The sequence below is a fragment of the Cohnella pontilimi genome (genome assembly GCF_005049045.1).
Lineage (GTDB): Bacteria > Bacillota > Bacilli > Paenibacillales > Paenibacillaceae > Cohnella > Cohnella pontilimi.
In genome coordinates, this window is record NZ_SUPK01000004.1 from 230686 (window position 1) to 346028 (window position 115343).

101 protein-coding genes, 2 pseudogenes and 2 riboswitches (2 of these 105 only partly in view) are annotated in these 115343 nt (G+C 54.0%); of the genes and pseudogenes, 13 read left to right on the forward strand and 90 right to left on the reverse strand.

The features are described 5' to 3' along the window. The 6 genes from E5161_RS09880 to E5161_RS09905 all read right to left on the reverse strand — a co-directional run. A protein-coding gene (locus tag E5161_RS09880; protein WP_136777555.1) for an anhydro-N-acetylmuramic acid kinase crosses the window boundary here: on the reverse strand, positions 1-1102 show its 5' portion. 71 nt of this gene lie to the left of the window's left edge; the window shows 1102 of its 1173 coding nt (coding positions 1-1102); its start codon is at positions 1100-1102; its stop codon lies beyond the left edge, outside the window. Between the two features lies 1 nt (position 1103). Next, a complete protein-coding gene (locus E5161_RS09885) occupies positions 1104-1961 on the reverse strand; it encodes a carbohydrate ABC transporter permease (protein ID WP_136777556.1) in 858 nt (285 codons plus the stop codon). Between the two features lie 16 nt (positions 1962-1977). Continuing rightward, a complete protein-coding gene (locus E5161_RS09890) occupies positions 1978-2880 on the reverse strand; it encodes a carbohydrate ABC transporter permease (protein ID WP_136777557.1) in 903 nt (300 codons plus the stop codon). A 102-nt stretch (positions 2881-2982) separates the two neighbouring features. After that, positions 2983-4431 carry an ABC transporter substrate-binding protein gene (locus E5161_RS09895; RefSeq protein ID WP_136777558.1) on the reverse strand — a complete coding sequence of 483 codons (1449 nt, stop codon included), beginning with the start codon at positions 4429-4431 and terminating at the stop codon, positions 2983-2985. 63 nt (positions 4432-4494) lie between these two features. Further along, complete coding sequence (gene murQ, locus E5161_RS09900; protein ID WP_136777559.1) at positions 4495-5409, reverse strand: N-acetylmuramic acid 6-phosphate etherase; 915 nt, start codon at positions 5407-5409, stop codon at positions 4495-4497. A 206-nt stretch (positions 5410-5615) separates the two neighbouring features. Next, positions 5616-6479 carry a MurR/RpiR family transcriptional regulator gene (locus tag E5161_RS09905; protein WP_136777560.1) on the reverse strand — a complete coding sequence of 288 codons (864 nt, stop codon included), beginning with the start codon at positions 6477-6479 and terminating at the stop codon, positions 5616-5618. Positions 6480-6712: 233 nt separating this feature from the next. Here E5161_RS09905 and E5161_RS09910 point away from each other — a divergent pair, with 233 nt between their 5' ends. Beyond that, positions 6713-7714 (forward strand): BadF/BadG/BcrA/BcrD ATPase family protein, encoded by a 1002-nt coding sequence (locus tag E5161_RS09910; RefSeq protein ID WP_136777561.1) that lies wholly within the window; start codon positions 6713-6715, stop codon positions 7712-7714. A gap of 253 nt (positions 7715-7967) precedes the next feature. Here the strand turns inward: E5161_RS09910 and E5161_RS09915 are convergent, their stop codons facing one another. The 14 genes from E5161_RS09915 to E5161_RS09980 form a co-directional block, all read right to left on the reverse strand. After that, complete coding sequence (locus E5161_RS09915) at positions 7968-8696, reverse strand: DUF981 domain-containing protein (protein WP_136777562.1); 729 nt, start codon at positions 8694-8696, stop codon at positions 7968-7970. Positions 8697-8793: 97 nt separating this feature from the next. After that, a complete protein-coding gene (locus E5161_RS09920) occupies positions 8794-9246 on the reverse strand; it encodes a hypothetical protein (RefSeq protein ID WP_136777563.1) in 453 nt (150 codons plus the stop codon). A gap of 26 nt (positions 9247-9272) precedes the next feature. Beyond that, positions 9273-10238 (reverse strand): ABC transporter ATP-binding protein, encoded by a 966-nt coding sequence (locus E5161_RS09925; protein WP_136777565.1) that lies wholly within the window; start codon positions 10236-10238, stop codon positions 9273-9275. Next, on the reverse strand, positions 10231-11214 hold the full coding sequence (locus E5161_RS09930) for an ABC transporter ATP-binding protein (protein ID WP_136777567.1): 984 nt from the start codon (positions 11212-11214) through the stop codon (positions 10231-10233). Before E5161_RS09930 ends, E5161_RS09925 begins: the two co-directional genes overlap by 8 nt. A 12-nt stretch (positions 11215-11226) precedes the next feature. Next, positions 11227-12153 carry an oligopeptide ABC transporter permease gene (gene opp4C, locus E5161_RS09935; protein ID WP_136777569.1) on the reverse strand — a complete coding sequence of 309 codons (927 nt, stop codon included), beginning with the start codon at positions 12151-12153 and terminating at the stop codon, positions 11227-11229. A gap of 13 nt (positions 12154-12166) precedes the next feature. Continuing rightward, entirely contained in the window at positions 12167-13120 is a 954-nt protein-coding gene (locus tag E5161_RS09940; RefSeq protein WP_136777571.1) for an ABC transporter permease, read from the reverse strand. Between the two features lie 64 nt (positions 13121-13184). Then, entirely contained in the window at positions 13185-14918 is a 1734-nt protein-coding gene (locus E5161_RS09945; protein ID WP_136777573.1) for an ABC transporter substrate-binding protein, read from the reverse strand. A 207-nt stretch (positions 14919-15125) separates the two neighbouring features. Then, positions 15126-16040: an ArsR/SmtB family transcription factor gene (locus E5161_RS09950; protein WP_246042173.1), complete on the reverse strand. Its 915-nt coding sequence runs from the start codon at positions 16038-16040 to the stop codon at positions 15126-15128. 166 nt (positions 16041-16206) lie between these two features. Beyond that, positions 16207-17328 (reverse strand): TolB-like translocation protein, encoded by a 1122-nt coding sequence (locus E5161_RS09955; protein WP_136777575.1) that lies wholly within the window; start codon positions 17326-17328, stop codon positions 16207-16209. Between the two features lie 26 nt (positions 17329-17354). Further along, positions 17355-18818, reverse strand: coding sequence for a sensor histidine kinase (locus tag E5161_RS09960; RefSeq protein WP_136777577.1), 1464 nt, complete (start codon positions 18816-18818; stop codon positions 17355-17357). Next, positions 18815-19498 (reverse strand): response regulator transcription factor, encoded by a 684-nt coding sequence (locus E5161_RS09965; protein WP_136777579.1) that lies wholly within the window; start codon positions 19496-19498, stop codon positions 18815-18817. Before E5161_RS09965 ends, E5161_RS09960 begins: the two co-directional genes overlap by 4 nt. A 32-nt stretch (positions 19499-19530) precedes the next feature. Further along, on the reverse strand, positions 19531-20559 hold the full coding sequence (locus E5161_RS21120; protein WP_246042174.1) for a M15 family metallopeptidase: 1029 nt from the start codon (positions 20557-20559) through the stop codon (positions 19531-19533). A 379-nt stretch (positions 20560-20938) separates the two neighbouring features. After that, positions 20939-23191, reverse strand: coding sequence for an MMPL family transporter (locus E5161_RS09975; RefSeq protein ID WP_136777580.1), 2253 nt, complete (start codon positions 23189-23191; stop codon positions 20939-20941). Between the two features lie 46 nt (positions 23192-23237). After that, positions 23238-23732 (reverse strand): DUF6220 domain-containing protein, encoded by a 495-nt coding sequence (locus E5161_RS09980; RefSeq protein ID WP_211246725.1) that lies wholly within the window; start codon positions 23730-23732, stop codon positions 23238-23240. Positions 23733-23937: 205 nt separating this feature from the next. Between E5161_RS09980 and E5161_RS09985 the strand changes: the two genes are divergently transcribed. Both E5161_RS09985 and E5161_RS09990 read left to right on the forward strand, forming a co-directional pair. After that, complete coding sequence (locus E5161_RS09985; protein ID WP_136777582.1) at positions 23938-24624, forward strand: response regulator transcription factor; 687 nt, start codon at positions 23938-23940, stop codon at positions 24622-24624. Beyond that, a complete protein-coding gene (locus E5161_RS09990; RefSeq protein WP_136777584.1) occupies positions 24621-25730 on the forward strand; it encodes a sensor histidine kinase in 1110 nt (369 codons plus the stop codon). The genes E5161_RS09985 and E5161_RS09990 overlap by 4 nt, the downstream gene beginning before the upstream one ends. 83 nt (positions 25731-25813) lie before the next feature. Here E5161_RS09990 and E5161_RS09995 read toward each other — a convergent pair whose 3' ends face one another. The 11 genes and pseudogenes from E5161_RS09995 to E5161_RS21125 form a co-directional block, all read right to left on the reverse strand. After that, the gene (locus tag E5161_RS09995; RefSeq protein ID WP_136777586.1) at positions 25814-27580 is read right to left on the reverse strand and encodes a glycoside hydrolase family 2 protein; all 1767 of its coding nucleotides are present in this window, start codon (positions 27578-27580) and stop codon (positions 25814-25816) included. Further along, complete coding sequence (locus E5161_RS10000) at positions 27577-29604, reverse strand: alpha-L-arabinofuranosidase C-terminal domain-containing protein (RefSeq protein WP_136777588.1); 2028 nt, start codon at positions 29602-29604, stop codon at positions 27577-27579. The genes E5161_RS09995 and E5161_RS10000 overlap by 4 nt, the downstream gene beginning before the upstream one ends. 20 nt (positions 29605-29624) lie before the next feature. Then, positions 29625-30518 carry a carbohydrate ABC transporter permease gene (locus tag E5161_RS10005; RefSeq protein ID WP_136777590.1) on the reverse strand — a complete coding sequence of 298 codons (894 nt, stop codon included), beginning with the start codon at positions 30516-30518 and terminating at the stop codon, positions 29625-29627. A 14-nt stretch (positions 30519-30532) separates the two neighbouring features. Continuing rightward, a complete protein-coding gene (locus E5161_RS10010) occupies positions 30533-31495 on the reverse strand; it encodes an ABC transporter permease (protein ID WP_136777592.1) in 963 nt (320 codons plus the stop codon). Positions 31496-31621: 126 nt separating this feature from the next. Beyond that, positions 31622-33214 carry an extracellular solute-binding protein gene (locus E5161_RS10015; protein ID WP_136777594.1) on the reverse strand — a complete coding sequence of 531 codons (1593 nt, stop codon included), beginning with the start codon at positions 33212-33214 and terminating at the stop codon, positions 31622-31624. Positions 33215-33348: 134 nt separating this feature from the next. Continuing rightward, complete coding sequence (locus E5161_RS10020; protein WP_136777597.1) at positions 33349-34944, reverse strand: response regulator; 1596 nt, start codon at positions 34942-34944, stop codon at positions 33349-33351. A gap of 3 nt (positions 34945-34947) precedes the next feature. Then, the gene (locus E5161_RS10025) at positions 34948-36741 is read right to left on the reverse strand and encodes a sensor histidine kinase (RefSeq protein ID WP_136777599.1); all 1794 of its coding nucleotides are present in this window, start codon (positions 36739-36741) and stop codon (positions 34948-34950) included. A 62-nt stretch (positions 36742-36803) separates the two neighbouring features. Continuing rightward, positions 36804-37664 carry an AraC family transcriptional regulator gene (locus E5161_RS10030; protein WP_342773856.1) on the reverse strand — a complete coding sequence of 287 codons (861 nt, stop codon included), beginning with the start codon at positions 37662-37664 and terminating at the stop codon, positions 36804-36806. A gap of 385 nt (positions 37665-38049) precedes the next feature. After that, positions 38050-38865 carry an ABC transporter permease gene (locus tag E5161_RS10035; RefSeq protein WP_136777601.1) on the reverse strand — a complete coding sequence of 272 codons (816 nt, stop codon included), beginning with the start codon at positions 38863-38865 and terminating at the stop codon, positions 38050-38052. Continuing rightward, positions 38862-39872, reverse strand: a complete 1011-nt coding sequence (locus E5161_RS10040) for an ATP-binding cassette domain-containing protein (RefSeq protein ID WP_136777603.1) — start codon at positions 39870-39872, stop codon at positions 38862-38864. Before E5161_RS10040 ends, E5161_RS10035 begins: the two co-directional genes overlap by 4 nt. 253 nt (positions 39873-40125) lie before the next feature. Continuing rightward, positions 40126-40227: pseudogene (locus tag E5161_RS21125) on the reverse strand (ABC transporter ATP-binding protein); the annotation flags it as partial. A gap of 126 nt (positions 40228-40353) precedes the next feature. Between E5161_RS21125 and E5161_RS10050 the strand changes: the two are divergent. Next, complete coding sequence (locus tag E5161_RS10050; RefSeq protein WP_136777605.1) at positions 40354-40962, forward strand: hypothetical protein; 609 nt, start codon at positions 40354-40356, stop codon at positions 40960-40962. Between the two features lie 68 nt (positions 40963-41030). On the opposite strand, the pseudogene E5161_RS10055 reads toward E5161_RS10050, so the two are convergent. Next, a pseudogene (locus E5161_RS10055) lies at positions 41031-41810 on the reverse strand (NAD(P)/FAD-dependent oxidoreductase); the annotation flags it as partial. Between the two features lie 129 nt (positions 41811-41939). On the opposite strand from E5161_RS10055, the gene E5161_RS10060 reads away from it, so the two are divergent. Beyond that, positions 41940-42743 (forward strand): class I SAM-dependent methyltransferase, encoded by an 804-nt coding sequence (locus E5161_RS10060; protein WP_136777609.1) that lies wholly within the window; start codon positions 41940-41942, stop codon positions 42741-42743. Between the two features lie 125 nt (positions 42744-42868). Here the strand turns inward: E5161_RS10060 and E5161_RS10065 are convergent, their stop codons facing one another. Further along, entirely contained in the window at positions 42869-43213 is a 345-nt protein-coding gene (locus E5161_RS10065) for a hypothetical protein (protein ID WP_136777611.1), read from the reverse strand. A 334-nt stretch (positions 43214-43547) separates the two neighbouring features. Then, positions 43548-43715, reverse strand: a complete 168-nt coding sequence (locus tag E5161_RS21410) for a dihydrofolate reductase family protein (protein WP_425456505.1) — start codon at positions 43713-43715, stop codon at positions 43548-43550. A gap of 253 nt (positions 43716-43968) precedes the next feature. On the opposite strand from E5161_RS21410, the gene E5161_RS10075 reads away from it, so the two are divergent. Then, positions 43969-44400: an OsmC family protein gene (locus E5161_RS10075; protein ID WP_136777614.1), complete on the forward strand. Its 432-nt coding sequence runs from the start codon at positions 43969-43971 to the stop codon at positions 44398-44400. Between the two features lie 487 nt (positions 44401-44887). On the opposite strand, the gene E5161_RS10080 is transcribed toward E5161_RS10075, so the two are convergent. The 11 genes from E5161_RS10080 to E5161_RS10130 form a co-directional block, all read right to left on the reverse strand. Beyond that, on the reverse strand, positions 44888-45646 hold the full coding sequence (locus E5161_RS10080; protein ID WP_136777616.1) for an ABC transporter ATP-binding protein: 759 nt from the start codon (positions 45644-45646) through the stop codon (positions 44888-44890). 4 nt (positions 45647-45650) lie between these two features. After that, on the reverse strand, positions 45651-47972 hold the full coding sequence (locus E5161_RS10085) for an ABC transporter permease (protein WP_136777617.1): 2322 nt from the start codon (positions 47970-47972) through the stop codon (positions 45651-45653). A gap of 15 nt (positions 47973-47987) precedes the next feature. Then, positions 47988-48623, reverse strand: a complete 636-nt coding sequence (locus tag E5161_RS10090) for a TetR/AcrR family transcriptional regulator (protein WP_136777619.1) — start codon at positions 48621-48623, stop codon at positions 47988-47990. 256 nt (positions 48624-48879) lie between these two features. Continuing rightward, on the reverse strand, positions 48880-49236 hold the full coding sequence (locus E5161_RS10095) for a DsrE family protein (protein ID WP_136777621.1): 357 nt from the start codon (positions 49234-49236) through the stop codon (positions 48880-48882). A 169-nt stretch (positions 49237-49405) separates the two neighbouring features. After that, positions 49406-49636 (reverse strand): hypothetical protein, encoded by a 231-nt coding sequence (locus tag E5161_RS10100; protein WP_136777623.1) that lies wholly within the window; start codon positions 49634-49636, stop codon positions 49406-49408. 265 nt (positions 49637-49901) lie between these two features. Continuing rightward, a complete protein-coding gene (locus E5161_RS10105) occupies positions 49902-51062 on the reverse strand; it encodes a CaiB/BaiF CoA transferase family protein (protein WP_136777625.1) in 1161 nt (386 codons plus the stop codon). A 330-nt stretch (positions 51063-51392) separates the two neighbouring features. Next, the gene (locus E5161_RS10110) at positions 51393-51914 is read right to left on the reverse strand and encodes a hypothetical protein (RefSeq protein ID WP_136777626.1); all 522 of its coding nucleotides are present in this window, start codon (positions 51912-51914) and stop codon (positions 51393-51395) included. Then, positions 51911-53263 carry a sensor histidine kinase gene (locus tag E5161_RS10115; protein ID WP_136777627.1) on the reverse strand — a complete coding sequence of 451 codons (1353 nt, stop codon included), beginning with the start codon at positions 53261-53263 and terminating at the stop codon, positions 51911-51913. Before E5161_RS10115 ends, E5161_RS10110 begins: the two co-directional genes overlap by 4 nt. Then, positions 53260-53949 carry a response regulator transcription factor gene (locus tag E5161_RS10120; protein WP_136777629.1) on the reverse strand — a complete coding sequence of 230 codons (690 nt, stop codon included), beginning with the start codon at positions 53947-53949 and terminating at the stop codon, positions 53260-53262. Before E5161_RS10120 ends, E5161_RS10115 begins: the two co-directional genes overlap by 4 nt. A 12-nt stretch (positions 53950-53961) precedes the next feature. Then, positions 53962-56970 (reverse strand): efflux RND transporter permease subunit, encoded by a 3009-nt coding sequence (locus E5161_RS10125; protein ID WP_169306661.1) that lies wholly within the window; start codon positions 56968-56970, stop codon positions 53962-53964. Positions 56971-57311: 341 nt separating this feature from the next. Then, on the reverse strand, positions 57312-58055 hold the full coding sequence (locus E5161_RS10130; protein ID WP_211246726.1) for a prenyltransferase/squalene oxidase repeat-containing protein: 744 nt from the start codon (positions 58053-58055) through the stop codon (positions 57312-57314). 402 nt (positions 58056-58457) lie between these two features. Here E5161_RS10130 and E5161_RS10135 point away from each other — a divergent pair, with 402 nt between their 5' ends. Beyond that, the gene (locus tag E5161_RS10135) at positions 58458-58643 is read left to right on the forward strand and encodes a hypothetical protein (protein ID WP_136777635.1); all 186 of its coding nucleotides are present in this window, start codon (positions 58458-58460) and stop codon (positions 58641-58643) included. 23 nt (positions 58644-58666) lie between these two features. Further along, a complete protein-coding gene (locus E5161_RS10140; RefSeq protein WP_246042186.1) occupies positions 58667-60163 on the forward strand; it encodes a PucR family transcriptional regulator in 1497 nt (498 codons plus the stop codon). Between the two features lie 10 nt (positions 60164-60173). Here the strand turns inward: E5161_RS10140 and E5161_RS10145 are convergent, their stop codons facing one another. From E5161_RS10145 to E5161_RS10165, 5 genes are all read right to left on the reverse strand, one after another. Further along, positions 60174-61244 carry an ABC transporter substrate-binding protein gene (locus E5161_RS10145; protein ID WP_136777639.1) on the reverse strand — a complete coding sequence of 357 codons (1071 nt, stop codon included), beginning with the start codon at positions 61242-61244 and terminating at the stop codon, positions 60174-60176. Between the two features lie 27 nt (positions 61245-61271). Continuing rightward, complete coding sequence (locus E5161_RS10150) at positions 61272-62546, reverse strand: NAD(P)/FAD-dependent oxidoreductase (RefSeq protein WP_136777640.1); 1275 nt, start codon at positions 62544-62546, stop codon at positions 61272-61274. A gap of 236 nt (positions 62547-62782) precedes the next feature. Then, entirely contained in the window at positions 62783-64210 is a 1428-nt protein-coding gene (rlmD, locus tag E5161_RS10155) for a 23S rRNA (uracil(1939)-C(5))-methyltransferase RlmD (RefSeq protein ID WP_246042175.1), read from the reverse strand. Next, positions 64203-65159, reverse strand: coding sequence for a diacylglycerol kinase (locus E5161_RS10160; RefSeq protein WP_246042176.1), 957 nt, complete (start codon positions 65157-65159; stop codon positions 64203-64205). Before E5161_RS10160 ends, rlmD begins: the two co-directional genes overlap by 8 nt. A gap of 11 nt (positions 65160-65170) precedes the next feature. Continuing rightward, positions 65171-65971, reverse strand: a complete 801-nt coding sequence (locus E5161_RS10165) for a sirohydrochlorin chelatase (RefSeq protein ID WP_342773857.1) — start codon at positions 65969-65971, stop codon at positions 65171-65173. A gap of 180 nt (positions 65972-66151) precedes the next feature. Between E5161_RS10165 and E5161_RS10170 the strand changes: the two genes are divergently transcribed. Then, a complete protein-coding gene (locus tag E5161_RS10170) occupies positions 66152-66361 on the forward strand; it encodes a hypothetical protein (protein WP_136777645.1) in 210 nt (69 codons plus the stop codon). A gap of 57 nt (positions 66362-66418) precedes the next feature. Here E5161_RS10170 and E5161_RS10175 read toward each other — a convergent pair whose 3' ends face one another. Then, entirely contained in the window at positions 66419-66739 is a 321-nt protein-coding gene (locus tag E5161_RS10175; RefSeq protein WP_136777647.1) for a YerC/YecD family TrpR-related protein, read from the reverse strand. A gap of 197 nt (positions 66740-66936) precedes the next feature. Between E5161_RS10175 and E5161_RS10180 the strand changes: the two genes are divergently transcribed. Beyond that, positions 66937-67458 (forward strand): aminotransferase, encoded by a 522-nt coding sequence (locus tag E5161_RS10180; RefSeq protein ID WP_136777649.1) that lies wholly within the window; start codon positions 66937-66939, stop codon positions 67456-67458. 81 nt (positions 67459-67539) lie between these two features. Here the strand turns inward: E5161_RS10180 and E5161_RS10185 are convergent, their stop codons facing one another. The 28 genes from E5161_RS10185 to E5161_RS10320 all read right to left on the reverse strand — a co-directional run bounded on the left by E5161_RS10185 (position 67540) and on the right by E5161_RS10320 (position 100386). Continuing rightward, positions 67540-68484, reverse strand: coding sequence for a DUF1861 family protein (locus tag E5161_RS10185; protein ID WP_136777651.1), 945 nt, complete (start codon positions 68482-68484; stop codon positions 67540-67542). Positions 68485-68555: 71 nt separating this feature from the next. Further along, complete coding sequence (locus E5161_RS10190; RefSeq protein ID WP_136777653.1) at positions 68556-69557, reverse strand: inorganic phosphate transporter; 1002 nt, start codon at positions 69555-69557, stop codon at positions 68556-68558. Between the two features lie 34 nt (positions 69558-69591). Continuing rightward, positions 69592-70206: a DUF47 domain-containing protein gene (locus E5161_RS10195; protein WP_136777654.1), complete on the reverse strand. Its 615-nt coding sequence runs from the start codon at positions 70204-70206 to the stop codon at positions 69592-69594. A gap of 178 nt (positions 70207-70384) precedes the next feature. Next, a complete protein-coding gene (locus E5161_RS10200) occupies positions 70385-71485 on the reverse strand; it encodes a DUF3048 domain-containing protein (protein WP_136777656.1) in 1101 nt (366 codons plus the stop codon). 96 nt (positions 71486-71581) lie between these two features. Then, positions 71582-72976: a multicopper oxidase family protein gene (locus E5161_RS10205; RefSeq protein ID WP_136777658.1), complete on the reverse strand. Its 1395-nt coding sequence runs from the start codon at positions 72974-72976 to the stop codon at positions 71582-71584. Between the two features lie 98 nt (positions 72977-73074). After that, the gene (locus E5161_RS10210; protein ID WP_246042177.1) at positions 73075-75015 is read right to left on the reverse strand and encodes a PhoX family protein; all 1941 of its coding nucleotides are present in this window, start codon (positions 75013-75015) and stop codon (positions 73075-73077) included. A 172-nt stretch (positions 75016-75187) separates the two neighbouring features. Next, complete coding sequence (locus E5161_RS10215) at positions 75188-76009, reverse strand: alpha/beta hydrolase family protein (protein ID WP_136777660.1); 822 nt, start codon at positions 76007-76009, stop codon at positions 75188-75190. A 153-nt stretch (positions 76010-76162) separates the two neighbouring features. Further along, positions 76163-77428 (reverse strand): phosphoribosylamine--glycine ligase, encoded by a 1266-nt coding sequence (gene purD / locus E5161_RS10220; RefSeq protein ID WP_136777661.1) that lies wholly within the window; start codon positions 77426-77428, stop codon positions 76163-76165. An 88-nt stretch (positions 77429-77516) separates the two neighbouring features. Further along, positions 77517-79064, reverse strand: coding sequence for a bifunctional phosphoribosylaminoimidazolecarboxamide formyltransferase/IMP cyclohydrolase (purH, locus tag E5161_RS10225; protein ID WP_136777663.1), 1548 nt, complete (start codon positions 79062-79064; stop codon positions 77517-77519). Between the two features lie 31 nt (positions 79065-79095). Next, entirely contained in the window at positions 79096-79707 is a 612-nt protein-coding gene (gene purN, locus E5161_RS10230; protein ID WP_136777665.1) for a phosphoribosylglycinamide formyltransferase, read from the reverse strand. Next, positions 79704-80750 carry a phosphoribosylformylglycinamidine cyclo-ligase gene (gene purM / locus E5161_RS10235; protein WP_136777666.1) on the reverse strand — a complete coding sequence of 349 codons (1047 nt, stop codon included), beginning with the start codon at positions 80748-80750 and terminating at the stop codon, positions 79704-79706. Before purM ends, purN begins: the two co-directional genes overlap by 4 nt. A gap of 30 nt (positions 80751-80780) precedes the next feature. Beyond that, positions 80781-82238, reverse strand: coding sequence for an amidophosphoribosyltransferase (gene purF, locus E5161_RS10240; RefSeq protein ID WP_136777668.1), 1458 nt, complete (start codon positions 82236-82238; stop codon positions 80781-80783). A gap of 40 nt (positions 82239-82278) precedes the next feature. Beyond that, positions 82279-84522: a phosphoribosylformylglycinamidine synthase subunit PurL gene (purL, locus tag E5161_RS10245; protein WP_136777670.1), complete on the reverse strand. Its 2244-nt coding sequence runs from the start codon at positions 84520-84522 to the stop codon at positions 82279-82281. 12 nt (positions 84523-84534) lie between these two features. After that, positions 84535-85242 carry a phosphoribosylformylglycinamidine synthase subunit PurQ gene (gene purQ, locus E5161_RS10250; RefSeq protein WP_136777671.1) on the reverse strand — a complete coding sequence of 236 codons (708 nt, stop codon included), beginning with the start codon at positions 85240-85242 and terminating at the stop codon, positions 84535-84537. Positions 85243-85248: 6 nt separating this feature from the next. Next, a complete protein-coding gene (gene purS / locus E5161_RS10255) occupies positions 85249-85491 on the reverse strand; it encodes a phosphoribosylformylglycinamidine synthase subunit PurS (protein WP_136777672.1) in 243 nt (80 codons plus the stop codon). A 508-nt stretch (positions 85492-85999) separates the two neighbouring features. Beyond that, positions 86000-86890, reverse strand: coding sequence for a phosphoribosylaminoimidazolesuccinocarboxamide synthase (locus E5161_RS10260; RefSeq protein ID WP_136777674.1), 891 nt, complete (start codon positions 86888-86890; stop codon positions 86000-86002). A gap of 21 nt (positions 86891-86911) precedes the next feature. Beyond that, positions 86912-88207 (reverse strand): adenylosuccinate lyase, encoded by a 1296-nt coding sequence (gene purB, locus E5161_RS10265; RefSeq protein ID WP_136777676.1) that lies wholly within the window; start codon positions 88205-88207, stop codon positions 86912-86914. Between the two features lie 5 nt (positions 88208-88212). Next, positions 88213-89370 carry a 5-(carboxyamino)imidazole ribonucleotide synthase gene (gene purK / locus E5161_RS10270; RefSeq protein ID WP_136777678.1) on the reverse strand — a complete coding sequence of 386 codons (1158 nt, stop codon included), beginning with the start codon at positions 89368-89370 and terminating at the stop codon, positions 88213-88215. Then, the gene (gene purE / locus E5161_RS10275) at positions 89367-89852 is read right to left on the reverse strand and encodes a 5-(carboxyamino)imidazole ribonucleotide mutase (RefSeq protein ID WP_136777680.1); all 486 of its coding nucleotides are present in this window, start codon (positions 89850-89852) and stop codon (positions 89367-89369) included. Before purE ends, purK begins: the two co-directional genes overlap by 4 nt. 185 nt (positions 89853-90037) lie before the next feature. Continuing rightward, positions 90038-90137, reverse strand: a riboswitch (purine riboswitch). Positions 90138-90315: 178 nt separating this feature from the next. Then, complete coding sequence (locus tag E5161_RS10280) at positions 90316-91725, reverse strand: NCS2 family permease (protein WP_136777682.1); 1410 nt, start codon at positions 91723-91725, stop codon at positions 90316-90318. A 151-nt stretch (positions 91726-91876) separates the two neighbouring features. Further along, a riboswitch (purine riboswitch) is annotated at positions 91877-91977 on the reverse strand. Positions 91978-92140: 163 nt separating this feature from the next. After that, positions 92141-92935 (reverse strand): ABC transporter ATP-binding protein, encoded by a 795-nt coding sequence (locus E5161_RS10285; RefSeq protein WP_136777684.1) that lies wholly within the window; start codon positions 92933-92935, stop codon positions 92141-92143. Further along, complete coding sequence (locus E5161_RS10290) at positions 92935-93867, reverse strand: ABC transporter permease (RefSeq protein WP_136777686.1); 933 nt, start codon at positions 93865-93867, stop codon at positions 92935-92937. Before E5161_RS10290 ends, E5161_RS10285 begins: the two co-directional genes overlap by 1 nt. A 12-nt stretch (positions 93868-93879) precedes the next feature. Beyond that, positions 93880-94959, reverse strand: coding sequence for an ABC transporter substrate-binding protein (locus tag E5161_RS10295; protein WP_246042178.1), 1080 nt, complete (start codon positions 94957-94959; stop codon positions 93880-93882). A gap of 249 nt (positions 94960-95208) precedes the next feature. Further along, complete coding sequence (gene guaA, locus E5161_RS10300) at positions 95209-96729, reverse strand: glutamine-hydrolyzing GMP synthase (protein ID WP_211246728.1); 1521 nt, start codon at positions 96727-96729, stop codon at positions 95209-95211. 447 nt (positions 96730-97176) lie between these two features. Beyond that, complete coding sequence (gene bcp, locus E5161_RS10305) at positions 97177-97647, reverse strand: thioredoxin-dependent thiol peroxidase (RefSeq protein WP_136777689.1); 471 nt, start codon at positions 97645-97647, stop codon at positions 97177-97179. A gap of 70 nt (positions 97648-97717) precedes the next feature. After that, on the reverse strand, positions 97718-98515 hold the full coding sequence (locus E5161_RS10310; protein ID WP_136777691.1) for an ABC transporter permease: 798 nt from the start codon (positions 98513-98515) through the stop codon (positions 97718-97720). Between the two features lie 6 nt (positions 98516-98521). After that, positions 98522-99313, reverse strand: coding sequence for an ABC transporter permease (locus tag E5161_RS10315; protein WP_136777693.1), 792 nt, complete (start codon positions 99311-99313; stop codon positions 98522-98524). After that, complete coding sequence (locus tag E5161_RS10320) at positions 99310-100386, reverse strand: ABC transporter ATP-binding protein (RefSeq protein ID WP_136777695.1); 1077 nt, start codon at positions 100384-100386, stop codon at positions 99310-99312. Before E5161_RS10320 ends, E5161_RS10315 begins: the two co-directional genes overlap by 4 nt. A gap of 136 nt (positions 100387-100522) precedes the next feature. On the opposite strand from E5161_RS10320, the gene E5161_RS10325 reads away from it, so the two are divergent. The 3 genes from E5161_RS10325 to E5161_RS10335 all read left to right on the forward strand — a co-directional run bounded on the left by E5161_RS10325 (position 100523) and on the right by E5161_RS10335 (position 104158). After that, positions 100523-101539: an LCP family protein gene (locus E5161_RS10325; RefSeq protein ID WP_136777697.1), complete on the forward strand. Its 1017-nt coding sequence runs from the start codon at positions 100523-100525 to the stop codon at positions 101537-101539. Positions 101540-101583: 44 nt separating this feature from the next. After that, positions 101584-102894, forward strand: coding sequence for a glutamate-1-semialdehyde 2,1-aminomutase (locus E5161_RS10330; protein WP_136777699.1), 1311 nt, complete (start codon positions 101584-101586; stop codon positions 102892-102894). A gap of 259 nt (positions 102895-103153) precedes the next feature. Continuing rightward, positions 103154-104158, forward strand: a complete 1005-nt coding sequence (locus tag E5161_RS10335; RefSeq protein ID WP_136777701.1) for a transposase — start codon at positions 103154-103156, stop codon at positions 104156-104158. A gap of 349 nt (positions 104159-104507) precedes the next feature. On the opposite strand, the gene E5161_RS10340 is transcribed toward E5161_RS10335, so the two are convergent. The 11 genes from E5161_RS10340 to E5161_RS10390 form a co-directional block, all read right to left on the reverse strand. Continuing rightward, the gene (locus tag E5161_RS10340) at positions 104508-105359 is read right to left on the reverse strand and encodes a sugar phosphate isomerase/epimerase family protein (RefSeq protein WP_136777703.1); all 852 of its coding nucleotides are present in this window, start codon (positions 105357-105359) and stop codon (positions 104508-104510) included. Between the two features lie 90 nt (positions 105360-105449). After that, positions 105450-105689, reverse strand: coding sequence for a hypothetical protein (locus E5161_RS10345; RefSeq protein ID WP_136777704.1), 240 nt, complete (start codon positions 105687-105689; stop codon positions 105450-105452). A 46-nt stretch (positions 105690-105735) separates the two neighbouring features. After that, entirely contained in the window at positions 105736-107394 is a 1659-nt protein-coding gene (locus E5161_RS10350) for a glycerol-3-phosphate dehydrogenase/oxidase (protein WP_136777707.1), read from the reverse strand. 145 nt (positions 107395-107539) lie between these two features. Next, complete coding sequence (gene glpK / locus E5161_RS10355; protein ID WP_136777708.1) at positions 107540-109081, reverse strand: glycerol kinase GlpK; 1542 nt, start codon at positions 109079-109081, stop codon at positions 107540-107542. A gap of 15 nt (positions 109082-109096) precedes the next feature. Further along, entirely contained in the window at positions 109097-109951 is an 855-nt protein-coding gene (locus tag E5161_RS10360; protein WP_425456502.1) for an inositol monophosphatase family protein, read from the reverse strand. A 30-nt stretch (positions 109952-109981) separates the two neighbouring features. Continuing rightward, positions 109982-110809, reverse strand: a complete 828-nt coding sequence (locus E5161_RS10365; RefSeq protein WP_136777820.1) for a sulfite exporter TauE/SafE family protein — start codon at positions 110807-110809, stop codon at positions 109982-109984. A gap of 86 nt (positions 110810-110895) precedes the next feature. Then, positions 110896-111666, reverse strand: a complete 771-nt coding sequence (gene fabI / locus E5161_RS10370) for an enoyl-ACP reductase FabI (protein ID WP_136777711.1) — start codon at positions 111664-111666, stop codon at positions 110896-110898. Positions 111667-111812: 146 nt separating this feature from the next. Next, a complete protein-coding gene (gene uvsE / locus E5161_RS10375) occupies positions 111813-112802 on the reverse strand; it encodes a UV DNA damage repair endonuclease UvsE (RefSeq protein ID WP_136777713.1) in 990 nt (329 codons plus the stop codon). A gap of 35 nt (positions 112803-112837) precedes the next feature. Then, the gene (locus E5161_RS10380) at positions 112838-113155 is read right to left on the reverse strand and encodes a hypothetical protein (protein WP_136777715.1); all 318 of its coding nucleotides are present in this window, start codon (positions 113153-113155) and stop codon (positions 112838-112840) included. A 388-nt stretch (positions 113156-113543) separates the two neighbouring features. Continuing rightward, positions 113544-114725, reverse strand: a complete 1182-nt coding sequence (locus tag E5161_RS10385; RefSeq protein ID WP_136777716.1) for a D-alanine--D-alanine ligase — start codon at positions 114723-114725, stop codon at positions 113544-113546. Between the two features lie 45 nt (positions 114726-114770). Beyond that, positions 114771-115343: the 3' portion of an amidase domain-containing protein gene (locus E5161_RS10390; RefSeq protein WP_136777718.1), read on the reverse strand. Its footprint extends 519 nt past the window's final position; 573 of the gene's 1092 nt are visible here — the last part of the coding sequence; its start codon lies off the right edge, out of view; the stop codon is at positions 114771-114773.

The following is a 115343-nucleotide window of genomic DNA, read 5'->3' on the forward strand; positions in this document are numbered from 1 at the left end:
CGGCCATCGTGCAATCGGCAAGCAGGGCGAACGCGACCGCCTCCTTGGCGTCGCTGTTGCCGCCTGCTTCTTCCTGCGTCTTGACCGGCACCCCCTTCCCTTCCATCTCCTGCTTCAGAAATTGCATCAGCACCGGGTTATAGCTTCCTCCGCCGCCGACCAGCATGAGATCCGCGGGATGGCGGTCCCGGATGAACCGGTCGTACGCGTCTCCGATCGACCAGGCGGTCAGCATCGTGACGGTCGTGACCAGATCCTCCGCAGAGAGTCCGCGCTCCTCGCCAAGGCGCAGCAATTCCTCCACGTAAGCCGCGCCGAACCGCTCGCGCCCTGTCGTCTTCGGCGCCTGCAGCGCATAATACTCCTCCCGCTGCAGCTCCCGCAGCAGCTCTGCGTCGACCATACCCTTGCGGGCCATGGCGCCGCCCGTATCCATCGTCTGGCTGCCGCCGGTTAGCCGGGACACCACGCCGTCAATGAGCATGTTGCCCGGCCCGGTGTCGAACGCGTACACCTGGTCCGGCGAGCAGCCGTCAGGAATGACGGTCACATTGCCGATGCCGCCGATGTTCTGCAGCAGCAGCGTCCGCTCCGTCTCGCGGTACAGCAAATATTCTGTGAACGGCACGAGCGGCGCTCCCTGTCCGCCAACCGCGATGTCGGCCGGCCGGAAGTCGGACACGCATGGGATTCTCGTCCGAGCCGCGATCACGGCCCCTTCCCCGATCTGCACCGTATAGCGGTGCTCGGGGGCGTGATAGATTGTCTGTCCGTGCGAGCCGATGAACGCGATCTCCCCAGGCGCGACACCCGCCTCCGCGATGACCGAAAGCGCAGCTGCCGCGTACAGCTCTCCCAGCGCCACGTTCATCCGCCCAACTCGGTCCAGCGTCGCCTTAGCCGGATCGAACAGCTCAAAAATTTCTTTCCTTACATCCGCCGGAAAAGCCGTGTTTTCGAACGCGATCAGCCTGACCTCTCGGGGAGAGCCCGGTTCCCCGGCAATCTCTACGAGAGCGGCATCTATTCCATCCACAGAAGTGCCGGACATGAGACCTACCGCATAACGCTTCTCCGACGACAATGGTGCCGAACGCGCCATTTTACCCTTTCACCGCGCCGACGGTTACACCCTCGAGGAAGTACCGTTGCAAGCTGAAGAACAGAATGAACATCGGCAGTGCAGCAATGGTGGCGCCGGCCATCATCGGACCGAAGTACGTCGTATTCGCGAAACGGAAATTTTTGAGGCCCACCTGGATCGTCTGCATCTCCATCGAGTTGGTGACGAGCAGCGGCCAGAAGAACGTATTCCAGCTTTCCATGAATGTCAGAATCGCCATCACAGCAAGCACGGTCTTCGACAGGGGAAGAATGAGCTTCGTGTAGATTTGAAATTGGTTGCAGCCGTCGATTTTGGCGCTTTCCAGAATTTCCGACGGGATACTGCTCATGAATTGCTTCGCGAGAAAAATGTTATATACCGTCACGATGCCGGGCAGAATTAAGGCGCCGTAAGTGTTCTCCATGTCGAAAGTGTTCACGACGAGAATATAAAGCGGCACCTGCGTGACCTGATAAGGAATCATCATGGCGCACAGCAGCACGGCGAACAGCACGTTGCGGCCTCTGAATCTCAACTTGGAGAAAGCGAAGCCGGCCATGCTTGCGAACACCACGTTAAACACCATGACGCTGCCCGCGACAACGAGGGAATTCAACAGCCAACGGAACGAATATTTGCTGTAATTGAAAAAGAATTTGTAAGAATCCAGCGTGAACTTGCCGGGCCAGAGCGTGTAGTTCATCGCACCGGCTTCGACGGGATCCCCGAAAGAGGAGATGACCATGAAATAGATCGGAAACAGAGTCGCTAAAGCGAAAATCAGCAGCAACACGCCAATCGCGGCGTTCCGGCTTATCCTGCGGGCTGGGTTGCCCGTGTTTTTATAAAGTGCCATCGGCGTTCCCCTCCCCTTAATACTCCACGTCTTTGCCTAGGAATTTGAACTGGATCAGGGAAATGCCGGCGATGATGACCGCCAGGATGAGCGATTGCGCCGCCGCTTCTCCGAACTCAAAATACTTGAAGGCGTTGTTGAAAATGAGCAGGCCCACCATGGTCGTCGCATTGTCCGGTCCTCCTCCCGTCATCAGGAAGGCGTTCTGGAACACCTGGAACGAGCCGATGATACCGGTTACAAACAGGAACAGCGTGGTCGGCTTCAGGCAAGGGATGACGATATGCCAGATCTTCTGCAGGAACGTCGCGCCATCTAGATCCGCCGCTTCGTAATAGCTGTCGTCGATGCCCAGCAGCGCGGCCAGGTAGATGATAATCGCGGTGCCGTGGCTGGAGAGCCAAGACATCAGCACGAGCGAGAACATCGCGGTTGCGCTTGCCCCGAGCCAGTTTTGGTTGCTGCCTCCGAAGAAATGGACGACCTGGTTCAGAATGCCCGCGGGGAGCGGATCGTAGATCCAGAGCCAGACGACCGACAGCGTCACGCCCGATGCAACCGCCGGCAAGTAGTAAATCGCTTTGAACGTGGTTTGAAGAAATTTTTTCAAGGGCAAGATCAAGATCGCAATCGAGAATGAGATCAGCAGGCCGACCGGAACGGTCAGCACCGTATAGACGACCGTGTTGCGCAGCGATTTCCAGAACAAGGAGTCTTGGAACGTCTCCGCGTAATTTTCCCAACCGATAAAGGTGGATCCGAGCGGCTTGTATTTCTGAAAGCTGATGATAAAGGCGCTGGCAACCGGGTATGCCGTAAACAGCGCGTAGACGACAAGCGCCACCGCGATGAAGGCGTAACCCCAAGCCCCGTCTCCTCTGTTTTTACGTTTTTTGACTGTGATGGGCAGTTGATTCATCTGGCCAGACTCCTTTTGCATCCGAATTCAGAAACAGGTATCGGATAGCCGCGCCTGATTCGCGCGACTATCCGATACGCTTGCTTCAGCCGCGAATTTGCGTCAGTCTTTGACGACTCCGTCTTCGCCGAACGCTTTAATGGCCGCAGCTTTAACCGCTTCGTACATGGCTTCCGGTTTGATTTCATTAGCAAGCAGCGCTTGCAGTTTCGGAATGATCACTTCGTCTTCCAGCTTGATCGCTTGAGCCGCTTTGTCCGTCGGGATGTCCGGGCGCGGCTTCGCGGCGTGGGACAGCATTACGTCTACGGCTGCAATGTTGTCGGGATTGCGGTCGATGGTCATGCTCTTCGCCGCTTCTTTCGCGCTCTTCGTGATGTGCGCGGCGAACAGGTCGTTGTTGGTCGTGGCGGCGACTTTGCCGCTGGCCAGGAAGTACGCGGCTTTGACGACGTTGGCTTTATGCTCGGCTGTCGGCTCTTTCTTGCCGCGGAACGTTACGTAACCATCGACAACCGTGCTCGATACCGGCGGCTGGCCAAGGAACGAAGGAACCGGCAGGACGACATAGTCCACCTTGATGCTGTCCTTCACGGCGCTGCCGTCGTTGGCGTCGATCTTGGCGTTGTTCTTCTTCGCGGAGTTCTCGAATACGGCAAGGCCTTTGCCGGTGATCATCGTCTGGCCGGTCAGGAACATGTTCCAGCGTTTGCCGGCGTCGACGGAGCTGAGCTCTTTCGGCATGGAGCCGTCGTCGATCATTTGGCGAACCGCTTTCAGCACTTCCAGGTAATTCTTGCTCGTATAAGCATACTTCAGGTCAGAGGTGAACGGATCCGGCATACCGGCGTTTTTCACCAGAATCGTGAGGTAATCGCGGGAAGCGACGCCGGCCGTCGCGAATACGAAGCCGTAACGCTTTTTGCCGTTTTCCGTCACGACGCCCTTCTTGATCGCTTCGCGGAACTGTTCGTAAGTCCAACCTTCTTGCTGGACTTTCTTCCAATCAATGCCCGCTTGCTCCAGGAACTGCTTGTTGCCGCCAATCGCGTGCACTTCCATGTAGGCTGGGAGACCGTACAGGCTGTTGCCGTTTTTCATGTATTCGAGCGGCAGCGGATCAAAGTCGCTGACCATATCCGGTGTGACCGAGTCCGTGATGTCCATCAGCATGCCTTGGTCGACATACTTGGCGATGCCGCCGGAGCCGATGAACGCGATGTCGGGCGGACTGCCCGCGTTCACTTGCGTGTCGAGCTTCTGCGACATGTCTTCCCAGCTCGCCGGCTCGATTTTCAGCGTTAGGTTCGGATACAGCGCGTTGAATTCTTTTTCCATTTGTGCAAAGTTGTCTTGGTAAGTAGGCGATACCGGCGGCAGCAGCGCAGTGATCGTATCTTTCTCTCCCGATGGCGCAGCGCTTCCGGAAGCGCTTGCTGAACCAGACGGGCTGGGGCTGGAATCGCCCTTGCTTGAGCCGCAGGCGGCCAGCGAAGTGACAGACAGCGTCAAAGCCATGATGGATGCCAATACACGCAACTTTCTTTTCATCCGTAATTCCTCCCCTAATTATGATCATGCTTTATGTGAAACAGCGCGCATATCCGTGTCCGGTCAGCCGACTCTCGTATATGCGCGGATCGCTGCCTTCAGGTTGCCTTCGAAGCGTTCCAGCGCCTTGCCCGCTTCTTCCGCGTCCAGGCTGGTTTCGATCATCATGATCGCCAGCTTGCAATTCATGGACGCTTTCTGCAGATACGCCGAGGCCGTTTCGAAATCCGTTCCGGTGGCTGCCTTGATGATTCGGATGGACCGGTCTTGAAGCTTCTGGTTGCTCGCCTTGAGATCGACCATCAGGTTGTTGTATGTCTTGCCCAGCTTCACCATCGTGCAGGTGGTCAGCATGTTGAGCACCAGCTTCTGGGCGGTCCCCGCCTTCAAGCGGGTGGACCCCATGATCACCTCCGGTCCTGTGACCGGGGCGATGCAGATGCCGCATACCTCTTCCAGCTTCGAGTTCTTGTTGTTCGTCACCCCAATTACGGCTGCGCCAATTTCCGCGGCCCGCTTTACCGCGGCGATGACGAACGCCGCGCTTCCGCTCGCCGATATGCCGACGACCGCGTCGCGGCCGGTGACGCCGCAGCGCTCGATGAGCGCGATCCCCTCCTCCGCATTGTCTTCGAATCCCTCCACCGCAGTCCTCAGCGCGATATCCCCGCCCGCGATATGCCCCTGCACCAGCTCGGGGTCCACGCCGAAGGTCGGTGGACATTCGGAAGCGTCCAGCACGCCGATGCGGCCGGAGCTGCCCGCTCCGATGTAGAACATTCTGCCGCCGTCCTTGAGCGTCCGATGCAGAATATCAACCGCTTTCATAATTTGCGGAATTTCTTCCGCAACGGCGGCGGGCACTTTGGCGTCTTCCTCGTTCAGGAGGCGGAGCATTTCCTCGGTGGCGACCTCATCGATCATCCGCGTTTCCGGGTTGATCTTCTCTGTTGTCAGTCCCGCAAGGTATTCGTTCATGGACATTCTCCTACCCTGTTTTTGTTGATCGTTCCGTTATTCGGTGATCGTTTTCTCTTTGTATGCGTTTATCTTAAAGAACCAAGGCTGATATCGTCAATAGATTTTGAAATATTTTTTCATCATAAAATTTATTGCTGTTTTTTATTTTCAGAAAAAGCTGCAAAAAACCGCCATTTCCGTGTCGGAACGGCGGTGTTAACACACTATTTTCGATGCTTGCTAGCCAAAATGTTATGGGTTTTCGACAAATATTTTTTAACGTTCTGATATTCCGCGCTGGCCACCCCGGCAAAAAGAATATCGATGACGGTAAGCATGGCGATGCGAGAACCCATGGCCCCGCTGCGGATTGTCAGTTCCGGCGTGGAGATGCTGAGCACGATATTGGACTTGTCCGCCAGCTCGCTTTTGTTGTACTTGGTCAGGGCGATGCACGTGGCCCCGTTTTTTTTGGCGATCTCCAGCGTCTCGAGAATTTCCACTGTATCGCCGGAATTCGAAACGAAGAACGCCACCTCGCCCTTGCCGAGCAGCGTCGCGGCGGTAAGCTGGCTGTGCCCGTCGGTGTAGGCGTGGCAGAGCTTGTTAATGCGGGAGAACTTCTGCTCCGCGTCCATGCAGACGAGGCCGGAGGCGCCGATGCCGAAAAAGACGATGCGCGTGCTTCCCCGCAGCACCTTGACGGCGCGGGCGATTTCGTTCTTGTCGATGATGCTGAGCGTGTCGTCAATTGACTTGATATTGTTGTGGGAAATGTTCGCCACGATGACGTTCAGGTCGTCTCCCGGCTGAATGTCCGTGTACGAATTTTTATGATCGTCGTCCATGGAGCCCAGCGAAGCGGAAATGCTCACGATGAAGCTTCGGTATCCGTTATAGCCCAATGTTTTGCAAAACCGGAGAACCGAGGCGTCGCTCGTCTTGCTGAGCTGAGCCAGGCTTTTGATCGACAAATGGGGAATTTCCTCGGTGTTCGCGATAATATATTCGGCCACCATGCGCTCGACCGGCGTCAAGCTGTCTTTCATGTCGCGGATTTTGATCAGAATATTGTCATGAATCGCCATCTATTCTACCTACTATCCCGTTAGTATGTTAGCTAAATCCTAAACCTGTTTTTTCCAAAACACAAGAAAAAAACCACACAACTGGTCGTGCTAGATGTCGTGTTAGAAATTTTATTTCGAAGTTATTATATCATAATGAAATTATATTTCCGAATTTTATTGTTAGTAAATCTGTACGCATGCTATAATAGCGACAATTTCAAGATCGCTGTATAACAAGGAGAACGCCGCGTATGGATAAAAAGTATGTCATCAGTGCAGACGGCGGGAACAGCAAAACCGACTACTTCCTCTTCGATACGGAGGGTAATTTCGTTGATTGCCTGAGGACCGACACCTGCAGCCATGAGCGGTTCCCGGACGCATACGCAGGCGCTTTCCGGGCGATGAACGAGCAGATTGGGCAGCTGCTGGCGAGAAACGGGCTGACCGTGAAGGATCTCGCGGCCGGAGCTTTCGGCCTGGCCGGCGCAGACCTGCCCTCTCAAAAGGAAGAGTTGAACCGGATCGTCGAACGGATTGGACTCAATCGTTTCACGTTGGATAACGACTCGTTTCTGGGGATCAAGGCGGGGATCGATAAAGGCTTCGGCATCTGCTCCATCAACGGCTCCGGCTCGGTGACCGGAGGCATCTCCCCCACCGGCCGGCGGCTGCAGATCGGCGGCGTGGGCAGCGAGCTCGCCGGAGACGAAGCCGGCGGGTTCTATCTGGGCCGGAAAGTGCTGCGTGCCGTGTACGATACGCTCTATAGAATGGGGCCGGCGACGACGATGGCGGATCCGGTCATGAAGCTGCTCGGGGTCGCCTCCAAGGAATATTACATGGAAACCGTCATCGAAGGTAACATCAACCGGACGCTGCCGAATACCGAGCTGATGCGCATCCTGTTCGCCGCTGCCGACGCCGGGGATGCGGCTGCGCTGGACATTGTCGGGAATACGGCCATGCAGCTGGCTCGCTCCACGGCCGGCTGCATTTCAAACCTGGATTTCGGGGACGAAGTGGATATCGTGCTGGCCGGCTCGGTGTGGGTGAAGGCGGAAAGCCCGCTCATGCTTCAATTATACCGGCGGCACCTGGCAAGCTTGATTGACCGCCGCTGTAACAGCGCGATTCTCGAGGTGCCGCCCGCGACCGGTGCCGTATTTTGGGCGCTCGAGCTGGCAGGCGGCCGGCCCGTCGGCGGAGAAATCCGCCGCAAGGTGATCGAGCGCGTGAAGGCGCTGTTGTAAGGCGAACACTTCTTAGCGAAGCCCGGCAAGCAAAATGGCTGAAACCACATGGTTTCAGCCATTTTTATGTGCGGTTTGCGGCTACAGCCATTGCCTCAGATCTTCGCTACAGTTTACGCAACAGACTGCACACTCTGCGAACTACATTTTGCCGAATTACACGGTCAAATTGTTCTTGGAATTTCACCGAACGATATTTTGCCAAACTAGAGAGCAGGTGCCGGATTTATAAAGACGGCTCCTGTTTGTTTTACTACATTGTGTTAATAATCAACCCGATATGAGTGAAGTAATTCATGGCGCCGAATAGAGTGAAGAGTACACCCGTTATACTCCAGCACACCGTGATGATATTCATGACGGCCGGATTTCCCCCTCCCCTTGCCAATGAAAAGGGAAGAAGTATCGCCCCTAGACCGACAAGCGCATACAATGCTGAAATGAAAGACGCCTCGAGCATCGGATAGTTTGCGAACCTTCCTGAGATCGGCTCTTGGGGCGGAGCCGCAAATAACTGATAATAAATACCTGCACATGCGATCGAGATTAAAGCGAGTCCCATGGCGGCAGCAAAATACGAAACAGGTCGGCCCATTTCCGCAAAATGGGAAACAAGCGCCGAACTTTGCTCTTTCGCTTGATCTACCGGTTTTCCGGATTCGACCGACACAGCTTTGGACTTTTGCCATAGAGCTACGGATCCCGCCAATAACATAACGCCGAACGCAAGTGAAGGTTCGCCAAATATGATGTCATCGAACGGGAACCCTATTTTCGACAATGGCCACGTAAGTGTCATATGTGCGCCTGTGAGCGTTAAGATGAAGCCCGGCACGGCGAATCCGATCGACCACGCCTGCAAGTTTACACGCTCACCTTTCCTTAGATGATTGGAAAAGCGAACTAATAGCAACAGCCCCACTCCGGTTGCCACGGCCATAATCGTATTGTATACCTGAGTTTGCGCCCAATCGATATGCATGAAAAAACCAACCTCCAATTTAGACTGCCAAAAAATAGCGTGTCCTATTTTATAGCATCTAATTCGTCGAAAGGTTGGTCTACCTATCCTGTAATAATTAAAGGCCTATTTCATGAGCCAGTTCGATCCGGACTTCGACTGTTTCGGTGTCCGCTCCTGTCTCGACGAGCATACGCCAATGCTCCGGAACGAGATCTCTCAACTTCTCGTAAAGCGATGCGCTGAGCTTCAGCCCATCGATCCAACTGCCGCCGAAGCGATAGTCGCGTTGTTCCTCTTTGCCGAATCGGATCGACAGCAGGCTCTTGATTCCACCGATCGTGATAAAAGAAAACCGGTACCCTTCCAATACGGCCGCCCGCACGGCAGCCGTATTTTCGCCAGCAAATTGGAGGAATGCCCCCCAGTTCACTTCCGCATCCACTTTCTCTTTCAACAAATCGGCGTCCGCTCTTTCGATGAGCTCTATCATCTGTTGATCCGAATACCCTTTAGCCCGTATCATTTCGATTCGAAGCGCATAGGGCTGCGGAAGTTTCGTATTCGTCATCTGTTGTTCCCCCACTTCCAGCCTTTTCACACGAGATGGCAGGCGACATAATGATTGCCGCCGACATCGCGGAATTCAGGTACTTGCTGCTTGCATTGCTCCATAGCAAATGGACACCTTGTGTGAAACTTGCACCCGGAAGGCGGATTGGACGGACTCGGAATATCGCCTGTAAGCACAATCCGGTCCCGCTTCAGCTTCGGAATCGGGACCGGTACAGCGGACAGCAGCGCTTTCGTATAAGGATGAAGCGGATTTCGGAACAGCTCGTCCCTGGAGGCAGTCTCTACCATGGAACCCAAGTACATCACGCCGATTCGGGAACACAAGTGCTCCACCACGCTTAAATCGTGGGAAATGAACAGATAAGTTAACCCGCGTGTCTCCTGCAGTTTGCGGAACAGGTTAATGATTTGGGCTTGAATCGAGACGTCGAGCGCCGACACGGGTTCATCCGCGATGATCAAATCCGGATTGAGTACCAGAGCCCGGGCAATCCCGATCCGCTGACGCTGCCCTCCGGAGAATTCATGAGGAAACCGGTCGATATGATACGACGATAATCCGCACGAAGCCAGCACGTCGAGCACCCGGTCCCGCACTTCCGCTTTCGACACCAAACCGTGATCCAACAGCGCTTCGCCGATCGCATCGCCGACCCGGATCCGCGGATTTAATGAGCTGTAAGGATCCTGGAAAATCAGCTGCATTTTCGGACGCATCTTGCGCAGATCTTCGGCTGGCAGGCCGTAAAGATCCACTCCACGAAATTTCACTTCTCCGTCCGTTTTTTCCGTTATCCGGATAACGGTACGCCCGACCGTGCTTTTGCCGCTCCCCGATTCCCCTACGAGACCGAACGTTTCGCCGCGCCGAATGACGAAGCTTATGTCGTCCACCGCCTTTACGTGCCCGACGGTACGGTTCAGCAATCCGGCCTTAATCGGAAAATATTTTTTTAAATGATTGACTTCCAGCAGCGCATCAGCCATGAACAACCGCCTCCTCGTACAACCAGCAAGCGACCTTGGATTCATCCGTCACATTTTTCAAGCGGGGCTCCCGTGTCCGGCAGATGTCCATACAATGAGCGCAGCGGTCATGGAAATAGCAAGACTCCGTGAGTTCAAGCGGATTGGGAACTTGCCCCGGAATCGAGTAAAGCTCGTTCTGCCGCTGATTGATCACCGGCTTCGATTTCAGCAGTCCTTGTGTATACGGGTGCTTCGGATTGGCGAACAGCTCGACGACCTCACCCTCTTCGACGACTTTGCCGGCATACATGACGATTACGTAATCGGCCATTTCCGCAACCACACCGAGATCGTGCGTAATAAGCAATATCGACATGTTCGATTCGGCCTTGAATTGACGAAGCAAATCTAAGATTTGCGCTTGGATCGTCACATCGAGTGCAGTCGTCGGTTCGTCGGCGATGAGGAGCTTCGGGCCGCACGAAATGGCGATGGCGATCATGATCCGCTGCAGCATTCCGCCGCTCAGTTCATGCGGATAGGAATCGGCGATCTGTTCGGCCCGGGAAATGCCGACCTGGCCGATCAGCTCGATCGCCCGCGCACGCGCCGCCTTTCGGCTCATTTTTAAGTGCTCGATTAGCGGCTCCGTCATTTGCTCGCCTATCGTAAGAACCGGATTCAGCGAAGACATCGGCTCTTGAAAAATCATGGCGATATCGTTTCCCCGAATCGTTCGAAGTTCATGACGGCTAAGGGGAAGCAGATCTTGCCCGTCGAATTCGATCCGTCCGCCGACGACTTTGCCGGCAGGTCCTTCGACCAGGCCCATCACCGACATGGCCGTAATGCTTTTGCCGCAGCCGGATTCACCGACAATGCACACCGTCTGCCCTTGTTTCACCCGCAGACTTACGCCGTCTACTGCCTTGACCGTGCCTTCTTCGGTATCGAAATAGGTTTTGAGATTTTCGATCGCAAGCAAATCACCCATGGCGTCTATCACCTACCTCTTCTGTTTCGGATCCAACACATCGCGGAGACCGTCACCAAACAAGTTGATGGCGATTACCGTCGCGAAAATGGAAAGCCCCGGCGGGACCCAAAGCCACGGCCGTTCCTGGAAATCGATCATGTTGTTGGCCGCGTCGATCATGTTGCCCCAAGTGGCGGTAGGCGGCATGACGCCGAGACCGAAGAAGCTGAGCACCGACTCGCTCAATATCGCTCCGCCGATGTTCAAAGTTGCGATGACGATGAGCAGCGGCACCAAATTTGGAAGCAGATGGTTAAACAGCTTGCGGCGGTCCCGCAGCCCCAATACGACGGCCGCTTGCATAAATTCGCGTTCGCGAAGACTGAGCATTTGTCCCCGCACCATGCGCGCAAGTCCCGGCCAGTTGATCATGCTGAGCATCAGCATCACCATGTACATCCTGTAGTCGGTCGGCACTTTCCACTCCGAGAGGAGCGCTCCAAAGATAAACAGTAACGGCAGTCCCGGTATGGTCAGCAGCAAATCCGCAACCCGCATGATAACTTGGTCGACGATTCCCCGATAATAACCGGCAATTGCGCCAAGCAACAAGCCGATGAACAACGACAGAAGCATCGAAGCCAGACCGACGGTGAGCGAAATCCGGCCCGCCTGCATCAACCGGGTCAGTACGTCCCGTCCGAGCGCATCTGTACCAAGCCAGTGCTTGAGACTGGGAGCTTTATTCATCATGGCCATGTGAATCTTGTTGTCCGTGTAAGGGGAAAACAACGGGCCGATGAAGCAAAGCGCAAACATGAAAACAACAACGATAAGTCCGGATATCGCCAGCTTATTTTTGAGCAGCCGCCTTACAGATAACTTCCACAGCGAAGATTTCACCGGTACGGGCGACGCCTGCTTATTGACAGACAGTTCAGCATTCATGGATGACATGGATGAGCCCCCCTTACAACCTGACCCGCGGATCGGCCACCCGGTACAAAATGTCCGAGATCAGCGTGCCGATGACGGTCAGGACAGCGATTAACATGGTGAAGCCCATCAGCAGCGGATAGTCCCTAAGCGAGAACGACTGCATATAGAGCTGCCCGATTCCGGGCCAGTTGAAAATTTGTTCGATGATGAGCGATCCGCCGAACAAAGCCGGCAGTTCAAACCCGACAAGCGTAATGGCCGGGAGAAGCGCGTTGCGCAACGCGTGCGTAAACAGCACCTTTCTTTCCTTCATCCCTTTGGCGCGGGCGGTCCGGATATAGTCCTGCTTGATCACGTCGATCATGTTGCTGCGGAAATACCGAGTCAGCGAACCGACGCCCAGCAGCGTCATGACGATCACCGGAAGGGTCATATGGTGGACGACTTCCTTCACGTAGGCCAGACCGGTCGCGTTGCTGCCGGTCGTTAACATGCCTCCGGGCGGAAGCCACTTCCAGTCCACGGCCAGTATTTTGATCAGGAACAGTCCGATGAAGAAGGACGGCAGAGACATAGCCGCGAAGATGGCGACCATCACCAGCGTATCGAACCAAGAATACTGCTTATAGGCGGCGATGACGCCGATGATGACCGCGATCAGCCAGGTGAAGAATGTGGAAACGACCGCAAGCAGGAAAGAATTCCAGATGTACTGGTTAAACAGCGTGAGAACCGGCTTCTGCTGGGACAGCGAAAAACCGAGGTCACCGTGGAAGGCGTTTTTCATCCAGACTGCATACCGCTCCAGCACCGGTTTATTGAGTCCATAAATTTCCCTCAGCTCCGCTTTCCTCTCCGGAGTAAGCTTGATGTTGCCGCTGATGAAGTCGCCTGGTGTGAGCGCGTAAAGGCAGAAGATCAGCAGGGAAGCGGCAAAAAGGATGATCACCATGTAAACGAGTCGTTTGGCCAAATAAGTACTCATGGTCGGCTCCTTAATATACAGACCCCTGTCCGCAATAACGCCGCAGGACAGGGGACGATTGTTTTTATTTCAGGGACCAGTTCGGCAGGCTCGGCGCGATGCCGTTAAACGGGCTGACCGACAGATCTTGAATCCGGCCGTTATAGGCGTACACGGTTTTCTTGTAGCTGGTGAAGATAACCGGGAGTTCGTCGTTCAGCAGCTGATAGATCTCTTGGTAGATCTTCTTCCGCTCTTCGATATCGCTCGTGGCCAACCCTTTATCGTACAGTTCCTTGAATTTCGGATTGTCGTATCCTTTGATCTCGCCGTCCACGAACTGCAGCAAGCCGTCCGAAGGATCGGTCAGCAGCGGCGTAGAGAACGAAACGAGGTCGTAATCTCCGCCTTCCACTTTGGAAACCAAAGCGTTAAAGTCTGCGAAAACTTCCGGCTGGAATTCAACGCCTAGCTCTTTGTAGTTTTCTTTGGCAATCGCAATGAAGATATCGGTATTTTTACTTTTCGAGCCGAGGTAATGAATCGACAGCTTCTTGCCGTCTTTCTCACGGATTCCGCCGGAGCCTTCTTTCCAGCCGGCTTCGTCGAGCAGTTGTTTCGCTTTTTCCGTATCGAATTTGTAAGGGTTGATTCCTTCTTCGGTATAAGACCAGGAAATCGGAGAAGACGGAATGTTGGCGACAGCTCCTGCTCCTTGGTTGGCATCTACATAGATGCTCTGACGATCCAGGCCGTAGGTGAGCGCTTGTCTCACTCTTTTGTCTTTCAACGCTTCATGCTCCAGGTTGACTTGGAGGTAGCCGTAAGTGCTCGGTGTGTACGGAAGAATATTCACGAACCCGAGGCCTTTCAGCTTGTCGATGTTTTCCTGGGTTGCGCTGAAGGAAGCGAAATCCATTTCCCCGGTTTCGAGGAACTGCCAAGTATCACCCTGCGATGTTTTATAAATGAAATGCGGAGTTTTCGGTGCGCCTTTGAAAAAGTTCTCATTGGCGACGAACCGGACTTCTTGGCCGGGAATGAATTTCTCCAGCTTATAAGGGCCGTTGCCGACCGGAGCCGTGCCGAGTTTCTTGATATAATCCAGCTGACCGAACTTATAGTCTTTGCCGTAGTATGCTTTGGATAGGACTTCGGCTCCCAGCATCACCAGAGCTGTGGCGTTCGGCTTCTCCAGTGTGGCGGAAATCGTCTGCGGGTCGATGACCTTGATGCCTTCGATGCTGGCGGCTTTGCCTTCCTTGTAGGCTTTCCCGCCCTTAATATTCAGCGTGGAAATCTGGGAATCGCCGTCATATGCCTTGTCATGCAGGATCGTCCACGTAAACGCCACGTCGTCGGCTGTAAGCGGAGAGCCGTCGCTGAATTTCAGGTCTTTATGAAGGTGATAAGTATACGTCAGGTTATCCGAGGACACTTCCCAGCTTTCCGCCAGGCCCGGGGCAGGAACGCCCTTGTCGTCTACCGTCACGAGCGTTGTGAACAGCAACGAATTGACGTTGCCGTCGTAGCCGCTTTGCGTGAAATACGGAATGAATGCTCCGCTGGGATCGGTAAGGCCGACGATGATCGTATCGTTACGATTTTTGGCCGTTGCGGGAAGCTTGGACAAATTGCTTGCCTGTATCGTTTCTGTAAGTCCGCTTTGACCGGCCGGATCCGTTCCGGCGCTGGCGCTCCCGGATGCCGATGCCGCTGGCCCGCTGGAGGAATTCGAATCGTTTCCCTTCGAGCAAGCGGAAAGCAACAACGAACTGGCAAGTACAATTGTGGAAAATAAAGCAACCGTCTTTTTCATGACCAACTCTCCCACCTACATTTTGTCTACAATTCCTACCCGTTAAGTAGGCATTTAATTGTTGAGCCTATTATAAGTTGGATTTTTGGTTCTGTAAATAGAGAACTTCAAAATGTTTCTGTGTTTTAAGAACAAATTTTACAGCACAAATTCCCCACCTTTCTACAGAAAAATGGAGTCCCGCCGTAATCCTAACCTACCGCCTTATCAATCTTGCCCTATATACTCCAGAAGCTTCTTCTGCATAAGTTCCAGAGCTCCAGGTCTCAAGCTGTATACCGTGAGCGTTTCGCCCGCGAAATGCGCTCGGATCAGCCCGGCGCTGCGAAGCTTGGAAATATGATCGTGCGTGATTCCTTTGGACAATTCCAAATGGCGGACGATTTCTATAAAACTTCGCGGTCCTTGATGAAGATATCGTAGAATCTTGAGTCTGCTTTTTTCACCGAGGCTTCGGATCATGCGATAGTCATGCGCGGACAAAAAATCCTCGCCGCTGAGGTCAATTCTTGCGGAGTAATAGCAAACCGTCATTTTCCCGTAATGGAAAACACGGTTGATCGGCTGAAAGTGATAGCTCGGAATTAAAATGATCCGTTCCAATCCGGGCATTGGATGAAAAACGAGGCCGTTCGTCGTCTCGTCGATGAACGATTCGGTTTGATCCTCATGCGGCAGTTCCTTGGTGCGGTTGTGTTCTTCCCGCCGAAGGGCATCGAGAATCGCAGGATCGGTATGTTGAAAATACTGCTGATGCCAACCGGAAAAGATCGACAAGGTTTTGGAACGATAATGGCCCATATTTTCCGGAAACTGATTGCCATACTCCGCAATCAAATCATAGAGATCTCCGGTCGTGAGCCCGTCGAGCCAGGCTGCGAAATCTTCCGGCGCAGCCTTGTTCGGACAAAGTTGAACGAGCAGATGTGTCGTTTTCCAATCTCCGTCCGCTTCGGTTTGATCTAACAAACCGGCCAGAGAGGCCGTCAGCCGTCCTCGGGTCTGTTCCGCCCAAGACTCTGTGAGATCGATTTTTTTATAAGATTTTTTGCATATGTACGCATGGAGGCTGCTAAGCAGCTCATTCGGCGGTTCAAACTTGACATCGACAACGTATCCCACGTCCGTACGCCCCCTTATGGACCCATTATACCTTGACAATCGTATTCGGTCACCGATACAGCAAAAAACAGACACGCCTAGTGTTGGCGTATCTGTTCGGGTGTACCGAATCCTTGCCATTCAACCAGCAGGGTCGGGATGACGATCTGATCGGCGGGCTCAAGGATCATTGCGCCGCCGCCAAATAGGTGACGAATGCCGGTTTGCTTCGGTCATTGCCGATAAGGGTGTCGGTGATCATCAGCCTGTCGCCGGAAGGGCTCCAACGTGGGGCGTCGGCGATATACTTGATATCGATGGGCAAGGTCACGCTGGTCCCCGCCAACGGATCCGCGACATAGACGCCCTTGGTCGTTCCGCTCGGCTCGATGGCCGAATAGGCGAGGCGGTCGCCCGCTTCGTTCCAGGCCACGCCGAAGATTTGGTTGTCTTGGGCGATCGACCGGCGGTTCCCTCCGTCGGCATCCGTCACGTAGAGCTCCATGGTCCCGCTCTTGATGCGATTCACGATGCCCAGCTTCTCCCCGGCTGCCGAAGGCGCCGCCCAAACGACATTTTTGCCGACGACGTTTCGTTCCCCGCTGCCGATATCGCTGGCGAGCAGCAGTCCCGGCGGGGTAGTGTAGTATATTTTGCCGCCCTGCGCCGATAAATTCCCGAGCATGGAGGCTTTCGGATCGGGCCACTGCTTGCGGTCCATTCCGTCGGCGGATACGGAGATCAGTCTGCCGTCCATCGACGAATAAAGGATCGTCCGTTCATCGAGCCAAACCCCGTTGGTCAGCTCCAATTCGTCTTTTTCCGTGATCCGCACCGATTTCCGCGTTTGCAGGTCCATCACATAGCCGGTTCCCGTATTGCTCTGCCAATCGAACGTTTTGTAGAAAATGAGGCGTCGTCCGGGGTTGGCCAAGGCATATCCCTGGTTTTCGGGGCCTGGGGAAAGCGCCTCCTCCTCTCCCGTGGAGACGGTATGGGCGTATAGGTTAAGAGGACGGTACTCCGTTCCTTCCACCGTTACCGGCTGCCCGTCGGGATTTTCCTTGCTGACGACCAGCAGGTCGTCGCTCAACCATTCCGACCCACGCACGCCTTCGATGCGCACGAGCGGCTCAACGGTCGTAGTCCCGTAGGAGGTGTTCTCCGGGTTCGGAAGTATCGTAATGTCCGAATGAGAAGGAGCCGGGGAATTCCCTTCAGCACCGGAGCCTCCCGAAATGCCGCAGCCTGCAGTGAACAGGCTCATGCCAAGCGCCGTCAGAAGAAGGGCTTTCGTTCTATTCAGCACGGTTCCTCACCTTCCTGTCATGGATTTTATTCCGGGAGTGCCGGAAGCTGGACGCGGAATACGGTGTGCTTATCGTCCGGCAGCAGGGTCAGCGTTCCGCCTTGCTTCTCCGCGAGGCGTTTGGCCAGCGGCAGGCCCAGACCCGCGCCGCCGGTTTGGCGGGAGCGGTCCTTGTTCGCCGTTTGGAACGGTTCGAAGATTCGTTCCCGCTCGGTTTCCAGGATGCCGATGCCCGTATCGGAGACGTCGACGATCGCCTGCCCGTGCCTCTCACGGCAGGTGATCAGGATCTCTCCGCCAGGCACGTTGTATTTCATGGCGTTGTCGAGCAAATTGACGAAAATGTGGGTGAGGCTCTCGCGGTCGGCCAGAACGAGGGCCGGAGACAGTTCGATGCGGATCGACAGGCCCAGCCGCCGCGCCCTCGCCTTCATGCGCTCGGCCAAGTCCTCCAACAAGCCGCGCAAGTCGACTTGTTCCGCATGGTATTCGAAATCGTACTTCTCGAGCACGGACAGGCGCAGTACCTTTTCTACCATGTCGTGCAGCCTCGCCGTCTCTTTCCCGATATTGCCCACGGCGTCCGACCGCAAAGCCGGGTCGTCCGGATACATGGCCATCAGCTCCACGTAGGCTTTAATGGACGTGAGCGGCGTCTTGAACTCATGGCTGATATTGCCGATGAACTCCTTCTGCTGCCGCTCCATGAGCTGCAACTTGTCGACCGCCTGCCGCAGTTTCGACTCCTCGGCTTTCATGGCTTCGAGATTGGCGCGGATAGCCGAGCTCATGTAGTAGATGCTTTCACTCAGTCTGCCGAGTTCGTCTTTGCTCCGTTTCAGCGGGGGAGCGGAAGGATACTCCCCGCTGCGGATCCTTTCCGCCGTCCGGCTTAACCGGATGACGGAGGAGGCGGAACGGCCGAAAAACAGATAACCCAGTACGAAGCTGACCGCCGTCACGACGGTGCCCGACCAGACGAACAAGTTCCGGATTTCCCCGTAAAATTGCAAATCGGCCGCGAGCGGATATTGAAAGAGAATCACGCCCATTTGCTTGCCGGGACCCTGAATCGGAGCGGCGTACAAGAGGGCGGATCCTTCTTTCCGGTATGCGATTTTGCCCTGCGCCGCGATATTGACGATCCCGCCGCTGTCCGGCAAAAGGCCGAGAGGCATGGAATCCCCGACCGCTTCCTTGTCCTGGCCGTAAAGCACGACCCGCAGACCGGCGTTCACGGCCAAATCCATGGCGAGCTGCCGGCCATTCCGGCGGAGAAAGACCGAGGGTTCGGGCGTCCGGCTTTCATAATATACCTGCTTGATGCCCAGATTGGCCGAACGCGTCAGCTGGAGCAGGTTTTGCTCGGCCGTCTCCCGTTGGTGGTTCCGAATGCCCGCGAGCACGAACAGGCTGAGCACGAGCACGGTCAGCATCAGCAGGACGGCCAGAAACAGACTGTATTTGATTTTGATGCTGAACGGCGTCATGCGGACGGCCCCGCCGCACGGTAGCCGATGCCGTAGACGGTTTGCAGCAGGCGCTGCCCGTAGTCTCCCAGCTTTTTGCGCAGCCGCTGGACATGGATGTCGACCGTCCGCGTGCCCGCCGCGAAATCGAACCCCCAGACCAGGTCGAGTAGTTCGTCGCGGGTGAAGACGCGATTCGGATGAGCCAGCATGAGCGCCAGGAGATCGAACTCCTTCGGCGTCAATTCGACCGGTTCGCCGCCCAATTCCACGCTGCGCGAAGCCGGATGAATCGCGAGCGGTCCCGATACGAGCTTCTCCGACTTCGCGGGCTTCGACTCCATCCGGCGCAGCAGGGCTTTCACCCTGGCGATCAATTCCCGCATGTCGAAGGGCTTGGTCATGTAGTCGTCTGCGCCTATCTCCAGTCCGACGACCTTGTCGGCGATATCGTTCTTGACCGTGAGGAGGATGATGCCCATGCCGCTTCGGTTTTCCAGCCTGCGGCATACTTCGTAGCCGGTCAGCCTGGGCATCATGACGTCCAGCACCATGACGTCCGGACGGAACTCTTCGGCCAGGCGGAGAGCCTCCTCACCGTCATAAGCCGCGGTGACATCGTAGCCTTCCTTGCGGAACGCGTACGCGATCGGGTCGGCGATGCCGCGTTCGTCGTCGGCCACCACAATACGTTTGGTCATCGGATCACCTCGCATCCGCGGTTTGCCGAAGCTCACGCTTTCGTTGCGGATGCCTCCAATGTATCAAAAAATGCTTCCAATGTCAGTTTGCTCCGGGCCACCTCCGCGGCGGCCTCTTTACCAATGTACCGGACATGCCAAGGTTCGTAGGTATATCCCGTGATCCGTTCCTCCCCTTGGGGATATCGGATTATGAAGCCGTAATCGGCGGCGTGCTTTGCCAGCCAGCGGCCTTCCTTCGTGCCGCCGAAGGATTCCTCGAGCGCGTATCCGACGCTGGCGCTGGAGACGTCCATGGCGAGCCCCGTCTGATGCTCGCTTTGGCCTGGGTGGGCGCTGGTGCGGTTGGCTTCCTCGGCTCCTTTGGCCTTGGCGTTGCGGTCAAAGATTGCTTTCTGCGTGGCGTAAGAGCGGTAGCCGGACACCGCCTTCAGCTCGATGCCGGCTTTCCATGCACCGTCGAACAGCTTTTCCAAGGCTGCGGCGGCTTCCTTTCTCATCTGCTTCTTCGGAGAATCGCCGGAGAAAGAGAACGGCACGTCCGGGATCGTCAAATCTTTCGGGACGTAAGAAGAGGGCAAATTCCGTTCTTTATTGACCAACACATACAGGCTGGAAGGGTTCGTAATAACCGCCGTTCCGTTCTTGCTCCGTTCGACTGTCTTCGACGGCAGGTTATTCATCGCCCAGGCTGACGCCGCCTGAGCAACGCGAGCCGTCCCTTTCGGATCAACGGGCTTCTTTGATGGCTCCGTCGGCTTTGACGTTGCCGGCTTTGACGTTGCCGGCTTTGACGTTGCTGGCTTGGTTGCAGGCTTAGTTGACGGCTTGGTTGCAGGCTTGGTTGCAGGCCCTTCCGCTGCCGGCAGGGAAGGCGGCTCCGCGGCAGCGGCAGAAGGGTCCGTCGTTCCAGCGCTGGCGACGGGGGGCGGCGTCAAGACGACGGCAGGTGGCGCAGCGGCCGAATCGCCGTTGCTTTCCGCTTGAATAAAGAGTCCCCCGGCAGCGAAGGCGACCGCGAACGCGATCAGCCAACGTCCGGTTCCGGGCAGTTTCCTCATTTCCTCTCCTCCAATTGAAGTGGTGGACTCCATCGTAAGAGAGGAATGTATCGCCGATTTATCGAATTGTATCGAACTTGTAAACCTTTCGGACGAAATTCGTCCAAAAACGGTAACAGGGGCTGTCTCAAAAGGTCTAAAATGACCTGAGGGGCATCCTTTTTTACTTTTGCTAAACAAAAAGTGGCATCGTGTAAGGCAATAAAGTTGCTTTACAGGTGCAATTATCGGTGGTCGGTTGCGTGTAAAGCAATAAAATTGCTTTACACGTGATAGAATCGGTGCGTGGAGTCAAAAACTAAGGAGCTAAGCGTAATCAGGCCGCTTAGCTCCTTGGTTTTAAACGATTTACCTAGATTGACTCGGAGAGTCGCGATCCTCAACCTCCGGTTAATAACGGATCAACCGGCTCTTCAATAGATGTTGAATCCGTGTCCGCAACGACGTTACGGCGTCCGGGCCAGAAAGCCCACCTACCCAGAAGCAACGTAATGGCTGGTACGAGGAATGGACGCACAACGAACGTATCGAGCAAAATCCCGAGCGAGACGATGACTCCCATTTGCAACATCAACTGAACCGGCATCGTGATCAAAACGGCGAACGTACCCGCAAGAATGAGGCCTGCCGATGTAATGACCGATCCCGTCTCCCCCACGCCTTCCAAGACCGCTTGTTTGAGCGGCATGCGCTTGCTCTTCTGCCAAATGGAAGAAATCACGAAAATGTTGTAATCCTCGCCTAGCGCGATTAAAAATACAAACGAATACAGCGGTACCGTCCCTTGAATCACATCCATGCCCAGGAAGTGGTGCAAGACGAGCCACCCTAATCCCAAAGCCGACAAATACGAGAGTAATACGGTTAAAATAAGGTAAGCCGCAGCGATCAAAGAACGCAGATACACGACTAGGAGCGTTGCGATCATGATGATGATCAGCGGCAAGATGATGCTCATATCCCGTATGTTGGTTTCTTTCGTGTCATATTGCTCCGCTGTCTCTCCGGAAATCCATACATGCTTCGCAGCGTTCGTGTCGCCTGACTGATGCAACGCTCCTTCGATCGATTGACGGAGTTCCGGAATCAAATTCATCGCTTCCATCGAATAAGGATTCAGGTTAAGTCGTACGTCATACGCCTTAATTGCAGGATTCGTCTTCCCTGCCTGCGGCTCGGATACTTGTGACACGTAAGGAAGCGAGGCTAAAGTCTGTGCAACGTCCCCATCCTTGCCATCGGTATCTACGACTACTTTAACGGGAGCGAGATCGCCGGGCGAGAACTGCTCGCCGATGACGGAGAATCCTTCGATGGATGCCATCGTTTTTGGGAACATGGCCAGCTTATCAAACGTGAACTTCACCTGAGTCGAGAATACGGCAAATCCGCCAAGCACCAAGCAGGTCAGGACCGTAATGAGCCAAGGCCGACGTACGACAAGGGAACCGATCAAATTGCGCGAGGGCTTCTTCGAAGCCGGGGCCGGACGTCCCTTGCGATTAGCTCGTTCGGCCAGCATTTCCGTCGTCCTCGGAATGAACGGCCAGAACGAAGCGCGCCCCATAATAGCGAGCAAAGCAGGAACAAGCGTCAAGCTGGCCAGGACCATAATGAAGATGGAAATCCCAAACGGTGCGGCGAGCAGCCGGAACGAACCGTACTCCGCAACGATCATCGTAAGGAGCGAGAGAATGACGGTTAAACCGCTCATCGCGATCGCGCCTGACGATCCGGTAATGGCGCCGCGAAGCGCCTTGAACTTGTCCGGTTCGGTCTTCAGCAGTTGACGGAACCGGTTAATGAGGAACAAGCAATAATCCGTACCGGTGCCGAACAATAATACCGTCATGATATTGGTTCCTTGCTTTTCCACCGTTATCATGCCGCTGTGCACCATCGAGCCCAAAACCGGACTGATGACGAAGTAAGCGATGCCTACGGCAACCAGCGGGGTCAAGGCCAGAATCGGCGAGCGGTAAATGAGCAGAAGCAGCACGAGCACAAGCAGTACAGTGGCGAGCATCAAAGTTTTGTCGGCCTGACCGAATACTCCAGTTGCGTCGACCTGTATGCCGACCTGACCGGTAACTCTTGCGTTCAAGTCAGCCGGAGAATCGATGGCGACCGCGAACGGATCTGAACCGAATATGGCGGTTGCTTCTTTTTTCGCTTGGTCTACGCCTTCCTTCCACTCATTCGATTGCGCGCTTTTACTGAAGAATACCGGCGAGACGATGGTACTGCCGTCCTCCGACAGCTTCGTTTTCAAAGCTTGAAGCGGCATTTGATGCAATGGCGGTACGGATGTCTGATGCGGAACGGGATTTGTCGATAATTTTTCGGTAAATTGTTGGATGTGCTGCAGGTCGGTATCGGTCAGTCCTCTTTGGCGGTGCCACACGAATAGGGCAAGAGCATCTTCCGCATTCGGATATTCTCTCATAACTAATTCTTTTGCTTGCACGGATGGCCTGGTGTCAGGCAATGGGGGAGCATTATTCACGACTTCTTTGCTAATGGGCGGTGCCAGCGTGTTTAACAGCCCTGCCGCGACTAACCAAATCAACAAAGTAACCCATCTGGTAATTGGGCCTGCCACCCATTTACCAATTCCAGTTCGATCCTTCATTTTTGATTCTCCTCTTTAACTAGGTTCGCATAATCTTGGCTTTCGATCATGGCCTTAAGAATGAGGGGCATCCCGCTTCATCCATGCATTTTGATCGTTTGATCGGGTTCGCGGTAGGATCCGGAATATTGTTGCTATTTTGCAGGGCATGGGACATCCGTGCAATGGACAGCGTTTGCCCAAGCATGATCATCGCGATTACCGGATGAAGGGCCGCCAAATAACCGATGTTCGACGATAATTTGGCGGTGACGAACATTAGAGCGATCATGCCGATCAAACCTGCGCTGCGCAGGCGCAGCGAGAGCGGCAGCCGTGCGACGAGGGAAGTGATGAGCAATAAGATAGGGGGAATCATGAGAAATTTGGCGAACCCTGTGTGGCTTGCCCAACGGGCTGAATCCCAAAACAAGGCTAGACCCGCGAGAAACACTTGGATCATAATACAAACCGCAAATAGCCGTGCCAGCCACGTAAAGACGATACGTGCTTTGAAGACCAGGTTACTCATTTTTGAATCCTCTCTTTCCATGCTTTTCATGATTCATTTCCTCCCGATATCGTTATTTTTCCGCCTTCTCTCTTTCCCCGTCAGTTTACAAAACAAATGTCGAGAACTTATGCAGATCTTCCACTATTTGCATGAATGTCTATTGGGACCTGAATAAATCACGGTATAATGGCATCAAACCCATGTGGAAAGTTGAGAGTTTGCTCCGCAAACTCCCTACAAAAGGAGCGGGGAGATGGAACCGAAACTGTTGCTCGTAGAGGACGAACCGGGCATGTTGGAGGAAATGCAGACATTTTTGCAACGCGAAGGGTTTCGGGTATTGTCTGCCCGAACCGGTAAGGAAGCGCTCGCGATTGCCCGCTCTGAACAGCCTGATCTCGTCGTGCTCGATTGGATGCTCCCCGAGAAAAGCGGCATCGACGTATGCCGTGAATTAAGGCAAACCTCGCATTGCGGCATTATCATGGTTACGGCCAGGTCGGATGAAGCGGATAAAATTGTAGGTTTGGAGATCGGCGCCGACGATTATTTGACGAAGCCGTTCAGTTTGCGCGAGCTCGCTTCGCGGATTCGAGCCATTCTTCGCCGCTTCCGGGGACCGGATGATCAGGCGAAACTTTTGGAGCGGGATAATCTGACCATCTCCGAAGCCAGATGTCAGGTGTTCAAGGATGGTCAAGAAATACAATTAACGCCGACAGAATTCAAAATCCTGTTCACGTTGGCGTCGCGGCCGGGTATCGTATTCAGCCGATTGCAATTGTTAAAGGCAGCCCTTGAGGATGAGTACGCAGGGTACGATCGGACGATGGATTCCCATATCCGAAATCTCCGCCGAAAACTGGAAGATGATGCGGCCAATCCCCGATATATCCAAACGGTTTACGGATTTGGATATCGCTTTGGTGAACAATCATGACAGTCCGCCAGAAAATTTTCGTCTGTATGGGACTTCTTCTGACGATTGGTGTCATTCATGCCATAACGAATCAGATGTACATGGACCACTTGTTCGATCAATTTCGCGATGAACAAATCGGTACATCTTATATGAACGCCCCACACGGAGAACAAATCGAGATTTTGAAAACGTACATTAAAGTCAAAACGAAGCCGATGGGGATTGGAAGTGGAATCTTTTTCGTTGTACTCGGACTTGGCTTCAGTTTGTGGATTTCCGGGGTGCTGACAATCCCGCTTCGCAAACTCGTTGCTGCTATCGAACGCGTTGCAGAAGGTGACCTGGACGTGAAAGTTCCCGTGCAAACGAAAGATGAATACGGTAAAGTGATCCAGACCTTCAACGATATGACGCTTCGCCTCCGGGAAGCTGAGGACGCCCGCAGGCGGTTGGTAGCTGATGTCGCTCATGAGCTTCGAACACCGCTGTCCATCATGCAGCTAAAACTGGAAAATGCCCAACACGCCGGGCAACAGGTCCCCCCGGAAATGCTGCTGCAACTGCACGACGAAGTCATTCGCTTGAGCCTGTTGGTCGAAGATCTTCATGTGTTGTCATTGGCTGAGGCCGGCCGGCTGTCAATGGATCTTAAGCCGCTCGATCTGACGACGCACCTTGAACGCATGGTAGAGGACGTCAAATATGAGGCTGAGGAGAAAGGACTGGACGTTCGCCTCAATTCGAAAACAAGCCCGGTGAAGGTGATGGCCGATGCAAGACGAATCGCACAGGTGTTCATTAATTTACTGACCAATGCGATCCGCTACACGCCGGCTGGAGGAAAGATTTCAGTTGAAATCGAGGATCAAGTCGTCGATCGGGGTTCGATCTATGCCAGGGTCTCCGTAACGGACACCGGCATTGGGATCCCTGAGGAAGATGTTGCCCATCTCTTCGATCGGTTTTACCGCGTGGAAGAAGCCCGTTCGCGGCATACGGGCGGAACGGGACTTGGACTGTCCATTGCCCATCATTTCGTTAAAGCCCACGGAGGATTCATTCGCGTCCAGAGCAAGCCGAATGAAGGAACGACCTTTACCGTCTATTTGCCTTCTTGTAATTGAGAAAAGCCTGTTTTCTTATACAACAAGGCCCTCCCGGATGGAGGGCCTTGTCTGCCTGTTATTGCGCGTTCCGTTTATGTCCGTTATCCCAGATTAATCTCTCTTATTTTCTCCAACGGAACTTTCGGTTTGCGGTCTTCCGTCAGCAAGCCGTTGATTTCCTGCTGCACGTCGGTCACTTGGGTATAGCAGTATCCGCAAATGTAATCCAAGCTCTTGATCGCACGGGTCAGCCCTTCGAACCGTGTCAGGAATTCCTCATCCGACTCCACCTGACGGCCGTAGCCCCATCCTTTGTCCGATTGATAGGCGATGCCGCCGAACTCCGTGATCATGATCGGCTGCCCCCGGTATCCGTATCCTTCGGCAAAGGCATACTTCCATTGGTTGCAGGTCGTTTCGTTGCTTACGATGGCGTCTTTGTTGTCCGAGTATCGCTTCAGGAATCCGTCTCCGGTCTGCACGTAATCATGCAACGTCAAAATATCCGATACGGTATGCTCCCAGCCGTCGTTCGTGATGACCGGACGGTGCGGATCGATTGATTTCGTTAAATGATAGACGCCCTCGGTTAATTTCTGTTGCCGCGAATCGCGCAGGATCGTGGAAACGCCCCAAGATTCGTTGAACGGCACCCACGTAATGATGCTGGGATGGTTGTACTGTTGGCGTACGATTTCCAGCCATTCCTTCGTGAACGCCTCAACCGCGCGGTCATGGAATTCGAAAGTAGCCGCCATTTCGGACCATACCAGCAAACCTTTCACGTCGCACCAATAGAGGAATCGGGCGTCTTCGATTTTCATATGCTTGCGCACGCCGTTGTAACCCATCTCCAAAATCTTGTCGATATCTTCGATGAGCGCATCCTCGCTCGGCGGGGTCAGATGACTCTCCGTCCAGTACCCCTGATCCAAAATCAATCTTTGGTAGACCGGCGCATTGTTCAACAGCACCTTGCCTTTTTCGATGGAGATTTTCCGCATTCCGAAATAGGAGTGTACCCGATCCACCACGCGATCCTCCGCGTACAGAACGAATTCCACGTCGTACAAATTCGGGTTCTGCGGCGACCAGAGGCATTTCTTCCACGGACCGTTCGCCTCATGTACCAGATCGACTTCCACCGTCAGGCAGGGGCGGTCGATCGCCAAGCCCACCCGCTTTACGGGTTTGCCCTTCAGCGTCACGATCGCTTCCAGCCTCAAATCTCCGGCGGCTTCTTCCACTCCGTCCACCTCGTAGTCGAAGCGGACGATTTGGCGGTCGATATCCGGCGTGATTTTGACCGATTGCAGCCGCTGTTCCTCAACGTACTCCAACCATACTGTCTGCCATATTCCGGTCGTCTGGACATAGAAACATTCGAAATTGTCCTTCGTCCAACGCTGCTTGCCCCGAGGCTGCGTGCAGCTATTGCTGTCTTCCGCTTTTAACGTGATCCGGTTGTCTGCTCCGAAGACCAGATACGGGGTAATATCGAAGGAAAAAGCCGCGTACCCGCCCTGATGGCTGCCCGCCATGACGCCGTTCACCCACACTTTGGCGATATAGTCGACGGCTTGGAAATGCAGGATGACACGTTTACCTGCGGCATCTTTCGGGATATGAACCGTTTTGCCGTACCAAACTTGCGAATGGAATTCTTCGATGCCGATTCCGCTCGCTTTCGTTTCGTACGTATATGGGACGGTAATCTTATGGGTTCCTTCGAACTTCTCCTGCCACTTCTCCATCTCTCCCGCATTGAGGTCATCGAAACGGAAGTCCCATTCGCCGTTCAAATTCAGCCAATTCTCGCGTACGAATTGCGGTCTCGGATAATCCTTGATATATGCTGCCGTTGTCATGCCCTGCCTCCCGTTTCATGCTTTGCCTTGATCTCGAGTGCATATATCGACGAAGGACGTAACGCATATCCCTTCTGCCAATCGGCAATCGGTACAATGCGTGACGTACAGCCGATAAGGTTCGGTGCGAAAACGGAATTGATATCATCCGCGGAATTGCCGGTAATCTCGTGCAATATCGTTTCCCCGGGAGTCTGGAAGGCTTCCAAGTTCAACTCGGTCTTTACCTCCCGCAGGCTGCGGTTCACGATAAAAACGGTGACGACGCTCCCGTCTTCATTCGCACAGGCCGCGACGTCCAGGTCCGGAAGCGCGTCAAGCCCGATGGGGGTCGGCTTGTTGGCCTGGACGGAGAAACTCCCGCATTCGGTCTCGATCGGAAGCATCCGCCGGATGTCCCGATTCGCATACAGCTTCATAACTTCATAGGTCGGCGTTCCGTACACCGTGAGGGGCAATCCGCTCCAGCCGGATACCTTGCCGCAATACTGGTCGGCATAATAGTCGCCTACCCGGATGCATCCCCCAAGCCAACCGTTCACCAGATCGGAGAAGCTGCCAATCTGCACGATGTCGCTGCAGCGAAGCATCTCGTTCAAGTTGGCGGCATTGGCGACTGCAGCGCCGAGCGTATGCTCATCCGGCAGCCCTTTGCGGACCGTATTCGGGTAGTACATCGTGTTGTATTCGGTAATGGCGATCTTCACATGCGCGTGCTTCGGATTCGCGAGAATCCGCGCCATCGTCTCATGAATGTCTTGGCGCGTCCACTCCGAGTACGCCGCCATTGCCTTATAGCGCTCTTCCGACGGCGTTTCCCGGTTCATCCCGAAACGTCCGTAGCCGTGATACAAGTGCAGGGTCAAATAGTCGAAATGCTCGCCTGCAATGTCTAGCACCGTCCTGTTCCATTCCTGATTGGTATGCCCGCAAGCCAGCAGAATGATCGAGGGGTCGGCCGCCTTCATGGCTTGCGCGAACGAAATGCACCTTTCGGCAAACCGGTCCGCGGTACAAGTGCCGACCTGCCATTGCCCCCACACCTCGTTGCCGATTTCCCAATAGCGGACGTTGTACGGCTCCGGGTAACCGTTCGCCGCCCGCCGTGCTCCCATCGGCGTGTCGATTCCCCCGTTGCAGTACTCTATCCACTGCGCGGCTTCTTCGGGCGTGCCGGATCCGTCGTTCACGCAAATGAGCGGCTCGACTTGCAGCTCCCGGCAAAACCGGATGAATTCGTCCGTGCCGAAATATTTGCTCGTCCATCCACCCCATGCTTCATTGTACATAACGGGCCGCTCCAGATCCGGCCCGACGCCGTGCTCCCAGTGGTAGGCGCTGATATAGTTGCCGGCGAGCCTCATCATGCCCGCGTTCAAATCCCGCGTCATGTCCACGACCTCGCGCTTGACGAGGCCGACGTTGTCCTCCGGCAGCAAAGACAGATGGTCGATCCAGAGCATGCCGGTGGACACGTGGTCGATCCAGCGAGGATGTTCAGCCGGCACGTATATCCGGACCTCCGCGTCGACGCACGCGCGGGAAACGGGCAACATCGCTTCGTACTCCAACCAATTATGGCTCGTGAGATCGATGCGGACCTGGCCGAGCGATTGTTCCGAGAGGCGGTCTACCGCTTCCACGATCACATAACGGAGCTCGACGGAAGCACGAGCCACCAGCCTGACCTTGTAGGCGATCGGCCCCTTGAGCGCCGCCTTCTGCGCGACGCCGGCATACGCCTCGTCATCGCTTAAAACGCGGACGCGCTGTGCGCGGCCCGAATGCCTCGGAGCCGGCGCTTCCAGCGCGTACCGGGTATTCCTTCCGTTCGTGAAAGCCGTCCAACTGCCCGATATTTCCGTCTTCGTCTCCGCTTCGCTCTCGAAATCCATATCCTTCAAAGGAAAAGCGAGCATGGCCTCCATATGATCCCGAATGTCCTCCACGAAGTGCCCGAACAGGTACGGGTTGACGGTATGCTCGCTGGGCTTTCCGCAATCGATTTTGATCTTCGCGTTCATCTTCTACACTGAACCTCCGTTCATCCTTTGATCGAGCCGATCATGACGCCTTTGACAAAATGCCGCTGCACGAACGGGTACATGATCAATACGGGCAGACTGGAGATAATGATCACTGCATATTTGATGCCCTCGGCAAGCAGAACTTGATTCTCCATTCCGACATTGCCGTCGGCGGAGCCGGCAGTGCTAATCATCAGAATTTCGCGCAGCACGAGCTGGAGCGGATACAGATGCTCGTTGCGGATATAGATGAGCGCGCCGAAAAACGAGTTCCAGTGGCCGACCGCATAGAACAACACCATCACCGCCAAGATCGGCTTCGATAAGGGCAGAATGATGCTGACGAGCAGCCGCCAGTTGGAGCAGCCGTCTATATGTGCGGCTTCCTGCAGCTCCCAAGGGATGCTGGATTGGAAATACGTCCGCATGACAATCAGATTGTAAGTGGCGATCGCGCCGGGCACGATCAGCGCCCACATGGTGTCGACCATGCCCAGGCTTTTGACGAGCAGGTAGGTCGGGATCAGCCCGCCGTTGAAGAACATGGTGAGCGTGATCAGAACCATCAGCAATTTGCGCCCGGGCAGGTCCGGCCTGGACAGCGGATAAGCCGCCAGAATCGTCATGACCATGTTGACTGCCGTGCCGACCACCGTATACAAAAGGGTGTTGCGATACCCGAGCCAAACTTTCCCGTCGTGCAGGATGTAATTATAAGCGGCCAGCGTGAACCCTTTCGGCAGCAGCCATACTTCTCCGCCCAACACCTTGGCCGGATTACTGAAAGACGCGCTGACGACGAACACGAGCGGGTACAGCACGATCAAGATGATGAGCGTCGCGATCGTATAATTGACCGCATTGAACACCCGCCCATCCGATTGCCCGCTAAGCTTCGCTTGCTTGGACATGTCGCCTGCCCCCCTTACCATAAGCTTGTCTCCGCCGTTTTGCGCGCAAAGCGGTTCACGAGCAGGAGCAAAGTCAAATTGATGACCGAGTTGAACAGTCCGATGGCAGCCGTGTAACTGTACTCCCCGTTGAGAATGCCCGTCTTGTAAACGAACGTGGAGATGACGTCGCTCGCTTCCGAGTTCAGGTTGTTCTGCATGAGCAGAATTTTCTCGAAGCCGATGTCCATGAAATGCCCGACGTCCAAAATCAGCAAAATGACGATGACGGGGACGATCCCCGGTATGGAGACGTGCCAGATGCGCCGCAGCCGCGAAGCTCCGTCCATCTTGGCGGCTTCATACAACTGGGGGTTGATCCCGCTCAGCGCCGCGATATAGATGATCGACTGCCAGCCCATGTTCTGCCAGATGTTCGAACTGATGAAGATCGTCTTGAACCACCCGGCCGACTCCATAAAGCGGATCGGCTCGCCTCCGAGCCCTTGAATCAACGAGTTGATGGGACCGCCCGTTGGCGACAGGAACACCGTCAAAATCCCAACGATGACGACGACCGATATGAAGTGGGGAATGAACGTGATGTTCTGCAGTACCTTGTTGAACGTTTTGTTCTGAATTTCGCTCACGATGAGCGCAAGAAGGATCGGAATCGGAAATCCGATGAGCATCGAGAATAAATTGATGGACAACGTATTCCAGAGGAGCCTGCCAAGGTAATACGAATCGAAAAACCGCGTAAAGTGTTCGAGGCCTGCCCAGTGGCTGCCTCCGATTCCTTTGCTGGCAACGAAGTTTTTGAACGCGATCTGCAGTCCGTACATCGGCCCGTATTGGAAGATTAAATACCAGGCGACCGGAAGAAGCAGCATCAAATACAAGTCATACCGCTTGGCGATCCGCGTGAACAACCCGCTTCCCCGCCGCGTGCGCACCTGAGGCGGAGCGGCCGCCATTTGGGCTTGCGCGCTCTTCATGGGAATCTTCTCCTTTCAAAAGCGAAAGGCGCTCTTCATCCCGGGAGAAGCATTCTCGTCGAACGCTTCTCTCGGAATTCCGAGCCCTTTTTCGCAGTGTCGTTTGAGGATGCTTGAATCCGATTTTTATTTCTTCATCTTGTCATAGGCATCCTGATAAATTTTCTGCAGCTCGTCGATATTCAGCTTCTTCAGGGTCGACTGGTATTCGCCCCACTTGTCGAAACTGAGTGCTCCGGCGATGAACTTCGTGCTCTGTTCTTCGAAATACTTGTTGATATCGTTCGTCAGGACGTTGACGCGCTGCGCGGTTTGCTCATCGAACATCGGCGCACCGTATTTCACCTTCGGCATAAACGGCGTGAGCTGGTCCTGGGCCGCCTGCACTTGCGGCGGATTGATGAAGGACGCGACCTTGTCGCTAATGAGATGGGGAGCGCCTCCGCCGGCGTACGGAGTGATTTTCGATTGGTTGCCCGACTTCAAGAACGCTTCCGTGTAGTAAGGAATGCCGTCCTTCAGCTCGTAGTTCTCGCCTTCCCGGCCGAACCTCAGCATGGTAGAGCCTTCATCGCTGTAGAAGTAATCGATCCAGCGCATCGTGATTTCCGGGTATTTGTTCTCCGACGTGATGGCGAACGCTCCGAAATCCCGGGCGATCGGCGCGGCTTGGGCCTGCAAGCGGTCGCCGTACGGGCCGGCCGGCGGCGAGATCCCCACGTATTGGACTGCGATGTCCCGGAAGGGATTGTTCGTCTGGTCAAAGAAAAATCCCGTGTTACCCGAGGCTTGTTTGGCCAAATATTGCGCTTCCTTCTGGGAGAAGACCTCGGGATCCAACAATTTCTCTTTGTACAGCTTGTTCAGGTACATCAGCAGTTCTTTGTATTTGTCGCTGCCCATCCAGATTTCCACTTTGTCGTTGACCAGGTTGATGTTGTAACCGAGCTGCTGATCCAAGCCGAACGAACCGCTCATGATGTTGACGACCGGTATTCCTTGGCCGGGTACGCCGGCCCGAGCGGTCATCGGGAGTTCGTCCTGTTTGCCGTTGCCGTTCGGGTCCTTGTCGCGGAATGCTTTGAGTGTCTCGTACAACTCGTCCGTCGTTTCCGGAACTTTCAGGTTCAGCTTTTTCAGCCAAGCCTGGTTAATCCACTTCTTGTCCGTACGCGCCGCGTTCAGCGTCACGATGCCCGGAATCGCGTAGATGTGGCCTTCCGGAGTCGTGATGCTCGCGCGGATTTCGGGATTCTGATCCATGAGCGCCTTCAGGTTCGGCGCATACTTTTCGATCAAGCCTTCCAGCGGAATCAGCTGGCCCGCTGCCCCGTAACGGGTCGCTTCGAGAGGCGTAAGTCCCGAACGGTACACCGCGTCCGGAAGTTCGTTCGACGCGAACAACAGGTTTTTCTTCTCCTGGAAGCCGTCTGTCGGCGCTTCGGTGAATTCCACGTGTACGTTCGTCATTTTCTCGTAATCCTGGAACACCGGCATATCCTTGAACGGACCGTTGGAAGGAGCGATCCGGGTGAACATTTTCAGCGTGATCTTATCCTTCACGAGCGGGAATCCGCTTTCATTGACGGCATTTTCGGTTGACGCCGATGCCGTTGGTCCCGCCTCTTTCTTATCGCCGGATCCGGAATTGCATCCGGCCAGCGTCAGACCGGCAGCGATCGTCGCGATCATCGCCGTTCTTTTCCAGTGTTTACGCATGAATCTGTGACCCCCGTTGTTCGATTCACCAGACGGTTTTGTAAGCGTTGCCGCGGTGTGAGTTCATTATATTTCACGATTGAAAGCGCTAAATTCCAAATATATGACTATTTACTCCACTTATTTTACGTCGGTTACCTCTTGACCAAGCTGAAGCTGTTTACATAGGCGTGCGGTGTCATCCCGGTCAATTCCTTGAACACTTTGAAGAAATAATTATAAGTGGAAAATCCGACGCGATTGCTGATCTCCTTGACGGAATACCGGCCGCTCTCGAGCAGCCTTCGGCCCGCATCGATGCGTACCCGGTTCACATATTCGGAAAACGTCGACCGCGTTTCTTCTTTGAATATTCGGCTGAGGTACGAAGGGTTTAATCCGATCGCGCCGGCTGCCAGCTCCAACGTGACGTTGCCCGAATAGTTTTCCTGGATATATTGGATCGCCTGCGACACATGCCGGGAATAGGAGCCGCTGACCTGATGCTGTTTCAGCAGCTTCAGCAAATCGGCATAATAGCATCGCAGCCATTGCTCCAGTTCTTCGACGCTGCCGATTCTCTTCAGATCGTCGCGTGAAGGCAACGGCTTCGTCGTATCGGTGACCCGCAGACATTTGGCAATCGCTTTATCCCCAAGCTGCAAAAATTCACGGACGATCATTTGGACAGCATGGGAATGAACCGGCTGTCGGCGAATGGTTGCGAAAATGGAGGCGATCAACTGATGCATGGCTTCTTCGTCCAGCCTCTCGATTGATAAAAGGAGCTGCTTCTGCTCTTCAATCGTCAAAGAATGACGCGGCTGAATGCGGCTTGCCGGCTCCGTGGAAGGGGAGTTGTCGAGAATTCTCACCGCCGCGGCGTAACTTGCTCCGATTTGCGACAACTTGCCACATATGTGACCGACAGCATAGATGGATTTCAAATTCAAATACAGCTCAAGCGAGTGCTGGAGCTTGCCCATCAATCTGACGGCCTCGCTAGCAACTGCATGTTCGCTGCGCTCCCGAAATGCGAGAACGACAACCAGGCGACCGTCTTCCACGTAGGCCGCCGGCCGTTCGAGAATGTCGCCCAAGCTTTGCTGCACGATATCGACGGCCTGCCGGACCATCCGATTCGTTTGCGCGTCGCTATAGGACTCCGTGAGCAGCAGGAAAGGAACGATCTGCACGGCCGCCGTGACGTAGCAGGCAGCTTGGGCGAACATGCCGTTCTTACGCGCGATCCTTTCAAGTTCATGGACGGTATCCGGCTTCCCTCTGGCCATATCCGCGAGACAGTCGCGAATGCTATGAAGGTCCGTTCGCTCTGCCATTTCGCCCGCCGGGCGAGCATGCCTCCGATCCTCCCGTTGCAATTCCTGGACCGCTTTATTCAAGCTGGACAAGAGTGACGTGTCATCCAGCCGGTGCTTCAGCAAATAATCGACTGCGCCGTTCCTCAAACACTCGCGCACGTAATCGTAATCATCGTAGCTGCTGAGCATGATCGTCTTGACCGCGGGAAACCTTTCCCGAATCGCACGATTCAGTTCCACGCCGTCCATTTCGGGCATATTCACGTCGATGATGGCAATGTGCGGGGGCGATTGCTCGATCATCGACAAAGCCATGGCGCCGTTATACGCTTCGCCGCTCAGGTCGAAACCGTGTCTGTTCCAATCCGTGAGCGTCGACAGATGATGACGAACCAACGGCTCATCGTCAACGAGAAGCACATTGAACATGGCTTATACCACCTCTTTCGCGGAAATCTCCGTCTCGTTATGCAATGGGAATCTGATTTCCGCCTTCGTGTAACGTCCCGGCTCGCTCATCAGCTTCACGCCGTACGGCTCGCCGTACATGCGCACGATCCGTTCATGCACGTTCCGCACGCCCATTCCGCTGAAGCGGGACGAGTTCTTTTCCTTTTCCGGCTCTCCAAGCAGAAGCTCTATTTCTTCCTGCGTCATGCCCTTGCCGTTGTCCGTGACTTCGATGATGAGGTCGTGTTGCTCCGCGTAGACGCGAATCCGCACGAATCCTTCCTGACCCAGTTGACCGATTCCGTGGATGATTGCATTTTCCACCAACGGCTGCAACATCAGCTTGAGCACTCTGCACTTCAGCAAGGCGTCATCCTCAATCTGCGTCACCACTTGGACCGGCTCCATAAACTTGTATTTTTCGATCGACACGTAGCTTGCGACGTAGTCCAATTCCTCCCGCAAGGTGAGAAATTCGTTAGAGTTGCCAAGCACACTCCGCATGAGTTCGATTAAGGAACCCGACACCTCTTCGATATTGGGCACCCCATTCAAATTGGCCAAATACTTGATGGTATTGAGAGAGTTGTACAAAAAATGCGGGCGGATCTGCGCCTGCAGCGCGGTCAATTCCGCCTCCCGCTTCTTTTTCTCACTGATTCGTATCCCTTCCATCAACCGTTCCAAATCTTCGACCATGTCGATAAAAACACGGTAAAGGTCTCCGATTTCGTCTTTGGATTTGATCTCCGTCCGCGGAAAGGATAAATTACCTTCCCTCACCCACATCATCATGGACTTCAGCTTTTGAATGTGGATCGTGGTACGGTAGGACATCTGCAGCGATCCGATGAGAATGAGGATGAATACGATGACCGACACTTCGATCATCCGATTCCGGATTTTGGTGGATTCGCTGAGCAGCGAGTCCATGGGGATTAACGCCAGTGTCGTCCAACCGGTGTAAGCCGATTGGCGTTTGACGACAATATAGGATTTTCCGTCGATGACTTGATCTGCCACGCCGCGTCCCGAGAATTGCCGATTTACCTTGACAATCGTATCCACGGAAGGAGCATCGGATTCCGGCATGGATTCCGATTGATAGACGAACCCGTTGTTTTCGTCCAGCACGTATAACATGCTGTCCACCGTCGGCTTTACGCCATACGTTTTCTTGATAAAATCATAGTTCAAATCCACCATGACGACGCCGATCGCTTTACGGTCGTAACGAATTTCGCGGCCGACGGTAATGACATCGTCCGTTCCGGCCGGCTTGAAATACGCGTGGCGCGATCCGTTACGCAGAATATCCTTCATCATCGGCGTTTCCAGAAAGGAGCGGTCGAGCCAAGGACTTCCGGTGAAAAACACCTTCCCGTTCGTGCCGACGACGGCAATCCTTGATATGTAAGGTTTATAATCGATGAGTCCCGACAGGAACTCGCTAATCCGCTTTTGCTCCTGGAACCACTCATAGCTAATTTCCTCATTCGGGCTCAAGATCGTATCGATCACCGTGTTCTTATTGGTGACGACGACCGTGTTCAACCGGTCGATCTCCTGAAGCATGATATTGAGGGACTCGTCCGCCTGACGGATACTGTCCGATACCGAAGTTACCGCATTATGCTTGATCGTATCACGCATATTCACGTACACGATGCTTGTAACGGAGACGATGGACAGCAGGGTAACCAGAGCGAACCCGATAAATATTTTCCCTTGCATGCCCCTGGGCGTTATCCACCTGCGAGGGTTCAAAAGCTTCATGTTGCAATGTCTCCTTTAACATGTCATGCGCGGAAAACGCTTACATTTTTACCGCAAAAAAATCATTCTCTGCCCGCTGCCCGAAATGCGTTCGGAGAGATTCGATGATAAACGGTGAACGCCCTGGTGAAGGAATACAAGTTCGGATAACCCAAAGACATGGCGATCTCCGTAACCGTCGCGCCCGTCTCCTTCAGAAGCCGTTTGGCCTTCTCCATCCGGATTTTCTGAATGTATTTTTGCGGAGACATGCCGACTTGACCGGTAAACACACTGGTAAAGTAGGAACGGTGCACACCCGCGAAAGCCGCGACTTGCTGCACGGATATGCCCTCGGTGGCGTGAAGCTCCATGAAATCCATGCATTCGTGGATCCAGCCGGAAGGCTCGGCCGCATCGCTTAGCGCCGAATCCGGGATGAAATCGGCGAACAAACCGCAAATCAACGTCTGCAGCTTCATGGCAGAGGCCGGCATCCACCGTTCTCCGTGGGAAAGCGCTTGAATCACCTGTTCGGCCGAATCTCGGACTGCAAGCGGAACTATTTTGCGAAACGGACTTTCCGGCGTCAGTCCGGAGAGCTCCAACAAAGGTTTGACCCTGCTGCCGTCCAAGGCGAGCCAGCTCAATCGAAGAGGATTTTCCGAAGGCACCTGGCAATAGTAGTAGGTTCGTTCCGGAAACAAGCAAAATAAGTCCCCTTGCCCAAGGTCAATCCATTCGCCGTCGAATTCAAAACGAACGATTCCTTCATGGACGAAATGAATGCTGTAACATTCGATCCTTTTCGGTCCGACCTTGTAGTGGGGTTTAGCGATGCTCCGGCCGGCCCGCACGGGCCACAACTGCCCTTCTTTCTCGAGATATCCGGGCGTATAATAGAGGAATTGCGCGAACTCATGATCGAATTCCTGCAGCAACAAAGCCTGCCCCCTCTCTTACTCCTATCGTCTCATACATCTTTTAAAATAACAATTCAAATGCAACAAAAAGCTATTTATGAATTTCTTTAAGTTCAATAATATCAAGCGAAGATGGGATGTCCATTGTCCAAATTACCTAACATTATGATAATTACGAGCGTTCAACAGCATTGGAGGACCTTTGGATTTTTACTATAAAATTACATTTTATATTCGACAGCTTCCTCATCGTTTGTTCCGTAAACATGAGTTTTCAAAAGCCGCTTACAGAGCGGGTTTTTGTATGCGCCGTCAATGGCTTTCTCAGTTCTCTATTTTTCCTATGGAACGTAAAAAAGCCCAGTATGACTGGACTTTTCACTGCTCCATAAGTATTTCATTATATCTAAGTGCGCCGCATATATGCGCGGACAGTGAGCGGCGCGAAGACCGCTACGATTGCAGCAGCGCTAATAAGAGAGAGGGTGAACTCTGCGCCTATTGCGCCGTTATTGGCCAGTTCGCGGACGGCGCTGACCAAATGCGAGATCGGGTTGATTTTTACGAACCACTGGAGCCAATCCGGCATCGTATTGACCGGTACGAAAGCGTTGGAAAGAAAGGTGAGCGGAAACAGCACGATCATGGAAATCCCTTGAACGCTTGCGGCCGTGCGGGCAATGACGCCGAAAAAGGCGAAAATCCAACTGACGGCCCATGAACAGACAATGACAAGTAGTCCGGCGATGACGACGAATCCCATGCCACCTTCGGGCCGATAGCCCATGATATACCCCATAACGAAGGTGAGTACAGTCGCAATCGTATAGCGGATTGTATCAGCGAGCAGGGCTCCGGCCAAAGGCGCGATACGTGCGATCGGCAGTGATTTGAAACGGTCAAATACGCCCTTATCCATGTCCTCGCGGAGTTGGACGCCGGTAACGATGGAAGTGGCGATGACGGTCTGCACAAGGATACCAGGAATGATGATCGGCAAATAATTGTGTACGTTTCCTGAAATGGCGCCGCCAAATATATACGTAAACATCAGGGTAAAAAGAATCGGTTGAAGCGTAACATCGAACAATTGCTCGGGAGTGCGCCGGATCTTCAGTAGTCCCCGGTAGGCCATCGTCAATGAGTTACGAAGCGTCTGTCCGAGACCTGCATGATTTTTTAATGGGCGGCCAGTGTCTTGCATCACGGAAGAACTTTTCATACTCCGGCTTCCTCCGTTCTGTTCGATTGTTCTAAATCTTTCTGCACAATCTCGGTTGTGCCCCGACCCGTGATCGTTAAAAACACTTCATCCAGCGTCGGCTTCTGCACGCTGATCTCGGTTAGCCGGATTCCACGGGTACGAAGAGCGATCAGCAAGTCGGTCACTTGAGCGGCGTCCGCCAAAGGCGCGGTGATCTTGCCGGCTTCTGCCGCTATACTGGAGCGGACATCAAGCACCTGTTCCACGATTTCGCGGGCATCTGCAATGTCCTGAGCATGATCGACTCGCAAATGCAGCGCCGAGGTCCCGACAGATGCTTTCAACTCATCCACCGTTCCCTCTGCCACGACCCGTCCCCGATCAATTACCGCGATGCGGTCTGCCAGTTGGTCCGCTTCATCAAGGTATTGCGTAGTGAGCAGCACGGTCGATCCTGTAACTACCAAGCGGCGTATTGTATCCCACATCTGTGAACGCGTTCGCGGGTCCAGGCCGGTCGTCGGTTCGTCCAAGAAAATGAGCGGAGGCTGAGCAATGAGACTGGCGGCCAAATCCAGCCGACGACGCATGCCTCCGGAGAAATGCTTAAGCGGACGTTTCGCCGCTTCGGTCAAACCAAATTCCTCCAATAGCTCCACCGCCTTGCGCCTTGCTTCGATGCGTCCTAATCCGAGCAGGCGGGAAAAGATAATAAGATTCTCAGTGGCGCTTAACGACTCATCGACCGATGCATATTGACCCGTCACTCCGATCAATTGCCGCACGATATGCGACTCTTTCGCCACATCGTGTCCGAAGATACGCGCCTCTCCTTTATCCGGTCGCAGCAAGGTCGCTAACATACGAATTGTCGTAGTTTTGCCCGCTCCGTTTGGACCAAGCACGCCGTAAATCGAACCGGCGCGCACGTTCAAGCCTACACCGTCCACAGCGCGATTGTCACCGAACGTTTTTACGAGCCCCCTGGCTTCGACCGCCCATTCATTTCTGCGTTTCGCGTTCATTTCGGCATCTCCCAATCCCTTTTATGTTGAAGCCATAACTTGCAAACATGAACGGAGTGTAAATTAGTTGGCATGGTTGCATTTTAAAACTTTTTATTCGCTTCTTACACCTCCTGGGGAACGTTTGTGGCTCGGTCTACAGACGGACCGCCAATTTAACAAGAATAATCAAAAAAGCTTCTCAAAGTTCGATGAACTCTTGAGAAGCTTTTTTGATCCAAGTAAATGCTTCTGTTACATTACTTGCGGAAACGTCACGCATGGACGGAAGAATGATATTATCGAGGATATTCAGTTTTTTCAGCAAAGTGGGCTGCTGAAAAACAAATCCCATTTTATTTCTACGAACATCGGATTATCACACAAAAAAAGGTATTCTCTTTCCTTTAAAGAATGTATAAGCCAAAGAAATCTAGAAGATATTCAATATCTTAAATCATAAAAGTTGTTTCTCAGTGAAGTTATGAAGGAGCAACGTACGATGAAAAAGTTTGAGTGTGTGAGAAATCTGTTTTCACAACTGCTAAGCCGTGAATACAAGCCGATAATAGTCGATCTTTCCGACAAATGGCAGCTGAAGGCAATACCGGGTACATCGACGATTAATCAGGCCAAACCATATCTGGGCACGATGCCGATCCAAGTGGAATTCTATTCCGGCGGGGAGAGAAAGATCACCTGGGAATTAACCCTTCACTGTTACCAATCGGCGCTGGTCCGCTCATTGGAGGATGATGAAGGAGGGTATGTGTTTTTGATCAGAAGCTCAAAGTCAGAACTCCTTTTTCGCGCTATGCAAGCGGCAAAATATACGCCAAATGACGAGGGAATGCTGGTAACGATCACGGCTGACCTCAACTCCAAGAAAGGGGACACGGAATTCACCGAACACATGCGGGAGGCTTTGAATCACTTTGCTCCTGCTCTCGAGGAAATGGGAGGGAGGATCCTGAAGCCACACCAGATCGCCCTCATCGATTACGACTCTATTCGCAATGCAATCATCCAAAGCTCGCAACAGGTTTTAAGCTCCACGACGTTATTTGTAACATTGAAAGCATTATATAAAGGAGAATTGAAGTTACAATAATCAAAATAGCCGGGATCGAACCGGGTCCATGTTGATTCATATAACCACGATTCTTTTACAAAAATAGATTATCCGCTTCGCCCCCAGGCCTCCATATTCAGTTCATTGTTTATGGCCGCGGCGGTAAAAGCGCCCATAGCGGCGGCAGCAATGGCCTGATACAGTCGTGATGCTGCATCTCCGGCGCTATACACGCCCGGAACGTTGGTTTTCCCGAATTCATCGACGACAACCATTCCCGTTTCCGTGATATCGCATCCCATGGCTCGCGGCAAGTCCGATCCCGTAACCAGCTCCGGTTTAAAAAAGATTCCCCTGCACGGAATGATCGTCCCATCATTTAGTACGACTTGCTGTACGATCCCGTCGTTGGAGTCGATGGACCGAATCGGCGAGTCGTACATAGGTACTTGATGTCGCCGAATCTCCTGGCGCTGAGCATCCGTCAGATCATCAGGACCGTTCGTGCAGATGGTAAAACGGTTCGACCATCCGGATATGAGTGGAGCGAAATGCATGAGCTCAGCTCCCTTATTAATGACAACAAGCGGCTCGTCTCTTAATTCCCAGCCATCGCAATACGGACAAACAAAGGCGCTTTTCCCATAAGTCTCTGCCAGTCCGGGAATGTTTAGCGGCCGATCCTTCATGCCTACGGCAAACAGCACCTTTTTGCTTTCAAAAGTTTTTCCTTGCGAAGTCGCAATTTGAAAATGACCGTCCGTGCCCGCAATCGATATGGCTGTATCCGCCACGAAAGATACGGACGGATAGGCGCTAATCTCTTCCTGCGCAATTCGCCTGAATTCACTTGGGCTAATTCCGTCGCGAGTAAGAAACCCGTGTGTGTTGATACAACGCGCTCCACATGACTCGTATGCGGGAACATAGCTTATTGAGTTCTTGTTTGCCGAAGCTGGAATATGAATAAGATGATACGATTTATATCAAAATCTGGTTTGTCGGAGGAAGATTGAATGGTTGATCTCCAAGCAATCAAACAACGTCAACAACAAACTTGGGCATCGGGAGATTATACAATCGTAGCTACTCAGCTTAACATTGTCAGTGAATTACTTTGTGAAGCAGCCGCGTTGCGAGCCGGCCAGAAGGTATTAGACGTAGCAACAGGCAGCGGGAACACCGCAATTGCCGCCGCTCGGCGCAATTGTGATGTAACGGGCATTGATTATGTTCCAGAACTGCTAAACCGTGCTCGAGAAAGGGCTGAGGCTGAGCGTATAAAAGTCACCCTCCTGGAAGAGGACGCTGAAAACCTGTCCTTCCAAAGCAACTCTTTCGACGTTGTGCTCTCTACGTTTGGCGCGATGTTCGCTCCCAACCAAGAGCAAACGGCCAAAGAATTAGCCAGAGTATGCAAGCCAGGCGGAAAAATCGGCATGGCGAATTGGCCTAAAGATACCTTTATTGGGCAGATGCTTACCGCTGTATCCCAGCTGGTGCCGCCGCCGCAAGGTTTGAAACCTGTTGTCCTTTGGGGATCGGAGGAACATGTGCGCGAACTGTTCTCTGACGCTATTTCATCGCTGCAGCTTACACGTCGAACCGTGATGTTCCGCTTTCTATCGACCAAGCATTTTCTGGACACATTTCTTAATTATTACGGTCCAACGCTTAAGGCTTATCAATCACTTGATTCTAGTGGTAAGGAAACCATGGTTCGCAGCCTTACTGACCTAATAAACAGATATAACCAGTCAGGCGACGAGTCGGTTATGCTTCCTTTCGAATATGCAGAAATTGTTGCTACCAAACGGTAGCATGCCCACTAGATCCACCGACCCTTAGGATGGGAATGTCCCAAACATGAAGATAAAAGGACCTCAAATCCCACTGTGAGTGGGATGAGGTCCCTTTTTTCAACGCCTGCTTCAGTCCATTGTTATTATTTTATTTTTGCAGCAATCTTGGTCTTTGCCATTTTTACTATTTCTCTGTGCCCCGCATAACTCATCACTGCGAATATGGTATTTACTACAGCAAATAAAGTATACGCACTCTCCATACTTACCGCTATCCATATAGATAATACGGTCAACAATAGCAAGATAATGAAAGTTACAATAGGCTTAGTAAATACAAAAGCCCATGCTATTAGTTGAATGAAAATAAGGAAGCCGCCGATAAAATGCAAAAGTTCGCCATCATATCCAACTGGTTGGGTGGTCAGAAACTTATAACCTATGAACAATAACCACATCGCTAGCAATAAACCTGTTGCTATTCGCATCTAATAATCCCTTTCTTGTCGAATATTAAGATAGGTTAAATATGCCAATGACTATTGTACCACTTTGAAAATTGCCGCAAAACGTAATTGCGTGGAAGATTTACAATACTCTTACGAGATGTGAATGTTCACGATGACGGTTCAATCGAAATTACGTACAACTTCCAAAACCCACTTCCTCCTCCCCTTATTCTAGCGAGTTTGCCGAGCAAACTCTCACATTTTAAAGCCTCCATGAACGAAACGAACCGAAATCGACAGACGGGAAGAAATAGGCGTACATGAAGAAACCGCCCCCTATTCCGCGGGAGCGGTTTCCGAAGCCTTATGACAATTAGCGCACGACGCAGTAGATATGAGTGACGACACCTGTGGGGAACGTCTCAGTTGCTTCTAGCTTCAGCTTGAACTTGTCCATCCCCTCAGGGAACAAGCGCTGCCCGCTTCCAAGCACCACCGGGTAAGTCATCAGGCGGTACTCATCGATAAGATCAAGTTGGATGACTCATCTTCCATTCTCCTCTTCGTTTTTTGTGTTTCAGCTTTTGTCTTTCGATACCTCATTTAGATATTCCTATCAAAAATACTTTTTTGCTTTATCATTTAACCTTAAAAATTGGAGACGAGGAGGAGCGTATCGGCACGAGGGATTTTATGGAAACCGCATCATGCAGTTATTTCGTTCAACATTGGGTTAGGCAGACGCCAGGCTGTTCGTTTAGACCCGCATATGACAAATTCAAGGAGGCAGTAGCATGAAAATCAGCGTACTCGTACAAAACCAAGAAGGCAATCATCATGTAAGCTTGCGCACGAACGACAATATCCATACCCTGGCCATTTCCCCCAAGCCGACAGGGTTAGGATCGAGTGTGAACGGGGGCGAGTTGCTCTTTTTGGCCTTATCTACGTGTTATTGTAATGACATCTATCGGGAAGCGGTGAAGAGGGGCATTCGAATCATATCCGTGGAGGTGGAGGTTACGGGTGAGTTTGGATCTGATGGCGAACCGGCAACGAATGTGCGCTACCGCGCGAAGATTGCAGCGCATGCCAGCGAAGAAGCCATTCGTTCGCTTGGCCGTGAAACGGATCGCCTTAGCGAGATTCAGAACACCTTGCGCGTCGGAACGTCAGTGACGCTGGATGAGATTAACGCTGTATCTGTGGGGGAGTTGCATGAATAACAATGCAAAGAAAGACAGCGTGGGATGAAGCAATGTTTGAATAAAATGGCCATAGCCCTTTCAAGCTCGATCGCGCGGAACGTCCCCTAATTTGGGTTTTCCACCCTCGTTGCTATTCCTTGCCGTCATAACGAAATAGCCGTTGATCTCAAAGTAATCCATCAACAGCTTGCGCAGATCGGGTAAGTTAACGTATGTCCAAGCGCACAAGAAGCTCAGACGCTAGCTACGTCCGAGCTTCGACAGATAGGTAAATGTGGCTTCAATACGCTATTTCCTATTGAGTGACACACAACACTCCACATGGGATGAATGCTGACGGTAGATTAAAAATCTGAGATTTTAGGTGTTCACCCAACAACAATCATCTTTGCGGATGATTAGGCTGTTTTATTATTGACTACAGGTTTAGACGCCCCATCGCTTAGGCGATGATGACCATCGCCTGTTCTCGCGTGATCTTATATTCGGACGGAAGGGAAACTGGTCAAATTCCTATTTCCCGCATTTTCTCCGTTACTTCCTCGACTCTGTCATCAAGATCCGTCCCGTCAAACTTCGGAAGCGCCAGTTCGCTCGAAATTGTTCCGTCACGCATAAACATAATGCGCTCTGTCCGCGCCGCAACCTTTGCGTCGTGAGTGACAAGCATAATCGCAGTACCGTCCGCATTGATTTCAGAAAATAGGTCCATAATCTCCTGCGCAGATTTTGAGTTGAGTGCACCCGTAGGCTCGTCGCCGAAAATGATTTTGGGACTGTTCATCAGCGCGCGGCATATACCCGCACGCTGAAGCTGACCTCCCGAAACCTGCGTAATTTCGCGATTTTCAAGCTCCGCAATGCCAACCCTTTTCATAAGCATTCTTGCTTTCTCCGAAATGGATGCGGCGTTTTTGCGATTGTCACGCATGGACGGAAGAATGATATTGTCGAGGATATTCAGATTTTTCAGCAAAGTGGGCTGCTGAAAAACAAATCCCATTTTATTTCTACGAATATCTGACAGCTCATTCTCAGAGGCCGAGGATAAATCCTTGCCGTCAAATACGACCGTTCCCCCATCAACGCTATCCGTTCCGCTCAGCGCAAACATCAGCGTCGATTTTCCAGAGCCCGAAGGCCCCATTACCGCAACGAACTCTCCTTCGCTGATTTCAACGGAAACCCCATCCAGAACATTACGCCTTTCATCGCCTTCACCGAAAGATTTTACGATTCTGTCAGCGATAATCATCTTCTTCATATTTCTACTCCTTTATATGATCGGAAATTTTGACATGTCCTGCACGCGATGTACCGATCATGGTTGCGATAAGTACCGAGATGATCATCATCAGCGGACTGAACAGATATGCCATAAACGGGTTGACCGTAAAATCAAACGTTGAGGCTCCAAACGAGGAGATCACCTTTCCTGCAAGCATCTCACCGAGCGTGTTTGCCAGAAGCGTGCCGAGAACAATTCCGATAATCAAAACGAATACCGTGCGCGAAATATACTGTGCCTTCATATCCGAGTTTGTAAAACCGAACGCTTTCATGACGGCAATGGAATATCTGTCCTTTGCGACAAGCATTTTCATAAATAACAAAGTAACGAGTACTGTTATAACCAGCGCAATGGCAATTGCGGCGTAGGAAGCCGTTTCAACGGAGCTTATTGTTGAGCCCAGCGTCTGTTTAACAAATTCATCAATGTCTGAAGTCTTTGCATAATCAAACTTGTCCGCATATTCCGCAACCTTCGCGTCAATAAGGGATTTATCCGAGAGCGCAGCGGGGACAATGCTCCACATCGCGCCCGCCGAATTGTCGGTGAATACCGCCTTGGCGGTTTTGCCGCCGTTGGTAATGTCGGAATAGACTCCGCTTACCTTGAGATCTTTTTCCTTCCCCTCAACCACCAGCGTAATGTCATCGCCGACCTTAAGGCCCAACTCATCTGAGTATATCGTCGAAAGCGCAATTTCGTCATCTGCGGCGGGTCCTTTGCCCATGGTATATGCGATAGGAAATATCGAATGGTCGCCAAGTTCAATTTTCATATTTTCTTCTGATCCGTCTTCCATCTTCGCTTTGTATGTTTTTGTTGTTAGGACGGCAACCTTCGAAATGGCTTGATCGCTCTTCAATGTCTCTGCGATTTCAGCGACTTTGTCAGAGACATGATCGATATTGCCGGGCAACTGTATGCGCAGATCGTAGTTTCCAATCCCCATATAGTGGATGAAGCTTGGTGAGGAAATCGAGCTGTGCAGGTTCTGCGGAACAATCATGATAAATGCCGAAATCACCAGCACAGCAAGCATCGTGGCGTAAAGTCTTTTCCTTGCGAGAACATCCTTGATTCCAAGAAAAATATTCGTATTAAACAGCCTGTTTCCGCTTAGGGTAAAACGCTTAGCGCCAGCGGATTTTTCTTGCGAAGTGCCAAAACGTATAGCTTCCGCGGCGGATATTTTCCGAAAGCGTCTCAGCACTCCGTTTACATAGGCAATGATGGCAAGGAATACAAGCAATATGCCGATGATTCCTAAGACATAAGCCCAAGAAGAATTCTCGCTTTCCCCCATATAAAGCCGTATATTTTCAAGAAGCATACCTTTGAATACAAACGAAAGAGCAAAACCGAGGATAGAGCCTGCCGCCGTAATTGCTGCATATTTCGCAAGATAAATCTTCTTGATATCGGAAATACGCAGCCCAATAGCTTTCATAACACCAATTTCGCGATAGTCGTCTTCGATTTTCGCTAGGAGCGTAAAGCGTATGCACATGAACGCGATGGCAACGACAAGCAGGCTTACCAGAAAGATAATTCCGATCATCATCCCGTCGGAAATGGCATTCATCAATCGAAAAAGCGCATATGTAACCGTTGGCCCGTTCATCTCAAGTCCTGCGTTCGCATAAGCGGTCTCGAATGCGCCTAGCCCCGACATATCCTTTAATCTGAACTCAATCAGATATTCCGGATTTCCAAGGGTTTTCATTTGTGCGTAATCATTGCTGCTTACAAGAAATCGCTTTGAAGCGGAGAGCGATGAATTCATTGTCGAATCGCGGAGAAATCCCGCAACGGTAAATTCTTTTCCGCTTATTACGGCCTTGTCCCCAACCTTAGTGGTGTTGTCCTTCATATAGCTTACTGGCACATAAACCTCACCATCGGATACTTGAATAACGTTACCGTCAAGATCTAGCAGGTAATCGAATTTCTCGCTCTGTACACTTAACCCGTTGTCCTGAACGCTGTTCGCGAGCGATTTTTCACCAAAAATAAAATGCGCACCATCGATATTCAGGAATTCAACCACTTGAAATTCATCGACATTGCTGTTCTGCTTTGCAAAAGCAGCCAGCCGTTCAGTATCTATTCCGCCTGAGTGCATCTGCAATAAATGCGGAGTTTCCGCCCTCGTCATCAGCGTATTGATCGAACCTGATAGATTGACGACGAGGATCGCCGCGAGCGAAACAAGCATAGCCGCTGCAGCGACGAACAGCATGGTCGTCAGCGTAATGGCTTTGCTCTTTAAAATGTCATTACGGATTATTCTGGAATACATAAGCCACCTCTGTTCTCAAGCTTGTTGACTGCCAAACATCTGCATAACGTGCATCAGGCTTCCGCTTTCGGCACCGAGCAGCCTTTCGGCGTTAAAAACAAACGCCTGCATGCGAGAAGTGCGCTCCTCGTCCGTCATTGGAACCATATCATCATCAAACACGGTATTCGCGTAGGTCACGATCATTTCCATGCATTCATACGGGAACGGCGTGCTGAACAGTTCCTGCTCTATGCCCTCGCGGATTATTCCGGTCAGTATTGGTGTAATGCCATTAATGATGACCCTCTGTATTTTTTGGTGCATAAGCGCGTTTTGCGGCTTGTGAATGTGCTCCATAATTTCCATGCTGCTTCTGCCGTTTAAGTTGAGTGCCATAACAACGCGGACAATTCGCTCGACAACGGGTATGCTCTTGTTTGCGGCAATGTCCTGCGCCGAACCTAAGAGACGAACGCTATACCGTTCAATCAGCGCGTCAATCATATCCTCTTTCGATTTGAAGTGATGATACAACGTTCCCCGCGCAATTCCGACCTTCAGTAGAATATCGTTTGTACTCGTACCGTCAAAGCCCTTCTGACCGAAAAGCTCATCCGCTGCGTCAAGAATTTCGTTCCTCCGTTCCTCGGCCGCTTTTACAATTCTCATTTTTATCACCTCGTTTTTTGACCGACCGACTGCCTGTCGGTTTAATAATGGCATGTATTTGTTTTGAGAGTGTCAAGTGGGTTTTAATTTCATCAAAAAAAAGCCCCGGCACGTTTTGAAGCGTCCCCGGGCTCCGCGCACAGATTGACATATCGTAAACTCAGATTCGCGATAAATACCATAATTTATCCGTAGTCATGCTGATCTTCGATTAACCGTTGCAATGCCATAGGGTCAGGTCGATGCCGGTTTCCTGTTACAGGGTTATGATTTGCCATCCGTTCGAAACTAACGTTGCGATATTCGTATGCGCGTCTGTGTCAATTTCTTTAGAGAAAGTCACTTCGGCTTGCTCTATGTTCTCGGAAACGTTAAAGGAGCTGGCGCAGTGTCCGCAGGCTTCGATGACACCGAGTTTTTTTACGGCCTTGAATAGCGGGTTGATTTTATGGTTGGGATCCTCTAATTTCGGAATCCAAAGCACGCCTTGGCCGTCAAAAATCAATTTCACCTCATGACCGGCCTCGTGCAGATCTTGCGTGTAAACCAGGGCATGGATGGCTCTGCCGAGTTCAGCCTCTGTTGCATGTACAATAATAGCTACTTTACTCATTGTAACTCCTCCTTCGATTAAATAGTCACCTGATTTTCAGATGATTATTCATGGATCAACCCTTTTTTTCGGGTAAACCAGCAAAAAAAAAACGGATCAGAGTGAACGCTCTGATCCGTTTCAAACTAATAGCGTGGTATCCAATCATACGTAACGAATACCTACTGCTTTAGATAAAGAAAAAGGGGAAAAATCCTGGGAAAAATCCAGGGAAAAATCCAGGGAAAAAGCCGTCAAAAAAGAAAGCCTTGATCTCGGCTTTTCCCTCTTTCGGGACCATAATAACATGATCGTCTCTAACCTCTTTAACGATACCTGAAATAGCGGCACCATTTTTGTAAACAACAATCATTTTGTTCTTCATTTTTTTCTTCTGCTCAGCAGTCAAAGTCGTTTTCATAATGGAACACCTCCTTCTATGCAAGTAATTTATTTTATGGAATATTTTTCATCATGACGTAGACAAGTATATAAATTAAAAAATTATTCCATTGGAGACCCGCTGCTTGATAAAGCAACCTGACTTTTCCCTGTGTGTCAACGAATTCGGGTCAATGCTCGAAATAAACAAAAAATACCCCCACGCTGTATGGCATGAGGGAGACGATTGCTTACGGCTTCTAGTATCGGAAAAAACCTTAGAACTATTTTGTTATCGCACCAAATTATTTGTCACTCTCATCTTGTTTCAACAACCCCAGTTCCGCCAAGATTTGCTCTGTGTGTTGGCCTGGAGACGGGACAGGATTCATGACCGGCTCGAAACCGTTCATCGTTAGGGGAGGAACAAGCGCCTGGACTGGACCTGCCGGCGTGATTACTTCCCGCCAGCGTCCTCTTGCTTCCAACTGCGGGTGCTCAAAAAACTCCTGCATCGTGTTCATGCGGGCATTGGCGATTTTCGCGTGATCCAGTCGTTCGAGAATGACTTCGGCCGGATAGGATTGCAGGTTATCGGCGACGATGGAATCCAACAGGTCTCGATGGGCAACACGGCTGGAGTTGTCGGCGAACCGTGAGTCGGCGGACAACTCGGGCAACTCCAGAACCTGATCGCAAAAACGCACCCATTCCCGTTCGTTTTGAATACATAGGAATACCGTTTTCCCGTCACTGCTTTGGAAGGGACCATAGGGACAAATGGTGGCATGGCTGGCCCCGGTCCGTTTTAACTCTTCCTTGCCGTAAACCGTGTAATACATCGGATAGCCCATCCACTCCGCCAACGCTTCCAGCATGGAGATTTCCAGGACGGAACCTTTTCCCGTTTTGTTCCGGTTGAACAGGGCGGTTAAGATCCCGGTAAATGCGTACATCCCGGCGCTGATGTCGGCGATGGAGATGCTTACCTTGGATGGCGTTTCCGGAGTCCCGGTTATGGATAACAGTCCGGCTTCGCATTGAATCAGCAAATCATAAGCCTTCTTCTCACGGTAGGGACCGGACTTTCCGTATCCGGAAATGCTGCAGACAATGATCCGGGGATATTTTTCAAGCAGCATATTCGCTTCAAATCCAAGTCGGTCTACAGCTCCGGGAGCCAGGTTGTGGAGAAATACATCGGCCTTTTCCAATAGCTTGGACAGGACGTGTTTCCCTTCGCTGCTCTTGAGATCTAATGCCAAAGACTCCTTCGATCGATTGAGCCACACGAAGTAGCTGGACTGTCCATGCACAGTTTTATCATAGCGGCGGGCAAAATCCCCATCGCCCGGACGTTCCGCTTTAATGACCCGGGCTCCCAAGTCTGCCAATTGTCTGCTCGCGAAAGGCGCGGCAATGGCCTGTTCAAGGGAAACGACCGTAATTCCGCTTAATGGTAACATATCTAATGATACCTCCGCTTCCTCCATGATCTACAACAAAACATCATACTAAATCCCGGCAAAGTTTATGCCATGATAGGAAGAGGGGGGGGGGGGACAAGTTTGAAGATGAAAATCGTTTATACGATCATATCCAGAAAACTTTATTGATGAATGTTCAACTACCGTAGTTTGAGCAATATCTGTCACATCTCATTAATTTCGAATCATCAATATTACACACTCCACATGTGTGGAGTGCGTAGTGTCAACATATGGAATTACAAAATAAAAGGGATACCTAAACCCGTTGTTGAACTTACAGTATAATTTATGCTGATTTGCCGAGTATCAATGCATTGCAATTACATGGTAAATCAAACCGGCAATAAAGCTAAACCCTAGAATTGTGTGTAGAATTCGAATCCTTTTATTAGCTCTCGCCTTTTTGTCAAAATAAAAACCGACGATAACAAGCGGCGCCATAATAACTAAAGCAGCCAACCCGCTGATTGTCATACTCATTTGCTGCGGCAGAAAAACGAGAAAGTATACGCTGTGAGATGTTGCCGCTGCGGCAACGATCCATCCGAACAACACATGGCGCGCTTTCAGAAATAACCAGATCTTCTTCAACCCGCCGATAACCGACCTTGTTTTTCCCAATAAAAATAAAGCGACTGCGCAAACGGAGAAAATGATAATCATCTTGTTTAAAAAACCATCCGTCACCCTCAATAACATCCAATCATGCGAGGGGTTTAACTCCGTCAACAAACTGCCAATAGTCAAAAAAATACTCATCATTACAATCAGCCACACAAATCCTTTAAGCAGCCACATTCGAGTCGCTCTCGTACTTCTTACGTTCATTCCAGTCCGGCCTCCAGTAGGATGGTAATGACCGTCCCTTGATTGGGCTGACTTTGCACTTCAATTCGGCCATTATGGATATCGATGATTTTTTTTACAATCGCGAGACCGAGTCCGCTGCCGCCTCGTGAACGATCTCTCGCCTTATCCGCTTTGTAAAACCTCTGAAATATGCGACCCAAATCATCCTCATCAATTCCGATACCGTTGTCTGCGATCCTGACACTAACTTCATGGTTTGATTGGGTCAGTTGGATGGAAATTTGCCCGCCGGGCTGCGTATATTTCATGCTATTTATTATCAAATTCGTCCAAACTTGCGCCAGTTGATCTTCGTCCGCGATGATATACGTCTCTTCGAGCGATAAATCGATATGAATGTTTTTTGCCGCCCTCATCGGTTCAGAACTGATAACTACCCGTCGAAGCTGTTCATCGAGCCGGTATTTTGCCGGCGCATAGGGATGATGCTCCGAATCCAGCGACGCGAGCTTCAGCAAATCTTCGCACAGACGGGACAGCCGCTCGCTTTCCTCGGCGATAATAGATAAACAGCGCTTCTGATCTTCCTCGGGCAGTTCGCCCTGCAGCAGCGTTGCCGAGAAACCGCGTATGGATGTCAAAGGAGACTGAATTTCGTGCGAAACGTCCGAGACAAAGTTTTGCCTCATCTTCTCCATTTGGCTTAATTCCTTCACCATATGGTTGAAGCTGTTTGCCAGAATCCCTATCTCGTTCTTATTATGAATCGGGATCTCCAGGTTGTTGTAATCTCCTGATGCAATTTTTTGCGTCGCCCGCGTTAACATCTTGATAGGCCTGATTAAATAGCGAGACGCGGCAGCAACGAGAAGGCTTCCTACGATCAGGCTAAGAATAAGTCCCGTGCGCACGACACCATCAAAACCTTTGTACAAGTGTCTTATATTTCTTTCTAAAAATAAGGCGTAGGATGTGCCATGCACTTCGAAAGGGAGCCCAGCCACGATTTCATCATGACTTCGAATTTTCTTATCGCCAAAGCTTTGATAAACGCCGCCATGCAGAACCTTCTCCACCTCCTCGGGCCGAATGGGGAAATCGGCGCGGGCTGCCGTGTTTTCGCGGTATAAATAGATTTTGAACGGCGAAATGCTTTTGAGGCTGTTCACATACGCTTCCACGTCCTGTACCTGGTTCTCCGTACAATATCGGACGATTTGCTCTCCCGCATCCAAGGTATCCCATTGAAATTGATTGTAAATCCGCGTTCCGTTCAGTTCCTTGATAATGAAAAAAGACAAGAGCATGCTGGCGGCTACGATGACCCAAAAAATCAGGACGACTCGCACATACAATGTTTTAATCATTGCTTTTTTACCTCCAGCCGGTAGCCTAAACTGTAAATGGTCGAAATCTGAAAGGCGTCTGTAAGTTCGGCAAAACGCTCGCGCAGCCGCATGATGTGCACATCGACTGTACGATCCCCGCCACCATAATCAAATCCCCAAATTTGCTCGATCAATTGCTGGCGCGTAAATATTTGTCCGGGATAACTCGCAAGCTTAAAAAGCAGTTCAAACTCTTTTAATGGCAAGGAAACCGGCTCAATGCCCGACGATAGTACGATATTTACCTCAAGACTTTTTCTATCCATCTGGACGTTGCCGATTTGAATGAATTGGGATGCAAAAATGCGGTAACGCTTCAAGAGCGCTTTAACCCGCATCACTAGCTCCAACGGATCAAACGGCTTAACCAAATAATCGTCGGTGCCGAGCTGAAATCCTTTCATTTTGTGCGCTGGTTCGCCTTTGGCGGTGACCATGATGACCGGGATTTCCCGATTTTCCCTTAAGCGTCGGCACAATTCGAAGCCGTCCATGCCCGGCATCATGATGTCGAGGATGACCAGATCGATTCCCTCATTTTCAATTATTCGCAAAGCGTCTTGACCGCTCGCCGCCTCAACCAGATCATAGCCTTCTCTTTTTAGATGAAGAGCTATTAATTCTCTGATATGCGAATCATCGTCAACGATAAGCAATCTGGTCATCGAATACCCTCACTATTCCGTTTCTATTTTTCTGTATTTGCCAATGGCCGAGTAAATCACCGGGACCACGATTAACGTAAGCAAAGTTGACGTCGTCAACCCGCCGATGACCGTTACCGCGAGCCCTTTGGAAATAAGCCCAGAGGCTGAGTTGGACAACGCGAGTGGAATCAAGGCGCAGATCGTTGCGCATGCGGTCATTAGAATCGGACGCAGCCTCGTTGTCGACGCTTCGATCAGGCTTTCGGCAATATCCATGCCTTCCCTGCGATTCGACTCAACGCGTACCAACAATACGACGGCATTGGTGACCACAATCCCGATCAACATCAGCATACCGATCAACGCGCTTACGGATAAGGTTTGACCGGATATGAGCAGCCCCGACAACGCGCCAATCGGCACAAACAGCAGCGAAGACAAGATTACGAGCGGCGTCGCCATGCCGCCGAATGTTGCGCTCAGCACCAAAAACACCAAACCGATGGCAGCGACGATAGCGACGCCGATATCTTTGAACCCGTTGGCGATATTTACGAATCCTCCGCCAATGCTGACTTCCACACCTTTCGGCAGGGATAACGCTTGAATTTCTTTTTTGACCTCTTTGGAAACTTTGTTCGTATTGCCGTCGCGAATATCGGCGGTAACTTGCGCGGAAGCGCGTCCTTCTTGATGATTAATGACGACAGGCGATTTGGTTTCCGTAATATCGGCGATTTCGCCGAGCGGTTTGATTCCCATCGCTGTGGGAATCTGAATGGCTTCGAACTGGCTTTTCGTCACGGTTGGCTCTTGATAAGACAACGTTACATTCCAATCGTTTCCGTCCATGGCGTAACTCCCAGCTTCGACCGGCCGCAGCTGCTCGCCGACGGCGCTGACGAGCTGCAGCGGATTCACTTTAGCCTGTCTGCCCGTTTCGTTCAACGTCATTACCCATGCGGTTTGAACATCTTTCAAATTGTTGCTCACGTTCTTGAGTTGCCCGTTCTGGTTCATATAATCCTCGACTTGGCCGGCCGCTTTGCTTAGCTCCGTAAAATCATCGGAGTATAGATCGATCTGAATATTGTTGCCCGACGACGGTCCTTGGCTTTGCGATTCCTTCACATTCACTGCCGCTTCCGCGTTAATTTCACTGACGAGCTTAGGCAGCTCCGATTTTACCCGTTCAACGACAAGAGTCAGTTCCGCGTTCTCCTTCAATTGGACAAAGAAGTCGGCTTCGTTTTGTTTCAGGATTCCGTTACCCATTCTTCCTTTATTGTTAAAACCGATTGATAAGCGGGTGCTTTCCACTTCCGAAATCTGTTTGAAATAGCTTTCAACATGATGGGCCAACTCATCCGTTTTGGCAAGCTCTGTTTTCGACGGCAATGCAACATTTACGCTAAACGAAGAGACCTGTCCTGACGGCAGAAAGGTTACGCCCAATAGAGGGACGAGGCCGAATGAACCGATTAAGAGCAGCGCAGCCAGCGACACGACCCATCCTCTGCGTCGCAGCGAACCTCTCAGCAGCTTTTCAAATTGGATTGTCAGCCATCCCTTGCGGGGTTCATGCTTTACCTTGGTCAACAGAACTTTGCTGAGCACCGGCGTCAATACGACGGCGATCAGCAGCGAGCTGAGGATGCTCACAACCACCGTAATCGCGAACGGACGGAAAATTTCGCCGATCACGCCCCCGACAAATGCGATCGGCAAGAATACGACGACGGTCGCTATCGTAGAAGAAGCGATCGCTCCGATAACTTCTTTCGCCGCGCGGTAAATTAGATCTTTATTTTTCATCTCCTTGCCCTTTTCCGTTTTCCATCGGTAGATGTTCTCGATCATGACGATGCTGTCATCGACGATGCGGCCGACGGATACGGCCAATCCGCCTAATGTCATCAGATTGAGCGTTAAGTTCATCTGATGAATGACCGCGATCGTGCCGAATATCGACAATGGCAAGGAAATGATGGCAATGAGGGTCGCGCGGATATTTCTAAGGAACAGAAGGATAACTAGCGTCGTGAACAAGGCGCCGAACAATCCTTCGCGAACGACCGTATTGACGGATTTAATCACGTCTGTACCGGAATCTTGAATGACATGCAGCTGGAAATTCCCTTCTGCCGCATATTTGTCCAATGTGTCTTTAACGGATTTCGCCACTTCGGCCGTGTTGGCGTCTTGTGTTTTTACCGCCTCAATTATAAAGCTCTTTTGACCGTTGTAACGGGAAATTTGTTTCTGTTCTTCTATCTTGGCGACGGAAGCTATATCGGAAAGCTTAACTGCTGGGGCAAGTTCCAATTGTTCCAAATCGCGGATAGACGCCAAATTTCCGGTTATGCGAACCGGGATGGATCCATCGCCTTCTTGAACGGAGCCTAACGGAAAGGCAAAGCTTTGCGATTGGATCGCATTGCGGATGGACTGCAAATTGATGCCCAGTTTCATCGCTTTCTCTTTGTCTACGTTGACCCGGAGTTCGGCCGATTGCGTTCCAGCTACGGTAACCGAACTGATTCCTGCAATTTTTTCAAGCTCAGGCATCGCTTCCTGTTCCAATAACGTCTGCAAACCGCCCTCATCGGCAGAGGAAACGGCTGCTTGGAAGATCGGCTGGCTGCCGGTTGAAAGCCGCTTCACTTCGACTTTTGCCTTATCCGGAAGCTTAACCTTATTGAGAACGTCTTGAATGTCCCGTTGAAGCTTATCCATGTCTTTGCCGAATGGATACATGACGAAAATACTTGCCGAATTTTCGGTTATCGTGCTTGTGATGCTGTCATAGCCCTTCATGTTCATCAGGCTTTGCTCGATCGGCTTGGCGACATCCCTCTCCACATCTTCGGCGCTTTGTCCAGCATATTGGGCTTGTACAAAAACGGCCGGAAAGGTCACGTCGGGAAATGTCTGCAATTGAATTTGCTTTGACGCGTAAATACCTCCGGACAATACTAAAATACATAAAATGATCACTGCCACGCTGTTTTTAAGGCTGATTTTTGTTAAAAAGCTCACTGCATCTCTCTCCTTTATTCTTATTGAGGAGAGTCTAGAATGCAATTGTGAACTGATTATAAACAAAAAAGCTTCCTCGCTATAGTTCGTTGCTATGGTCTACTTAATAGGTCGATTATCAATACTGCCGAGTAAGAATTTATTTGGGCGGGATATATAATGCAGATCTCTGCAAACAATAATCCGATTCATTCCCTTACCTCTGCAGTACCTGCGCATAAAGAAAGCCCAAGCGTATCACTTCGCTCAGGCTCTATCAGTTTAATGAAAGGTAAATGCGGCTCTGAAATACTCCTTCCTTACGAGCGACACACAGCACTCCACATGTATCGAGTACCCCATTAGCCTAAGCACCAAAAATACCAGTCCAACACTCGTAAGGCGCGCAGTGTAATCCACCGGCTCGCTTGTCCCTCGCCCTCATTCACCTTGACCGCCATCGTGCCGGGGTGCTGGTACTCGAGCGGCCACCGGCCTTCGCTGTCCCGTTTCGACTCAACCATCTCAATCGCCTCAGCCACACGCTCATCCGGCGTGGCGCCGGCTTTACGCAGATACTCGAGTCCCCGAAGTATGTCGTAGTGCCACCAAGTCGGGAAGGAGAAGCGCATCCAGCCTGCCCCGCCTTTGCGATCTCGCTCGATCGCCTCGCCTGTCGACAGCCTCTTAAAGAGTCTGCGCTCGAGGAAATACTCTTGCCCGCGGAGGCGGGCCTTGGTCACCTCTGCACTGCACCCGAAGGCCAGTTCGTTTTCGAGCAGCGCTTCCAGCGCACAGATCGTGGTGTTGAACGACGAGCGCAGCGAGCCGTTGGCAGCCTCACAGTTCCAACCGCCGTCGGGCAGTTGCTCGCTAAGCAGGCGGTCCACGATCCGCTGAACATCCTGGCGGAAGTAGGCGCCGCTCGCCGCCACTTGGCCGTTGATGCACGGCTCGACCTCACCTGCAAAGAAGGGATTGCCTTCCCATTCCAATCCCCGCCATGTTCCGTCCTCTCCCCATCCCCGCCACTTCACTCGATCTCGGACCAGGCCTACAACTCGAAGCGCCTCGTCGCTCGCGGGATCGAGGCCTAATTCTCTCAACAGCGACAGGACATGCATTGTGGAGTCCCACCCTCGGTTCCACGCCGCGCCAGCCCACGATCCGTCAGCTCTTTGGAGGGCGATCAATCGAGCGCCAACCCCCTTGGTTGCGACCAGAGCGCGTTCGGCTGAGACCTTCTCTGCTGACGCACCAATCAGATCACGCATGACTTGCCAACGGATCGAAGGGTCAGAGTCAAGTAACCACTCTATGACTGATCTTTTGATCACCATCCGGTAATTCTCCTCCCTTACTTTGTGAAAAAGGCGGCATCAGGTAGAGCATCAAGACACATGTTGCTGGAATTATGCAATCCGCTGGATTGCGCGGGCAGGAGAATTGAACCGATGAATGGAATACGTTGATCATCGTCAGAATTTTCGGAGACAGGTGATGATGGCTTGACAAATGACGCCTTGCCTCATGCCACGAATCAAGACGGCAAAGATACGAACGTTCTGGAATTAGAATTGCGCGTCGGGGACGCATTGCAGATTCCTCTATTCCAAAACAGCAAGCTGGTTGCCGGATTCAAGGGTCTATCGCGGAGAATACGGTGGGTGCATATTCTGGAATCTCCGAAGTAGAAACCGTACTTCACGGGGAAGAAATGATTCTCTCGACCGGTGTCGGCCTAACAGGTGCACGATCGGTGGAAACATATTTAGAGAAACTGATAGAACATGGGGCTTCCTGTTTATGTATGGAACGGGGTTCCTATTTTCACGAGCCGACCGAGGAGATGAAGTCGATCGCCGACCGTCACGATTTTCCGCTCATTCTGTTTCCCGAAGACGTCCGCTTTATCGATATTACCCAATATTTACACTCCATTATCCTAAACCGCCGCCATCGCATGCTGGAGGAGTTCGAAGTCGTTTCGCGCAATCTTCACGATTCCATTCTGACCTCGCAGGGAAGCACAAACGCCCTTCATATTTTGCACCGCAGCACGAAAGCGGACGTACTCTTCTTTCCTGTCCATGGCAAACCTCACTTCGTACCTTCGAGCGCTTCCCTGAATCAACGTGAACGCATCGCTGATTTTTTGAAAGCAAATCAAACGGCCGCTTCAGGCCAATCCCCCGTGCAATGGAAGGATGGCATCCATCATCTTGTATGTCAAGCCGTCGGTGCAATGGGGCAAATTTGGGGTTATATCGTGTTATCATTTCCAAACCGCGAACCGGGGGAATTCGATTTGCTCATTCTGGACAGAGCCGCGCTGTCCCTCTCGCAGGATTTGCTAAGAAAACGCTATATGGATGAAAAAAAACGGCACACCGATCAATTATGGGTGGACGATCTTATCCAGGGCCGAATCCGGAACGAAGAGCAGATCCCATTGCTGCTTGGGAAACGGGGGAGAGATTCGGCTTCCGCGGAGTATAAAGTTTGCGTGATTGAATTTTCGAATGCGGGGGTATGGGAGGAAAGCGAAATTTATGAAGAAGATTTAACATCATACGGCTTGCATTATTCACTTTATGTTCGTTCGAGCTTTGAATCGCAAGGGTTTCAGCCGTACCTTACCGCCAAAGGCAGCCGGATCATGGTGATCGTCGCGGACATCCATCCCGGACATCATCAGAAGAACCGATTTAACAGGGCGGCTGACGCGATCGTTTCCTTCCGGGAAGCAAACATGCCTGGCTTGGATTGGAATATCCGTATCGGATTCGGCCGTTCATTCCAAAAATGGACCGATGCGCCAAGCAGTTACAAGGACGCTCTACAGGTGCTCGAAGTCATGGCGCTCGTGAATAAAAAATCGGGGTACCATTTTGAAGACATTGGGATATACCGAATTTTGTTGAACGTGGAAGATGATTCCGTTCTGCAAGCTTATGTCGACGATTATTTAGGGCCTCTCATCGAATACGACAGGGTCAAAGGCGGGGACTTGCTCTTAACCTTAAAAGCGTATTTGGAGAACAATCAATCGAAACAAGCGACATCCCGCGATCTTTTCACCGTAAGGCAAACGATCTATCACCGATTGGGAAAAATAAAGGAGCTGCTAGGCGAAGATTACATGCAGCCCAAGAGAAGGCTGACTATCGAAGCCGCCTTGTACGCTTATCAATTGTTGAACTCAAGATCGTAAGCGTCAGATTCTATTGTTTGATTTCCGACCAAATCCGATCATAAAGCTGCGCGGCTTCTCCAATGTAAGCCAAATGTTCTCCCTTGGCCAGAATGTCATTAGGCAGGTACACCGCGATATCTTCAATAATGCTCTTATCAATCAGCTTCAGCGCTTCCGTATTCGGGTTTGCGTACGGAAAAGCATCCGAAATTTCCGCGCTGATATTCGGATCCAGAATAAAGTTGATAAACGTCTCGGCCATTTTTTTATGAGGCGCGTTTTTGGGGATGACGAAGTTATCCTGCCAAATATACAATCCTTCTTCTGGCAGCACGTATTGAATGCTCGGCTTTTCCCTGTGAGCTAATGCTGCTTCCGCACCCCATACATAGCCAATTGACGCTTCACCATTGATCAGCATCGTTTTGGGGCTGTCGCTGTCGTAGGCTTTGATGTTTGGTAACAGCTTCTTCAACTCCTGCTTGGCTTCCTGAAGTCTCGTCTCATCTTTCTCATTAATGGAGTAGCCCAGCTTTTTCAAAGCCATGCCCATGACCGCTCTCTGATCATCCAAAATAACGAGGGAATTTTTGAATTTCGGATTCCAAAGATCCTTGTACCCCGTGATCGGCTCCTTCACTTTATCCCTATCGACAGCGATCATGGCGTCGCCCCACATATACGGAACGGAAAACTTGTTCCCAGGATCGAAGGCCAGATTTTTGAATTCGCCGCCTATATTTTTGAAATTCGGGATATGGTTCAAGCCGATTTCCTGCAATAATCCTTGATGGATCATGATCTCCACCATGAATTCCGATGCGACGGCGATATCATAACCCGACGATCCGACGCTGAGTTTCGCAAGCATTTCCTCATTCGAAGAATACGTGTTGTAATTCACTTTCACTCCATATTGGTTTTCAAACTTTTCGACGACGGATTCCGGCAAATATTCCGACCAGTTGAATACATTCAGTACTTTGTCCTGCTTCTCTCCATCCGAACCCGACTTGCTGCCGCAGCCGGCCAATACGCTTGCGGCTGCCAAGGCGAATATCGTCAAGATCGTAAGCGGCTTCAACCACGTCATTCTCATTGGAACGCCCTCCTCGATGTTTCGAAATTAGAAAAATCGATCCAGAAAGCGGTAGTACTTGGTTGCTAAATTCAACGCGATTGCCCTTTGCCCGTGAAATGGTACTTGTTTTAACGGAATTTGCTCCAATCGGTTTTTGCTCCTGCCCGGCTCCATGACATGAAGGGCGATAAGCTTGCCCATGAGCGTGGAAATGGAAGCCCCGTGACCGCAGTAACCGAGGGCGAAATGCGTGCCGTTCTCCAGTTGGCCGATGTGCGGGAAAAAATCAAAGGTAAACCCGAGCATGCCCCCCCAGCGGTATTCGATTTTCGCATGCCGGAGCTCCGGAAAAACCTCGATCAAATTGCTTCTAACGCTTTGGAATATCTCTTCGCTTTCCTCCCCGTTAAAATCCACCCTGCCGCCTAGCAGAATCCGGTCATCCGGTGTTCGGCGGAAATAGTAGAGGAAATTTTTCGTGTCCGCGATCATCCGATTGTTCGGAATCAGCCTCTCCGCTTGCTCGCGCGGCAGGCGCTCGGTCACGACGATATAACTGCCGATCGGGATGACCGATCGAGTTAACGGCTTTGATAATCCCGATGTATACCCGTTCGTTCCGATGACCAAATGCTTGGCCTTGACTTGGCCGTGCGGCGTTGTTGCTACAAAGGTTGGCCCCTGCTTTTTGACGGAAACAACCGGGGTGTCCTCGTAAATGACCGCCCCGAGGGATTCAGCCGCGTCGGCCAATCCGAGCGCATAGTTAAGGGGGTGGAAAGAATAGCTGTGCGGGTCTACCAATCCGCCGTGGTATAATTCCGAATCGACTTCGGTTTTCAAATCGCTTTTCTCGACCATGTACGTTTCGTACTGAAAGTTTTTCAGCATGAACGCATGGTTGCGGTACAAGGATCGATAATGAGAGGGTTTATAGGCTGCGTCGAAATTTCCGCAATTGCTCAAAGAACATTCGATTCCATGCCTTTGCACGATTTCCTTCACAAGGTGAATGCCGTCAACGGACAGATCCAGAAGCTCTTTCGCCGCGGCGGTCCCCCATTTATTCGCGATGGTAAACACGCTGGGCTTATACCCCGTTAAAACCATTCCCGCATTGCGCCCACTGGCTCCCCAGCCGACTCTGTGCTGCTCAAGGACGACGCAGTTTATACGTTTTTGCGCGAGATGATAGGCCGTCGATAAACCCGTGTATCCCCCGCCGACGATCATAACGTCCGCCGTAACGGACTCCTCCAACCGGGGCCTTTCTTCATGCGTGTTGGCGGTATCTGCCCATAAAGAACGGATATGTTCCATGCCGACCACCTTAGTTCATCATCGATTCTTCAATCCTCGGATACTCAAAATATACCGTTATTTTCCGATTGCGACATTAGACAAAACGTTAAACCGTTCACGTCTCCGTTGGACAGCCGAGTATGAATTTGTCCATTCATTAAAAAAAGAGATCAGAGCTTCAACCCTGATCCCTCAATTCCCAAAATCAATCATGTTATGGATTCGATAAACTTTGCAATCGAATCTGTCACATCTCATTTTTGAACCATCCATATTACCGATTCCACATGCACCGTATGAGGAAACATGTCCACCGGTTGCACCTCGACCGTGCGATAGCCGCCGTCCTCGAGCAGCCGCAAATCGCGGGCAAGCGTGGATGGGTTGCACGAGACGTACACGATGCGTGACGGCCGCGATTCGAGCAGCGAATCGATCAGCACCTGATCGCAGCCTTTGCGCGGCGGATCGACGACGATGACGTCGGGCCGGATGCCCGAAGCTTGCCATCGGGGGAGCACTCGCTCGGCAGCACCCACCGCGAATTCGACATTGTGAATTCCGTTCAGTGCTGCGTTGCGGCGGGCGTCCTCGATCGCTTCCGGCACGATCTCCACTCCGTACACCTGGCGCGCATGGCGCGCGAGGAACAAGGAAATGGTGCCGATCCCGCAGTAAGCATCGACAACCGTTTCTTCCCCAGTGAGACCGGCATAGCGGACCGCCGACTCGTACAGCCGTCTCGTTTGGACCGGATTCACCTGATAGAACGAGCGGGCCGAAATCGCGAAGCGGATGCCGCCGATTTCGTCATAGATGACGTCTTCTCCCCACAACGTGCGGGTATCCTTGCCGAAAACGACGGCCGTGCGCTCTGTGTTTATGTTTTGCACAATGCTGACGACACCCGGAACTTGCTCGCGGATCAACCCGATCAACTCGTCTTGATGGGGAATGTTCAGCCCGTTCGTAATCAGTACGACCATCCGTTGACCGGTGGTCGCCGCATGGCGTACCACGACATGACGGAGCAGCCCGCGCCCGGTCGCCCGGTTATAAGCGGATATCCCCAGCGAGCCGGCGGCTCCTTTGACCGCTCGAACGGTTTGCTCATTCTCTTCTTCTTGAATGAGGCAGGCGTTCATGTCCACAATGTCATGGCTGCCTTGCTCGTAAAATCCCCCGACCAGCCCGCCTTCGCTCTCCCCGATCGGAACTTGCGCCTTATTCCGGTAACGCCATGGATCGTCCATGCCGATGACCGGATGAACCGTAATCGGTTCGCGTGCCGCATCCGCCGCTGCTTCAGCGCGTTGCGGTTCGCCCGCCACCGGCAGCTTGCCGATTCGAACGAGGCTGTCCACCACGTATTGTCTTTTCCACTGCAGCTGTCCGGGATAATTCAGATGTTGAAGCTGACATCCGCCGCACTGGTCATAGATCGGGCAAGGCGGATTGCGCCGGTGGACGCTCTTCACGAGCACGGACTCTAGCCGCGCTTTGCCGAACGATTTGCCGACGCTGACGACCTCCGCCCGCACCTTTTCTCCGGGAAGCGCGCCCTCAATAAAAAGGGTAAAGCCGTTAAAACGACCTACCCCTTCGCCATCCAGCGTCAATCCGACGATATCGGTTTCGAAAATTTGTCCGGTTGTCACCGGAGGTTTACGTTGTTCACTCATCCGGCTGCACGCTCCGCAAGTTGCCGTTGCCGTGCCGATAGGAAGATACACCCTGCTCATCCATAATGACCTGCAAATGGGAAGGCAGCAGCGAAAACGTGCAGGGCAGCGTCCCTCCGAATTCTCCGTCGAGATTCAGCTGCACGCGGTCTTCCGATTCGACTATGATGTGGCTGCTTTGAAAATAAATCGTTTTCGGATCCTGAAGCACTCTCTCTCCGCGCATCACCATCGTGGCGAGGCGGATAAATTCGCCGAGGTTGCACTTTCGCAGCGCGAGCACGTCAAAAACGCCGTCATTCGTGCTCGCGTCCGGAGCGAGCCGGTCGAAGCCGGCCACCGAGTTGCTGTTGGCGATCAGGAACAGCATCATTTCCTCATCGAATTCCCCGACTCCATCCGCGGTAATTTTCATGCGGACCGGGTGAAGATTCGTGATCTTCTCCAGACCCTTCATATAATAAGCCAATTGACCGACCATCGTTTTGAGTTTGCTCGGAACTTCGTAGGTCAATTCGGTCAACGACCCGCCGCCTGCGATATTGATAAAATACTTTTCGTCCGCCTTGCCCACATCCACCGACCGGGTGAATCTTCTCGTAATCAAGTCGCAGGCATCCGACCATTGCCGCGGGATGCCGTGCGCCCGGGCGAAGTCGTTCGTCGTGCCGAGCGGGAGAATCCCCAGTGCGGGCCTCCGCTCATGACCGGAAAGACCGCTTACCACTTCGTTCAAAGTTCCATCTCCACCTGCCGCAATGACCATGTCGAATCCGTGCTCCACGGCCAGCGAAGCGGCACGGGCAGCGTCTCCTTCTCCTTCCGTCGCGTGGCAGGACGTCTCGATCCCGCCGCGCTCCAATTTCTGGAGAATGTCCGGCAGCCGGCGCCGGACCTCCTCCCGTCCGGAAGTCGGATTATAGATCAGCCGAGCCCGAATCCTTTCCAACCTGAATCCCCTCATTTTCTTTCTATATCTGAAATGCCATATACATGATGCAGCCAATCCGAAGCTTGCCGCGCAGCCCAGCGGGCCACCTGCGGATGAGGCATGAGCGCCTGACCCGAATACCGGCAATCCAAACCCGCAAGCCTCTGCGGAATGACGTGCCGGGTGAAATATCCTTCGCTTAAAAACACAGGAACCGCCAGTACGGCGGCCTCGGGATGCCGGCGGCGCAGCGCCGACGCCGCTTCCGCCGCCAAATCCGGCCGAAGCATTGCGAAATCTGCGTCCGCGTAACCGCCCCGTTCGCGCACAACGGACGCGAGCCCGTTCAAACCACGGCGCCACGCTTCGCGGAATTCGGGTTTGTCGCTGCCGTGGCCGATGAACAGAAGCGTTTCGCGCGCCGGATCGGAGGACAGGGACGCAGCGCGCTCCCCTAAAATCTCCGCGATTTCCGGATCGTCGTCAATCGGCCGGCCGTAAGTCAGCCGTACGTCTAGTCGAAAAGGCGTCAAATCCGTTTCCGATCGGCATTGCGGATAGGCGCCCAAAGCCCAGCCAATCTCGTCGACATGCGTACTTCCGGAAGAGATGAACAGCGGAATCGCCAACATATCCGTAACGCCTTGCGCCTCAAGGCGGTCGATTCCGTCCTGGATCAACCGGCCTTCGACAAGCTCCAAAAAAGCCGCTTCCAGCGGAACGTCAAACTTCGACAGCCAACGCCGACATCTCCGCACCGTATTGTCGACAAGCGACACCCAACCGGGTTCACGCGAACCGTGGCTGATGATCAGGATACCGGGCTTCACGATACCGATCCCCCTGCAGTTCCTACCTTTTCTCATTCATGCTAGCGAAACGTCAAGCCAATGTCAACGACAGTCCGGTGAACAATTACACGCCAATCGCGCCTCTCCATAACGGGTAAAGAATAGAAACGGCACCGCCGGAAACCCTAGCCGACAATAACGGATAAGGAGCTGATCGCATTGGCCAAACCGAAATCGAACTACTACAGCGGCGATATGGAGGCTACCGTTCCGACACCGCCCGACCAGCAAGACGTCAACGCTCTCGACATGGTGGGCGAGGCTGTGGAAGAAGGCGTGGACACCTTCCGTGACGACATCGGACTGAAAGATGAGAAGATGAAAAACAAAGGCGGGGAGCAAACCGGAGGGAATCCAAGTAAACGATAAAGCCGCGCGCTGAAAACAAATCGGCCGCCGGAGTCATTCTCCGAGCGGCCGATCCTATTAACTTCTGGATTCCAAACCGGCTTCACCGAACCGCCCGAGTCTCTCCAGCGCCATCTTGTACCCGTCGTTACCGTAATTCAGGCAGCGCTTCACGCGTGAGATGGTGGCCGTGCTCGCGCCGGTTTCGGTCTCGATTTGGTTGTAAGTATGTCCTTTGCCCAGCATGCGGGCGACTTCCAGCCGCTGGGACAGCGATTGAATTTCATTTACGGTGCACAGGTCGTCAAAAAATACATAACATTCTTCCAGGTTCTTTAACGTCAGCACCGCCTCGAACAATTGCTCGATCGTTTTATCGTTCAACTTTTTCAACTGCATGCCGGCACCCCGATCTGCTTCGATATCTATGAATCCGGTTGACTAGTCGTTGCTCCCCCATTGTACTTCGTCTCGTGAAATTCTTCAAGCACTGACGTATTCACGCATCACCGGGATAAAATGCCCGCTCACCGGGCATCTGTCCATGCACGGGCGGGGCATCCATCATACCTTATACACAGAAAGGGTGTGACTTCATGGACGATCCAAAAACTCCATCTCCCGAGCTTCACGGCTGGTTCGGCGGAGGCCAAGGCGGCGGAGGCCAAGGCGGCGGCGGTCAAGGTTGGGGTCAGGGATACGGAGGGGGAATGTTTCCGGGTTTAGGGGAATCGTTCGCCGGTCCCCCCGCGTATGTGAATCCTACAGTACTGCCTCCCGGACAAGGCGGTGGTGGTGGTGGCGGCGGCAAAAAAAGCGGCTTTTCTCTAGCGGACCTGAAGGGCCTCGTCGATCGGATGGGAGGTCTCGACGGCGTGATCGCCACCGTGGGCAAGCTTCAGAAATTCGTGGCGATGTTGACCCAGATTGCGCCGCTCCTAGGATTACTAATTAAAACAGGCAAAGGCGCCAAAGCTGCCAAAGGTGCCAAGAGTGCCAAAGCAAAGGCGGTGAGCACGGGAACAAGCGGCCGCGCGCGTCGGCGGACGAAAGGCCAAGGAGGCAGACGACGCCGGACGGCGAGCGTCGCAAGTTACTCGGGCAAGCAGCGCAAATAACGGACGCCATACATGCGGACAGCACGACAAAGGGGACGATGCCTGGCGGATCAACCGCCGGGAACCGTCCCCTTGCCGGGTTCATTGCTCATATTCGATGAATGGATCCGGAATGACGATCGTGTGCGCCTCGGCATCGCTGACGCCCGTATAAATCCGGGCGCTTCCCCCCTCGATGCGGACAAGCCCGCCGCTGAACAACACGTCTTCGAGGTCCGGGCGTTTGGCCGGCCCTTCCGGAAACATGTCGCGCGAAGCGATCAGCTTCAGCCGGGAATGCGTGCGAGTTGCGGGATCGAATGCGAATGTCATCGGATAATAATGCCGAATGTTCGTGTTCTCCATCCTCGCGACATGGCCGAGGACCCCGATGATGCCGTTGGAGAGCATATGCGCCTCGTTCGCACCTCCCCATTCTTCGGGCAGGAATTGATTTCTCAGCAGCTCGGCGCGATCGATCACTTCCTCGGTCAATTCCGACAGATCGGCGATTTCCGTATAGCCGATCATCGCCCTGGCGCCCTCCACCATCATGGGGCGGGTGAACACGCCGATCCGGCCGTTCCCCAGGTCGACCAGCCGGATATCTTTCATCGTTAACGGCCCCTTCGCGAACAGCTGTAAGTCGCCGATGCGCTTTCCCCGGTAAAAGACGGTGCGCCACGAAGTGACGAAGTGCGGATCGAAAGCGTCAAAATACACTTCCACCCCGCCGAATACGATTTCTCCCTGAACGAAAGAAACAAACGGGTCCTGCAGCACAAACACCGGAGAACCCGGACGCGGAACCCATTCCCCTTGGCGGTTCACGAAAAACATAATTTCGGAAGCTTCTTTGTCCCGGTCTTCCACGCGGCCTGCGATGACAGGCTCTCCATCGTCCATGAACGGCGCGGTGATGTTATACACGTCGCGGGTACCGACTCCGGAGAAGATGAGCTTCTCTCCTTGATGGTTGCCCCGCTTCACCAAAAACTCCTCATAGAGTTCCCGACAAGATTTCGCTTGTTCGGCAGATGCCAGCATCGTTGCCCTCCAGACCTTCGGCAAGTAGGTTTGCGGATTGCCTTTTTTCTATTGTATTCTTAGTACCCTGTTCATGGAAGGAACAAACTGAGGATCGCATACGCGATGGCTGCGATTGCGGCCGTAATGGGGATCGTAATAATCCACGTCATGATGATGCGGCCGGCCATTTGCCATCTCACGCTGGAGAACCGTTTGGCTGCTCCGACACCTAAAATCGAAGAAGTAATCGCATGCGTCGTACTGACCGGAAAATGGGTGATGGTGGCCGATAAAATAACGGTTGCGGAACTGAGGTCCGCCGAAAATCCGTTAATCGGCTCAATCTTATATATTTTCGTCCCCATCGTCTTGATGATTTTCCAGCCGCCGACCGAAGTTCCGAACGCCATTGCGAGAGCCGCGGCGATTTTTACCCAGAGCGGTACTTCAAGCTCACTTTGCCAGCCGGCTGCGACAAGCGCCATTGTAATGACACCCATCGCCTTCTGCGCATCGTTCGTGCCGTGTGTGAACGCTTGGAACGCTGCCGTCAGCACTTGACCGCCCCGGAAACCTTGGTTCACTTGATGAGGGCTCGTTCTGGCAAACACATGCTTCAGCACAAACATGATGAAGAAGCCGAGAGCGAAGGCGATGATCGGAGAAAAGACCAAGCCCATCACAATCGACGAAAAACCGCCGTAATTGATGCCGCTCCAGCCTTGGGAAGCGATCGCCGCACCGGCCAGCGAGCCGATCAGCGCATGGGATGAGGACGACGGGATTCCCCGCCACCAAGTGATCAGGTTCCACACGATGGCCGAGATCAAAGTGGCGATGACCACCGTGAGCCCGTGCTCCAGCTTGAACGGATCGGCGACTTTGCCCCCGATTGTCTTGGCAACGCCCGTGAACATGAGAGCGCCGATCAGGTTCATCACCGATGCCAGAATGATGGCGCGGCGCGGTGTGAGCGCGCGAGTCGACACCGAAGTGGCGATCGCGTTGGCGGTGTCGTGAAAACCGTTTATAAAGTCGAAACCGAGTGCTAGCACCACGATCACGACGACCAAAACCGTTGTCAAATCCATATTATTTTGACCCGTCCCTGCTTATAGTCTGTTATCAAGAGTTACGCATGATAATGGATTGCAAAGTATTGGCGACATGCTCGCAGGAGTCCGTCGTTGCCTCCAGGCGCTCGTAAATCTCCTTGAACTTCAGCAGCTCGATCGGATCCTTCACGTTCTGGAACAAATTTTTGATCCCCGACCGCATCAAGTCGTCGCCTTCATTCTCCAACGCATGGATTCGGACGCAAGGCTCTTGAACGGCCAGCATTTTTTTCTGTGTAAGCAAATAAATCGCCGCTTTAATCTCGAGCGCGCAGTGACGCAGGCAGTCCGCGAATTTGCGGATGACCAAATCCGGTTTGTTGATCTGGTACATATCGAACCGGGAAGCGCACGCTTCGACTCCGTCCAGCACGTCGTCCAGACGCTTGACCAGCAGCATGATATCGTCGCGCTCGATGGGCGTAATAAAAGTTTTGTTCAGTTCTGTATACACCAAATGCGTATATTCATCGCCGCGGTGCTCGAATTCCTTCATTTCTTTCGCAAATGCCATGGTGTCCGGCAGTTCGCCGTTCACCGCTTGTGCGAACCGGTCGACCGTGGTCACCGTCAGATCGGCCATTTCTTCAAGCGTTTTAAAAAAGATGTCTTTTTTCCGAAACAAGAACAACCCTTCTTTCCCGAATTGGATACCTTTGTATGGGTTTAGCCTTCCCTATATTATCACGTGTCCGGACAAACGGGTATACCTCACCTGTGGACAATTCGACAGTTTTTTAAACAGGCCGAATAAACAGCGACAGCACGTTTCCGGCGGAAACGTGCTGTCGTTTGATTCATCCTTATTGATACGTCAGGTGACCGGCCATCGAGGGAGAATCGGGCACGACATGGTAGTAAGTGACGCCCGGCAGGAACGGAAGTTCCTTGCCGTCTTTCATCAGCCGGACGACATCGCCGTCCTTGCGCTCCCATTGACAGGCGATCGCCTTGCCCTGCTGGAACAACACCGCTTCTCCGCCGCTGTTGAGATCGATCTCCAAACGGCCCACATCATCGTAGGAGTGATGCTTGGCGGACAGCACGACCAGATTCACAGCCGTCAGCTGCTCGTCGTTGTTCTTATCGGTGTGAGGCTTGCCGTTAATGAAGCGGGCATATAGGCCTTTGGCCGCATCGTAGGTGTAAGACACCTTGTAGTTATTCAGCGTGAATTTGATGTTCACTTCGGCCGCAGGTGCGGCACCGGTCAGGTCGGGCGCGCTGCTGAACGAAAGCGCGGGCACAGATGCCGTGTCCGAATATTTACGCTTCGCGGCGCCTGCACGCAGCTTCTCGAGGCTGGTATACACATTGTGCGGCGCCTTGCGCGTCTTATCGCGCCAGAAGAACGCGCCGGCATTCGTAATCTCGTCCAGGTCTTCCTTGTGCTGTCCGCGCAAAATCGCGAAAGCGTCGTTGCTCGCGCCTGCGTGAACCAGCACGCCGCTGTAAAACTCGCCCACTTGGATAAAGTAAGGCCGAATGCTGCGGACAGGTCCGATCGGATCGGTGAAATCCTTGCTTTGGAAAATGGCGACCAGCCGAGTAATGCCGCCTTCCGCGAGCAATTCCCATACCGTGTCGGCTTGCGTCAGCCCGGATTGCGGACGGGCGGGCGCCAAGTTGTTGATCATGACCGCGAAAGGCCGGCTGGTCACTTCCGAACTGACCGCCAGGCCGGTGAGCGGCGCCATGACGGTCGCCGTCTCGGACGGACTCGCAGAGGCGGATGCCGATGCCGTGGGTACCGGGGTAGTTGTTGCCGGTGTTGCATCGGGCTCCTTCTTGCTTCCTCCGCATGCCGCCAGACTGACCAATAAGGCAGCCGCAACGGCCGTGTGCGGCAAACGGCGGGCGAATCGGCGAAGCAGGAAAGGCGTCTTATCGTGAAGATGTGGCATTTCGTACCTCCGTCGGTTTTGAGCTATACCCCATTATGCTCTCATTTAAACACATGAAACGACGGATGTCTTGGTGCCATCGTCCGATATTCCCGATTATGGCAAAATTTTCACTAACGTAATCAGTCCGCCCATCTCGCTGCCCGTGCGGGCGTGTTCTTCCCCGCCGTTCATCGTATGGTCGAGAATGTGGCAGTGGAACATCCAATCTCCGACGGCGTCCGCTCGGAACGCGATATCGACGGTTTCACCAGGTCCTAGCAGTACGGTATTCATCGTTTCGGGCGTTTTCACCGCATGGCCGTTGCGGGCGATCACCTGAAAATCCATCCCGTGCAAATGCATGGTGTGCATCTCCATCGTGTCGATATTGATCAGGCGGATTCTGGCGGTTTGCCCCTTCCGCATCTCGATCGGCGGAGTGTCCGGATAGCTTCTTCCGTTGATCGTAAAATAATCCGGCACATCCTCGGCCGCGTTGTTGACCCGATTGCCCGCAAGCAGCATCGTATAGTCGCGGTCAAACGTCATGCCGTCCCGAAGTTCGCCTGCTTCGGGCGCCGCCGCCGGCTTTTCCTTCGGATCGATAATGAAGGCGCCGTACATTCCCCCGCCGATCTGTTTCATGTCGTTGTAGTGCGAATGATACATGAACGTGCCCGGATGGCTGGCCGTAAATTCATAGACGAACGATTGGCCCGGCTGCACCTCCTTTTGGGTCAGTCCCGGAACGCCGTCCATGGCGTTCGGCAAATGCAAGCCATGCCAGTGGATGGCCGAAGGTTCGGGCAGGTGATTCACGAAGTGGATGCGGACTTTATCGCCTTCCGTCACCCGGATCGTGGGGCCGGGTGCCTGACCGTTATAGGTCCAGGCTGTTGTCAGAACGCCCTTCGCAGGCGCCCAGTCCGCCAATTCTGCCGTCAGCGTAAATTCCTTGGTGCCGTCGGCCGCAGTGTGCGGAGTCATGCCCTTGCCTTCCATTACATCGCGTACCGCCGGCTCCTCGTCCGCGAACCGCTTCATCGCCTGTGGCGTCTCCAGCAAGACTCGGTGGGAAGCCGAATCGTTGTTGCAGGACAAGCTAAGCGCCTGCGCATATTCGTCGGCCAGCACCATCACTACGGAGCCGACCATGATCGGATCGGCGGCCGCCGGAATTTCCTTGTCTTCTATATATAACTTGCGCGCCGTTGCGTCCCAACGGTAACCGTAACCTAACGCGTCGGCCACGTCTTGCGCCGAGATTCGGGTTTCGGAGAAGTCACTGCTTACCGTGGCGGGACGAGGAAGCTGACGGCCGTTCAACAGTACTGCGATGCCGTCTCCTTCGCCTGCTTGACTAACGTCGCCCGATTGATGGGCACTGCCGTGCCCCGATTCATTCGCCTCTGCCCGTGAAAATCCTCCTTGTGTAATGCCACCGACTGTATAAATAACGAGCGCCATCAGCACCAGAAAGATCGTGACCGGCCATTTTTTGTTGATCATCAGGCTTCTCCTCTTCTGTTCAATAAAAATGGAGACCGCCGGGAACGGGTCCCGGCGGTCTTCGGCCTTGCTTGAGAGATTCGCTCAGGCTGCGGCCATTATTTTTTCTTGGCTTTTGTTACTGCCGGGAACAGCTGGTCGTGCGTCGGCAGTCCGGAGATATAACCCACGATGCCGGCGGACTTGTTGTCGAAGTTTTGGTCAATATACTTCTCGACATCGGCTTTCAGGCTGTCGGCCACGATCATTTCGTCGCCCGGATGCTGGATGTTGCTCATGACATACTTGAAGCCGTTCAGGTTATCGACCGCCATCAGTCCGGTCGCTTCCGCGCCGGCAGGCGTAGACAGGATGCGGGACAGCTTCTTCGTATCGACGTTGTAAGCCCAGACGAAGTTGTTGACGTGCATGCCGCTGTCTTCGCCGATGAACAGCGTGCGAAGCTCTTCGGAGAACGACAGGTTGTCCGGGTTGGCGACCTTGTCGGGATTCGCTTTGTTGCCGAGCGCGTCCGGAGCGGCCAAATCTTCACCGAACACGAGGGACTTCATGAATGAAGCGACATATGCGCTGTCGATCGGCTGGCCTTTGCTGTCCTTTTGCTTGCCTTTGAGCGTGAGCTCGTAGGTGGCGCCGGCGCTCAGCTTGTTCACTTGGATATCGTCAGCCGGATCCGTGCCTTTGCTGTCTTTTTCCATCGCTTTTTCCACGTAAGACATCGCGATGTAAACTTTGTTGTCTTTTGCGTTAACCGTTACGCCTTCCATTTTGTTGAACTCAGCCGTTGCGCCCTGCAGCGCGCCGTAGCGGCGGGATTCCAGGAATGCGGCGGCTTTCTCCATGCCCGGCTTCACTTTCAAATATTCCACTTTGGAGCTTACGCTGGAGTAAACCTTAACGGCTTTAAATCCGTCGGCCGCTTGATCGGAAGTTTCGAAAATATCGCTGAATTTGACGCCTTTGTCGATATAGGTTTTGATTTCTTTGTCCGAAGCATGTCCCAGCTTGATCCACTGCAGGTCGGCGGAACCGCCGTTCTCCGCGGATTTTTGAATCCATTTCGCCGCATACAGCGTGCCTGCGGACAAGTCTTTCGCTTTATCGGCTACATACATGAACAGCATCGTGTTGCCGCCGTCATCGCCGAAAAATACGGTGCGGTTGTCCGGCGCCACTTTGCCTAACTCGTGAGAGAAGCGGCCCATGCTGTAATGCTTGACGACCTTCGTCGTGTTGTCCTTATTGACCGTCACTTCAGGAAGGAAGCCGTACAAGTAAGGATTTCCGACTTTCGTCGTGTCATTATAGTAGTTTTGCGTGAACGTCTTTACGTTGGCTTTCGTGTTATCCGCTTCGAATACGCGGGCGTCCGGCTCGTACTCTTCGCTGCCGAGATGGGTGTTCCACGGCGTCAGAGAGCCGTTACAAGGAATCCACAAGCCGTCAACGGAAGAGAAGTCGATTTTTTTCAAGGCAACAGGCTTCAGTTCACCTGTCTTCTTGTTTTGGTCGATCGTCGTCAAGCTCATGCTTGCGGGCACGATGCCGTAAGCGCGGTTGATATATTCATAGTGGGTAACGAGAGACAGCGGGTTGCCGGTCGAGCTGACCGCTTTCATGCCCGGCACGGAGAACAGGCTGTTGGAGTCCGGATCTTCGGAGACGTACGGGATCGGATGACTCGGATCCGTTGTGTCCATGATCGGCTTCCCTTTGGCGTCAATGGCTACGCCGGCAATGGTGCCACCGACTTTTTCATTCGATTTGAAAAGCTTCTTATAAGAAAGCGGGAAAGTTTTCACCACACCGTTGGAGTAAGTCACCTTGAGCGCAGCCGTCGTATACAGCTTCGCCATGTCTTGCGCGGTTGCCGGCGCCGGCATGCCCACGAACTCTGTGGACTTCACGGTTACGGGTTTTACCTGCTTTTTAGCGGATTGGCTGTCCTTCGCGTACACGGCAGCCGGAATTCCGGCGGCAAGAACGGCAAGACCGAGTGCGGGAACGAGCACTTTCTTGCTCCACATTTTAAATTTCATAGATTGAACTCTCCCTTTCCCTGTAAAATCGTATCACCATTTATTAGACTAATCGAGAATCGTTAACGCATTGTCAGATGAATTGAAGACTTCGGTGAAATTGAAAAAAAGCCGCGCCATCCGGTGAAGGATGATTCGGCTTTGTATACACGTTTTTCATATGGTTATCGTGTCAGATGCTCCAGTGATGCCAGTCCCGCTGACGCTCATGGTAAGCGGCCAGCCAGTCGGCCGTCGCCTTGAACAGCTCCGCCTTATGTTCGCCCCGGGTGTAGGTATGATCGGCTTGGAACAAAATGAGCTTGTCGCAGCGCCCTTCCCCTCTCAGCCAAAACGTTTTTTCGAGCAGGAAGCTGTAATCGGCGGGAACCGTATCATCGCTCGTTCCGTGGGCGATAAAGACGTCTCCTTGAAACTTGGACGCCTCCTGAAAAGGCTGATGCTGCTGAAGCGATTCGAAAAAGGCCGGCGTGAGCGGGAATCCGTGATAATCGGCGACGCCCCGTTCGAACGACTCGTCATAAACCTTGTGGCCTACGATGTGCACGATGTCGTGATAAGGATGACCGACCGTCGACCAAAGTGCCAGCGATTTGACGCGCCGGTCCCGGGCAGCCGTGAGCAGCGCGACGGCGCCTCCGAGACTGTGACCGAGCAGCGTGACGCGAAGCGGATCCACGCAATCCGATGACAAACCGTAATCGAGCACAGTGCGGGTCTGGGCGATCATGGAATCGAGCCCGTGCTCCCCGTAGACGCCGCCGCTCTCTCCGCAGCCCGCAAAATCGAAGCGGATGACGAGAAAACCCCTCCGGGCAAACTCGCGTCCCGCCAGTACGAACAGCCGGTCCACCCCGAGGCGGCTTCCGATGAAACCATGACAGATCACGACCAAAGGCAGCTTGCGGTCCGCATCCCGTCCCTCCAAAGCCGGGTAGTGGATGCTTGCGGTCAACGTCAAGTCATCGTGTCGCAAAGTGATCGTTCTTTCCATGGGGCTCCTCCTTGCAATTCCGTTAATTCCGATTAATTTAGTATGAATTATACAATAGCATTCGGTCGTCTTATTGTCAATTGGAGGATCGTTGGCAATAAGAAAAAAGCAGGGGTTTCCTATAAGGCGGAAAATCCCTGCTTTTATGAGAAGTTAACGCACCGCCTTGGCGGCAATATCGGTACGATTGAACTTGCCTTCGAACGTGATGCGTTCAGCCGCTGCGTAAGCTTTGTCGCGCGCTTGCGCAATATCGGCTCCGCGGCCGACGATGCCGAGCACCCGGCCTCCGTTGGTGAGCACCTTATCCCCTTCGCTCAGAGTACCAGCATGGAAGATGAGGCCGTCGGATTCTTTTATTTGCTCCAGCCCTTGGATGGGAAGCCCTTTGGCGTAGGAACCGGGGTAGCCTTCGGAGGCTAAAACGACGCAAACCGCGGCATCACGGCTCCACCGGATGTCCACTTTGTCCAGCTCTCCGTTCAGGGAAGCGAGGAAAATGTCCAGCAAATCGGTCTCCAGCCGCGGGAGCACAACCTGGGTTTCCGGATCGCCGAAACGCGCGTTGAACTCGATCGTTTTCGGCCCGTCTTCCGTAATCATAAGCCCGGCAAACAGCACCCCGCAGAATGGCCGGCCCTCCGCCACCATGGCGCGCGCCGTCGGCCGGACGATGGTCTCGATCGCCTCATCCACGACCGATTTCGGAATGTGCGGCAGCGGGGAATAAGTGCCCATACCGCCGGTATTCGGACCTTGATCGCCGTCAAATACCGGTTTATGATCCTGGGCGGGCGGCATCGGACGAACCGTTTCTCCGTCGACGAAGGCGAGAATGGACATTTCCTGCCCTTGGAGAAACTCCTCAATGACCACCTTGTCGCCGGCCGCTCCGAACGACTTGTTCAGCATCGTGTTCCTCAGCGCATGGTGCGCTTCTTCCCGTGTGAAGCACACCGTCACGCCTTTGCCGGCCGCAAGCCCGTCGGCTTTGATCACGATCGGCACGGGCTGTGTATCCAGATAAGCTTGGGCCGCTTCATAATCGGTAAAGGCGGCATACTGAGCCGTGGGGATTTCGTACTTATGAAGCAAGTTTTTCATGAAAATTTTGCTGCCCTCGATTTCAGCCGCGTTGCGCCGCGGTCCGTACACCGGGATGCCGGCCTCTTCGAAGGCGTCGACGATGCCGGCGGCAAGCGGATCATCCGGCCCCACGACGACGAGATCGATGGCGTTGTCACGGGCAAACGAGACCAGACGGGCGAACTCCATTTCGCCGATGTCCACGTTCGTCGCCAATTCCGCAGTGCCGGCGTTCCCGGGAGCACAGTAAATGCGACGGGAAGCATCATGCCGCTGGAGCGCCCATATGATGGCATGCTCCCGTCCGCCACGACCGATGATGAGTATGTTCAAGATGCACGCCTCCTTAGATACCCCAAAAAGTGACGTAAATCTTCGTAGCCTATTCCGATTACTTTTTGGGGACCCCGATAAATTTTGGTCAATGCTTGAAATGGCGGACGCCGGTGAACACCATCGCGATGTTATGGGCGTTGGCGACTGCGATCGACTCCTCGTCCTTGATCGAACCGCCGGGCTGGATCACCGCCGTGATGCCGGCTTTGGCCGCCAATTCCAACGTGTCGCCCATCGGGAAAAACGCATCCGAAGCGAGCACCGCTCCCCGCGCCTTCTCCCCCGCCTGCTCGATGGCGATGCGGGCCGCTCCCACGCGGTTCATTTGGCCCGCGCCGACGCCGATCGTCATGCTGTCCTTCGCCAGCAAAATCGCGTTGGACTTCACGTGCTTCACCACTTTCCAGCTGAACAGCAGCTGCTTCAGCTCTTCCGGCGTGGGCTCGCGGGTCGTAACGACTTTGAGGTCCGCATCCGAGAGGCTGTGCACGTCGCTTTGCTGGATCAGCATCCCGCCTTCGACGCTGGTAACCAGCCACTCGGGCCGGCGTTCCGCCGCAGAGGACAAGCCGCCCATGCGCAGCAGCCGGATGTTCTTTTTGCGCTGCAAAATACCGAGTGCTTCCGGCGTGAAATCCGGCGCAATCACGATCTCGAGGAAAATGTCGCTGAGCCGCTCGGCTGTCACTTTATCGATCGTCCGGTTCGCCGCGACGATGCCGCCGAAAATGGAAGTCGGATCCGCCTCATAGGCTTTGCGATAGGCCTCGTCGATGTCACGTCCGATTCCGACTCCGCACGGATTCATATGCTTCACCGCCACGACAGCCGGCTCGTCGAATTCCTTCACGATCGCAAGAGCGGCGTTGGCGTCATTGATATTGTTGTAGGAGAGCTCCTTGCCGTGCAGCTGCTCCGCGGTGGTGATGCTGCCGGCGCCGGCCAGCGGCTTGCGGTAAAACGCCGCCTGCTGGTGAGGGTTCTCGCCATAGCGCAGATCTTGAATTTTCTCATAGGTGACGGTAAGCTTCTCCGGCAACGGTTCATCCAGTTGCTTCGCGAAATAATCTGAGATGAGCGCGTCGTAAGCGGCGGTGTGGCGGAATACTTTGGCTGCCAGCCGCTTGCGGGTCTCCAGCGTGGTGTCGCCGCCGGCTTTCAGCTCGGCCAGCACTTGCTCGTAATCCGCGGCATCCGTCACGACTGTGACGAACGCGTGGTTTTTGGCGGCCGACCGGAGCATCGTGGGACCGCCGATATCGATATTTTCGATCGCGTCCTCATAGGAGACGTCCGGCTTGGCGATCGTTTCTTTGAACGGGTACAGGTTGACCACGACCAGATCGATATAGTCCAGGCCGAGCTGCTCCATCGCCCGGCGGTGCTCCGCGTTGTCGCGGATTGCCAGCAGGCCGCTGTGCACGGCGGGATGGAGCGTCTTCACCCGCCCGTCCAAAATTTCCGGAAACCCGGTCACTTCGGATATGCCGACGCCGGGCACGTTCTCTTGCTCCAGGAGCGTTTTGGTTCCGCCGGTGGAGATCACTTGCACCCCCTGCTGTGTCAGCTCTTTGCAAAATGCCACGATGCCCGTTTTGTCCGATACGCTGACCAGCGCTCTTCGAATCGCCATTTCTTTACCCTCCTATGATGAAACCAGTCTTTTACTCTCTGTCCACTGTTACAAGACGGTCTTCCAGCCGGACCCGCCCTTCCGCGATCCACCGGACAGTCTGCGGCAGCAAACGGTGCTCTGCTTGATGAACGCGGGCGGACAGCGTCTCTTCCGTATCGCCGGGCAGCACCTCGACCGCCTGCTGCGCGATGATCGGACCCGTGTCGGTGCCGCCGTCCACAAAATGCACCGTCACTCCGGTAACGCGGACGCCGTAATCCAGCGCCTGCTTCACCGAGTTGACGCCCGGGAAAGCCGGGAGTAGCGCGGGATGGATATTGATCATTCGGCCGTAATACGGCTCCACCAGTACGCGGGTGATGAGCCGCATGTAACCGGCCAGTACGATCAGCTCGATGCCGCGTGCCCGTAACTCGCTCAATATTTCTTGCTCATAGGCCTCGCGATTCGGATATTGTTTCGGTTGAAATAGATACGTATCAATGCCGAGTGATGCTGCCCGTTCCACCACCCGGGCGGACGGTTTATCGCACACCAGCAGCTCGATGGAAGCGGGAATCCCGCCCGCTTGTATGGCGTCCGCAAGCGCCTGAAAATTGCTCCCGCTGCCCGACGCGAAAACGGCAATCTTCAGCGTCATGGGAGCTCTGCACCCTCGAACGTCACGATCCGGCTGCCGGCTTTCACAGTGCCGAGTACGTACGCCTGCTCGCCGAGCGACCTTGCGTTCTCGACCGCCTTCTCCGCTTGGTCGGCCGGAACGATGAGCACCATGCCGATCCCCATGTTGAAGGTCGTGTACATATCGCGGTCCGTAATATTCCCCTCACGCTGCATGAGGTTGAAGATCGGGAGCACAGGCCATGCTCCCCGCTTGATATCCACATTCACGTGATCCGGGAGCATGCGCGGGATGTTTTCGATAAAACCGCCGCCGGTAATGTGCGCCATGCCTTTGACTTCCACCGATTCCAGCAGCTTCAGCACCGGTTTCACATAAATCCGCGTCGGCTCTAGCAGCGTCTCGCCGAGTGTCCGGCCTTCGAGCTCCGGCAGTTTGTCCGAAAGCAAATAGCCCTTCTGGTCGAGCAGGAGACGCCGGACGAGGGAAAAACCGTTGGAGTGTACGCCGCTCGAAGCGAGGCCGATCACCGCATCGCCCGGCACGATCGCCGTACCGTCGATGATTTTCGGCTTGTCCACGATGCCGACCGTAAAGCCGGCGATATCGTACTCGCCGTCCTGGTACATGCCCGGCATCTCCGCCGTCTCGCCGCCGATGAGCGCGCAGCCCGCTTGTTCACAGCCGTCCGCGACACCTTTGACGATGGCCTCGATTTTTCCGGGAACCAGCTTGCCGCAAGCCAAATAGTCGAGGAAAAACAGCGGCTCCGATCCCGTTACCACCACATCGTTCACACACATGGCGACGGCGTCGATGCCGATCGTGTCGTGCTTGTCCATGGCAAACGCCAGCTTCAGCTTCGTGCCGACACCGTCGGTTCCGGACACGAGCACGGGCTGTTCATACTTATTTTTGTCGAGCCCGAAAAGCCCGCCGAACCCGCCGAGCCCGGTTAACACTTCGGGACGGAACGTTTTTTGCACATGCTTCTTCATCCGTTCCACGGCTTCGTTGCCCGCGGCGATGTCTACGCCGGCTTGCTTGTATGCTTCGGACACTCCGTTCACTCCTTATAGGCGGTGTTTAAGTCAGTCGCAGCCGCAGCCGATTTTGGCATCTTCGAAATCAACCTGCGTCGGATAATCGTTGTCGAAGCAGCCAAGACATAAACCGCGGTTCAGCGCGTCTTCGTGGCCGCCGATTGATTCGATCAAGCCCGGCTTGCTCAGAAAATAAAGCGAATCGGCGTTGATCGCCTCGCGGATTTCCTCGATCGTTTTGCTGGACGCAATGAGATCGCGACGGTCGGGCGTGTCGATGCCGTAAAAGCAAGGGTTGGCGAATGGCGGAGAGGTAATCCGCACATGCACCTCCAGCGCGCCCGCTTCCCGCAGTAAATTGACGATGCGCCGGCTCGTCGTGCCCCGCACGATCGAATCGTCGATCATGACCACACGTTTGCCCTCCACTACTTTGCGGACGGCCGAAAGCTTCATTTTCACGCCTTTTTCACGAAGCTCCTGGGATGGTTGGATGAACGTGCGGCCGGTATATTTATTTTTGATAAGTCCGAGTTCATAAGAGATACCGGTCTGCTCCGCATAACCGATGGCCGCCGAAATGCTCGAATCCGGCACGCCCGTCACGATGTCCGCGTCGACGAACGCTTCGACGGCGAGCTGCTGCCCCATTCTTTTGCGGGAGGCGTGCAGGTTGATGCCGTTAATGTCGCTGTCGGGACGCGCGAAATAAATGTATTCCATGGCGCAGACGGCGCGACGCTCAAGCGGCGCGTAACGCTCCTCGTGCAGGCCGTCTTTGTCCAGCACCAGAATTTCTCCGGGCTGCACATCGCGCAAATAAGAGGCGCCGATCGTTTCGAAAGCGCACGTTTCGGAAGCGAGAATGTAGCCTTCGCCCAGCCGGCCCAACACGAGAGGCCGAAGCCCGTGCGGGTCGGAAGCGGCAAGCAGGCGATCGTTCGTCATAATGAGAAATGCGAACCCGCCGACCAGCTGCGCGAACGCGTCTTTGACCGCTTCGACCAACTCTTTGGGAGAGCGGGCGATCAAGTGGGCGATCACTTCGGTGTCGCTCGTCGTTTGAAAAATGGAGCCTTTCGACTCCAGGTCCCGCCGGATCTGCGGTGCGTTCACGATATTGCCGTTCGTCGCCACCGCGAGATCGCCGCCGCGATACTTGAATACGAGGGGCTGCGCATTCGCCAGCTTGCTTTCGCCGGCCGTCGAATAACGCACATGGCCGATCGATCGGTCGCCCGGCATCGACTCCATATGATCGCGGTCAAACACTTCTTTCACGAGACCCATGCCGCGGTGATAATGAAAAACGCCGTTATCGGAGGTGCAGATCCCGGCGCTTTCCTCGCCCCGGTGCTGCAGCGCATGCAGGCCGTAGTAGGACAGGGTGGCGGCGTCGGGATGACCGAACACCCCGAATACTCCGCACTCTTCCTTCAGCTTATCGAAAATATCGTCTTTCCCGTTGCCTTCGTTATAGTAATCCCCGGTCCATAGGCGCCGCATGGTTGTCCCTCCGATCTGTTCTTGCTGGTTGGTCTTGCGGTCAGTCCATTCGGGATGGAATCGCGGTTTGCCATACTTCGCGCAGTTCCGCAACGGAGGCATCAATCACGGTATGAGCTGCCACTTCGATCGTGAGCCGGTCTCCGCCGACCTTGCCTAACCGCTGAACCGGCACGCCTTGTTCCGACAAGAGAAGGGCGAGCTCGTCAGCATGCTCCGGTTTCACGGACAGCAAAATCCGCGATTGCGACTCGCTGAACAGCGCAAGATCCGGACGAAGGTTCGGCGTCCACTCCACTTGCGCGCCTAGCCCCCGCTCAAAACAAGCTTCCGCGAGCGCCGCCGCCAGGCCGCCTTCGGATAAGTCATGCGCCGAAGCGATGAGCCCGCGCTGGATCGCGCCCAGCACCGCCTGCTGAACTCGGCGTTCGGTTGCCAGATCGAGCTCCGGCGGCCGTCCTTCCGTCACACCGAATAGCGCATATTGAAATTCGCTTCCGCCGATTTCCGCTTTCGTATCGCCAAGCAGGAAAATGACGTCGCCTTCCTCTTGGAAAGCTTGGGTCGTAATATGATCCAGATCGTGCACGAGACCGACCATGCCGACGACCGGCGTCGGATAGATCGCACCTTGGGCACTCTCGTTATAGAGCGAAACGTTGCCGCCGATAACCGGCGTCTCGAGCTGCCGGCAAGCTTCCGCCATGCCGTCAACCGCTTTCTCCATTTGCCAAAAGACTTCAGGCTTCTCCGGGCTGCCGAAATTGAGGTTGTCCGTAATGGCCAGAGGTTCGCCGCCGGAGCACACGATATTGCGCGCCGCTTCCGCCACGGCGATCCGCCCGCCGACTTCCGGATCCAAATATACATAACGGGCGTTGCAGTCCGTCGTCATCGCCAGCGCTTTGCGCGTGCCGCGAATCGTCACGACCGCCGCGTCCGAACCCGGCACAACCGCCGTCGAAGTACGGACTTGGTAGTCGTACTGGCTGTACACCCACTCCTTGCTCGCAAGCGAGGGGGAACCGAGCACTTTTTTCAAAGCATCCGTCAAATCCAGCACTTGTTCATAGGAATTCGTTTCGATGGAGCCGTTTTTCAAGTAATAGTCCGGCACTTTGGAAGGCTTTTGATATACCGGGCAGTCGTCCACGAGCGCCTTCACCGGCATGTCCGCGACCTGCTCCCCTTTATGGAACAACCGAAGACGTCCATCGTCGGTCACTTTGCCGACCTTGGCGCAATGCAGACCCCAGCGCTCGAAAATGGCTTTCGCCTGCGCCTCGTGCTGCGGCTCGGTGACGAACAGCATGCGTTCCTGCGATTCGGAAAGCATCATTTCGTAAGCAGTCATGCCTTCTTCGCGCTGCGGCACCTCGTCGAGGTACAACTCCATGCCGTTGCCGGCTTTGCTTGCCATTTCGGCGCTGGAGCACGTCAGGCCCGCCGCGCCCATGTCCTGGATGCCGAGCACGATGCCGGAATCGATCAACTCCAGCGTAGCTTCCATGACGAGCTTCTCCATGAACGGATCGCCGACTTGCACAGCCGAACGCTTCGCTTCGGATTCCGCGGTGAGGTCCTCGGATGCGAAGGTCGCCCCGTGAATCCCGTCGCGGCCCGTTGCCGGACCCACATAAAATACCGGGTTGCCGACACCTTTGGCGACGCCGCGCTGGATTTTGTCGTGGTCGATGAGGCCTACGCACATGGCGTTCACGAGCGGATTGCCCTCGTAAGCTTCATCGAACATGACCTCTCCCGCCACCGTGGGAATGCCGATGCAGTTGCCGTATCCGGCGATGCCGCTCACGACATGAGAGAACAAATAGCGCACGCGCTCGCTGTCAAGTTTTCCGAACCGCAGCGAATTCAGCAAAGCCACCGGGCGTGCTCCCATCGAGAAAATATCGCGGATGATCCCGCCAACTCCGGTTGCGGCACCTTGATACGGCTCTACCGCGGACGGATGGTTGTGCGATTCGATTTTGAACACGACGGCCTGGTTGTCGCCGATGTCGACGATTCCCGCTCCTTCGCCGGGTCCCATCAGGACGCGCGGGCCGGTAGTCGGAAACCTGCGCAGCAGCGGCTTGGAGTTTTTGTAGGCGCAGTGCTCCGACCACATGACGCTGAACACGCCAATCTCGGTGTAGTTCGGCTTGCGGCCGAGAAAATCGCAAATGAGCGCATATTCGCTGTCGGACACGCCGAATTGCTTGTAAATTTTCTGATCCGCGATTTGTTCAACAGTCGGTTCTTTAGCGGCCAATTGCTGCGCCATTGGATTCCCTCCTTAGTGGGCTCGAGCGCCGTTAACGGCGCTGGGTTCGACCCGCGATAAAAAAACGTTGAGTACTGAGGTGAACATGCGTGCGCCGTCGCTCGAACCGAGCAGCTCGCTGACCGCGCGCTCCGGATGCGGCATCATACCGACGACGTTGCCGCGTTCGTTGCACACACCCGCGATGTTGTCGACGGAACCGTTCGGGTTATCGCCCTGGTATCGGAAAACGACCTGATTGTTCGTTTTTAAACGCGCAAGCGTCTCTGCATCGCAAACATAGTTGCCTTCCCCATGTGCGATCGGAATGCGAATCGTCTCTCCCGGCGCGTATGCGTTGGTAAACGGGGTTATGTTGTTCTCCACCTTGAGATCCACCGGATGACAGCGGAATTTCAAGCTGTTGTTGCGAATAAGTGCTCCGGGAAGCAAGCCCGCTTCCGTGAGTATCTGAAATCCGTTGCAAACGCCCAACACGAACTTCCCGGCCTCGGCCGCTTTCTTGAGCTCCGCCATCACAGGCGCAAAACGCGCAATGGCGCCGCAACGCAGATAGTCTCCGTACGAAAACCCGCCGGGTACGAGAATGACGTCATAAGATGAAAGATCGGTTGCCGTATGCCAGACATACTCGACCGGCTCGCCCACCGTATCTTCCACCGCTTTGAACATATCGATGTCGCAATTGGAGCCCGGGAATACAAGCACCGCGAAATTCATGGCGAATCAGCCCTCCAGTTCGAATCGGTAATCTTCGACGACGGTGTTCGCCAGCAATTTCTCGCACATCTCCTTCAGCTGCCGCTCCGCTTGCCCTCGGTCAGCCGTGTCCAACTCGACTTCCATGAACTTGCCAATACGCACCTTGGCAACTTCGCCGAAGCCGAGCGAGTGCAGCGCTCCCTGCACCGCGTTCCCCTGCGGGTCCAACACATTTTCCTTGATCGTCACATATACCTTGGCTTTCATCGCTTGTCCTCCTCGTATCGGCTCTTCCGGCTCGCAACTGCCTATCCCTTCGGCTCAGAAGGTGTATTCTCGGGTGACTGCACTTTCCATGCTATCCCCTCGACTCAGAAGAAGCATTTCACCGCCAGCTAGACTTTCCAGGCTATCCCCTCGATTCAGAAGTAGCATCCACCGCTAACTAGACTTTCCATGCTATCCCCTCGACTCAGAAGAAGCATTCACCGCTAAACTAGACTTTCCATGCTATCCCTTCGACTCAGAATGTACACTCCGGCGAGTACACTTAGCCGCCTATCCCTCAATGCTGCTTTTTCCCGTTTGCGTTTCTCACACTCAACCAGGAAGAACCGCCACACGCGAATTCTGAGTCAATGGGATAACATGGGTTTGCTGAAAATCGGGACACCATTCTGTCATTCTGAGTCGACGGGATACCTTGGGTTTGTTCAAAAATCAGGACACCAATCCGCCATTCTGAGTCAACGGGATACCTGGGTTTGCTCAAAAACTACTTCTCCGTCAGAAGACGGTAGATTTCCCGGTAGCGAGAAGACGTGTCGGCGACGACGGAATCGGGCAGACGAGGAGGAGGGCTGTTTTGGTCCCAGTCGGATTCCGCGAGAAAACGGCGCACCGGCTCCTTGTCCATACTGTCGATCTCCATGTCGAGGCCGTATTTTTCTTCCGCCCAAAAACGGGAGGAATCCGGCGTAAACAGTTCATCTATTAAAATGATGTTTTCTCCGATAAGTCCGAACTCGAATTTGCAATCCGCCAGAATGATGCCCTTCTCTGCACAGCTGCGGCGGCCAAATTCATAGAGCCGCAAGCTTCGCTCGCGCAGCTCCTCCGCCAAGCCGGGTCCGATGCGGCGCGCCATCTCCTCGAAGGGAATGTCTTCGTCGTGTCCGACGTCGTTTTTGCCGGCGGGGGTGAAGATCGGCTGTGCCAGTTGTTCATTTTTGCGCAGCCCCGACGGAAGAGAGATGCCGTTGACCGTACCCGTCGCCCGATACTGCCGCCACCCGCCGCCCGTGATATAACCACGTACCACGCACTCGATGTCGATCCGTTTGGCTTTGCGTGTGACCATGATGCGGCCCGTCAGTTTTTCCGGCTCCTTCACCAGATCCCCCAGCCGGTTCACGTCGGTATGCACAACGTGGTTCGGCTGCAGTTCCGCACTGTGCTGAAACCAGAACGCGCTAAGCCCGTTCAGCACCCGTCCTTTGTCCGGCACCGGCGGATCCAGCACATGATCGAACGCCGAGATGCGGTCGGTCACGACAATCAGCAGATGTTCGCCAAGGTCGTATAACTCCCGCACCTTGCCTTTGTGGAGCAGCGGAGCACGAACCATTCCTTCCGCGGTGGACAAAGCTCCCGTTTGCGTCGCCATCTGGCAGCCTCCTTGCTCCTGTTATTTCAGGCCAAGCCTTTCAAAAATGGTGTCGACATGCTTCAAATGCCAAGAAGGATCAAAGCAGTCGGCGATTTCTTCGGCGCTCAGCACGCGCGTAATCTCGTCTGTCGCCTCCACGATTTGACGGAAATCCCTCTGTTCTTCCCAAGCCTGCATGGCGCGGGGCTGCACGGTGTCATAGGCTTGTTCGCGGCTGAAGCCTTTGTCGATCAGCTTCGTCATGACACGGCCGGAAAAAGGTACGTTGTACGTGCTGCGCATATTGCGCTTCATGTTTTCCGGGAACACCGTCAAGTTTTTCACAATGTTGCCGAAACGGTTCAGCATATAGTTCAGGAGCATCGTGGCGTCCGGCAAAATAATGCGCTCCACCGAGGAGTGAGAAATATCCCGTTCGTGCCACAGCGTGACGTTTTCATATGCCGAGATCATGTGCCCGCGGATGACGCGCGCAAGGCCGCTCATGTTCTCGCAGCCAATGGGGTTGCGCTTGTGCGGCATGGCGGAGGAGCCTTTTTGCCCTTTGGCGAACGGCTCCTCGACTTCGCGGAACTCGCTTTTCTGCAGGCCGCGAATTTCGGTCGCGAACTTGTCGATCGAGGTGGCGATCAGCGCCAGTGTCGCCATATATTCCGCGTGCCGGTCGCGTTGCAGCGTCTGTGTGGAGATCGGAGCAGCCGTAAGTCCGAGTTTGCGGCACACGAATTGCTCCACGAACGGGTCTATATTCGCATAGGTTCCGACCGCACCGGACATTTTGCCGAATTGCACGCCGTCCGCCGCACGCTCGAACCGCTCCAAATTCCGCTTCATTTCCTCGTGCCACAGCGCCAGCTTCAGACCGAAAGTCGTCGGCTCGGCATGCACGCCGTGGGTGCGGCCCATCATTTGCGTGTCTTTGTATTGAATCGCTTGCTCCCGCAAAATGGCAATGAAGTTTCGAAGGTCCTTCTTCAAAATCTCATTGGCCTGCAGCAGCAAATATCCGAGCGCGGTGTCCACGACATCCGTCGAGGTTAATCCGTAATGCACCCATTTGCGCTCAGGTCCGAGACTCTCGGAGACGGCGCGCGTAAACGCGATCACATCGTGACGGGTCTCTTGTTCGATCTCGTAAATCCGGTCGATGTCGAACTTGGCGTTATTGCGCAGCTCCGCGACGTCTTCCTTCGGAATATGGCCCAGCTCCGCCCAGGCTTCGCAGGCGCACAGCTCGACTTCCAGCCAGGCTTGAAACTTGTTTCGCTCCGTCCAGATGGTACGCATCTCGGGGCGGCTGTATCGTTCGATCATAACTGTCAAACCCTCCAAATTTCGCTTTGGGCGATCCACGCCAGCGCCGTTTCGGTGTCGGGCGCCAGCACGTTGATATGGCCCATTTTGCGTCCGGTCTTCACTTCTGATTTGCCGTACAGGTGAACCTTCGGTTCAACTCCGAGCTTGCGCGCTGGTTCATCCCCTGAAACTATGCAGCGCATGAGCGGCTCTATATGCTCACCGAGCACATTCACCATCACCACAGGCGTCATGAGCGACGTATCGCCAAGCGGCAAATCACAGATAGCGCGCACATGCTGCTCGAATTGCGAAGTCCGGCAAGCTTCCATTGTATAATGGCCCGAATTGTGCGGCCTCGGCGCCAGCTCGTTGACGTAAAGCGTTCCGTCCTGCGCCACGAACATCTCTACCGCAATTAACCCGACGACTCCGAGCGTCTCCGCAATGGAAACCGCCAATTTTTCAGCCTCCTCCTTCACCTCATCGGAGATTCGAGCAGGAGCGATCGATAAGTGCAAAATATTATGAACGTGTATATTCTCAGCAGGCGGAAATACGGCGATTTCACCGGACGGCCGCCTTGCCGCGATAACCGATATTTCTTTTTCGAACCGGATAAACTTCTCCAGCACCAGCCCGGTTCCAGCTGCCGAAGCCTGCTCCCAGGCCGGGCCGATGTCGGCTTCCTCCCGAAGCACCCACTGTCCCTTGCCGTCGTAGCCGCCGGTTACCGTCTTCAGTATCGCCGGCAGCCCAAGCTGGGCCGCGGCTTCGCGAAGGTCCGTCTCGCTTGTGATCTCCGCGTATGGAGCGACTCGCGCTCCCGCGGCTTCCACGGCCCGTTTCTCCCGAAGCCGGTGCTGCGTCGTATACAAAAGCCTGCTGCCTTGCGGCACATAAGATTCGGCTTCCAGCATCGCCGCCACTTCCGCATCGACGTTCTCGAATTCGTACGTGATGACGTCGGACCGGCTTGCAAGCTCACGGGCCGCGTCCCGGTCGCCATAACCGGCGACGATTTGCTGGGCCGTCTGCCCGCAAGGCGATTCCGGCGTCGGATCCAACGTCACGAACTTGTATCCGAGCCGATTGCCGGCATGCGCCATCATCCGGCCCAGCTGCCCGCCGCCGAGGATGCCGATCGTGGCGCCCGGCGGAATTGTCCGAGAGAGCGTCATGTCAGCTCACCGCTCTCCAGCACTTCCTTCGTGATACGCTCCCGCCGGGCGGCAACGGCGGCGCGCACCCGTTCGTCGTAGGCGCCGATCAGCTGCGCCGCCAGCAGTCCGGCGTTCGCTGCGCCCGCTTGTCCGATCGCGACGGTGGCGACCGGGATACCCGCGGGCATCTGCACGATGGAGAGCAGCGAGTCGAGTCCGTTCAACGCTTTCGACTGAACGGGGACTCCGATGACGGGCAATACGGTTTTGGCCGCCACCATTCCCGGCAAATGTGCCGCGCCTCCGGCTCCCGCCACGATGACCTTCAGCCCGCGGGCAACGGCCGTTTCCGCATATTCGAACATCAAGTCCGGCGTGCGATGAGCCGAAATGACTTTTTTCTCATAAGGAATGTTCAACTCGTCCAACACTCCGCATGTGTGCCGCATTGTGTCCCAATCGGACTTGCTCCCCATAATCACACCGACCAGCGCCGCCATGTCGCATCCTCCCCGCAACCGATCCCGTCCATTCATTTTTCCATTAAAAAAGGCCGACGGGTATATAGTAAGCTTACCCCATCGGCCGTGCAGTTCTCCATTACTGGCAAAACCCGCCAAGCGGCAAAATAGACAGCCCGTCCGTATCCGCCCCCAACGGCAAGAAACGGCGAGTATCTGAGCATGCTTGGAACAAGTCGCCGCGTAGTCCGGAAATTACGGTTTCCGGGTAGAGACGTTCGGGCCGATTCCCGAGTTTATACGCGTGCGTCGACAGCAAAGGCGCTGTCTAACGCCTTTAAGTCTACTCCAACGGACCCCTGATGTCAAACCAAAAACCCGAATATTAATGATAAAAAATATAAAAATGTTCGGGTTTTGCCGACCAATGAAAAGACCCCGCACCACTCCCTTGGACGGAAGTGACACGGGGCTTCGAATGGAAGTTGCTCAGCGCCTAGAATCAGCCTTGCGAGCCGATGAACGCGTAACGGGCAATAACGAGAATCGCCAGCACCCACATGAGCCAGTGGATTTTGTATTTGCCTTTGCCGAACAAGTTCGCTGCCAGCGCCAGCACCACATACGACACAATACCGAACGAAATGCCGTTGGCAATGTTGTAGGTGAAAGGCATCAAGACAATCGTAAAGAACGATGGAATCGCGATCGTGAAATCTTGGAAGTCGATTTCCTTCACCGACTGCATCATAAGCAAGCCGACTACGATCAATGCTGCTGCCGTGGCGGAGCCCGGAATCAGGTTCACGATCGGCGCGAGGAAAAGAGCTGCGAGGAACAATACACCGGTAGAAACCGAGGTCAACCCGGAACGGCCGCCCGCCGCAACACCGGCAGCACTTTCAACGAAAACGGTCGTCGTGCTTGTGCCGAGCATCGCACCGCCGGTAACGGCGACGGCGTCGACCATCATCGCTTTGCCGATGCGTTTCTCGCCTTCTTCTTTGTTTTTCATCATTCCGGCACGGTTAGCCGTCCCCACAAGGGTGCCGAACGTATCGAACAGCTCAACGAAAGTAAACGTGGCGACGATCGAGATGAGGCCGGTATGCATGACGCCTGCCCAGTCAAAGTTCATGAACGAAAGCTGGGAGAAATCGGGAACCCAAGGTGTTTTGCTCGTATCAATCGTTGTGTTCACGTAGTCCGGACCGAGCAAAATGCCGATTAACGTCGTGCCGAGAATGCCGAACAAAATGGCGCCTCTCACTTTAAGAACCATCAACAACGAAATGAGCACGAGTCCGATCAGCACCAGCTGCACGCCTGGATTTTCCAAGGAGCCCATATGGAATACCGTTTCGAAAAACGCGACATCGGTAAATTTGCCTTGTGGAATATCACTTGCCGCTTCAACGCCGACCGTAAGCAGTCCGCTGTTTTTCAGACCGATGATCGTGATGAAAAGACCGATCCCCACCGTGATCGCATGCTTCATGCTGTCGGGAACCGCCGTAAGCAGCATTTGACGAATCTTGGTTACCGTAAGGAGGATGAAAATAATACCCGAAATGAATACCGCGGTCAGCGCCATTTCAAACGTAATCGGCTTACCCGTCGCGGAAGAAGCCAGAATGACGGATGCGAAATAGGCGTTCAATCCCATGCCCGGAGCGAGCGCGCCCGGGAAATTCACGAAAATCCCCATCGCGATCGTGAAAATGCCGGCTGCCAGCGCCGTCGCGAGAAACACCGGATACCATTCTCCGCCGGTGGCTCCCGAACCGAATGCGCTCAGCACGTTCGGATTGACCGCCAAAATGTAAGCCATCGTCATGAATGTGGTCAAGCCTGCCAAAAGTTCCGTACGTACGTTCGAGCCCAGTTCCTTTAACTTAAAGAAACGTTCCATGGTTTCGACAAGTCCTCCTTGGGTTAGATAGGATCGATCAAGCGGAAAAGAAACGGATGAAAAACAGAAAAACCTAGAAGAATGATCTCTTCTAGGTTCCGCAATCCGTGAAATCTCATGCATCCGAAAAATCGCGCGATTCTTTCGGCGGCATGACGCTTTCACTTTTCGTAGACAGATCATTTGCGGTGACCTCGTAGAGACTCCTGGGCCTATTCCCGGGATTATACGAAAAGATCCTATTCGGTTGTTTTGTACTTTCCCATTCTAGGACTTGTTGCCCGGTCCTGTCAACAAGCAATTTGGCGAATGTTTTGTAAAAATGTCGAATAAATGTTCGGAATTTGGCGACATTAATAAGTTCGGCATAAGCAAAAAGACGCCAATGAGGCGTCTTTCTTGTGTTGATAGGCGATTATCCGAAAACGACCCGGTCATCGGCCATTTTGTGGCCGCTGATTCTCTCGAATTCGCGGAGCAGCTGTTCGACGGTCAAATCTTTTTTGCGCGATTCATCGATATCGAGAATGATCCGGCCTTTATCCATCATGATCAGCCGGTTGCCCAGGCGGATGGCCTGTTCCATGTTATGCGTGACCATCAGCGTAGTGAGCTTCATTTCACGGACGATGCTCTCCGTCAGCCGCGTCACCAGCTCCGCCCTCGACGGATCCAGCGCGGCCGTATGCTCGTCGAGCAGCAAAATTTGCGGCTCCGTGAAAGTCGCCATGAGCAGGCTGAGCGCCTGCCGTTCTCCGCCCGACAACTGGCCGACCTTGGCGCGGAGCCTCGTGTGCAAGCCAAGGTTCAGGCGGGCCAGCTGTTCCTGGAAAAAGGCGCGCTTGGCTCTCGTCACCCCGAGCTGCAGCCCCCGCGGCTTGCCTCTCTTGTAGGCCATGGCGAGGTTTTCTTCGATCGTCATATGCGGGGCGGTGCCGGCCATCGGATCTTGAAACACCCGACCGATCCACCGGCTTCTCCGATATTCGGGCAGAAGATGAACGGCGGCGCCGTCGATCAGGACTTCGCCGGCATCCGGAGTCAGCACGCCGGAAATGACGTTCATGAGCGTCGACTTGCCGGCGCCGTTGCTCCCGATGACGGTGACGAAATCGCCCGGCTTCAGAGACAGGTTGATTTTGGCGAGCGCGATTTTCTCGTCGGCGGTGCCGGCAAAAAACAGCTTCGATACATGACGCAGCTCCAGCATTACCGGCCACCTCCATGTTCGGTATCGGCAGCCATGCCAGCCAGTTCCGCAGACCGTCTGCGAGCCACGCTTCGCTGTTTCAACGCCCGCTGTGCCGTCGGTATAACGAGCGCCACAATAACGATGAGTGCCGTGATCATTTTCATATCGGACGCCTCCAATCTCAGCCATTCCGACTCGAGCGCCACGGTATACACGATCCAATAAAAGACGGCGCCGAAAACGGCAGCGAGTGTGGCCCAAAAAATCGTTCGCGTCCCGAAGATCGCTTCCCCGATAATGACGGATGCCAGGCCGATGACGATCATGCCGATGCCTTGCGAATTATCCGCAAAGCCGCCATACTGCGCGAAGAGAGCTCCTGAGATGGCGACTAGACCGTTGGACAAGCTGATGCCGAGCATTTTGCTGTTATCCGTGTTCACGCCGAAGCTGCGGATCATCCGCGCGTTGTCGCCTGTCGCCCGAAGCGACAGCCCCAGATCGGTCCGGAAAAACAAATCGATCAAGAGCTTTACGACAACGGCGCCGACTGCCGAGATCAACATGGGCGATACGCCGGAGCTGAAAATTGTGGGTTCGCCTAGCAAGGACACATTGGGTACGCCCATGATCCGCAGATTGATCGAATAGAGCGCGATCATCATCAGAATCCCGGAAAGCAGACCGTTGATGCGGCCTTTCGTATGAAGCAGCCCCGTAACGGCCCCGGCGGCACAACCACCGCCGAATGCCGCGACGGTAGAGAGCCACGGAGAATAGCCGTGGGTGATCATGACCGCCGCAATGGCCCCGCCGGTCGTAAAGCTCCCGTCCACCGTCAAATCCGGGAAATCAAGGATGCGAAATGTGATATAGACACCCAGCGACAGAAAGGCGAACAACAACCCGAACTCTATCGCTTTAGGCAACGATTCCAATATTGCCAACATGCTAGCCTCCAATTACTGGATCAAGTTTTGCGCTTGATCCTGTACGGCGTTCTTCATGGCGTCCGTTACTTCAATTCCATAATCCGCCGCTGCTTTGACATTCAAAATGAGGTCGAGCTTCTCTTGCATCAGAACCGGCATTTCGCCCGGCTTTTTGCCGTTTTTCAAAATTTCGACGGCCATTAGTCCAGTTTGGTAGCCGTGGTCGTAATATTTGAAACCGACGGTAGCGAAAGCGCCTTTCTCCACGGTGTCGCGGTCGCTGGAGAAGATCGGCTTCTTTTTCTCCTTGGCCACTTTGAGAATCGAATCCACGCCGCTGATGACCATGTTATCCAACGTCGTGTAGAACGCATCCGTCTTTTTCGCGAGAGACTCAGCCGCTTGTTTCACTTCGGAAGACTTGGTGATTGCGGCCTTTACCAGCTTGATGCCTTTCTTCCCAAACTCTTCTTCCGCCTTCTTGGCCATCACGACGGCATTCGGCTCGCCCTCGTTAATGACCAGGCCGACCGACTTGATGTTCGGGAAGTTGGCGGCGATGAATTCTACCAGTTTGGTCGTCGCTTCCGGATTCGTATCCGATGCGCCGGTCACGTTGCCGCCGGGAGCTTCCAGGCTAGACACCAGTTTGGCGCCAAGCGGATCGGTGACGGCGGAGAACACGATCGGGATATCCTTCACCTGCTGCGCAACCCCGAGTGCCGAAGGAGTCGAAATAGCGAGAACCAGATCGCTCTTGCTGCCGGCGATTTTTTGCGCGATGGACAGGTTGTTCGATTGTTCACCTTGCGCCGAATTGAAATCGACGGTCAAGTTTTTACCCTCTTCAATGCCGGCATCCTTCAATGCCGCCAAAAAACCTTCACGCGCCGCATCAAGCGACGGATGCTCGACAATTTGAGAAATCGAGATTTTGTACGATTTTTCTTCTGTGCTTGCGCTCGGACTGGCACTTGCACTTTCGCTCTGGCTCGCGCTTGGTGCGGCCGAAGCACTGGCTCCGGAAGTTTCGTTTTCGGGCTTCTTGCCGCAAGCCGCAATCATAACAACTACCGTAAAGATGAGTGCCAACAACGTCAACTTTCTCAATTTAAATACGCTCCCCTCATGTAAACAGTCTCCGACCGTTCAGCCGCTGTGACGCTTTTATCCTTAAAAGCATAAAAGCGCAACAGGCTGAAACCAGCCTCTTAAGCGTTTACACGCTTTTCCCTATCTTAAAGTGCGTGTGTGTATTCGTCAATGAGAACGACGCGCCGGGAAATAGTTTTATAGAGGGAATGAGAAAAGCCGCCGGATAGGCCCGGCGGCTGCATGGGTTGCTATTGTTTGTATGCGTTATTCCCATTCAATCGTGGCCGGAGGCTTAGACGTGATGTCATAGACGATCCGGTTCACGTTCTGAACCTCGTTCACGATCCGGTTCGAGATGCGCTCGAGAACATCGTACGGAATGCGGGCCCAGTCGGCGGTCATCCCGTCGATCGAAGTTACGGCGCGCAGGCCGACCGTGTAAGAATATGTGCGGCTGTCGCCCATGACGCCGACGCTTTTCATATTCGGAAGCGCCGTGAAATATTGCCAAATCTCGCGATCCAGCCCGGCTTTGGCGATTTCCTCGCGGAGAATGGCGTCGGATTCGCGGACGATTTCGAGTTTCTCGGCGGTGACTTCACCGAGAACACGAATGGCCAAGCCGGGGCCGGGGAACGGCTGCCGCCATACGATCTCCGCTGGCAGACCGCACTCTTCGCCGACTTTGCGCACTTCGTCCTTGAAAAGCGCCTTCAGCGGCTCAATCAGCTGGAACTTCATGTCTTCCGGCAGTCCGCCGACGTTATGGTGAGATTTGATCGTCTGGGCGGTCGCCGTGCCGCTTTCTACAATATCAGTATACAACGTGCCTTGCGCCAGGAAAGCGAAGTCGTCGAACTGCGCCGACTCTTCCTCGAACACCCGGATGAACTCCGTGCCGATGATTTTGCGTTTTTGTTCCGGATCCGAGACGCCCTCGAGCTTTCCAAGAAAACGCTGGCTGGCGTCGATTTTGACGACATTCATGTCAAACTTGCCGGCGAACGTCTCCATGACGCTCTCCGCTTCGCCTTTGCGAAGCAGCCCGTGATCGATGAACATACACGTGAGCTGATCCCCGATCGCCTTATGAATGAGAGCCGCCACAACGGACGAGTCGACACCGCCGGACAATGCGCAGAGCACCTTTTGGCCGCCGACCTTCTCACGGATTTCCCGCACCGTATCGTCGATGAACGACTCCATGCTCCAGTCGCCGCGGCAATCGCACACTTTGTACAAAAAGTTACGGATCATATCGTTGCCGTAAACGGAGTGACGCACTTCGGGGTGGAATTGAACGGCGTAAAATTTACGTTCCGGGTCGCTCATTGCCGCCACCGGCGCATGCTCGGTCTGCGCGTCGACGCGAAAACCGGCCGGCAGCTCCGTTACGAGGTCTCCGTGGCTCATCCATACCGTCTGACGCGTCTCGAGGCCGTGCACCAAATCGCAAGCGCCGACGAAATCGACGTCCGATTTGCCGTACTCGCGTTTATGCGCGGGCTCCACCTTGCCTCCCCGCTGATGAGTGATCAGCTGCATCCCGTAGCAGATTCCGAGGATCGGCACCCCGAGATCATAAACACCGGGATCCACCGACGGAGCTCCTTCCGCATACACGCTCGCCGGACCGCCCGAGAAAACAATGCCTTTCGGCTTCAATTCGCGGAGCTTGTCCGCTGAAGTATTGTGCGGGAGCAGTTCGCTGTATACGCCGAGATCCCGGATCCGCCGGGCGATCAATTGGTTGTATTGCCCGCCGAAGTCCAGAACGGCGATCATTTCGTGTGCTTGCTTGTTCACAGGTTTTGCCGAGCCCCTTCCGTGTTGCCCAAATCAATTGAAGCTATTATAGTCTTCGCCCTTCGCAGCGTCAACTTGGGCGGTGTACATAAAATTGACCTTTCCGGGCTATCCCATTCGCTCAGAATGGTTCGTTCGATTAGCCCCCTATGGATTTGCTCCATACCCATGTTATCCCCTTCGCTCAGATTAGCTAGTGAGACGGAATTCCGGATTCTGAGTCAAGGGGATAACGGGTTGAACCAAGGTTCTGACTCGACGGGATAGTCCTGATCGCGGACTTCACCCGACCAAGGTTCTGAGTCAACGGGATAGCCCGGGTCGCGGACTTCACCCGACCAAGGTTCTGAGTCAACGGGATAGCATGGAAAGACGCGCAAAGGCGATCATGCCAAACCGCCGGCAGACAGCCTCCCAAGCAATCAGCTACTTCAACCCGCGAGCCGCCTCCAGCACTTTGTCAATGTGCCCTTTAACCCGTATGTTGCGCCACTCGCTCACCAGTTTCCCTTTTCGATCGATCAGGAAGGTGGAGCGCACGATGCCCATGTATTTTCTGCCATAGAGCTGTTTTTCCTGCCACACGCCGAAAGCGTTGGCGGCCTTCAGCTCCGTATCGGCCAGAAGCAAGAACGGCAGCCCCTGCTTCTCGATGAATTTCAAATGTGATTTCACCGGATCGGGGCTGATGCCGATGAGCACGGTATCCGCGGATTCGAACGAGCCATGCGCGTCGCGGAAATCGCAAGCTTCCTGCGTGCAGGTCGGCGTCTGGTCCTGGGGATAAAAAAACAAAACAACCTTTCGCCCCCGGAAATCGCTGAGCTTCACCGTTTCTCCGTTGGAGGCGGGCAGTTTGATGTCGGGTACGGTTTTGCCAAGTTCCAATGCTTTCAAAAACAAAATCTCCCTTCCATTCCGTCAAACAACAACACGAGCGCTAATCACTGCTATTATCTTTCCCATGTTAAGAGCCGGCGCCTCTGTAGCGATGGACTCCCCGGTTCCAAACCCACAGTCCGAACGCCCCCACGACAATCCCGACAACAGGCGTCAGCAGCGACATGCCCAAATCCCCGTGCCGTCCGAGGAAAAACGACGCCGGATACACGCCCACGAACGCAAACGGAAGCACCCAGGTGAGCAGAAAGCGGATGCCCTTGTTGTAAATTTGAATCGGATACCGCCCGTAGTTCTGAATGTTGAACATGAGCGGCACGATGCCCGTCGGCGCATCCGAATAAAAGGATATCGAAGCCAGTGAGGTATACATCCCAAAATAGATGAGCACCGAGCCGATCGTCATCACGAACAGTACGAGCGGATCATACCAGTGGAACGGCAGTCCGAGAGTCGTCCACGCAGAGCCCATAATGGCAAGACCGACGAACGAGCCGATCAGCGACGGCGGGTCCACGTTTTCGAGCATGATTTGCACCAGCGAATGAGCCGGCCGGGTCAATATGCGGTCCATCTCCCCTTTGACAATATACCGCTCACTGAAATTCCACAGGTTAACGAATGTCCCGAAGATACCGTAAGGGATCATAAAATACCCGTAAACGAAAACAACTTCCGCCTCACTCCAGTTACCCAGAGCCGGCGTGTGCTGGAACACGATGAAGATAAAAATGAGATTCGTGGCCGAAAACATGAGATCCGCCACAACTTCCACCCAAAAGTCGGCGCGGTACGTCAGCTTCGTTTTCATATAATTGCCGATGTATTCGCGGAACAACGCCATGTTGAAAGCCCACTTGGTCATCTTCGCTCAACCTCCCTGCACGAACAAACGGCGCCGCGACGCCCGCCACATGAACACAATGGGTACGATCAGCACGGCGAACCAGAGAAATTGAACCAACAGCGCTTGCCAAGCCTCCGAGCCGGACAGTTTGCCGGTGAATACGGAGCTCGGCAAATAGGTGATCGCGGGGAACGGCAGCCAGTCAAGCACAGGCTTCGCCCACCCGGGGAAGAAGGCGATTGGCACCACAACGCCGGACAACAGATCGACCACGACCCGTTTCATTCTCATGAGACCTTCGTTGTTTTCTACGAAAAAGGAGAAGAGTCCGGTTAAAATGTTCAGCTGCGAGTTGAGCAGGAAACTGAACCAGATCATGACGAAGAAGATTAGCCAGCGCATCGGATCGGCCAGATGAATCGGGAAAATGAACCATACCACAATCATACCCGGCACCATGAACAATGTAAGGCGGAACAAGCCTTCTCCGAAGCCCTGCATCATTTTCACCAGCAAGTAGTTGTACGGCCGCGTCATTTGGACCGCCACGCTGCCGTCACGGATTTCGTTAGAGATTTCCCTGTCCAGGTTATTGAAATAAAAAGCGCGAGCCATCCATGAGATGGCGATATAGGTCGGCATTTGGTCTACGGAGAAGCCCGCTAGTGTTTGAGCATCTCCGTAAATGGCTTTCCACATGAAGTAATAGGCGCCTATTGTCAACGCATAAATAACAATACCGCTGTAATAATTCACCCGGTAGGCGAGCATCATTAAAAACCGCATGCGGATAAGTTCGAGGTAAGCGCTGATCAAGACCGCACGCCTCCCGCCGGAACCGGCTCTTCCGCACGCTTCTCTTCTTGAAGGGCTGCCGCATTCACTTCCGCGCTTCCGGACTGGTAAATCTCCCGCACGATTTCGTCGGTGTTCGTCTCGAAAATTTTGATGTCGCTGATGTCCATTTCCGGCGCTCCAACGACACGGGATAATACTTCGGAGACGTTCAGCTCCCGCGGGATCCATACTTTGGCGGTAAATTCGTTTTCCCGGGTCCAGCGGACGGCCAGCCCTCCCGTCAACTTCTGCACCTCCATCAGGCGAATGGGGTCGGTAAATTGAAACTGTACCTCGCGGCCTTTACCCCAGCGCTGTTTGAGCTCGTCCAGTCCGCCGTCGTAAATGATGCGCCCGTCGTCCAGCATAATGACACGGGAACAAAGCGCCTCGATATCTTGAAGATCGTGCGTTGTAAGAAGTATTGTGGTGCCGTGTTCGCGATTCAGCCTCTTGAGAAATTCACGGATTTCCGTTTTGACCACAATGTCCAGACCGATCGTCGGCTCATCCAGGAACAGAATCGAAGGTTGATGCAGCAGCGCCGCCACCAGTTCGCATCTCATCCGCTGGCCGAGACTCAGCTTACGCACAGGCCGGTTCAGCAGATCCTGCAGCTGCAGCGTCTCGACAAGCTCGTCCAGACGGCGGCGAAAATCCGTTTCCGACACGCGGTACACCTTGCGCAGCAGCCGGAACGATTCGATCACGCCGATATCCCACCATAATTGACTCCTTTGGCCGAACACGACGCCGATTCCCCGGACGAACTCCTCCCGGTCCTTATAAGGCACGTAGCCGTTCACCTGGAGTTTGCCGGACGTCGGGACGAGAATGCCTGTCAGCATTTTAATCGTCGTCGACTTGCCGGCGCCGTTCTCCCCGATATAGCCGCAAATCTCCCCTTGCGGAATTTGGAAGCTGATATCTTTAACCGCCGTGACGACGGTGTGCTCGCGCTTGAACAAATCTTTCAGGGCGCCGCTCAGGCCTTCTCGGTTTTTTTGCACTTTGAACTGTTTGCGCAGTTCGGCCACATCTATAGCCAGCATAGGAATCCCCCCATTCGACCAACTTGCTTCACTATGAGTCGAAACTTTATAATTTTTACTATGTAATGTTACCTCACGATCTCCTTGCCGTAAATCCGACGGCTGCAACAAGCAGCCCGGAAAGGAATAATCGCCGATGAGCAAAAAATGGAAGTGGACGCTTGTGGGCCTGCTCAGTGTGATGATCGTCGTCATTGGTGCAATCGCTTGGCGCATATATGGTACTTACCACCAATTCGACCAGATGAGCAAGCCGAAGGATGAGTCGCGTTTTTCGATGTTCGAGGAAAAGCTGGAATACAAGCCGCCGGAATGGGAAGGCAGCGAGCGGGTCAACGTTTTGCTCATGGGCGGGGACGAGAGAGGGGTCCGTCAAGGCGAGATCGCTCGCTCGGACACGATGATGGTCGCTTCTTTTGATCCGTCCAGCAAAAAGGTTCACTTGTTCTCCGTGCTGCGCGATACGTGGGTCAAAATTCCCGATCACGGCCGGGGACGCATCAACACGGCACTTTCCATCGGCGGGCCGGATCTGGCCATGAAAACGGTCGGCAATTTGCTCGGTCTGGACATCCAGTATTATGTCTATGTCGATTTTCAAGGCTTCATCAAATTGGTCGATGCGTTGGGCGGCATCGATTATTACGTGGAGAAAAACATGCATTACACGGATGCCGCGGACGGCCATCAATTCGACATTGATTTGAAAAAAGGCCAGCAGCATTTGGACGGAAGCAAAGCGCTGCAGTATGTGCGTTTCCGGCACGACGCCATGAGCGATTTTACCCGGACCGAGCGTCAGCGCAATTTCCTGAAGGCGGTCGCCGAAAAAATGAAATCCGGTTGGAACTTGATCCGGCTGCCGGAAATTTTAGCTCAAGTTACACCTTATATTGAGACAAACATGGCTACAGGAGACATGCGCAAGCTCGCTACGCTTGGGTATCAATCGCAGCAAGCCGGCTCCGCTCAAATTCCACCGAATCAACTGCTCGCGGATGAAAAGGTCGGAGGCTCCTCGGTGCTCGGCATTAAAGATCTCGACGCTTTAAAAGGGTTCGTGCAAGCCACTCTTTCGCAGGACAAATCGCAATCGACCATTGCGCAGTCGGCTTCCGCCCCCGCTCCCTCCGCTTCGGCGGCCACTCCCTGATCCGGAATCGGATTCCGGACAGAAACCAAGGAAGGAATATACACATGCTGCAGCATCAAAAATCGGAACGTCTTTATGAGGAAGCACTTCAGCATATCGTGGGCGGCGTGAACAGCCCTTCGCGGTCGTTCAAGGCCGTAGGAGGCGGCGCCCCGGTTTTTATGGAAAAGGCGAAAGGCGCCTATATGTGGGACGTCGACGGAAATCGCTATCTCGATTACTTGCAGGCTTTCGGCCCGATCATTACCGGGCATGCCCACCCGGTGGTCACGGAGGCCATCATCCGTGCCGCCCAATCCGGCACACTCTACGGCACGGCTACGGAGCATGAAATCCGTCTGGCGCAACGCCTCAAAGAAGCGATTCCGTCTATGGATAAAGTGCGGTTCGTCAATTCCGGCACCGAGGCGGTCATGACGACGATCCGTGTGGCGCGGGCGGCAACAGGACGCACCAAAATCGTGAAATTCGCCGGCTGTTACCACGGCCATTCCGACTTGGTGCTCGTCGCCGCGGGCTCGGGGCCTTCAACGCTCGGCACCCCCGACAGCGCCGGCGTACCGGCAGGGATCGCGAGCGAGGTTATTACCGTACCGTTTAACGACTTGGACGGGCTGCGCGCAGCGCTCGAGCGCTGGGGCGACGACGTGGCGGCTGTCATGGTGGAGCCGATCGTCGGCAATTTCGGCATGGTAATGCCGATGCCGGGCTTTTTGGAAGGCCTCTGCAAAATGGCGCGCGAGGCCGGTGCCCTCGTCATCTATGACGAGGTGATCAGCGCTTTCCGCTTCCACTACGGTTCGGCACAAACGTACGGCGCTTTTCCGGACTTCGCGGCGATTCAGCCGGATCTCACCGCGCTCGGCAAAATCATCGGCGGCGGTCTTCCGATTGGCGCCTACGGCGGCCGCGCTGAAGTGATGGACCGGGTCGCTCCGCTTGGCCCCGCCTATCAGGCCGGCACGATGGCCGGCAACCCGGCATCGGTTCTCGCAGGTCTGGCTTGCTTAGAGGTGCTTCGCGAGCCGGGCGTGTACGAGCGCATGGAATCGCTCGCCGTGAGATTAACCGAAGGCCTGCGAGCTTCTGCGGCCCGTCACGGAGTTCCGCTCACTATCAACCGTATCGCCGCTGCGTTTTCGACTCATTTTTGCGATCATCCGGTCACCAATTACGAACAAGCCCAGGACACCGACAGCGAAGCGTTCGCACGCTTTTTCCGGCTCATGCTCGACCGCGGGGTATACTTGGCGCCGTCCAAATACGAGGCATGGTTCTTAACCACCGCCCACACCGAAGCCGATATCGACTTCACGCTCGAAGCTGCGGAAGCGAGTTTCCGAGAAATGGCATGAACCAGCCCTAGGGGGCGGCGGGTTCCGCAGGAATGTGGAACTCGCCGCCTCTTTTTCTTTGAGGCTCCAAGGCGTCACTACGCTCCTAAACCACTCAACCCATGTTATCCCTTCGACTCAGAATATTTGTAGCATCAGTCCGAGATCCCAACCCTGCTTATCCCATTGACTCAGAATCACTTGGTTCGAGCTAGATTTCGCAAACCTTGCTATCCCATCGACTCAGAATATTAAATTTCAAATTTTAACCAAAATTCGCTTGAAATCAGAACAAATGTTCGCTACAATGAAACCTAAGTATTCGACCAGACTCGGGGTGGTCTCATTGTATCGGTTGATGGTGTCCTTTCTAGATTTTTGTCGTGAATACGAGACGGAAGAAGCTTGCGAACAAGCCTTTTTCGAGGCCAAATGGCCTGACGGTTTCCGTTGTCCGCGCTGCCGGGCATCGCAGGCTTATGTTACGCGCACCCGGCGGCTGGCTTTGTACGAATGCAAAACTTGCCGACATCAAACGTCGGTGATCGCCGGCACCGTTTTGGAAGGCAGCCGTACCCCGATGAAGCTGTGGCTTCGAGCCATTTTTCTACACTCACAATCCAACGCGATGCCTGCGACTCAACTTTCACAAATCCTCGGCGTCACCTACAAAACCGCCTGGTTGATCGGTCACAAACTCCGACACGCCACTAGTGTGGCCGACGCCGGACACCCGCTCACCGGTACCGTAAGGGTCAATATCGGAGTCTACATAAGATCGCGTCACCCGGGTTTTAAATCGAAGAGCGACATGTACCCTCTCTGGGTCGGCGCGTCCATGAACGATCGGCAGGAACCCGAGTATATCAAAATTAAAACCGTGCGCCAGGAGCACCTGTGCTATATGCGGGTTCTCCCGTCCGGTGTTGAGTCCTTCATTTCGGAAAACATAGCGCCAGGAACAACGGATTTGTTCTGTGTTTCCCATTACGGCAGTGCCCAAAAGATTAAAGCCCTTTCCGCAGCGAAAATAGAAGCCGTCGCCTGGCTCAAAATCGGTTTTTGGGGCGGGATCGGTCCCAAACATTTGCAAGCTTATCTCAATCAGTTTTGCTTCAATCGGAATGTAACAAATCGTAAATCGTCGATCTTCGATGTATTGTTTCAATTATGCGCCAAGACACGAACCTTGATTTATCCTGTGTTGATTGGCAAGCGTCAGGCTTCCACTCCAACCCGGAGACGGCCGAGGCTGCGGCCTGCTGCGCTTGAACGAGTCGGTTAAATGGTTCTTCAATGCGGATTACCAAATTCGAGCTATTGGTCGACGTAAAATGGCCCGCACAATGGCGGACCTGATCAGCGTTCGTATTCATTTATCGGTTTAGCTTAATTACGCTTGGAACGGTTCGAGGGGGAGTATTGCCCCTTAACGTAGGAACTTTTTCTGGAATTGTTCCCCGAATTCTATCGGCTCTCCAGAATTCATTCTGGAATTCATTCTGAGTCGACGGGATAGCCAGGGTTTGTGTGAAAAGGAGATATACGATAGGAGGCGAAACGCAAGTTTATTTGACGGATTCCAGGCGAAACACAAGTTTATTTGATAGATTCCAGGCAAAAGGCTAGCTAATTTACTTTATGGCATCCAGCGGCGAACCCATACTGGGCAGGGCTTCTGCGATTGTGCGCATGACATTGAGCATTTGCCAAGGATCTTCGGTGCCGAGGTAGGTCAGCGATAAAGGTCCGCTGAACTGCTCATCCCGGCAGAGCTCGAGACATTTACGGAAGTCGACTTCATCGATGCGGCCGCGCGAGTCCAGCCGGGCTTTGGCGTGAACGGTCTCGGCATAGGGAAGTACTTCGGCGAGCTGAGTGTATTTATTCCGGTCAAAATTATCAAAATCGGCCGTGAAACCCACTCTGCCCTGGCACAACTCAATCAGCCGCAAGCAATTGGCTGAGCGGGATAAAAGTCCGCCTACATTTTCTGTCACGATCCGGGGGCCATTGTCTCCCGCATAGTTCGCAAGCTCCGATAGGCCGGCTGAAGCACGGATCAGTGCGGCCCGATCGTCAGGTGAGCTGTTCCCGGCCGGAATCCGGACTCTGCGAAACCCGGCATCCGCGGCGAAGTCGATCCAGCGCCGGTACAGATCCATTTCGCGATTGCGCCGTATCGGATCGGTGGTCGATAAGTCGCCGAAATCCAGCAGCAACGAAGCCAGTTCGATTTTGGATACACTCGCGACATTTTTCAAATCCCGCAGCGCGTCTTCCGAACGGTCGGATAAGTGAACGTACGCCAGCTCCAGCGAACGATAAGCATTCGCCCCCATGCGGACCAACAATCCGAGGAGAGTGCTTGACTGCGGCTGGGTATCCGTGCGAACCACGTGGCGTTTTTGGTCTTCGTCCCATTCCGTATAACGCAGCGGACCCAAGTGTCGCTCGAAGGTCCAACTGTTCAAAGAATATTCCATTCTTATCCCTCCTTGAGCCGGTGATCCGAACTCCGATGCTATTTGTTAATAAACATTGGACGAGCGGATCAATCAGCATGCAAGGAAGCATTATTCCGCGTTATTCTTAGGTTTTAGGCGTTCATCGTACCTTCCATCGACTTCTTTCGCCATCGACCGATAGACAGCGGTTTCCTCGGCAACCGGATCTCTTTGTGTCTGGATGCGAATCTCCCACTTGGGAGGCAGACGTTTCACCGCTTCTTCTTCGGGGTCGGCGCCCTGAGGCTCCGATTCCATCAGCCGCTCCGCCAGCAATCGTTCCGCTTCGTTTTCGCGTTCGTTATCCATGAATTATTGCCCCCTTTGTTCGGTAGGATGATCAATCCATCAAGTGTCAATCCGTCATTAGCGGCCGGTGGAGCACACGCTCGATTTCGTCCTCATACCGCCTGACCTGATCTTCGGTGTAATGGAGCTCTTCGGCCATGACCCGAATGACGCCGCGATACCATTGGCGGACGCCTTCGATGTTGAACAACAAGCCACCTGTTCGACGAATGAGAAAATCCGCAGGCAGCACAGCCATCTCCTCTTCGATGCCGTATCGTAACGCGGCATAAACGTCCAATGGCAGCCCGCTCCGCGAGGCTTCCTCCCTCCATTCGGGCAGCCTGGCGAAAATAGCGGATATGTTGATGCCGTATCGCCGTGCCATGCGTTCGGCAGCTTCTCCCGACAAACCGAGAGCCTTGCCTTCGGCAGCCTTGTCTTGCACAAAAGCGGGAAAACGGTCGGTGTTCCCGAAATCGCCGCCCGACAACGGCAGCATCTTCGTGAGACAGGGTCCGAACGGACCGAGGCCATCGTCTTGAAGTTCGCGGGCTACGATATCGGTGACGGTTTCGGCCATTTTCCGATAGCCCGTCAGCTTTCCTCCCGCGATGGTCAACAAGCCGGATGCCGAGCGAAAAATCTCATCCTTGCGGGAGATTTCCGACGGCGGCTTACCTTCCTCATAGATCAGCGGGCGCAGCCCAGCCCATTCGGATTCGGCGTCTTCCACGCGAAGCCGGAGTTCCGGAAACATCGTGTTCGCCGCCTCCACAATATAGGTGCGGTCTTCCGCCGTCACCTGCGGGTCGGTGAGCTCTCCGGCATAATCGGTATCCGTCGTGCCTATATAGGTTTTACCCTCCCGCGGGATCGCGAACATCATCCGCCCGTCCGGCACGTCGAAATAGATCGCCTGTCTGAGCGGAAACCGGATCCGGTCGAACACGAGATGCACGCCTTTGGTGAGCCGGAGTGATTTTCCTTGTTTGGAGCGGTCCATCTCCCGGATCTCATCCACCCAAGGACCCGTCGCATTGACGATCCGCCGGGCACGGATGTTGAACCGCTGCCCGTTCAACACATTTTCCGCCTCCACGCCGGTCAGCTTGCCGTTTTCGTTTAATAGCCGGACCGCTTTGACGTAATTGAGCGCTGCCGCTCCTTTTTCGACGGCCTTTTTCACCACTTCCATCGTGAGCCGGGCGTCGTCCGTCCGATATTCGACATAATATCCGGCACCCAGGAGACCTTCCATGCGAAGCAGCGGCTCTTTGAGGAGCGCTTGCTGTGCGCTCAGCATTTGGCGCCTCTCCCTGTGTTTTACCCCCGCCAAAAAATCGTACACCAACAAGCCGACAGAGGTCGAAAACCGGCCGAATGTGCCGTCTTTGTAGATGGGGAGCATCATCCACTCCGGTGTCGTGACATGCGGCGCGTTGCGGAACACCACTTCTCTTTCCTTGCCGACTTCCGCGACCATTTTGACTTCAAGCTGTTTGAGGTAGCGGAGTCCGCCGTGGACAAGCTTAGTGGATCGGCTGGAGGTGCCCGCCGCGAAATCCTGCATGTCGATCAGGGCGGTTTTCATCCCCCGGGTTACCGCATCCAAAGCAATTCCCGCGCCTGTGATGCCGCCTCCGATAACCAAAACGTCGAATACGTTTTCCTTCAGCTCCCGAAGCCAATCGACACGGCATGTGCTCGAAAAGGATCGATTCATGGCTCTCCTCCTGTTCTTACGGGCGGATAGACGGCCGCAATAGTAAAAGAAACCCCAAGCGACCCGCGGCCCTCAACGAGAGGGCTGCGGACGTCAAGCGGCTTCTCTCCATACTTCGTCCGGATATCATCTTGTGTATGCTATGTTATGAAAAATGCCGGAAAGCCCTTGCCGCTTGAACTGCAGCTTGCCAGCCCGCATAAAGCTTCTCTCTGCGCTCGGCCGGCATCGCAGGCGTGTAGCTCGCCGCAATCGCGCGCTGCTTCTGGATTTCCCCGAGATCCTTCCAAAATCCGACGGCAAGACCGGCCAAATAAGCCGCGCCTAATGCCGTCGTTTCGTTGATGACCGGCCGTTCCACCGGTACTTCCAGCAAATCGCTCTGGAACTGCATCAGCAGCTCGTTGCGAACGGCCCCGCCGTCGACCCGCAGCTCGCGGAGCTTTAATCCCGAGTCTCGCTCCATCGCGTCCAGCACGTCTTTTGTCTGATAAGCCAGCGACTCGAGGGTCGCGCGTACAAAATGCTCCTTGGTCGTCCCCCGGGTGAGACCGAACACCGCTCCCCGCACCTCGCTGTCCCAATAAGGAGTCCCCAATCCGACGAAGGCCGGAACCACATACACCCCATCGGTGGACTCCACTTGGCCGGCCAGCGTCTCGCTTTCGGCCGCAGTCCCGATCATCCCGAGCCCGTCGCGAAGCCACTGAATGGCGGAACCGGCAACGAAAATGCTGCCCTCCAGCGCATAAAACACTTCGCCCCCGAGGCCCCAAGCGATGGTGGTCAACAAACCGTGCTCGGAAGCCACCGGTTTCGTGCCGCTGTTCATCATCATAAAGCACCCGGTACCATAAGTGTTCTTCGCCAAGCCTTCTTCGCAGCATGACTGCCCGAACAAAGCGGCCTGCTGGTCTCCGGCCATGCCTGCGATCGGGATGCTATGCCCGAAGAAGTGGTGCGGTACCGTGTGGCCGTATATTTCAGACGAAGAGTGAACGTCTGGCAGCATCTGCGCGGGAACGCCCAGAATCGCCAGAAGTTCCTCGTCCCACTTTAAATCATGGATGTTGTACATAAGCGTTCTAGACGCGTTAGAATAATCCGTGACATGCGCAGCTCCGCCGGTCAGCTTCCATACGAGCCACGTATCGATCGTACCGAAAAGCAGCTCTCCGCGATCCGCCCGTTCCCTCGCGCCTTCGACGTGGTCGAGAAGCCATCTCACCTTGGTGCCGGAAAAATAGGGGTCAATCAAAAGACCTGTTTTGCTGCGGAAAACATCGTCGTATCCTTTGGCAGACAAATCTTCGCATATACCGGTGGTTTGTCTGGACTGCCACACGACCGCCCGGTGAATGGGAACGCCCGTCGCCTTATCCCACACCACCGCCGTTTCCCGCTGGTTGGTGATGCCGATCCCGGCGATCTGGTCGGCTCGAATTCCGCTGTCCGCCAAAGCTTCCGATACAACGCCGAGTACCGACAACCAAATTTCCTCTGCGTCATGCTCCACCCATCCCGGCTTCGGAAAATACTGCGTGATTTCCCGCTGATTCGACGCCGAGATGTTTCCTTCCTTGTCGAACAAAATGGCCCTCGTGCTTGTCGTCCCTTGGTCGATCGCCATAATATAACCGGATGACAAGTTGGTTTCCCCCAGTCCGATATTTTCCCGTTCCTGCATCAAAAGCGGCTCCGGTCAGCCTGCCGCGCCGGCTTGGCCCAACGCTACCACCAATTCGTCGTGGATATGGCCGTTGGTAGCCACGATGTTGCGCACGCCCAAATGATAAGGCTTTCCTTCCGTGTCGGACAAGTGCCCGCCCGACTCCTCCACCAGCAGCGCGCCGGCCGCAATGTCCCAAGCGCTCAGCCCGATTTCCCAAAATCCGCTGAGCCGTCCTGCCGCCACGTAGGCGAGGTGCAAAGCGGCCGAACCGGAGATACGCAAGTTGCGCACCTGAGGGGCGATCGCCTGGATGCCCTTCAAATTCGCCGGCAGCGCCGCCCTGTGATCGGCTGGAAATCCGGTCGCCACCAAACTTTGTGCCAAAGTCAGCTCCGGCGAAACCTTCATTTTGCGGCCGTGTACGTACGCGCCTTTCCCACGTTCCGCGACGAACAGTTCGTCTCTCATCGGGTCGTAGATCACGCCTACGATCACCTGCCCCCGATGGGCAAGCGCGATCGACACCGAGAAAAACGGAAACCCGTGCACATAGTTGGTCGTCCCGTCCACCGGGTCTACGATCCACACATACTCAGCGTCGCTTACCCGCTCGATCGCTTTTGCCGACGCTTCCGGCCCGGGTCCTACCCCTTCTTCTCCCAAAAACGAGTGACTCGGAAAATGCGTAGCGATCAGGTTGCGGATCATCCGCTCGGATCCCTTATCCACTTCCGTCACGAGATCGTGCATCGAATATTTCGTATCCAGTTGCGTTACCGTACCGGCTTTTGTTTTGATCCACTCTCCGGCTTTGGCCGCACAATTGATAGCGACCGCTGTAAAACTTTTGCTCCCGACGATATTGTTCGGATACTGCTCGTCCATATCCATCCCTCAAATCCGAATCTTTCTTTTTTACATTTCGCCAATGCCTTTAATAATCAAATAGACCGCCATAGCCAGCAGCGTCGCCCGGAGCAGCCAGAGAAGCTGGCGTCCGCTCAGCTTGGATGCGATGACGGCGCCGACCCGGCCTCCGATGAGCGCACCTGGAGCGAGGAAAGCGAACAGCCGCCAATCGATATGGCCGTGCCATGCATGAACGCCGGAGCCGAGAATCGACGACAGCAAAATGACGAACATCGATGTCGCCGTCGCCACATGCGGCGGGAACCGGAACAGCAGCACCATCAGCGGCACGAACAACGAACCGCCTCCGATGCCGAACAGGCCGGACGCAAGTCCGACGCCGCAGCCGATCAGCAAACCGACCCACACATTATAGCCGTAATGATAGGTTTGTCCTTGGCCGTCCGTGAACGTGCGCATGATCGGCCAATCAATGACGAGCGGCTTCATCCGTTCCCGGGCAACCATGAGGGCGAACATAACGAACATAAACAAACCGAAGGCAAACTCAAACGGGCCTTGCTGAATATGCTTCGTCAGCTGCGCGCCCACCATCGCCGACGGGCCGCTCGTGGCGAAGAACAGCCAGCCGCTGCGGAAATCCACCTTGCCTTGTTTTTGATACGTCCAAGTCGAGGATAAAGCCGTAAAAATTAGTACCGCCAGCGATGTGCCCACCGCGACCTGTGAGGGGACCGGCTCGCCGAGCAAGTCCGGTCCGATCAGGATAAGCACCGGCACGGTAATAATACCGCCGCCGAGTCCAACGATGCTGCCGAAAACGGCGGAAATGACGCCGATCAACAACAGGACCGGCCAAACATAAGCTTCCATCTGCTTCTGCCACCTCGTAAGCAAAAAGGAGCCCCTCCGTCGCACGGGACGAAGGGCAGCTCCATTGGAGTCAATTCATGATGCGGTTACACGCCTACAATATTGTAGCCGTTGTCGACGTACAAAACTTCGCCGGTAATGCCGCGAGCCCACGGGCTCATGAGGAACAAAGCGGTGTCGCCGACGTCGGACGCTTCCGTCGTTCGGCGAAGAGGCGCTTTCTCCTCCACTTGCTTCAGGATGGAGTTAAATCCGGCGATGCCTTTGGCCGCGAGCGTTCGAATCGGGCCGGCGGAAATCGCGTTGACCCGGATGTTGCTTGGACCAAGATCACTCGCCAAGTAGCGCACCGACGCCTCCAGCGCAGCTTTTGCCACGCCCATGACGTTATAGTTGCGCAGCGCGCGCTCCGCGCCGAGGTAGGTCATGGTGACGATGCTGCCGCCTTCCGTCATCAGCGGATAAAGCCGCTGTGCGACAGCCGTAAGCGAGTACACGCTGATGTCGTGCGCCAGCGCAAAACCGGCGCGGGACGTGTTCACGTATTCGCCGTCCAGCTCTTCCGCCTTCGCGAAAGCGATGCAATGCGCGAGGCCGTGCAGAACGCCGACTTCGTCTTTCACCCGGGAGGCCAATGCTTCGATTTCTTCGTCGGAGGTCACGTTGCAGGGAAGCATGATGGATCCGGGAATCGTTTCCGCCAGTTTGCGCACTCGCTCTTCCACACGCTCATTTTCGTATGTAAAGATCAGCCGCGCCCCTTGGGACGACAGCGATTGCGCGATGGCCCAGGCGATGCTTCGTTCGTTGGCGACGCCCATAACCACAATGTTTTTACCTTGCAGCAATCCGCTCATCAGTCGGTTCCTCCTCACCGAAAATAGAACGGCCGCCAAGTGTTGCACCGGCAACCTTCTTGTCCAAAGTAACCCATTTCCGGCGCGATTGCAACTGGCTTGTCAGCGTTTTCTGCGAGGCGGGGCGTGGCGGGAGGCTGATCCGTTCAGCCAGTGATTTCGATGCTGGCTCCGTCGCGTATACGTAGCAGTGCACCTTGGGATTCCAGCAGCTTCAAGTCGTCCATGAGCCGAAAAAGCGATTCGTCCTTGCGCTTGGCTTCGATCATGACGTCGATGGCCGGCGTTGTACGGGCGATCTCCTCAAGGAACCGCAGGAGCGGCGCCGGATTCACGTAATCGGCGTGGGCCCGGGGATCGCGGTCGCTTTTGGGTGTGGAGATGTGGATTTTGGGAGGAAGCGTATCGTCGAAACGCCGCTGCCACGTACGATGGATGCGAGGCCACAGCAGCTCGATGTTATCATTTTCGGGGTTGTTGACCATGTGATGATGCAGGTCCAGCACCATCGGCGCGTCTGCCTTCTCGCTGATCTCCAGCGTTTCGGCGGCGGTGAACGTTTTATCGTCATTCTCCAGCGTGATGCGCTTGGCGACCCGTTGCTCAAGCTGCGTAAACTGTCGGAGGAACCGCTCGCCGGCCGTCTGCTTGTTGCCGTAGGTTCCCCCTATGTGGATGTTACAGGTGGCCCGCTCGTCCAGTCCCATCATTTCGAGCATGGTGACGTGATGGTTGAGGTCCTTCACCGAGTGGGCGAACACCTCCGGTCGAGGCGTGCTCAGCACCGTAAAATGATCGGGATGAAAAGAGACGCGCATTTCATGTTCACGGACGAATTCCCCAACTCGGGCAAAATGTTCCGCCAGCGCCGGGTACGGGTCCCAGTCGCTTAACTGCTCGTGCGTCGCCAGCGGGATCAGTTTGGAGGTCATCCGGTACACCTTGACGTCCATGTAACGGTTATGTTTGAGCAATCGCAGGGTATTGTGCAAATTCTCCTCTGCGATCCGTTCGAGGCGACGCAGCCCTGCCTCCCGGTCGATGAGTTTGGAAAAGGAGGCCATCGTCATCGTGCGCGAAGGCGAGGCGTTCTCCAGCTGCATAGACATAGCGACGTATCCGAACCGGACGATCATGACAAGCCGGCCCCCTTCAGCGATTGGCTTTAGGGTTACTGTTGGTCACCGAAAAACATTTCATGCGCCAACGCCGTCTGCACCCGCGCTTCTTCGTCCGTCAATTTGCGGATTAGTTCCATTTCCACTTCGGTCACTTCTTCGCCTTGGAAGTTGATCTCCGCGATGGAAGCCACGATTTTCACAATAGCCACCGCCCGGTTGTCTGGCGAATAGGCGATGACCTTCTGGCCGGTCGGGAACACGCGAAAATGTTTTTTCACCATTTTGCCGCGTCCGTACTCCAGCAGCTCGTACAGCTCCTGCTCCGATTTGAATTTGCACACCGAATTAAACTCGGTCTGAAAGCCCATGACGACGCCTCCTCTATAGAACTTTGTTTGGAGCTATTATAAACTCGCCGGAAGGGGGAACGGAAGTGCGCGAGCAGCGAGTGACCCAGCCGTTGAACGGTGAAATCGAGCTACACTGTCCCCGAACGAGCACATTCCGACATATCCCCTCGACTCAGAACGATCGTACCGCCCCCGCTGCACACTTTCCGAACTATCCCCTCGACTCAGAACGTCGAAGCCACAAAGAAATATACGTCCCCTTACTCGCGGCAATGCGTGAGCATAAAAAATAGCGGAACCGTGTTCCGCTATTTTGGCAAATATGGTCACCTTCAACCCCCGCGCTCTGCGGGAGTCCGCTTGGTGCTCTTCAACCCCCGTGCCTGTGGGAGTCGATCGGCGCCCCTCAAACCTCGCTGCCGTAATCGATCGACTGCTTCTCCTCGTAGCGCTCCAGCGCCAGGCGGATGAGCGTGTCGAGCAGCTCCTGGTAGGAGACGCCGGTTTCCTTCCACATGAGCGGGTACATACTGTACGGCGTGAAGCCGGGCATCGTGTTGACTTCGTTAATCAGCAGCTCACCGTTGTCGCGGCGCAGGAAGAAGTCTGCGCGGCACAGCCCGGAGCCGTCGATCGCGAGGAACGCGCGGACCGCCATGCGGCGCACCGCTTCCGCCGTCTCCGGCGGGAGGTTGGCGGGAATCTCCATTTCCGATTTCCCGTCCGTGTACTTCGCTTTATAATCGTAGAACTCGTTGGAGCTGCGAATTTCCCCGGGCACAGAGGCGCGGGGCTGGTCGTTGCCCAGCACGCTCACTTCGATCTCGCGCGCATCGACGAACTGCTCGATGATGACTTTGCGGTCATAACGCAGCGCCGTCTCGATCGCCGCAGTCAGCTCTTCCCGGTTGCGGGCTTTCGACACGCCTACGGAAGAGCCCAAGTTGGCCGGCTTCACGAAGCACGGATAACCGAGTTCCTCCACTTCGTTCAGACGCGCTTCGCGGTCTTCTTTCCAGCCGAACCGGGTGAAGTAGCGGTAATCTACCTGCGGCAGTCCCGCCTGGGCAAACATCATTTTCATGGCGACCTTGTCCATGCCGACGGAGGAGGCTAATACACCCGCTCCGACATACGGTAAGCCGGCCATCTCGAACAACCCTTGGATCGTGCCGTCCTCGCCGAACGTGCCGTGCAGCAGCGGGAACATGACGTCGACCGGTTTGCCGTCGCCTGCCGGCTCTCCTTCGGTCAGCACACGCTCCGACATGCCCCGCAAAACCGGCAACAGCGCATTCCCGCCGCCATTCGCCGCATCCCCGCCAGCTGCCTCGCCGCTAGCCGCATCCCCGCCAGCCGCCTCGCCGCCCGCGCCCGGCTTCCCGAACTGCAGCTCTGCCACAGCCGCCGGAGGCGCAGAAAGCAACGGCCCCGACCGCCACTGCCCCGTAGATGTGATATAAAATGGAATAAGTTCATACTTGCTGTAATCAAAAGCCTTCAACACCGCCAACGCGGTCTGCAGCGACACTTCGTGTTCGCCCGAACGCCCGCCGTATACGAGGCCGACGCGGATTTTGTTCCCCATGACTTACCTCCGAGTCCTTCGCTTGATTGCCACCACTCGCCCCACTTAAAACTCGTCGGCGATATGAAAAAAATGATACCGGGTACGCTCCGTCCACGCGTAGGAATCGCGGTAATCCCAATAACGGTGCCGGCTGCTGACCGTATTCGCGTTCACCAACGGCATGCCGTCCGGCGCGAACCCGGTCACGATCGTGTTATGGCCGACCCGGCCGTTGCCGTCCCAGTCATAGCAGATTACATCGCCGAGCCGCAGCCTGCCGGGATAATCCACCTGCTCCGCCCGCATTCCGAAGGCGCGAGGATGAGCCAAATACCGCCGGAGGCTGTTGGCTACCGCCCAGCTGTAACTCCAGCGTTCCTGCCCGTTCACGCGGCCTTTGTACCACCAGCCCGTTTCCCTTTTCCCAGTATAGTTCATCGGCGCTTGCCCTGCAAAGAGACACTGGGAGACATAATTCGTGCAATTGACCTCCATAGGTTCAAACTGAGGGTTCGGATCGTTCCACCATCTTTCCGCATACGCGACGACCGCTTCCCTTCGATAAGGAACGCCGCGTTGAAACCCGCCGTGCCAGTTCACGCCATCTGGTCCGTCACCCGCATATACCCTCGATTT

Coding starts and splice junctions, on each gene's coding strand:
- E5161_RS09885 (WP_136777556.1), bottom strand. CDS start 1,961: ATGGCACTTTATAAAAACACGGGCAACCCAGCCCGCAGGATAAGCCGG.
- E5161_RS09890 (WP_136777557.1), bottom strand. CDS start 2,880: ATGAATCAACTGCCCATCACAGTCAAAAAACGTAAAAACAGAGGAGAC.
- E5161_RS09895 (WP_136777558.1), bottom strand. CDS start 4,431: ATGAAAAGAAAGTTGCGTGTATTGGCATCCATCATGGCTTTGACGCTG.
- murQ (WP_136777559.1), bottom strand. CDS start 5,409: ATGAACGAATACCTTGCGGGACTGACAACAGAGAAGATCAACCCGGAA.
- E5161_RS09905 (WP_136777560.1), bottom strand. CDS start 6,479: ATGGCGATTCATGACAATATTCTGATCAAAATCCGCGACATGAAAGAC.
- E5161_RS09910 (WP_136777561.1), top strand. CDS start 6,713: ATGGATAAAAAGTATGTCATCAGTGCAGACGGCGGGAACAGCAAAACC.
- E5161_RS09915 (WP_136777562.1), bottom strand. CDS start 8,696: ATGCATATCGATTGGGCGCAAACTCAGGTATACAATACGATTATGGCC.
- E5161_RS09920 (WP_136777563.1), bottom strand. CDS start 9,246: ATGACGAATACGAAACTTCCGCAGCCCTATGCGCTTCGAATCGAAATG.
- E5161_RS09925 (WP_136777565.1), bottom strand. CDS start 10,238: ATGGCTGATGCGCTGCTGGAAGTCAATCATTTAAAAAAATATTTTCCG.
- E5161_RS09930 (WP_136777567.1), bottom strand. CDS start 11,214: ATGGGTGATTTGCTTGCGATCGAAAATCTCAAAACCTATTTCGATACC.
- opp4C (WP_136777569.1), bottom strand. CDS start 12,153: ATGTCATCCATGAATGCTGAACTGTCTGTCAATAAGCAGGCGTCGCCC.
- E5161_RS09940 (WP_136777571.1), bottom strand. CDS start 13,120: ATGAGTACTTATTTGGCCAAACGACTCGTTTACATGGTGATCATCCTT.
- E5161_RS09945 (WP_136777573.1), bottom strand. CDS start 14,918: ATGAAAAAGACGGTTGCTTTATTTTCCACAATTGTACTTGCCAGTTCG.
- E5161_RS09960 (WP_136777577.1), bottom strand. CDS start 18,818: ATGACGCCGTTCAGCATCAAAATCAAATACAGTCTGTTTCTGGCCGTC.
- E5161_RS09965 (WP_136777579.1), bottom strand. CDS start 19,498: ATGACCAAACGTATTGTGGTGGCCGACGACGAACGCGGCATCGCCGAC.
- E5161_RS21120 (WP_246042174.1), bottom strand. CDS start 20,559: ATGAGGAAACTGCCCGGAACCGGACGTTGGCTGATCGCGTTCGCGGTC.
- E5161_RS09975 (WP_136777580.1), bottom strand. CDS start 23,191: ATGAAGGATCGAACTGGAATTGGTAAATGGGTGGCAGGCCCAATTACC.
- E5161_RS09980 (WP_211246725.1), bottom strand. CDS start 23,732: ATGAAAAGCATGGAAAGAGAGGATTCAAAAATGAGTAACCTGGTCTTC.
- E5161_RS09985 (WP_136777582.1), top strand. CDS start 23,938: ATGGAACCGAAACTGTTGCTCGTAGAGGACGAACCGGGCATGTTGGAG.
- E5161_RS09990 (WP_136777584.1), top strand. CDS start 24,621: ATGACAGTCCGCCAGAAAATTTTCGTCTGTATGGGACTTCTTCTGACG.
- E5161_RS09995 (WP_136777586.1), bottom strand. CDS start 27,580: ATGACAACGGCAGCATATATCAAGGATTATCCGAGACCGCAATTCGTA.
- E5161_RS10000 (WP_136777588.1), bottom strand. CDS start 29,604: ATGAACGCGAAGATCAAAATCGATTGCGGAAAGCCCAGCGAGCATACC.
- E5161_RS10005 (WP_136777590.1), bottom strand. CDS start 30,518: ATGTCCAAGCAAGCGAAGCTTAGCGGGCAATCGGATGGGCGGGTGTTC.
- E5161_RS10010 (WP_136777592.1), bottom strand. CDS start 31,495: ATGAAGAGCGCGCAAGCCCAAATGGCGGCCGCTCCGCCTCAGGTGCGC.
- E5161_RS10015 (WP_136777594.1), bottom strand. CDS start 33,214: ATGCGTAAACACTGGAAAAGAACGGCGATGATCGCGACGATCGCTGCC.
- E5161_RS10020 (WP_136777597.1), bottom strand. CDS start 34,944: ATGTTCAATGTGCTTCTCGTTGACGATGAGCCGTTGGTTCGTCATCAT.
- E5161_RS10025 (WP_136777599.1), bottom strand. CDS start 36,741: ATGAAGCTTTTGAACCCTCGCAGGTGGATAACGCCCAGGGGCATGCAA.
- E5161_RS10035 (WP_136777601.1), bottom strand. CDS start 38,865: ATGAAAAGTTCTTCCGTGATGCAAGACACTGGCCGCCCATTAAAAAAT.
- E5161_RS10040 (WP_136777603.1), bottom strand. CDS start 39,872: ATGAACGCGAAACGCAGAAATGAATGGGCGGTCGAAGCCAGGGGGCTC.
- E5161_RS10050 (WP_136777605.1), top strand. CDS start 40,354: ATGAAAAAGTTTGAGTGTGTGAGAAATCTGTTTTCACAACTGCTAAGC.
- E5161_RS10060 (WP_136777609.1), top strand. CDS start 41,940: ATGGTTGATCTCCAAGCAATCAAACAACGTCAACAACAAACTTGGGCA.
- E5161_RS10065 (WP_136777611.1), bottom strand. CDS start 43,213: ATGCGAATAGCAACAGGTTTATTGCTAGCGATGTGGTTATTGTTCATA.
- E5161_RS10075 (WP_136777614.1), top strand. CDS start 43,969: ATGAAAATCAGCGTACTCGTACAAAACCAAGAAGGCAATCATCATGTA.
- E5161_RS10080 (WP_136777616.1), bottom strand. CDS start 45,646: ATGAAGAAGATGATTATCGCTGACAGAATCGTAAAATCTTTCGGTGAA.
- E5161_RS10085 (WP_136777617.1), bottom strand. CDS start 47,972: ATGTATTCCAGAATAATCCGTAATGACATTTTAAAGAGCAAAGCCATT.
- E5161_RS10090 (WP_136777619.1), bottom strand. CDS start 48,623: ATGAGAATTGTAAAAGCGGCCGAGGAACGGAGGAACGAAATTCTTGAC.
- E5161_RS10095 (WP_136777621.1), bottom strand. CDS start 49,236: ATGAGTAAAGTAGCTATTATTGTACATGCAACAGAGGCTGAACTCGGC.
- E5161_RS10100 (WP_136777623.1), bottom strand. CDS start 49,636: ATGAAAACGACTTTGACTGCTGAGCAGAAGAAAAAAATGAAGAACAAA.
- E5161_RS10105 (WP_136777625.1), bottom strand. CDS start 51,062: ATGTTACCATTAAGCGGAATTACGGTCGTTTCCCTTGAACAGGCCATT.
- E5161_RS10110 (WP_136777626.1), bottom strand. CDS start 51,914: ATGAACGTAAGAAGTACGAGAGCGACTCGAATGTGGCTGCTTAAAGGA.
- E5161_RS10115 (WP_136777627.1), bottom strand. CDS start 53,263: ATGATTAAAACATTGTATGTGCGAGTCGTCCTGATTTTTTGGGTCATC.
- E5161_RS10120 (WP_136777629.1), bottom strand. CDS start 53,949: ATGACCAGATTGCTTATCGTTGACGATGATTCGCATATCAGAGAATTA.
- E5161_RS10140 (WP_246042186.1), top strand. CDS start 58,667: ATGATTCTCTCGACCGGTGTCGGCCTAACAGGTGCACGATCGGTGGAA.
- E5161_RS10145 (WP_136777639.1), bottom strand. CDS start 61,244: ATGAGAATGACGTGGTTGAAGCCGCTTACGATCTTGACGATATTCGCC.
- E5161_RS10150 (WP_136777640.1), bottom strand. CDS start 62,546: ATGGAACATATCCGTTCTTTATGGGCAGATACCGCCAACACGCATGAA.
- rlmD (WP_246042175.1), bottom strand. CDS start 64,210: ATGAGTGAACAACGTAAACCTCCGGTGACAACCGGACAAATTTTCGAA.
- E5161_RS10175 (WP_136777647.1), bottom strand. CDS start 66,739: ATGCAGTTGAAAAAGTTGAACGATAAAACGATCGAGCAATTGTTCGAG.
- E5161_RS10180 (WP_136777649.1), top strand. CDS start 66,937: ATGGACGATCCAAAAACTCCATCTCCCGAGCTTCACGGCTGGTTCGGC.
- E5161_RS10185 (WP_136777651.1), bottom strand. CDS start 68,484: ATGCTGGCATCTGCCGAACAAGCGAAATCTTGTCGGGAACTCTATGAG.
- E5161_RS10190 (WP_136777653.1), bottom strand. CDS start 69,557: ATGGATTTGACAACGGTTTTGGTCGTCGTGATCGTGGTGCTAGCACTC.
- E5161_RS10200 (WP_136777656.1), bottom strand. CDS start 71,485: ATGCCACATCTTCACGATAAGACGCCTTTCCTGCTTCGCCGATTCGCC.
- E5161_RS10205 (WP_136777658.1), bottom strand. CDS start 72,976: ATGATCAACAAAAAATGGCCGGTCACGATCTTTCTGGTGCTGATGGCG.
- E5161_RS10210 (WP_246042177.1), bottom strand. CDS start 75,015: ATGAAATTTAAAATGTGGAGCAAGAAAGTGCTCGTTCCCGCACTCGGT.
- E5161_RS10215 (WP_136777660.1), bottom strand. CDS start 76,009: ATGGAAAGAACGATCACTTTGCGACACGATGACTTGACGTTGACCGCA.
- purH (WP_136777663.1), bottom strand. CDS start 79,064: ATGGCGATTCGAAGAGCGCTGGTCAGCGTATCGGACAAAACGGGCATC.
- purN (WP_136777665.1), bottom strand. CDS start 79,707: ATGACGCTGAAGATTGCCGTTTTCGCGTCGGGCAGCGGGAGCAATTTT.
- purF (WP_136777668.1), bottom strand. CDS start 82,238: ATGCGGCGCCTATGGACCGGGGATTACTATAACGAAGGCAACGGGAAA.
- purL (WP_136777670.1), bottom strand. CDS start 84,522: ATGGCGCAGCAATTGGCCGCTAAAGAACCGACTGTTGAACAAATCGCG.
- purQ (WP_136777671.1), bottom strand. CDS start 85,242: ATGAATTTCGCGGTGCTTGTATTCCCGGGCTCCAATTGCGACATCGAT.
- purS (WP_136777672.1), bottom strand. CDS start 85,491: ATGAAAGCCAAGGTATATGTGACGATCAAGGAAAATGTGTTGGACCCG.
- E5161_RS10260 (WP_136777674.1), bottom strand. CDS start 86,890: ATGGCGACGCAAACGGGAGCTTTGTCCACCGCGGAAGGAATGGTTCGT.
- purB (WP_136777676.1), bottom strand. CDS start 88,207: ATGATCGAACGATACAGCCGCCCCGAGATGCGTACCATCTGGACGGAG.
- purK (WP_136777678.1), bottom strand. CDS start 89,370: ATGACGCTCTCTCGGACAATTCCGCCGGGCGCCACGATCGGCATCCTC.
- purE (WP_136777680.1), bottom strand. CDS start 89,852: ATGGCGGCGCTGGTCGGTGTGATTATGGGGAGCAAGTCCGATTGGGAC.
- E5161_RS10280 (WP_136777682.1), bottom strand. CDS start 91,725: ATGGAACGTTTCTTTAAGTTAAAGGAACTGGGCTCGAACGTACGTACG.
- E5161_RS10285 (WP_136777684.1), bottom strand. CDS start 92,935: ATGCTGGAGCTGCGTCATGTATCGAAGCTGTTTTTTGCCGGCACCGCC.
- E5161_RS10290 (WP_136777686.1), bottom strand. CDS start 93,867: ATGTTGGCAATATTGGAATCGTTGCCTAAAGCGATAGAGTTCGGGTTG.
- guaA (WP_211246728.1), bottom strand. CDS start 96,729: ATGATCGCCGTTCTGGACTTCGGCGGGCAATACAACCAATTGATCGCC.
- E5161_RS10310 (WP_136777691.1), bottom strand. CDS start 98,515: ATGACCAAGTGGGCTTTCAACATGGCGTTGTTCCGCGAATACATCGGC.
- E5161_RS10320 (WP_136777695.1), bottom strand. CDS start 100,386: ATGCTGGCTATAGATGTGGCCGAACTGCGCAAACAGTTCAAAGTGCAA.
- E5161_RS10325 (WP_136777697.1), top strand. CDS start 100,523: ATGAGCAAAAAATGGAAGTGGACGCTTGTGGGCCTGCTCAGTGTGATG.
- E5161_RS10330 (WP_136777699.1), top strand. CDS start 101,584: ATGCTGCAGCATCAAAAATCGGAACGTCTTTATGAGGAAGCACTTCAG.
- E5161_RS10340 (WP_136777703.1), bottom strand. CDS start 105,359: ATGGAATATTCTTTGAACAGTTGGACCTTCGAGCGACACTTGGGTCCG.
- E5161_RS10345 (WP_136777704.1), bottom strand. CDS start 105,689: ATGGATAACGAACGCGAAAACGAAGCGGAACGATTGCTGGCGGAGCGG.
- E5161_RS10350 (WP_136777707.1), bottom strand. CDS start 107,394: ATGAATCGATCCTTTTCGAGCACATGCCGTGTCGATTGGCTTCGGGAG.
- glpK (WP_136777708.1), bottom strand. CDS start 109,081: ATGCAGGAACGGGAAAATATCGGACTGGGGGAAACCAACTTGTCATCC.
- E5161_RS10360 (WP_425456502.1), bottom strand. CDS start 109,951: ATGGACGAGCAGTATCCGAACAATATCGTCGGGAGCAAAAGTTTTACA.
- E5161_RS10365 (WP_136777820.1), bottom strand. CDS start 110,809: ATGGAAGCTTATGTTTGGCCGGTCCTGTTGTTGATCGGCGTCATTTCC.
- fabI (WP_136777711.1), bottom strand. CDS start 111,666: ATGAGCGGATTGCTGCAAGGTAAAAACATTGTGGTTATGGGCGTCGCC.
- uvsE (WP_136777713.1), bottom strand. CDS start 112,802: ATGATCGTCCGGTTCGGATACGTCGCTATGTCTATGCAGCTGGAGAAC.
- E5161_RS10380 (WP_136777715.1), bottom strand. CDS start 113,155: ATGGGCTTTCAGACCGAGTTTAATTCGGTGTGCAAATTCAAATCGGAG.
- E5161_RS10385 (WP_136777716.1), bottom strand. CDS start 114,725: ATGGGGAACAAAATCCGCGTCGGCCTCGTATACGGCGGGCGTTCGGGC.